Genomic DNA, 115343 nt, shown 5'->3' with positions numbered 1-115343 from the left:
TTGTATGCATGTCACTTTTACTAAAACACCCTCATACTTTTTTAGGATTTCAAACATCAAACTATCTCCTTTTTTGCTGAAAAAAAAACGGTTGTCTTTTAGAAAGGCTCTTTTCGTAAACATTGTGGCTTTTTCACCCTAAAATAATCGGAAAAATACCCTAGATGCAAATATCCGCCAATAAATTATGTAAGAAAAGAGCAATACTTACTAACTTAGTTGTGAATTCTTATTATTTTGTGTGAAAATCCGGCTTTTGGGATTTTTACGAAAGCAACAAACTTTCCGAAAACAGCCTTTAGAAAAAACCATTATTCCAACTTATGGATATTTATTAGGGATAGTTTAAATCAGATTGCCCTTTTTTATTCTGTCATACCTTTTTTTCTTAAGTAAAGTTGCCTCTCAAACACATAACGAATAATTGTTTGACGGTCGTTTTCATTTATATTACTAAATTGGATAGAGGCTTTTTCCCTTGGACTATCCTTTGTGGAGATTATTCGAATAACATGGCACTCTACTTTTACATATTTGATTTCCCCTGTTTGCAAATGTATAGAAAGCCAGCAAATAATATCTTCTCCACCAGAGAAAGTATGGTTTTTAGGCAAGACTAGAGCAATCCCCCCACCACTTATATCAGCTGTTACAGAAACAAAAGGAGTAAATTCTTTATTGATAGAATGCACAGCAACATCGATTGATGCATCAACCCTAACATGCTGTCTTCTTTGTATTCGATTATATTTATCTTGACCTGGGTCAATTAAAACAAGCATTGGGATCCGAGCTTTTTTTCTACCTACTAATTGCGTTTGAAATAAATAAACAGCTTGATCTTTTCCGATAAAAGACGCGCCAAATTGGGTGCCATCGTGAAAAAAACCAACTTTCTTTGTTCGATCATTTATAGGATAGTCAATGAAAAGATATTCCCTTACTCGGTCAACTAATCGACATTTAAACCTTTGTTTTTCTTCTTCTTTCTCATCATCTATCTCTAAAAAAATCGTATCACCGATATTAAGCAAGGTTACTACTTCCTTCCAAGATGTTTTTTTCCTATAAAAGTTGTATATAACCTATCTTAGCAAAAAAATACTATTCCGAATAGAACTTATCATTCCATAACCTTATATTTATTGCATGATGAAAAAACCATTAAGTGGGTTTCCACTTAATGGCTCTTAAACTGATTATGCTGACTTATACACCGGTTCAGCATTGTCAAGCTTCTCTATTTTTTCTTCATGGCCTGTTTGGGCATTGATAAATATTCTATAGGTATCATTGTTAATAACACCAAAGAACTCATAAGTTAAGACTTCTTCACTGAGGTCATTTTTTATTAGCGCTACATGATGTTCCATAACCTCTAGAGACGGATTTAAACGCTCTTGTGCCTCTTCTACAGAAATGGTCGGTTGGGACACATCACGATCACGATGATTCGTTAAATATGCGGACGACTCGTAACCAATAATTTCGCCATCCTGCAATGAAACTTCAACAACAATTGCATCAGGGTATACTCTCACGTTGTCTTTTAGGTAAGCAAAGTTAAATACCCCTACAGCATTGTATTGTTTACTATCAACGATTTGCATATCTTCTATGCCATTCTTTTCTAGCAACTCTTTCGCTTTTTCGGATGCTTCATTTAAGCTAATGTTTGTTTCCCCAACCTGACGATCTTGTAATAACCAAATTGGGTGCCCACCTTTTTTGGAAATATCCATAAAAATATTAGCTTCATGCTCAGGATCATTAATTCTTACCGAATAGGATCCATACGCTAAACCTTCACCGGTTTCCTCAATATGAATTTCTGCATTTTCTAACTCTACAAACCTTAATGCAATTTCTTTTGCTTCTTCGGCTGTAACTTCCTCGCCGTTTAAACGTTCATTCAGTAAATCATCATTTGATTGTAGTTGTGGTAAGTCTGCTCCCCAATCAACTTCGCTAAAACCCTCAACTTTTTCATTTACGATGTGAAATCCGTTAACAATTGCATTGTTTAAAGGCTCATCTTCAGAAGCCAAGGCTAACTCAACATCCATCCAACGTAAGTTGTCTTGTAACACCATTGATTGGACCTTACGCATTTCATTTTGAATTTCACCACTTTGTTTATACAATTCGTTGAGAGTCTGATACTCTTCTTCTGATAATGGTTCATGCTCTAAATCGCGAATGGCATTTCGATAACTGAAGTTACCAACCTTATATAAATACTCTTCTGTCTTACTAAAAGGCATTAAAGTCAACGGAAGCTGCCCTAGGTTCATCTGTGCCATTGAAGTTAATCTCCAAACATCTGCTAAAGATGGAGAAAGCTGATCCTTAGAGTTCATCGCTAGAGTAGCTCCAATTTCATCATGAAGTTGATCTAAGTTGAATGTTAGATCGTGGAAGGCTCGTTGATAGGTATTTTCAGCTTTAATTAATATCGAGTTCTTTTCTTGGTGTTCTTGATAACCCCAGTACGCAGTTGATACAACTGCTACACCTAAAATTGCTACTAATATTGTTCTAAGCATTTATCTCACCTCCATTATTTACAGAAAATATGCTTACCAATTTTCTTAATTTGTGGTCTTGTCCAAATCCAACCTGATGTAGCAGTATCAGGATTAAAGTAGTATAAAGCATGACCAGAAGGGTCTTGACCATTAATCGCATCTAAAACTGCTCTTCGGGCTGTTTCATTAGGTTCTAAATAAATTTGTCCATCGGCTACTGCCGTAAAGGCACGTGGTTCAAAGATAACTCCAGATGGTGTATTCGGGAAAGTTGGGCTATTAATTCGATTTAATATCACCGCGGCGACTGCCACCTGACCAATATAAGGCTCGCCTCGAGCTTCACCGTAAACCGCTTGGGCCATAATTCGAATATCATTCTCCGAGAAACCTTGTGGTACATTAATTGCCTGTTCAATATTTGGACCTTCATCAGTTGTTTGATCAGGAACAGGTTCTTCATCAGGAACAGGTTCAGTTTCAGGTGCTGCTTGCTCTCCAGGAACCGGGGTTTCTCCTGGTGCTGGTGTCTCTCCTGGTGCTACTGGTGTCCCTGGCGCTGGTGTTTCTCCTGGTGTTGCTGGTGTTTCTCCTGGTGTTGCTGGTGTCCCTGGCGCTGGTGTCTCTCCTCCTGGTGCTGCTGGTGTCCCTGGCGCTGGTGTCTCTCCTCCTGGTGTTACTTCAGGTGCTTGGCCCCCAGGTGCCGGTGTTCCTGGTGCTGTTCCTTGCCCTTGCTGCTGACGTCTTTTTTGTTCTAGTGGTGGAATTTTACTTCCTTTTGGACCACTTTGGTTTTTCTTAGGATCTGGCCCATAATGAGTAAATTTCCTTCCTTCGTAAAACTGTTTATGTACCCATTCGTAATCAAAATCGGTACTTTTCTCTAACATTGCTTTCATTTGCGGACCTACTAATCCATCTACTTCTAGACCAAACTCATCTTGGTACTTTCTTACTGCCCAATACGTTCCCCAACCATAGACTCCATCAATCGTTCCATGATAAAAACCGATATACTGGAGTCTCGCTTGCAATTCAACAACGTCATCACCTGTTGCTCCGCGCTGAATAATTTGTTCAGAAAATGCGCTTACCTGTGGTGCTGACGTAAAAGTTGAAAACGCAAGCAAACATATCATGATTAAAAGAGGAATTTTTCCTATTGCCTTATTCATTTAGTCATACCTCCCTATAAGAAATTACTTGTTTTCATGGAAAAGATATGGATAGTGTTTGTTATTTACCATCTTTTATACAAAAAACCTTAATTACTCAAAAAGGGAAGAACAAAGCGCAAGTGCTCCGGTTAGCCCCGACAAGCAAATGTTCTGTCAGAAAAAAGTGCGTATTTTCACTTTTTCTCTGGCAGGTTATTTGACCTCGAGGGGCTGGGCACTGGAGCTAGACTATCACTTAAATTAAACATATTAACAGAATTAAAACTTTTAATTTCCTAAAAAATGAAAAACGCCGCTGGATTCTTTTCCAGCAGCGCTTTGATACATTACATTTGTTCAACATTAAAATATCTTCCCTCAGGGTGTGCAAAGACCATAGCCGAAACAGACGCTTCAGGATCCATCATATATTCTTCTGTTAATTCTATGCCAATTTCTTGTGGCCTTAACAATCCAAACAATTTCTTTTGATCAGATAATTCGGGGCAGGCCGGGTAGCCAAACGAAACCCTAACCCCTTGATATCTAGCTGAAAAGCGATCCTGCATTGTTAATTCTGGGTCATCTGAAATACCAAAGGAATTCCTCATCATATGATGAAGATGTTCTGCAAAAGCTTCCGCTAACTCTAATGCTAATGCTTGAAGTAAGTGACTTCGTAAATAATTTCCTTCATCTTTCCATTTCGTAGCTAAAGATCTGACTCCAACCCCTGCAGTTACTGCAAAGAAACCGACGTAATCCAGTTCACCACTCTCTTTTGAGCGAAGAAAATCTGCTAAACACAAAAATGGAGCTTTTCTCTGTCTAGGAAATGAAAATCTTTCAATTTCTATGCTTGTATCTTCAGGATCATAAATAATAACGTCGTTTCCTTCGGATTGAGCAGGAAAAAATTGATAGACACCTCGCGCCTTAATCAGCTCTTTCTCTACAATCTCAAAAAAAAGTTCATCTACCTTTTCTTTAAGCTCAACTGCTTTTTCATTTCCTTCTCTTAATAAGCGCTCAACTTTTCCTTTGAGGCCTAAATGCTTCCCTAATAGTGTTTGAATATTAATATACGGCTTAATATGCGAGAGCTTATAATCTGAGTAAGAATGCTTTTTTAAATCATTCGGAACAGCGATAGGATTTGTATTAGACACTAATGAGCGAGTTTCAATTGCAGTGACTGTTTCTTCTTTCGTTACTGTAACTTCTATTTCATCTTCTGTTTTAACAACAAACTTCTCTTTTAAACCATCTGAATGAAAAAGGTTATTTGCAATTTCTAAGCCGTTCATTGCATCTTTCGCATAGTGAACGCGCCCCTCATACTGTTCTTGAATTTTAGATTCAGTGAATTTTCTTGTTAAAGCCGCACCACCTACTAGAATTGGAATCGAAATACTTTGTTCTCTTAAATCAGCAGCTGTTAATACCATTTGTTGAGCTGATTTGACTAACAATCCTGATAATCCAATTGCGTCGGGATTTTCCCTTTTAACAGCCTCAATTAATTCATTTGATGTTACTTTTATTCCAAGGTTCACAACTTTAAATCCGTTATTACTTAAAATGATTTCTACTAAATTCTTACCGATATCATGAACATCGCCCTTAACAGTTGCAAGTAATATCTTTCCTTTTCCACTATCATCCTTCTTTTCCATAAACTGTTCTAAGTATTGCACTGACGCCTTCATCACTTCAGCACTTTGTAATACTTCAGCAACAATCAACTCGTTATTATTAAACAACTTGCCAACCTGATCCATACCAGCCATTAAAGGGCCATTAATGATGTCTAGTGGTGCATCATATTTGTCTAATGCTTTCTCTAAATCAGGTAGTAAACCTTCCTTTGTCCCTTCGACAATATAGCTCTGCAAGCGTTCTTCAAGTGTTAAATTGGTTTGTGGCTTTTTTTCTTCTTTCTTTTTTCCACGATAAAAAGCTGTAAAATCAGCCAATACTTGATCAGATGTTTCAAATAGAACTTTTTCAGCTAGAACTCTCTCTTCTTCCCTTATGGAAGCAAACCGTTCTAATTTTTCAGTATTGACAATTGCATAGTCTAGCCCTGCTTGAGTACAGTGATACAAAAACACCGAATTTAAGATTTCTCGGCCGACAGGTGGAAGCCCGAACGAAACATTACTAATCCCTAGAATTGTTAAGCATTCAGGGAGCGCTTCTTTGATCAAACGTATACCTTCAACGGTCGCTTTTGCCGAGCCAATATACTGTTCATCACCGGTACCAACCGGAAACACAAGCGGGTCAAATATAATATCTCTGGGTTTCATTCCGTATCTAGTCACTAATAAATCAAAGGACCTTAGGGCGACTTCAAGTTTTCTTTCCGCTGTTACAGCCATCCCGATTTCATCAATTGTTCCCACAACAACTGCTGCCCCGTATTTATGAACAATTGGCAGAACACTTTCAAAACGCTCTTCACCATCTTCTAAATTTATTGAGTTTATTACTGATTTTCCTTGAGAAAAAGTAAGCGCTCGTTCAATTACTTTTTCGTCTGTTGAGTCAATCATCAAAGGTACTTTTACCTTATTAATAACATACGGCAGGAAGTTTTCGATATCCTCAATTTCTTCACTATCGGGGTCCGCTAAACAAATATCAACGATATGTGCGCCCTTCTTTACTTGGGCTCTAGCAATCTCAGAGGCCTCTTCAAATTTTCTTTCTTTAATTAATGTCTTAAATTTTCTTGATCCGATAACATTTGTTCGCTCTCCTACAAATAAAGGACGCATTGATTCATCGTAGATTAGTGGTTCAATTCCACTTAACGCATGAGGATGTTCAGTTATTAACTCCCTAGGCTTAATACCATTCACAGCTTCACGAATAGCTGATATATGAGCTGGAGTTGTTCCGCAGCATCCACCTACCACGTTTAGCCAACCCTTTTCAGCAAACTGCTTTAGTTTCCTAGCTAACATTTCAGGTGACTCATGGTAGTGACCTTCTTCATCAGGTAAGCCCGCATTCGGAAAACAAATGACTGCTGTTGAAGAAAGCCCAGCTAACGATCGAATGTGGTCTTGCATGAATTCAGGTCCGGTTGCACAATTTAAGCCAACAACGGCCGGATTCATATGTTCAATCGATAAATAGAAAGCTTCAATATTTTGTCCAGCCAATGTCGTACCCATTGGTTCAATCGTTCCGGAAATCATTAACGGAACTCTACGTCCAAATTTCGCAAAGCTATTCTCTATTCCTATATACGCCGCCTTAACATTTCTTGTATCTTGACTCGTCTCTAGTAAGAGTAGATCAACACCACCGAGTAATAATCCGTAAGCCTGTTGTTCGTAGGCTTCAATTAGCTCCTCAAAAGTTGTTCCTCCTGTTACTGATAAAGCCTTTGTAGTTGGACCCATGGAACCTGCAACAAACCGCGGCCAACCTTCTGTAGAAAATTTTTCAGTCGCTTCTTTTGCAATCTCAGCTGCTTTTTTATTAATTTCAACTGCTAGATCTTGGAGGTCATAATCTGCCAAGACAATGTTTGTCGCACCAAAGGTATTCGTTTCAATAATATCGGCACCCGCCTCTAAATAGGCTTCATGAATCTCTTGGATAACTTTTGGGGCAGTTATATTCAGATACTCATTACACCCCTCAAATTCTTCTCCACCGAAATCATCGGCAGTTAATTCTTTATTTTGAATCATTGTTCCCATTGCACCGTCTAGGATTAATATATTTTTTTGCAAACGTTCTTCAAACCCTTGATATTTCATGTAATCTTTCCTTTCATGCTGACTCATGTCTAATTACTAACTTTTCTAATCACCTTTTGTGCGCTTTTCCACTTCCAATACTTTGTTAATTCTACTGTGATCTCATATCTTAGAAAAGGAGTAATTAAATATAGCCCATTAAAATAAAGATGAACCTCGTCAATTAGCTCTTTTGCTATTTGAATCCCTTCATAATGTGAAGCTTCTATGTCATTAGCCACCATTGCCATGCGTTCTCTCGTTTCTTCTGTAAGTTTAATACCTGGTACCTCATTGTGAAGGAATTCAGCATTTTTACTACTTGTTAACGGCATAACACCTAAATAAATTGGCGCCTTGAGATGTTTTGTTGCGTGATAGATTTCAGCTACTTGTTCTTTACAAAATACTGGCTGGCTTAGAAAGTAATCTGCTCCGCAATCAATTTTTTTCTCCATTCTTTTGACCATTTGGTCTAAATGCCTTACGTTTGGATTGAAAGCTGCACCTACCGAAAAATTTGTTTTGGCTCCTAAATCTTTTCCTGAAAAAGAGACTCCTTCATTCATTTGTTTAATAAGTCTAATGAAATCAAATGAAGCTAAATCATAGACCGAGGTTGCTCCAGGGAAGTCACCTATTTTTGTAGGATCACCTGTCACTGCAAGTAGTTGATCGATACCTAGCGTATGAAGCCCCATTAAGTGAGACTGAAGCCCAATTAAATTACGATCTCGGCATGTAATGTGAACTAGGGGTCTAACGTTATGTTCTTTTTTTATAATCGAAGCTAACGAAAGATTACATATTCTAGGCGATGCTAAAGAATTATCAGCTAACGTAACAGCGTCAACGCCCGCTTCATGTAATTTACTCGCTCCTTCAATAAAAACGTCACTATTCAGTTTTTTAGGAGGATCGAGTTCTACAATGACTGATTTTTGTCTTGAAGCAATATTTGGCAAAGATTCTTGTTGCTGTACATGATGAATTACGATTTGATGTTTCTTCTTTGCTTTCACCTGTTTTTCTTTAATTGGCTCAAGATCTTTTACCACCTGAGCTGCTGCTCTTATATGATCTGGTGTCGTTCCACAACAACCACCAATTAGTCGTACTCCTTCTTTAACAAATGCTTTTGCGCTTTCACCAAAATAGTGAGGATTTGTTTGATAAACCAGTCTTCCATCAATATAATCTGGCAGACTCGCATTAGGATACGCAGATAAAAACGCCTTGTTTAATAGTGGGACCTCTTCAAAGGATTTAAGCATGTGGTACGGGCCCATTCTGCAATTCATTCCGACAACATCTGCTCCTAAATCTTCTAACGCTACTAAAACTTCTCTTAACGGTAAACCACCGTGCAAAACTCCGACTTCGTCTAAAGAAACATTGGTAATAATAGGTAAATTTGTCTTATTTCTTGCAATGTTTAGACAAGCTGCCAACTCTTCATAATCATAAAATGTCTCTAGCAATAGTCCATCAATCTCCCCCCTCGAGAAGGGTAAACATCTGCTCTTCAAAGCTAGAAACAATTTCATCTAGGGATTGTGCTCGTTTTTGAAAGCCTCTAATTCCTCCAAGTGTACCTAGCACAAAAGTATTCGATTTAGCAGCTGATTGCATTGCACATTTTACAGCAGCTTGATTTATTGAGGACACTTCATTCTCTAAACCATATCGTGATAATTTTAGTTTATTGGCTGCATAAGTGTTAGTTTGTATGATTTGTGAACCTGCTGCAATATAGGCTTCGTGTACTTCCTGGACTTTTGCAGGATCAGTCACATTTAATTCCTCAAAACAACGATCTAGTCCTTTTAAATATAGAAACGTTCCAATTGCACCATCACCAATTAGCGTTCTTGTTTTTAGTTCCTGTAATAAACTCATCTGCCTCTTCCCTTCACAAAGACTAGAACGCTATCAATCTTTTAGCGTACGCAACGCTTGTTCGAAGTCTTCAATAAGATCATTTACATCCTCTAAGCCTACTGAGAGTCTTAGTAAACCGTCACTAATACCACGTTTCAGCCTTTCTTCCTCAGGCATTGAACCGTGCGACATCGTGGCTGGATAGGATAGGATTGTTTCCACTGCTCCTAAGCTTACTGCAAAAACTGGAAGCTTTACGTTCTCCACAAATTTTTTCGCTTGGAACCTTGATGGAAATTCAAATGATAATACTGCACCATGACTTTTCGATTGTTGCTCTTGAATGTTCTTTCCAGGGTGATTTTCAAGGCCTGGATAATAAACTGCTTTCACTTCTTCTCTAGTTTGTAACCATTTTGCGATTGTCATAGCTGACTGTGAACTAGCATTCATTCGTACTTGTAATGTTTTTATCCCACGTAAAACGATCCAACTATCCTGCACACCTAAGATAGATCCAAAGGCGTTATGTAAAAAGGCTAAACGTCTACCAATCTCTACGTCTTTCACAACTGCAAGACCAGCCATAACGTCACTGTGACCTCCTAAAAATTTCGTAGCACTATGGAGCACAACATCAACACCTAAGTCTAGAGGTCTCTGAAATACAGGTGTTAAAAACGTATTATCACAAAACGTTAAACAGTTGTGAGTCTTAGCTATTGCTACTATTTTTTTTATATCCGTTATTTTCAAGGTTGGATTTGACGGTGTTTCAATATATACTAATTTTGTATTTGGATTGATATGTTTTTCTACCTCTTCATGGTTTGTCATATCCACAAACGTATGTTCAATCCCATACTTTTCTAAAACCTCCGTAACAAAGCGATACGTCCCTCCGTAAACATCCTCAGTAATTACAATATGATCACCTTTTGACAGCAACATAAATGCTGTTGATATTGCTGCCATTCCAGAAGGAAAGGCAAATCCTCTCGTTCCCCCTTCTAGGTCTGCAATGACATCCTCAAGTGCTTTACGTGTAGGATTAGAACCTCTTGCATATTCATAATCACCGAAGCTATCAAAAGAGTATTGATGAAAAGTAGAAGAATGATGAATGGGTACACTCACCGCTCCTGTTTCTTGATGTACTTTATGGCTATTGTGCAATAATTTGGTCTGTATATGATATTGTTCTGACAAACTTAGACCCTCCTTAGGCTAAACTCTCAAATCCTTGTTGTAAATCATCTATTAGATCTTCTTTATTTTCAATTCCTACTGAAAATCTTAAAAGCCTCTTACATACCCCGTACTTTTCTCGAAGTTCCTCAGGAATGTCAGCATGCGTTTGTGTAGTCGGATAGGTCATTAGACTTTCAACTCCACCTAGGCTTTCTGCAAACGTAATCAGTTTAAAACTTTGTAAGAGTGGATTTATCCACTGTTCCTTTTTTATTCTAAAAGACAACATCCCACCACGACCAGGATATAAAACGTCTGTTACAAATGGATGATCAGTTAAGTATTTGACAATTACTTTGGCATTCTCTTCATGTTTCTCCATCCTTAACGCTAATGTTTTCATACCACGGATTAGCAGCCAAGAATCAAAGGGAGATAGTGTTGCCCCCATCCCATTCTGAAAAAAACCAACTCTTTGACAAAGTTCCTCGCCTTTAACAACTATTAATCCTGCGAGTACATCATTATGTCCACCTAAATACTTCGTGGCACTGTGAATGACAATGTCAGCCCCTTCTTCGATCGGCCTTTGTATATATGGTGTATAAAAGGTATTGTCAACAATCAAATACAGTTGATGCTTTTTAGCAAGATTGCTAACTTCACTTATACTCATTTCCTGCATTAATGGGTTTGTTGGTGTCTCAATAAAAATTGCTTGAGTACGCTCATTAATAAGAGTTTCTAATTGATCGTAACTAGCACCGTCCCAATACTGGAAGGTTATCCCCCAATTGCTCCACCCTTGTTGAAATAGCCGATAGGTACCACCGTACAAATCTCGGCAAACAATAATCTCATCTCCCTGTTTAAAAATAGACATCACCGTTTGAATCGCTGCCATTCCTGAACTACAGGCAAAACCACGATCTCCTCCTTCTAAAAGAGCAATTCCCTCTTCTAAGATTTGTCTAGTTGGATTTCCTGTTCTACTATAGTCATATCCCGTCGATTGACCTATTCCTTCATGCCGATAAGCTGTTGAAAAGTATACCGGAGGATTAATCGTGCCCGTTTGAGTTTCACTTCGGTTCCCTAGCTGTACCATCTTTGTTTCTAAATGCTTATAATCCATTCTCTCTCCCCCATATACGTTATCGCTTTAAACCATTAAAAATAAATCTAAAATAAAAGACCTCTTCCTAAATAAGAAGAAGTCGCTGATGACAGTTTACCTCTTCTCATCTTCCAAGCTAAAAATCACTTGATGGATTTAGCACCTGACCAAACGGCTGGTTGCTGAGACTTCACAGGGCCACTTCCCTCCATCTCTCTCGATAAGAATTATACGAATTTTTAATTATTATATTGATTATTACGGTACACTATTTTTCAGTTAATTGCAATAATTTTTTCTTACTCCGATTTTGCATCTATCTGTAACGTATGCTCATTCCCACAAACACATCGCTTAAAGCCAGTTTCATAATGTCCTTCCTTATTCAATCTTCCTCGTAATATAAATTTCTCACCACAATCATGACATCTTACTGTTACTTTGTACCTTTGCTTTAATTCTGACAACATTTACACCTCATGACATATCTGTTTTTACTATTTATACCCATTTTTCATTCATTTCTATCAAAAGATGATAAGTTTTTTAGCAATTACCTATTTGCTAACTTCACTTTCCTTAAACCCAGCCACCATAGAAAGATCATAAATGGTAGCATAATGAACCCCCAATAGCGTTGAACATAAAGGATATAGTCATAAATTCCATGTAGGAACCAAGGTATGGTAAACGAATAAATTAAGAACTTTTTCTCATTAATTTTTTCAGTAAATTTGGCTTTTCCTAAATAGTAACCCATGATTACACCAAAAAGGGCATGACTGGAAGCTGGTAGGAGAGCACGCATGAGTGCTTGATCAACACCATAAACAAGTAAATAAAGCCCATTCTCGACTGTCGCAAACCCTAAGGAAACACTAACTCCGTAAACAATTCCATCGTAGTGTTGATTGAAATGCGCATGCTTATAAACAGTGTAAAATAGGATAAACCATTTAAAAAATTCCTCCAATAAAGAAGCGGACAAAAAAGCTTGAGCAAAAGGTTTAAGTAATAAGCCTTCTTCTTGAAAGGCATATTGGATAACAACGACTGGGAATACGATTAATGAACCGAATATAAAGCTACGTACAACCATACTAATTGGTTCTGAGTTATATTTGTCTTTTAAGTAAAAAAAGCAAAGTAAAGCTATACTGGGAGCCAAACTTGCAAAAACAATACTCACCATTATTTTTCTATTTCCTCTCTTTTTTTCTTATCTAATCGTATCATGTTTCCTTTTAGTTTGATAAGTAATTTGTAAATTTTTCTATATTCCTATTTTCCTCTCGCTGATTTAAAAAGGCTCTTTTCGTAAACATTGTGGTTTTTTCATCCTAAAATAATTGGAAAAATACCCTAGATGAAGATATCAGCCAATAAATTATGTAAGAAAAGAGCAGTACTTACTAAATTAGTAGTAAACTCTTAGTAATTTGTGTAAAAATCCGACTTTTGGGATTTTTACGAAAGCAACAAACTTTGCGAAAACAGCCTTTAAAAAAGACATAGAGATATACTCTCTATGTCTGAATTATTTACTCAAATTTTTCTTTGATGGTTTCATTCGCTAATAAAAGTACAATCAATTTAATACGAGCTTTTTTACTATCGAGATCGCCACCTAATATTACTCCCGATTTAAATAAATCATAGGCGCTACCTAAGTATTCATAAGTCGTGTGAACGTATCCTTCTTCGCTAGCAGTTGTAATAACAATATGTATCCCTTTGTTTATTGCTTCAATGATTGCATCCATCATTAATGGGGAAACTTGACCTCTACCTGTACCTTCTAATACAATTCCATTCACATTTGCAGAAATAGAGGCTTTAATAAATTTGTCATCAGCATTTAGATAGCATTTAATAAGATCTACTGTTGGCACTTTCTTACCATCGTTTATCGTGTAGACTTCTCGTTTTGTCGGTCTCTGATATAAGTAAACTTTATCATTATCAATAATTCCTAAATAGCCAAATCCAAAAGCATTAAACCCTTGAATATTTGAAGCATGCTCTTTTTTGACATATTTAGCAGCGAAAATTCGCTCGTTAAAGACAACAACTGTACCGACACCTTTTAGCTGTATGTCACAAGCAGTGTAGATCGCATGACGTAAGTTTATATAAGAATCACTACCAATTTCATCAGGAGACCGCTGTGAGCCCGTAACCACCACAGGGCGTTCATCACTAATGACCAAATCCAAGAAATAGGCTGTTTCCTCTAACGTATCTGTTCCGTGTGTTACAACAATTCCATCAATATCATTACTTTGGTAGATATTTTCTATTTCCACCTTCAATGCAAGTAGATCCTCTATCGTGATATGCATGCTAGGCTTTTGAAGAATTGAAACAATTTCTACTTCAATATCATTTGGGATCCCACAAATTTTTGCTAGTTCATTCCCAGTTAGTTCACCTGCAACAAGTCTTCCTTCTTTATTCGGCTTACTAGCAATTGTTCCGCCAGTAGTTAATAAGACAACTTTTTTCATTCTGCACAACCTCTTTATAAAAGTTTTGAGCTTTTTTCCATGATCAATTATAGCAAACAGAGAAAATTAGGTAAAACGTATCATACAAAACCATACAAAAGCGAGACTACAATTAACAGCAGTCTCGCCTATTATTCCAAAAAATATTATATCCAACCTCTGAAACGTGAAGCTTCTGCCATTTTACGTACACCGACCATATAGGCTGCTAAACGCATATCCACCTTACGTGTTTCAGAAAGACGGCATACATTTTCAAATGATGTAACCATGACCTTTTCTAATTTTGTTTCAATTTCTTCCTCTGACCAATAAAATCCTTGATTATTTTGAACCCATTCAAAATAAGACACAGTAACCCCACCAGCACTAGCTAACACATCTGGTACGAGAAGAATCCCACGCTCTGTTAAGACTTTTGTTGCTTCAATCGTAGTCGGCCCGTTCGCAGCTTCTACAACAATTTTCGCTTTGATATTATGTACATTCTCTGCTGTAATTTGATTTTCAATAGCTGCAGGTACCAAAATATCACAGTCTAATTCTAAAAGTTCTTTATTTGTAATTGTATCCTTAAACAATTTCGTTACCGTACCAAAGCTATCACGACGATCGAGTAAGTATTCAATATCTAAACCTTCTGGATTATGCAGAGCACCATAAGCATCTGAAATTCCAATTACTTTTGCTCCGGCATCATGCATAAATTTTGCTAAGAAGCTTCCTGCATTTCCAAACCCTTGGATAACTACACGAGCTCCTTCAAGGGAGATACCCTTCTTTTTAGCTGCCTCACGAATACAAATTGTAACACCTTTTGCAGTTGCAGTTTCTCTACCATGCGAGCCACCTAACACAATCGGCTTACCAGTAATAAATCCTGGTGAATCAAATTCTTTAATTCTACTATATTCATCCATCATCCAGGCCATTATTTGGGAATTTGTAAAGACATCTGGAGCAGGAATATCCTTTGTTGGTCCGACAATTTGGCTAATAGCTCGTACATATCCACGACTTAAACGCTCTAATTCTCTAAATGACATTTCTCGTGGATCACAAATAATTCCACCTTTTCCTCCACCATAAGGTAAATCTACGATACCAGCTTTTAAACTCATCCAAATCGACAAAGCTTTCACTTCTTTTTCAGAAACGTTCGGATGGAAACGTACTCCACCTTTTGTTGGTCCCACTGCATCATTATGCTGGGCACGATAACCTGTAAATATTTTAATCGAATCGTCATCCATACGGACAGGAATCCTAACAGTTAATAGACGTAAAGGTTCGCGCATCAGCTCATATACTTCATCTGAATAACCTAGTTTATCAAGAGCTAATTTAATTATCGTTTGTGTTGATTTTAATACATCTGTAGACTCATGACTTTGATTTGTGTCGCTTCCCATGATTTTCACCTCTAAATATTTTCTCTATCTATGTTTTTTATATATGAAAGCACTTACATGTATACTATAATGAATTGCAACCATTTTTTCCACTAAACTTTTCACATTTCCGAAAAATATTTTTATCCATTTTCTATTTACTTTTCTGGATTATTTGATCCAAGAAAAAAGGGTAACCCTACTAAGTAGATAGTTACCCTCTCTTACCTACTTTTGTAAAGAAAGCTGCACTAACTTCTCAATCATATCATCATAAGATAACCCTATCTCTCTAGCTGCATCAGGATAAAGGCTAGTAGGTGTCATTCCTGGTAAAGTATTAACTTCTAATATCACTGGCGCAGTACCATCTGAAGGAACGATAAAATCAACGCGAGAATAAATGTCACAGCCAAGTGAAGCATGAGCTAATACCGCTTGCTCCTGTAATAATTTCGTTACTTCCTCACTAACTCTAGCTGGTACAATATGTTCACTCATCCCTGGTGCATATTTTGATTCATAGTCATAATAGGCATTCTTAGGAACTATTTCGACAACTGGTAAGGCTTTAACCTCTCCTTTGTTCCCCATTACTGCTACTGTAACTTCTCTACCCGAGATAAATTCTTCTAATAGAACAACATCATCATGGGCAAAGGCCGCTTTAATGCCGCCTAAAAGCTCTTCTTCATTTTGAGCAATCGTTAAACCTATGGTAGAACCTTCATGATTTGGCTTAACAACTACGGGATATGATAACTCATGGGAAAACTGTTCCTCTACAAAAGCATGCTTTTCAACCAGCTTCTCACAAGCCACTCTAATACCTTTTAACGCAAACATCTTTTTTGATCTCGCTTTATCCATTGCCAAAGCTGAACCTAGAACATTGGAACCTACATAGGGTATGTTTACTAAGTCCAAAAGCCCCTGCACTCTTCCGTCTTCACCAAGACGTCCATGTAATCCAATAAAAAAGATATCCACATCTAAATTCATGATTTTCTGTAGACACTCTTTCGTGCCTTTAAAATCAATTCCAATAACTTCATGGTTTTTTTTCTTTAAAGCTTCTATAATTCCTTTTCCGCTTGATAAGGATACTTCTCTCTCTGCAGATGTACCACCATAAAGGACACAGATTTTCATCGCAATAATCACTCCCAGTAAAGATTATGTAAATTAGTATATTCGCCTATATCTAATTTGTGTCTTTTTTTAACTTAATCATAAGTCTACTATATGATAACATTGTACTCCTAAAAATCAATGTTCTAATTAACAACCTGAGTGGGGCTTGGTGATAAACCAGAGGTAACAGAAAAAAAACCTCTAGCTGAGGTTTTTTCTATTAGTTATGAAATGTATGATAAATCTTTTCTATAGCGTTTTTCTCTATTATCTCATTACCGTACTCAATTAATCGAAATATGGTAATGGTAGATGGGTTTCCGTACTCTGATAAGAGGGCAATAAACGCATCCATATCAATTCCAAACAAATCTCTCTCATCAAAGGTTAGGATATAATTGTTTTCAAAATGAAGTAAGCTACCTGATGTCACACCAAAGCTTATTAATCTAGGAGCAAGCTCGATCACATCTTCTATTGATGAAAATTCATAAATAATTTCTTCGCTTTCATCTAAGGTTACTTGCATTTCTATATAACCATCATCAAACTCTTCTTCTGTCTCATCATCTTTTTTTGATTTTGTTACGATGATCACCATGCCCTGTGCTGGTAATGAAAATACTTCTATAGCAATTGGCCCATCTGCCTCAAAACCCAATTCGTCACTAGCCTCTAACATCATATCACGAAAAAGTTGGTGAACTTTTGGTATATCCTGCCACATTTCTTCCTTCGTAATACCACGTTCGCTCAAATCATCAAAGGTTAGAAAAATTTTTATTTTATCATAGTTAAGCCTCTCTAGGCGCATGTCATTTTTCGCCTCCTTCTTACACAAGATCAATCAACATCCGGCATACCATTATATGTTAAAAAATGTTTTTTCTAAAGGATCGTTGTTAACTTCAGGGGTAACGACGAGAACCTACTGCCAAATCTTCTATTATTGTTTTTATAGGTAATATTAAGATATGAAGTAAGATGTCAAGAGGTTCATTTAAATTTACTCAATTTAAGATTTGAGTTACGATTTGAACAGCCTAACTTTTAACCATTCATCCCATTCATCCTTGGAATTCCCCAAAAGAAATTGTTTGTACTCTTCATTTTGTCGCTTCGACAAGTGGTATACTCCGTTTCCACCGAGACCGATATGTAATCCTGGCATAAACTCACTCATCTCATCAATTACGGTTAATGTTTCCTTTAAATTCGTACTAATCGAACAAGATAAAAATAAATATTTAGCTGAAGTTTCCCCTACTACAAGTTTCAGATCCTTTGTAGGTACTCCTGTTCCTAAGTAGATAACTTCAAAACCTTTTCTTCGAAGGTATAATGTAAAAATTAGTAATCCTAACTCATGGCGTTCACTTGGACCACAAACCGCAACTACTTTCGGTAAAAGCGGATCTATTTGTAAATTATTAAAAATTGATCCTATTCTTGTTCTTAAATATTGCGAAGAATAATGTTCATGTGCAACAGTAATTTTATTATTTTCCCAAGCTTCTCCTATTTCTATAAGTACAGGACTAATTATTTCAAGAACAACCTTTTCCACACTAAATAAACTAAAAGCCTCATCTAAAATATGATTTGCTCTTAGTTCTTGGAAGCTTAATAAACTTTCTTTTAACTCTCTTGCAAATGTTTCTAATCTATTGGTATGCTGTGGTTCATTTTGTGTTTCTAAATTAACACTGCCTTTTTCCAAGAGACCAACAGCTTGTCCTATCGTAAAGCCTTTATTTACCTTATCTAACAACCAACGTAAAATGGCTACATGTTCGTCCGAATACAACCGATGACCCGAGTCGTTCCGGATTGGCTCGACTATATTATATCGACGTTCCCAAGCTCTAAGGGTTCCAGGTTGAATTCCTAATATATTCGATATTGCTTTTATATTATATTTTGCTTTATCATTCGCCATAAACATTAGCTCCTATATATTTATTTGCACAACATCAGTCATTGTTGTTGCATTAGGACACTAGAATTCTCTTTCCAGCATGTTCTTTTTACTAATCTTAGTATAAACATAAACATGCTCTTGTGTAAAATTTGTACAACGTTTGTTAAATAGATCTCAGTGTAATGACATGAGCTTCTGCAGGAGCACCCATTCTAAGATGGAGCCTAGTAGTGCCATAACCGTTACTAACCAACATATACAAATCCTTTTTTAATTTGGTAAAACCCGCTTTCTCTGTAATTCCCCATCCAAATAGTCTAATTTGCCCACCGTGTGTGTGGCCACTTAAAATTAGACTAATCTGATGATTTTCCCTAATTTTCTTCTTAATATCTGGATTATGACTTATTAATATTTGAAATCCACCGTTACAATTTTTTAATGCTTCTTCAAGATTATCGAAATGATGTCCATAATCATCTACACCTATTAAATATATAGGTGAAAGAACATTACTGATCATTTTAGAACTATTAACTAGCTGAACAACACCTTCGTTCTTCAACATTGTTTCTAGTTTTAAATGATCTATCTCATAATCATTATTTCCCCATACAAAGTAAGTAGGTGCAATAGCTGTCAGGGCTTTAAGGTTTTCTTCAATTTTTGATAGTGGCACTCCCTTTTCAGCTAAATCACCACCAATAACAATCAGATCTACATTTCCTTTAATTTCACTTATGATTTTCTCACTAATTTTCCGATGATGGACATCAGAAATAAAAAAAAGCTTCATATTAGGTTCATTCTTGGGGTAACTAGAAAAAGCTAGTTCTGTATACGTAATTTTATTTTTTCGTGCCTCAAGCCACATATATACTAATACTAATAAGGGAATGATTACAACTATTGTAAATATGACTTCCACATTACCCCTCCTCTATTTAATTATTGTAGTGCCGACTTCTCCGTCTAATGTTAGCATCCATTATACCATAAAAGAGAGAAAAGCCTATGGCGAGGACGGTCAACCAGAAGCTTTGGAATCCTAAAAACACAAAAATCACAAGTATGAACCCTATCCAAAGCAACTCCTCATTACTCTTGTTTCCTTTATAAATCTGTTCACAAATTCGTTTAATAACCCTTGCAATTGCTAAAAAACCAAAGATAAATAAGAGCAATGCACCTAGCAATTTAAATGGCTCAAAGACCAGTTTCTGTATAAAATTCTCATTAGTTAATACATCAAGTGTAGGAAACATATTCATCGACATTTTTAAACACCAAAACCCAATTAGAAGTAATAATACACGTTTTTTCATTTGAGGCACTCCCTACTAAGAAAATTAAGTAAACAGACTGCTACTAATTCTATTCAGAAGTTAAGAAAATCATTATCCTTATTAGAACGAAAATGAGCCTAATAATTACTACTGATGAAGGGATAAATAATACCTAATAGCAACACATTTATAAAAGGAGGAAAAAAAATGAAGGAGTACCAAATTGAAGATATTCGAAGCAACAAAGAAGTTATGGAAGAAATTACTCATCTAGAAAAGAAAATAGAGGAGCAACTTGGGAAGCATGTTGCGCTTATTGCCTATGTTGAAGAGAATACTGACTAAAATTTTATTTTTCCAATAAAATAAAAGAACTAAACCAATCGGTTTAGTTCTTTTCATTCTCTAAAATAATCCTATTGCCTTACCGTCCTCTGATACATCCATGCGTAATGCCGCCGGTTGTTTCGGAAGACCGGGCATTGTCATCACATCTCCTGTTAGCGCGACAATAAAGCCTGCTCCAACTGAAGGTCTTAATTCCCTGACAGTAATCGTAAAGTCTTTGGGCCTACCTAAGCGAGTAGGATCATCCGACAGCGAATATTGAGTTTTTGCCATACAAATTGGCAACTCTCCCCAACCTTCTTTCTCAAATGAAGCGATTTGTCTTTTTACTTTTGAAGTAAATTCTACACCACTAGCTCCATAAACTTTTCTAGCTATTGTTTCAATCTTTTCCTGGATCGAAGCATCTAACGGATATAGATGCTCGAAGCGGTTTTCCTCAACGTCAATTAATGAAACACACCTTTGAGCTAGTTCCGATGCTCCTTCCCCACCTTTAGCCCAGACTTCGGTCAGAACAGCCTCTACTCCATGCTCCTTACAAAGGTTTTGCAAGATTTTGATTTCCTCTTCTGTATCTGTAATAAACTTATTTATAGCTACAACGAGAGGGAGACCAAACGCTCGTATAGTCTCAATATGCTTTAACAAGTTATCAATCCCAAGCTTAAGCGCCTCTCCATTCTCTTGTTTCAATTCAACTTTTGGAACTCCACCATGCATCTTTAACGCTCTTACTGTCGCTACTACTACTACAAGACTTGGTTTTAGTTTTGCATATCTAGCTTTAATATTAAGAAATTTTTCAGCCCCTAGGTCGGCACCAAAGCCTGCCTCTGTCACGACATAATCTGCAAGCTTAGCAGCCATCTTCGTAGCAATGACACTGTTACAACCATGGGCAATGTTAGCAAAAGGTCCGCCATGAATTAATGCAGGTGTACCTTCTAATGTTTGAACTAAGTTTGGCTTTATTGCATCTTTTAATAGAAGAGTCAGTGCGCCTTCAACACCCAAATCTTTCACGGTTACGGGCTGTTGAGCAAAGTTATATGCAACAACTACTTTTGAAAGTCGTGCTTTCAGATCTTGTAGATTATTTGCCAGACAAAGGATTGCCATAATTTCAGAGGCGACGGTTATGTCAAATCCAGTTTCCCTAGGTACCCCCTGAACAGGCCCACCTAAACCGATGACCACTTGTCTGAGCGCACGATCATTTAAATCAACAACCCGTTTCCAAACAACTCGTCGAACATCAATATTCAACGTATTGCCTTGATGGATATGATTGTCTAATAAGGCAGCTAAAGCATTGTGTGCTGTTGTTATCGCATGAAAGTCACCAGTGAAATGAAGATTTATATCTTCCATTGGAACAACTTGAGAGTAGCCACCACCAGCTGCTCCACCTTTAATCCCCATGCTAGGTCCTAGTGAAGGTTCTCTAAGAGCAATCATTGCATTTTTTCCAATTTTTGTTAATCCCTGACCTAGTCCTACCGTCACGGTTGATTTTCCTTCTCCAGCAGGTGTAGGGCTAATTGCCGTAACTAAAATAACTTTGCCATCTTCCTTAGTATGTAATCTCTCTAGAACATCTAAAGATATTTTCGCTTTATATTTGCCATATGGTTCCCAGTCATCTTTATCTAAGCTTAATTGATCTATAATTTCTGAAATTGGTTTCATGATACATTCTTGAGCAATTTCTATATCTGTTTTAACCTCATTCATTGTTACGCCCCCTAATAAGAATTTTTTTTGCAACTGCCTTTATTTTATCGAAACTTGGGTAAAGTTTAAAGTTTGCCGTTGTACCATTCGAAAAAAAAGGAGGATGACATACATCAGTAAGTCATCCTGTCTAAACGTACGATCGACTAACTAGTCCTTTTTAAATTACTTTTCTTCACTAATAGAGCGCCTTGGGATAATGCTTGTTCATTCGCCGGAATTAAGTGATGTTTTCTTTTCGTCAAAACTTTCTTCAAGGACTCTATTACAGCGTCTTGTGTTACAGCTTTAGAATACTCTAAAAAAGCCCCTAATATTACAGAGTTCGCAACTCTTGTAGTTCCAATTTGGCCAGCCAGCTCAGTTGCAGGAACTTCGATAATTGTAATATCTTCCCTCTCACTTTTCAATTCTATTAAGGACTTATTAACGATTAGTAAACCACCTGATTTAACTTTTGGTTCAAATTTTTGAAAAGAAGGATTGTTTAAGACAATTGCAACTGTAGGAAATTGAATAACCGGTGACCCTACAGGTTGATCACTAATTACCACTGATACATTGGCTGTTCCACCTCGTTGTTCTGGCCCATAAGAAGGGAGCCATGACACATGCTTTTCTTCAATCATGCCTGCATATGCTAGTAGTTGCCCCATAGACATAACCCCTTGCCCACCAAAGCCAGCGATAATGATTTCATGTAACATTGGTCGTCACTCCCCGATCTTTTTTTACTCCAAGAGGATAATAAGGGACCATATTGTCCTCAACCCACTGTAATGATTCCTCTGGATCCAATCCCCAGTTTGTCGGGCATGTAGATAGTACTTCGACAAAACTAAAGCCTACCTGTTCTTTTTGATAACGAAATGCCTTTTTTATTGCTTTCTTTGCCTTTAAAATATTGGCAATGTTATGAGTAGAAACTCTTTCAATATAGGCAACGCTATCAAGGGTAGCTAGCATCTCTGAAACTCTAATAGGCGCTCCCTGAGTTTGTTCGTTTCTTCCTAGCGGCGTTGTTGCTGTTTTTTGTCCAATAAGAGTTGTCGGTGCCATCTGACCACCAGTCATTCCATATGTTGCATTATTGACAAAGATCACGGTAATGTGTTCTCCTCTCGCTGCAGCATGAATAATCTCTGCCATCCCAATCGAAGCTAAATCTCCATCTCCCTGGTACGTAAAAACAATGCGGTTATTTGGAAGAACTCGCTTTATTCCTGTTGCGACAGCTGGAGCTCTTCCGTGAGCAGCTTGAGTCATATCACAATTGAAGTACTCGTAGGACAAAACGGAACACCCGACGGAAGCCACTCCAACTGTGTCTTCTAAAATGTCTAGTTCCTCAAGAGCTTCACCAACTAAGCGATGGATAATCCCATGAGTACACCCAGGACAATAGTGTGTTTCTTTCTCTTGTAAACCTACTGTTCTTTGAAAGACAAGCTTCATACTAGCTCACCTCCAGCTACGTTCATAATTGCGTCATAGATTTCCAGATGACTCGGGATAACTCCACCTGTTCGACCAAAAAACGTAACAGGTGCCGTCCCATTGACTGCAAGTCGAACATCTTCAACCATTTGTCCTGCGCTCATCTCAACAACTAGATAACCTTTTGCTTTATCTTTACGTTCAATGAAGGCTTGCTCAGGAAATGGCCATAGAGTAATAGGTCTAATCATTCCAATTTTGATCCCCTTTTGCCTAGCGGCATCGATGGCATTCTTGGCAATCCTCGACACTGTTCCGTATGCAACCACAAAATAATCAGCATCATCAGCTAGGTAGCTATCAACACGAACTTCCTGACACTTTATTTCACTATACTTAGCTTGCAACTTTTTATTGTGGTTCTCTAAATTCACATCGTTCAATTCTAAAGAAGAAATAACTCGTGGGGGTCCATCCCCTCTCGTACCAGTGGTAGCCCAGTCTTTTTTTGGGAATGCTTCCGTAAAATCAATGGAGGCAAATTCAACAGGTTCCATCATTTGTCCTAGCATCCCATCCCCAAGCAAAATAACTGGAGTTCGATATTTGTCAGCTAAATAAAAAGCAACCTGGGTTAGCTCGACAACCTCCTGTAACGTACTCGGAGCAAGAACTGGAGTATAATAATCACCATGACCTCCTCCTTTTGTTACTTGGAAGTAGTCTGATTGTGCGGGCTGGATATTTCCAAGTCCCGGTCCTCCTCTAGCAATGTTCACCAAAACTGCTGGAAGTTCAGCTCCTGCTAGAAAGGAAATTCCCTCTTGCTTTAAACTAAAACCAGGGCTTGAAGACGATGTCATCACTCTAACACCCGCCGATGCCGCCCCATAAACCATATTTATTGCCGCAATTTCACTTTCTGCCTGCAAAAATAAGCCATCTACTTCAGGTAATCTTTTAGCCATATACGCCACAAGTTCACTTTGCGGCGTAATTGGATAGCCAAAAAAATATTTACAGCCTGATTGAATAGCTGCTTCAGCGATTACCTCGTTCCCCTTCATTAGTACTTTTGCCATTGAAAAATCTCCCCTCTAAAGTTCATTCCCGACTTTGTCTTTTTATGACGCCGTTTTTCTCTCTGTTGGTCGATAAACTGTAATAACTCCGTCGGGACAAATGCGACCACAAGCTGCACAGCTACTACAAGCTTCCTGTTGGTCAACGTATGCCGGATGATAGCCTTTTATATTAATTGTTTCTGAGATTTTAATAATACTAGTTGGGCAGACGTTAACACATAAACCACAACCTTTACAAACATCCTCATTAAAAATGACTCTCTTTTCCAAGTTGCTCTCCTCCTCTAATTCTCCCAGGGAAGTTTCATAAATCGTTTAATATAATGTAGATTAGGTAACTCTTCAATCTCTTTCGTTCCAATTACCTTGTCTGACAAAGTTGTATATAAAAATGGAATACCTAATGTTTCACTAACCTCTTTGGAAATCATGATTCCTTGAAGCAAAGTATCAACTGTTGTTTCCTTACAGCCAAGATTTGTGTTATTAATTAACCCTGTTACCGAAAGTCTTGAAACTTTCTCTATTTCATGAATGGTAGAGACAATTCCCTTGACAGTGCTTACATACGGCCTATTAGCATTTATGACAAAAAGTAATTCATAATCTTCATCTTTTAATTTATGAAAATATTGTCCCAAAGCTGTTGCCCCATCTTTGTCGCCGCCAACATCAATAATGACTCGGTACGAAGAATCCTGTAGCACGCGGTAAACATCTGGAGAAACAATAGGCAAATCAGCAGTAGCTAATATTCCTTTTGGAGCAATTAGTTCCACACCTAATTTAGTGAGATGCTCCCCAACATCTCTCGATCTAAAATAGGGGTTGATGACATCTAGGTCATTTAATGCCACTTTCTTGTAATATATTGCCTCTTTTATTGATATGTTAATTGCAATTTCTGTTTTTCCACTACCAAAATGCCCTGTGATAATTTTTATTCTTTTTGAGTGTTCCACCTTCTCCCCCCTTCCATAGTTTCTCAATTTTTCTTACTACCTTTATTATACAACGTTTGAAAACGCTTTCAACAAGAACTATTCACTTACATAAAGTCTGAAAAGTGAATGTATTCAGAATTCGTTTTATTATAAATTTGAAAATTACTTAGAACTTGTACTATTTCTTTAATGGAAAAATAAATATGGTAGAAAAGGAAGAAACGAGGTGACAGTATGAAAGACTTCGAAGAGTTTTTAAAACAAGTTAATATCTCTGATCATTCAAAGACCACATTATTATTTTTGATGAAGAAAAAAGAAAAAGAAAACAAAATGCAAAGGAATCTTAATATTATCGGTGTTACAACTATCATTACTATCTTATTGTTTGCAAGTTATTTCTACTACAAAATGAAAATAAATGGTGGACTTGGTACATCTGCATTAAATTTTATTCTCAACGATAGCCTCCTCCTTTTCTTAATGGCAACTCTTGCATTTCTTCTTTATTCAATGTTTTATTTCAAGAAGAAGTTCGACAAGGCAGAAAAGGATGTAGATAAAATCAGAGATGACATTCTAGATAGAAGTATGGATTACTGGAAGACAAAAGATGAGTTAAAAGAGCGCTACAAAGTGTTTAAATATTTAAAGGATAAGCAAGATATAAATCTATTCCACAAATAAGAAGGATGGGGCCGAAGATTGTCGGCCTCATCCTTCTTATTTATGGTCATTGTGCTGGAAAACCAAACAGTACGTACTGGTCTCGACAGTAATGATTGCCATTTATACAAACTTTACCATTTGTAAATGATTGTATTTTACCAAAGGCAATGGTTTGTTTTCTCTCTAAGCAAAATACTTCAATTGGCATACCTATCCGTTGATTATGTCCAAGATCATCATCAGTAGTTACCGTCTTATTCCTAAGCTTCGTTAAAGTCATACTGATCACTCCCTTTATCGATTTATATAAAGTTTCAATTCAAAACTCATATAGAAAACGCTTTCTTAGTTATGATTATAATGTAAATAGTTAAAATTTTCAATTAATTTAGTATTAAACCTATGTTACATTTTTTGTAAAAATATGTGAAAATACACAAAAAAAAGAGAAAGCTATCTAATAGCTTTCAATAAAGAGAGAAAAATAAGAGGTCATTTACATTTACTACTTTACTACACATTCGCGTTAAAGTAAATAGTATATTTAGAAAATTCAAAATAAAAATCAAATTAAAGAACTAACTAATTTCTTAGTTAGTTCTAAACCACATTTATAAGTTTAACCGATCAATCCATCTGGGATAGCTAATCACTAATATAACAAGCAACAGGAACAAAAATAATAAAACTTGTACAAGTGGAAATTTAACTCCTCGTCTCTTTCGTTTTTCTTTTTTTTCCACTTCTTTAGTAACTGTTTTTTTTCTTTTAGATTGTTTTATTTGCTTGTACTTTTCCTTTCTTGATGGCAGACTTAGAACGTCAACTTCTTTCTCTTCTACCTCATCACTAACATCGATATCACCAAAGTGTTTTCTTAGTTGCTCAGCTTGATCTTCTTTAAAGTCTGACGTCATGTTTGTATTCACCTCAACTAACAAACTAGTCCATAGTTTTATAGGACAATTATACTCGATTTTCTTTTTTTCGACAGCTTAAAATACAACCTAACACAAAATCGATCGTAAAATGTGTAAATATTGGGACCAATAAATTTTCAGTAATCATATAAAGCCAGCCTAAATAAAAACTTAGACCAACTGTTATTGTAAAAAGTACGATCTTATTTAAATAACGAACATGTATGATAGCAAAAAGTACGCTTGCAGAAATAATACCGAAATGAGTTTGTAACACACCTCTAAATAAGAGTTCCTCTGAAAAAGCTATAAAAATGGATAATAAGAAGATGTGAGCAACACTTCTGTTTTGAAAAACTCTTTCATTTATTCCTCCATCATCTAGCATTCCCTTGGGTAACACTTTCTCTAAGATGAGTTCAAATAAAATGATAATAAGTGCAGAACCACCACCCAGAATGAAAATTGAAAAAGGATCCCACTTAAAAAGCTGAAATAAATCACTCCAACTCTCAAACATAAACCAAGCTAGAATAAAGGCAAGAAGTACCATAAAAAGTTGGGTAATATATAAATTGACTAGTATTTCTTTGTCAGTCATTTTCTTTATTAATTCACTTTGTTTCATGTTAACCAACCTTTTCTACTCGTGAAATAATTTTCTTAACTCATCTTGCCAATCTTGTGGTTGATATGGGTGAAGAACTTCTTCCTTTTCAAAATAATTTTCTAGATTTATTCCACATACATCGCAACAGTTGTCTGGCCTACTGGTTTGTTGCTCATCGAATTGCTCGAGTACTAATTTTCGACGGCACTGTTTATTTACACTGAGCCAATTCTTAAACAATGTTAGTTTATCATGTTTGTACCTAATCCTTTTTGTCACCTTTTCGCTTATCAATTTAACAATTTCATAAGGGTCTTTCTCTATTGGAATACAAGTAAGATTAACTATAACACCTTGTTCTTCCAAATGAAACCGTATGAACCTCCACATGATTTCAGTTATTCCTGTTTCACTAATTAACCTTGTTTCATCAATTCGCCCATGAGGCATCGTGCTTCGTAAATATTGAAGCACCTGAAAAAGTTTTGCTTCACTTGGGAATTCTCGAGTAAGTAGAGACAATTGGATTGATCGTTCGTCGTCACCATAAAGCGTAATTGCAATACTGTTCTGGCCGTCTCGGCCCGCTCGGCCAATTTCCTGCAAGTAAGATTCAAGTTGAGTAGGATAGTGAAAATGGATAACAAAACGGATATTCGGTTTATTCACGCCCATTCCAAACGCGCTTGTACAGCAAATCAACTGCAGTTCATCATTAATAAACTGCTGTTGAATTAATAACCTGTCTTCATTACTCATTCCCCCATGGTAAGGTGCTACACGCTTTATCCCTTTGTTTAGCAAGATGGTCGATATATCTTCTGCCCATTTTCTAGTAGAAACATAAATGATACCTGGACCTTGTAAGTTTCGCACTAGTGTGACAAGCTCTTCAAGTTTTTCTGGGAGATTGTTTGAGACTTTCGAAACAACCATAGCAATATTCGGACGATCAATGCTATAAATATGTGTTTGGTAATTTTTTAAGGCTAATTTTTCAATAATATCTTCTTGAACTTCCTTAGTAGCTGTTGCTGTAATTGCTAAGCATGGTGGATTTCCAAGTTCTGCTCTAACTTCAGCTAGCTTTAAGTAATCTGTTCGAAACTCATGACCCCACTGTGAAATACAGTGCGCTTCGTCCACGATAAAAAGAGAAATCGTTAACTTCTTTAGCTTATTTAGTAAAAATCGAGATTGTAGAATTTCTGGAGAAACATAAATAATCTTCTGTTTATGAAGCTGATTAAGGGCTATTTCCCTTTCGTTATGACCTAAGAAACTATTTAGCGCAACAACATTCCTAAACCCATTACTTTTCAACTGCTGCACTTGATCTTCCATCAGTGAAAGTAACGGAGATATGACTATCGCAACACCATTAAGGATATATGCAGGTAATTGATAACATAATGATTTGCCTGCTCCTGTTGGAAGCATAGCAAGAACATCCTGGCCATTAACTAGATCTTCAATAATCTCTCTTTGTCCTGGACGAAAAGTCTTCAGATGAAATATATCAAGTAGTGCTTTATCTAAATTCAAAATCACACCTCACTTTTCGCTATCGTTAAGCGAATATCAAAATATGATGTCGCTTCATTACACTCTTTTTTAATTTCCTTTAGTCTCTTTGTGCCTAATCTTTTAACAATTTCCAGAATTGCCTCTTGTTTACCTGGAGATACAAAGCGATCTATCGGAAAATCTTTCACATTTAACGCTACTTCTACCACATGATCTTCAACCGTGCTTTGTTTTAGCATTCTTACTGAACTTATCTCTTCTAAGCTTAGTCCTTTTTGTAAGAGTTTATATGTCTTTTGCGTTGTTTCAGTTAAAACATTTATATCTCCAACTCTTTCAAAAATCCCAGATAATATCGGGTACAATTCGATATCTTTATTTACAATGTCTAGAATGCCATGAATGACACCCTTGAAAATAATTTTTACGTATGCGCGCTCCAATTGCAGCTCTCTAGCGATTTGATCAATCGTTAACCCAACGCGATGTACTCCACTTAAACGTAAAACAAATATTGTTGCCTCTTCATTAGTAAAATACTGTAATAGCGTTTTTAGCTCTAGATAAAGATTAGAAGCAAGTTCCTCAACATTGAAATTACCATTCCGTAGCTTGTCCTTTACCCAGAGCTGTATTCTCGTATCCTTAATGACTGGGATAAAGTGCATTTTTTCTACCTTTAGGTGAGATAAACATTGACTTAGTAAAACTAATCTTGTCCAAAAGATCTCATCAACGTCTTTATATAGAAATCCATTTAGATGAGGTGAAATTGGTTGATCCTCTAATTTCTCTTCTAGGTAAGCCTCACCTTCACGTGTTATAAGAAACCGATTTTCACCACACGGTCTAATAAACTTCTTTTCAACTAGTTGTTTCATTGCCTCCAAGACTACATCTCTATCCAACTCTTTATACACACCAAAGAAATGTGTTAGTTGAAATAAACGGCAGTCTTGAATGGTTTGAGCTGTTTTTTTACCGTTTAAGATATGGTAGGCTCCAAAGATTGTTCTACTGCCATCAAAGTTTTTTAACATTAAAAGAAATATAACCTGAAGAAACTCCATAATAATTCATACCCTTCATGGATTGTTAATTGTCGAGATTAGAGCTCCAAATTATGAAAGCTTATAATTTTATTATATAATTAAGTTTGTATAATAGCAGATAAAAACTTTGGTAACTTGGCAAACCCTTATATGATAAGCATTCTCATTAGATTTAACTATTGAAATGTGTACAATTTATTTATACAATATGTTTAGGAAGATTAATTCCTTAATCAAAATGTTGAACCTTTTCACCAAATTTACATATGCATTTTGGGAAGGGATTTAATATTTCACAAAAATTTGGGAGGTTTTTGTAATGGCAAAATACACGATTGTAGACAAAGATACTTGTATCGCATGTGGAGCATGTGGAGCAGCTGCTCCAGATCTTTATGATTATGATGATGATGGAATTGCATTTGTAATTATTGATGATAACCAAGGAACAAAGGAAGTTCCTGAAGAATTATATGATGATATGCAAGATGCTCTTGAAGGATGTCCTACAGACTCAATCAAAATTGCTGATGAGTCATTTGATGGCGACGCTTTAAAATTCGAATAACTCATAATGAAAGCTTCCACATTTGTGGAAGCTTTTCTTATGTAAATATTTCTACAAATCGTCAACCAATAAAATTCGGTCTTTTCTTATTTTCACTCTTCCTTGTTGTTCTAGTTTTTTTAATTGACGGGTAACTGTCTCCCTTGATGCACCGACAATATTTCCTAATTCTTGGTGAGTTAAATGAATTAACTCCGTTTCAGACAAATCATTCATTTGTCTTAACGTCGAAAGTAAGCGTTCTTCAACATTCATTGATAGCATTTCGTTTAACTTCTTTTGTAGAGTGTAGATTTTTTTACTCATTTCTTTAATTATCCTAAACGATAAGTGTGGATGAGTCTCTACAAATCGCTCAAATGAAGCTATCGGAATAAGTAATACCTCAGCTTGCTTTTTAGCTGTCGCAGTTCCTGGATAAGGTCGATCGTCAAAAAATCCTGTGTGAGGGAAAATCTCACCGCTTGTTAAGATATTTATAAGCGACTCTTCACCATCTTCGCTTAATTTACTTATAAGTACGGTTCCTTTGCCTAGAACAAACAAAAAATTACGGTCATCACCTTCTGAAAATAACACATCTTTATCGTCAAAGTTCTTTTCAACGGCTTGATCGAGTAATGGTCTAATTTCTTCCGATGTTAGACCAATAAAAAATTCATTTTTTTTTAGTAACGCTTCCCAATTTTTCATGGTTCACCTCGTCTTTTTCTTATCGGTGTGGATTTCACCTAAAAAGTTCTACTTCGACACCAACAATATGCTCTAACATTTTATTGTAAGCGAGTCTTGAGTCTTTTTGTTTTATAGCTAAAAATATTTCATAATGCTCAGTATATAGTTGCCTCATTTTCTTTTCGTTTGAAAACAGAAACAACTGCCTAGCTTCTTTCATTGATTCTTGCATCGTTTCTGAGATTGTAATCATGAGACGATATAACATTTCATTTTTGGAGGCTTTGACGATAGCCATGTGAAAATTCATATCAGCTTTTTCTCCCAAATCTCCATCGCCTTCCGCTTTTTCCATCTCACTTAACCAATGCTCCATTTCATGTAAATCTTCAGATGTACGATTTTCCGCAGCTAATGATGCTGCACCTGTTTCGTTAAACCTTCGTATTTCAAACAATTGGCGTAAATCTTCTTTTTCTAGTACTGGTGGAATCATCTGATTAGCAACATCAAAATCCACTTTTTTTACAAAAGTTCCTTCGCCTTGGCGAATTTCAATGTAGCCCATTGCTTTTAAAGCACTCAGCGCCTCTCTAATCGCTGATCGACCGACATTGAAATCCTCAGCTAACTGTTGAACAGAAGAAAGACGATCACCTGGTTTAACCTTTCCACTCACAATTAAATCCTGTAATTGTTCAGCGACAATCTCATATATCTTCTTGGGCTTAATTTGTTTTATCAATTCCCATTTCCTCCTACACATTTAAACTACTAAAACGCTTACAAATAAACACTCATCTGAATTCATGGTCCTCTGACGACCATATCACTAACTTGAATTGTACCGATAATCTTACGAAGTTTCAAATATAATTAACATTTCAAAAGATTTGTTACGCAAAAAAAGCTGACCCATAAATAATTCCAACCAGTAACCTCTTCTAGAAGAAGAGGTTACTGGTAAAATTATCTTTATAGGCCAGTCTTTTAAGAAATTATAATAGTAACCCCTCTAGTGCAAGTAAGCTATTGTTTGCCCATATTTCAGGATAAGCAGAAAAAGGTAATGGATTTGTTCCAACTCCCACTTCAATCGTAAACCCTGGTCTACCTGTCTCTTGTATAAACCAATCTTTATACCCACCATCACTATCTGCAGTTTGGATAGGTTCATAAGAGCTGACTAGAGAAAGGCGTTCTACCATTGCTTTACTTTCCACGGGCTCTAAGCTTTTATATCCCCAATAAATAACTTGCCCCTGGGAATGAAATGCTAATACATAGGAAAAGTTATTTTTCTTAGTTAGATGATATACTGCTTTGACCTCTGGCTCTGTCAAGGGTGCTCGACCACTGTAATGTCTTGGCCAAGGCACTTGTGGGCTCTCCTTGGCCTCCACATCCCAGCCTGCAGGCCACTGATGATTTAAATCAACACCTCTAATATTGCTAGACCAGTGCTCAAATCTCCTTGAGTACTTATTGATATTTAAGACTGAGTAAAAATGTGGGTGTTCTTCGTATATTCCCTGTTGGACAAGTTCAATTCCATCTGGATTAACCATTGGTACGATAAAAAGTTTTACTTGTTCTAAAATTTTGCTCACCTGATACTGAAAAAACGGCAGGCCAGCTTGAGAGTACTGCAATAACTCTTTTAAAAACGTCATTAAAAATTTTGAAGTTAGCCATTCGTTAGCATGCCAACCACCAGAGTAGAATACTTCTTTTTTTCCGCTACCTACTACAAATGCATAGATCGGCTTTCCCATTACTGAATTACCAATTTTTTGGATTGAAACTAGGGAAGGATAATACTTTCGTAAAAATTTCACATCCTCTTCAAGATCGCTTGGTCCATATTCCATTTTACATTCGTAAGGAGACACTTTTTTATTAACGGCATTTTTAGTTTCTGGAATGATCATCTGTTCGTTTGGGTAAATGTACTGACTAGCGTTCTCTAACTGGTGATTACTTAGTAATAAGTCAATGACTCTTACTTGGAATTGATGGGCAACCTTGTGAATTGTGTCACCCTCTTTTACAACGTATTTACGCAACAACATCCCTCCTATCCTAGTTAAAAGCCATTATTCCACCTGGCTAATTGACACGGTTCCATTAGTATGGTAAATTATCAAACAATTAAATCTTTTTAAGAAATTCCAATATAAAGAAGAGCTCATAGATGTAGTTCCTAAGATCGTTTAGTTTCACCTTAAAAATCCTTATGCAAATTGCCCTGCTTTTATGAGAGATTTAGAGCTTTATTTAACTCACATGACATGATTTTTTTTACTTAATCACTTTAATACTTTAAATTGAAAAATAAAAAATGATAAGGAGAGTGGAGTTTGTGGTTCAAGCACTAAGTCAAACAGAAAAAGTTTTTACGGTTTTGGTTTCTGACTCAATGAGTAAAGAAGGGCTACTTCCGCTACTAGAAAGCGACAAAATTATTTGTCTACAAAAGACAATAGAGGAAGCTCAAAACCAGTTAGATCAAGTTGATGCACTATTAATCCGAAGTGCTACAAAGGTGACTACAGAGCTATTAGACAAAATGCCCAATGTTAAAATTATTGCTCGCGCAGGTGTCGGTGTAGACAATGTAGACATTCAAGCAGCTACAAAAAAAGGAATAATTGTAGTTAACGCACCTGACGGAAATACCATCTCAACAGCAGAACACTCATTTGCAATGATCGCCGCATTATTAAGAAAAATCCCACAAGCAAATACGTCTACGAAAAATGGTGAGTGGACCCGAAAGAAATTCCAAGGAACTGAATTATTTGGTAAAAGCTTAGGGATTGTTGGTTTTGGGAGAATTGGATCAGAAATTGCCAAACGAGCAAAAGCATTTCAAATGTCAATTTATGTTTTTGATCCATTTTTAACAAAAGAGAGGGCAGAAAAATTTGGAGTGACCGTTTCTTCACTAGACGATGTTCTAGCTCAGGCTGACATTATTACTGTGCATACACCATTAACAAACGAAACAAAAGGTCTCTTAAATTTCGATACGATTGCGAAAACGAAAAAGGGAGTCTTTTTAATTAATTGCGCACGTGGGGGAATTATTGACGAGGAAGCTCTCATTTATTACTTACAAAATGGTCATGTAGCAGGGGCAGCACTTGACGTATTTGAAGAAGAACCAGCTACAAATACACGTTTGTTAGATTTTGAGCAAGTAATTGCTACACCACATATTGCAGCTTCAACTATTGAAGCTCAATTAAATGTAGCCTCTCAAGTATCTGAAGAGGTTTTGAACTACTTTGAAGGGAAACCTGTTCTCAATTCAATAAACCTGCCAACCATTTCAAAAGAAGTATACAAAAAAATACAACCTTACTATGAGTTAGCTAAGTCAATGGGATCTATTCTATCCCAATGTATGAGAACACCAGTAAACGAAATAGAGGTTAACTATGGTGGTGAGGTTACAACACTAGAAACATCTATTACTACAAGAAGTTTACTCGCAGGTTTCCTCCAGCCTCGTGTGGATGCACCAGTCAACGATGTTAATGCTTCAATTATTGCTAAAGAACGTGGAATTACATTTGGTGAGAAGCATATCAATAGTTCCTCAGGCTACTCAAATGTAATCTCTGCATCAGTGATCGGTGAGGATCGGACGTTTAATTTAAAAGGAACGTACGTTAAAGAGTATGGCCCTCGAATTATTAGGATCAATGAATTCAAAGTCGATTTCACTCCATCTGGGCATTTAATTTATATTGAACATATTGATAAACCGGGGATGATTGGTTTAGTTGGGCAGCTACTTGGAAAACATGAGATCAATATTGGATCAATGCAGGTTGGACGTAAAGAAGAAGGCGGAAAAGCGCTAATGATGCTCTCGATTGACAAACCACTCACCGAGTCCGTATTAAGAGAACTGGTTTCTAGTGAGCATATCCTATACGTTAATAAAATTGATTTAACATAACAACCTATTTAAAAAGTCAAAACAAAGAGGCCATATTAAAATGGCCTCTCTTATTTTATCCTAAAGGCACTTCTTTACGTTCTCCTTTTTGGAACGTCATAATAGACGTATATCCTACACTACGGGCTAAGTCTACGGCTTTATCAAAGTCTCTGCCCACATCTTCTGGTACATGTGCATCTGATGACAATACAATAGGTATACCTTTATTATAACAAAGTTGTAAAAGCCTTGGGTCTGGGTAAAGTTGTCCTACTTGCTTCCGTAACCCAGCTGTACTTATTTCAACACATGTCTTAGAATTAGCTAGTGCTGTTGTTGCTCGCTCGTATTGTTCGAAAAGAAACTCTTCATCTGTTGGGATGTAATTAAAGATTTTGACTAAATCTATATGCCCAATGATATCAAATAAATTTGATTGGGCTAATGTTACCACTTGGTCAAAATAACTTGTATATGTCTCCTTTAAATTACGCGTCTCCCACTCATGCTTATATTCCCCTAAGTCAATTCCAAAATCATCAATCCAGTGAATAGAACCAATCACATAGTCGAAGTCATAATTCTTAATAAATTCAGCCATCTCTTGATGTTTTCCTGGAGTATAATCCATCTCTATTGACATTTTCACATCAATTTGAGCATCCCAGGCCTGTTGAAACAACTTCACGTAATCTTCCATATCGTAATATCGTCTTTCATTCACCCATGGATTACTGAGAATATTTTTTGTTTGATAGAAATGATAGGCGTGTTCAGAAATTCCAAAATGTTCGATCGTTTTTGATTTTGCATTGTCAGTAAACTGCTTTAAATAATCTAACGTTAACGTACCTCTTTCAAGGTGGTTATGATAATCTGTTAACATAAATTTCTCCCCTCGTATAAAAAACAGATAGATAATTTCGAAAGTCACAAACTATTTCTACTATTATAACTCTTCAATTTCATATAGTGAAGATAGAAACATTACCATATTTTACTTAAGAGAAAATTTAACTGCTCTTCAGAAGAAATAGTTAAAAACAACTTTCCTTCATTTGTCAGACTTGCTCGTCCATCTACCAATTTAATGAGGCCCTCTGAAACTGATACATCATAATAAAATCGATATAATGAAACGTTTATCCTTTTTTTGTTTCCAGTTAGATTATAGTTTAATGTTCGATCTAAACTTTTCCAAAAGCGCTGATGAAAGAAATTACCTGGGACAAGTCGAACTGCCCCCTGTAATTTTAGCTTTCGTAACATAAAACAAAAGCCATCTACTAGAACAACACTATGATTTGATGTTTTCGTTTTCTGATTTAACCAGTAAATAACATCTGTATTAATTTTGGTTTTGTTAACGTTGTGCATGTTTCTTACCACACTTCATTCGTTTGTTATGTAATTATTTCTTATAGTGTCATTTTACCATATATTCTTGCTAACTATTTCAACTTTTTTTAAGGCTCTTTTCGTAAACATTGTGGCTTACTTACCCTAAAATAATAGGAACAATACCTTAGATGAAGATGTCATTCAATAATTAAGTAAGAAAAGAGCAATACTTACTAAATTAGTGGTTAATTCTTATTATTTTGTGTAAAAATCCGGCTTTTGGGATTTTTACGAAAGCAACAAACATTGCGAAAACAGCTCTTTTTAAAGAAAAAAAGGATGGAAATATACTACCCACCCCTTATACTCAGCTATTAATTTTCTTAATTTCCAACCGTAAGTAATGTTCCTATTTGAATACGGTCATCTTTAAGCCCATTCATTTTTTTGATTTTGGATACGCTTGTCCCCGATTGCTCAGCAATTTTCCATAAGGTATCCCCTTTTTGAACAATATAGCTTCCTTTTGGAACTATCTTTAATCGCTGGTTAACAACAATCGAGTCGGAAGAAAGTTGATTCCAGCTTTTGATTTCGTCTACCGAGACTTGATAACCTTTCGCAAGACTCCACAAGCTATCACCTTTTTTGACCTTAATATAAAAAACCTCACTTGGTTGATCATGATGCTCTTCATAAGCAGAGGCTACTTGATATTCTTCAGTATCGGCATACTCATCAGATAAAACAAAAAAAGAGTCTTTGTTATCTCCAATCACTAAAAAAGGGTCGATTGCATTTTTCTTAGACATTGTCCAATTGCCATCATGAACTTCAAAATGTAAATGGTCTCCTGAAGACCTGCCAGTATTACCAACCGTTCCAATTTCTTCGCCTTGATAAACTGTAGCACCTTCTTCTACGAGACGTTTATGTAAATGAGCATATACTGTCTCATAACCATCTGTATGCTCAATGAACACGACGTTACCGTAAGTAGTAGAATAATATGATTTTACTACCACCCCATCACTAACAGAAACTACTGTAGTTCCGCGTGGGGCCGCAATATCAATACCATAATGTTTCCCATTTCTTGTCCCAAATGTGTCCGTAACAAGGCCGACAGTCGGCCAGATGAAGTTAACTACCTCATAATTGTCACTAGTCTCTGCAAACGATACTCTTGTGCCGATAAATAATATCCCTATTGAAAGGGCAACAGCCATAGCTATTAAAAAACGCTTTATATAGTCGTACATTGGATCCTCCTGTTTTTTTCAATCATAATTTCTACAATCCTATCCTATGGAACCCTCTCAAAATTTATAACAATAATTTTCTTTCTAAGCTCATTTTTAGACGAAACGTTTATAAGATTGTCCATTGGCCATAGAATTTATTCATTATGACTAAAAGTGCCAGTTATAACAACTCTATTATAGCAGTTTGGTAACTGACACCGGATTGTAAAAATTACTTACTCCGTTGGTTGCTGTGATGCATATATTTGAACCTCTATTTTCCCTGTTTGTAAATTTACATCAGTACTAATTAGTAATGGGAAATCATATGGATTTTTAAACTTAAAATCTGGTCCACCCCAAGATACCGTAGCATCGCGATTTTGGGGCACATATCCAATATCTCTAGAATGAGAGTACCGTTCTATTATTTCCATCCCAGCCTTATCTACGGCATTATATAACGTTGAAGAAGTTTGACATATTCCTCCACCTACTCCAACAACGAATTCTTTATTTACAATTTCCATTGCTTCTTGGTAGCCTCTTTCTGTGGTTCTTTGACCTACCACCTTATTAAAAGAAAAAATCTCATTTGGTGCGAGTACAAAGTGATCAATTGCCTGAGAAGAAAGTTTTATATTTATTGATCGCCCAGAGACATTTGGATTAAAGTAAGTCACATACGACCCTATTATTGAATGTTTGATGGTTTTTAAGTCATCCAAGGTTACTTGTGGGACCTCTTCGTAGATCGGTAAGACTAAGTATTTATTGTAATAGTATAAAGACATCATCTTATTAACTAACTCTCGTTCGGATAGAATCACTCTATTTTTCCCTTCTTTCAGTACTCCATCTCTGGTAATTGTTGGGTTTAGAAGAGGCTGATCAATGTTACTTGCTAACTGTTTTGCTAATTTAATTACCTTATCTTCCTCAAGACCATTCCCTTTCTGAAACCCTAATTCGGATAAGGAGACTTTTACTAAGACGTCATTAGTTCTTCCGTCAACTAAATCCCAACTAAGGGATAGCTCCTCTTTACTTCTGATATCTAGTTCCCTTATCAAATTAGCTTGGATAGAAATTTTATTAGTTTCTTTTTGGTCAAGAAATTCAACACACCCAGTTAATAAAAATAATGAGGTTATGACAATGATGACTTTTTTCATGAGATGTTCCCCCTTCAATGACATACGAAATAATATATGGAAGGGGACACAAACTGATGAATAGATAAATGTAATTATTTTACAAATAAAAAAATGAGCAAAAACAAAAGCTTCTGCTCATTTCAAGAGGATTTAGTTACTTTCTTTTTTGCTTTTAGGATCTCGAAAAACTAAGGCACTACGCTCATATTCAACATCCTTTACACCTAGACGATGATTAATTACCCGAGCGATAGCAAAGAAATAATCGGATAAACGATTTAAATATTTAAGAACAACAGGATTGGTTTCATCAAGCTTTTGAAGTTGAACTACTAATCGCTCAGCCCTTCTAGTCACAGTCCGACAGATATGTACAGTAGCAGATGCTTGTGAACCACCAGGCAGGATAAACCTTTCTAATTCAGGTGCTTCTACAATGTATTGATCTATACGTTCCTCAAGAAAGGTAACCATCTCGTCGGCTGCTTTATAAGGATACTTTGTAGATATCATTGCCAGATCTCCACCACAATCAAAGAGCTCATGTTGAATTTTCTCAAGCTCGGCCAAGATATCTGCAAATATTTTCGCATCCAACTGCGTAACCGCTAGACCTACGAAGCTATTCAGTTCATCTACAGTACCATATGCCTCTACACGGACATGGTCCTTATCTAATCTTCCGCCAATAACGCTTGTCTTTCCTTCATCACCTGTTCTAGTATATAATTTCATCCTTTTCTCCTCCTATGCTTTTAATACTTGCTGTAAACCATACCAAATTAACGATACTTCTCTTGCTTGACTTGATAATACTTGAAAACATCTACCTACCTCGTCACGGTTCATACGTTGCTGCTTGTCGATGGGTACTATCCCTTTTCCCATGTCCGTCCCGATTATTATAACTTGTCGGTTTAAAAACGCATCTTCCCACTTTTTTATCTTTTCGACCCATGTTTGAAACGAACTGATACTACTTATGAGTACTTGTTGATTAGTAATTATCAATTGCTCAACACCCTCTATTACAACATTATTCGTCTTAACCTCTGTTAATTCAAAGGAATCAAGAGATAATTCCTTACTATAACCATTTATCCAAGTATAGTCTTTATGATTTAAACAGAAATGTTCTATAACCCAGTTCTTTTTACCATGAAAGGCTCCACCAACGACGAAGTGCATGAACTCCCTCCTTTTAATAGGTTTTTACGGTTCCACGATAAGGTGTAGCCACAAAAATGTTCGATGCTCCATTCCCACCAATCTTTTTTGCTTTCTTTTGGTGAAAAGTACGTTAATAAAAACCGGATAGGACCACCGTGCGTAATGAGCAAGACATTTTTAGTTTCTTCGTTCTCAAACACTGTGATTAACTCTTTCCAAAATTCCAATACACGGGTTTCTAATTGTGTATACGCTTCTCCTTTAGGAGTTGTTAGTAAAAAAGGGGCACGTAGCCATTGTTGATATTCTTTTTGATCTTTTAAATCATTGTACGTTTTTCGTTCCCATTCACCAAAATGGAGTTCTCTTAAACGAGAATCCTTGATTATCGTAGATCCAGGAACTAATAAGCAGGCTGTTTCGACACATCTTTTCAGGTCACTAGAAAAAACTTTCTGAAAAGACCTTTCTAGTGTAGGAATTCTAACCTCATTTAGACTGTTCATATCAATACTCACATCGGTCCAACCTATATATCGCTTTTCAAGATTCTCCTTCGTTATCCCATGACGAAAGAGAGTAATAGATACAATGTCATCCATAACCAAAGCTCAGATCCCTCCACACTAGCTCCCAGTGTATCACCTGTAATTCCACCAAAAGCAATACGATCTAACAGCATTGCAACAAAATAAAAAACAACACTACTAGCAACTAACCAACAAAAGAAAAAAACTGTGTATGGCAGAAAGAAGCATAGTATAAGAAAGATACTTATCGTCAGAACTAGATAACTTAAACTATCTTTTCTTTTAATAAGTTTCCTCATCGCAAAAGCCATTCCTTCAGCTCTAGCTAAGTTTCCAAAATAAAGTTTTAACCCTAAGATCATTCTCGATAAAAAAGGGATAAAAACAATTACGAAGTACTCGTAAGTACTCAGCAAAGTAATAACTTCATATATGATCACTAGCTTCCAAGCCAATAATAAGAACAACGAAATCGCTGCAAAAGCACCAATTCGAGGGTCCTTCATTATTTCTAGTTTTTCCTCCTGACTTCGATAAGAGAAAAATGCGTCACTACAATCCATCCATCCATCCAAGTGTAGACCACCCGTGAATACAATCCCTATTGTAACTAGTAATAGGGCTAATACTATAGTAGAAACATGTGTCCAATGAGTTACCATGTACAAAAAGCTAAATAAAATCATTCCTAAACAAAAACCGACAATTGGATAGCAACTCACTGACACGCGGATTTGCGCTTGCTCATACGGAATCTGCTTTCTAATAGGAACTGTTGATAGTAATTGAAATGCAAGTGCAAGTCCTTTTATCAGTACTTTCCACTTCATTTAGCTTCTCCCCAGTGCTCGATAATGTCAATAATTGAAGCCACATCTACATGTTCTTCCACAGTAGCTGCTAGCCGATTGTAAGCTGATTGCTTCTTCTCTTGATAATTATGAGTTTCTACAGAGGCTTTCTCCGGTAACTTTTTCTCAGCTCTAATTTGATTTAACCAAAAACTTCGCCATTCATCGTTGTGAAACAACTGGTGAAAATATGTACCAATTATTTTACCCGTTAAATCGCAGACACCGTCTAGTTGATTAGTATCACATTTTATAAATGGGTGAAACCTCCCGTCAACATCATGAAGTTTCGTTTCACCTAGATGTATTTCATAACCTTCAACAACAATATTTCTATCAGCTAGATTCCAGATTGTTCCCTTGCTTTTTTTTACTTGTTTATCTTTATTAAATACAGTAGTTATGGGTAGAACATTTAACCCTTCTACCTGGTGGTGCTTAACACCTGTATCTGTTCCTGCTTCATCACAAATCTCTTTCCCCAGCATTTGATAACCGCCGCAAATTCCAACAATTCTTCCGCCGTTTTTAACAAAAGATACTATAGCCTCGTCTAGACCCTTTCTCTTTAAAAACTCTAAATCATTTATTGTACTCTTTGTACCAGGAAGAATGATTGCATCAGGGCATTCAAGCTCTTCGGGATGATCAATAAACCTGATCGATACATCTTTCTCATAGCGAAAAGGTTCAAGATCAGTAAAGTTTGATACATATGGTAAATTAATAACAGCCAAATCAATACCGGATGTATTCTTTCCTCTTATTTGCCCAATAGCTAAACTATCTTCTGCTTCAATACCTATTTCGTCTAAAAACGGTACTACACCAAAAATACGCTTTCCTGTATAGGCCTCTAGCCAATTTACACCACTATGAAACAGGGATATGTCTCCCCTAAATTTATTGATAATAACACCTACAACTCTTTTACGCTCTTTTTCAGACAATAGTTGAAGGGTTCCGACTATCGTTGCAAATACACCACCACGATCAATATCTGCTACTAGAATTACTGGAAGATCTAATGTTTCAGCTACTTTCATATTCACAATTTCACGATCATTTAGGTTAATTTCTACAGGACTTCCTGCACCTTCTACAACAACATATTCGAATTGCTCCGAAAGCTTCTTTGTTGCTTTCTCTATAGCCTTAAGTCCAGTTTCGTAAAAATGTTGACGATATTCTGCTCCTGAAAACGAATGAAGCGATTTTCCAAAAATTATTACTTCAGAAAAACTATCACTTCTTGGTTTAAGTAATATAGGATTCATGTAAACACTCGCCTCAATATTTGCTGCTTCAGCCTGAATACCTTGGGCTCTACCTATCTCACCGCCATCATTTGTGACATATGAATTATTGGACATATTTTGCGATTTAAATGGCGTAACCCGTAAACCACGATTGCTAAAAATTCTACATAGGGCAGTACATAAAACACTTTTTCCAACATCTGAACTAGTTCCTTGAAGCATGATACCCTTCAATGTTCTCACACCCTTTCATCAAAAGAGGAATTCCCGCCTCTATCAAATAAACGATACTTGCTTTTTCTACGATCTTTTGATGAAGATAACCAATTAGTTTCATGTAGGTTAATGTCGCTTGATCATAGTTTAATCCACCATTCAAAAGCTCATTTGAAACGAGAAGTAAGGTTATGTTCTTGTTTTTGATCTTGTCTAGAAAGATAAGTATTTTTTTCACTTGCTCTTCTTGATAAAGGCGGTCACTCCATTTACCCTCTTCATAAAATAGCTCGTTAGCAAGCAAGGTAGTTAGGCAATCTAGTAAAATAATCTGGTTGTCACTCAATTCTTTCACCAGATTTTCAATTTGCCGTGGTTGCTCCCAAGTTTCCCAGGTGAAGCCACTCATCAATCGATCCTCTTGATGTTTTTGAATACGCAAGCTCATTTCTGAATCATAGAGTTCACTTGTGGCAATATAAATTAATTTATTTTTCACAGGCGTTAGGAATGACTGCGCCAATGTTTCTGCAAATGAACTCTTACCACTTCTAACACCGCCAGTAATAAAAATCAGCAAGTCTCCCTCCACCTTCGTAAAACATTTAATAAGTAGTTATTCTCTTCGGTCGTCTTGATTGCTAACCTAATATATTGTCCTTGTAATGAAACAAAGTTATATGTATGACGTGGAATAATACCATTTACTATTAAAAATTTTATAAGGGCTAGACAATCTTCCTTTTTATCTTTTTCTTTTAAAAGATAGTAATTAACTTGAGAATTTGATACTTCATAGCCTAGTTCTTCTAGTAACGGGAACAAACGTAATCGCTCGTTCTTCATAAATTCCTGTGTGTTTCTTACATGGACATCATCTTGCAAGCATTCCAGCCCTATTTGTTGAGCAAGCCCATTGATACTCCAAGGATGTTGGAGTTTTGAAACACTTGCAATCACTGTCTCATTGGCAGCCATAAAACCTAAACGAAGCCCAGCTAGTCCATACATTTTTGTCAGTGATCTCAAAATAATGAGATTGTCATACTGGTTAACTAGTTGTATCAACGTTGTCCCATGTTCTTGAAAGTCGAAAAACGCTTCATCGATAATCACTGTTACATTGTATGAAGATAATTTTTGAATAACGTGTATCAGGTCCTCTGGAGGATAAGAAACTCCTGTAGGGTTATTTGGATTACAGATAAATAAGACATCCTTTTGCTGACAGCGCTTTACTAGTTTCTCCTTATTTAACTCCCAAGGATGACCCATGATAATACCTTCAATATCACAACCAAAAGCAACACAAGCCTCTCGATATTCAGAAAAAGTTGGCTCTAGGATTGCTACCTTTTTTTTCTGAAAGTACATCGCTAGTAAATAAATTAACTGGGCAGCTCCATTTCCTAGTAACAACTGATTCCTCTGCACATTTTCCTTTGTTGAAAGGAATTCGATGAATTGCTCTGAACTTGGATCAGGATACTTACTAATCGACTCAATATACTGATTCCAGTTAGCAATAATATGGTTTTGAAGCGGAAATGGATTCGTATTCACACTAAAGTCGATCGTATTCTCAGATTGAGAAAGGTGTAAAGATCGAACTAAATGTTCTGGGTTAGCGCCATGATTAGGTAATTGCATAAATAATACCCCCTAACACCCATAAGATAAATAGAAATCCAATACAAGTTCTTAACATAATTGTGTTACTTCTCAGAATGTGATCCCGTTTTAGTGGAGTGATTGGATCACCCATAAAAGCACGTATTGATTCAACTCCTTGATAGGTATTACGGCCACCTAATTCAATTCTTAAGAGAGTTGCCATAGCTGCTTCTAACCAACCACTATTCGGACTCGGATGTTTTCTAGCATCACGAAACAATACTTTAAAGCATTCTTGTTTCTTATTTACACTTGGATTTGCTAGTAACATAGTGACAGCAGAAAGACGACTTGGAAGCCAATTTAACAGATCATCAAAACGTGCAGATGCCCAACCATATTCAAGGTAGCGAGCATTCTTATAACCTACCATTGAGTCGCATGTATTCACAGCACGATAAATCACTGCTAACACACCACCTCCAATCAACGCGTAGAAAAGTGGGGCAGTGATCCCGTCACTCGTATTTTCAGCAACAGTCTCAACTGTTCCTCGGACAATCTCTCCTTCTGGTAGGTGTTCCGTATCTCTCCCTACAATCATCGATAAGTTCTTTCTGGCCAATTCAAAATTGTTGTTTTTTAGAGGAACATAGACCTGAAGAGCTGCATCCTTAAGACCTTTCGTAGCAATAGTCGTGGATATGATGAAAGCTTCAACAGCTAGTCCAAGACCCCAATGAATGTAATAACAGATAGATAAAATAGCAAATACAACTACAGCAATTATAAATAAGTAAGAAATTAAGAAAAATATTCCCTTCCCTTTTCGGTGATTTCCTTTATTTAGAGTTTTTTCGAATAGGGATATTAGTTTTCCCATACCTACCACAGGATGCGGTAGGCGTTTAGGATCGCCAATAAGTAAATCAATCATAAAGGCCAAGGTTAAGGCTATTAGATGTGTTTCAATAGTCATGGTGTGAACAATCTCCTTTTATTACGTTCGATTGCCTTTTGTGTTGCTTCGTGAACTAAGAGACCAATAGCTTTCCCAAGAGCGGTAATCGATCCTGCATATGGAAACTCTTTCCCTTTTTGAGTTGCAGCAATCATAATACTATCAGTCGAGGTACCTGTGGCGATTGTACCCATAACTGGATCTAGTATTTCTTCGTCATGCAATGCCTTAGCTTTGGCCTCAGTAGCAGTTACCAGCGCTTGAACAAAAGCAGCTTCAGATAGGTTTCCATCAATAAATATCCAGGTATTTATTGTTCCTACTGTCGCCTTTTTCCCATCATGAAGATAAGCTTTAGAAACATCGACAGCATTAGATAAACCTGCTGTGACCATGACAAAGACAGTAAATTCTTCAAATTCCTTTATAATAAACTCTGCATCCTCCAGGACTGCAGCTGTCATCATGCCGACAGTTTCCGATACATCAAAGTTCTTTGCAGTTAAAAACTGTTTGTATTCCGTTTTTGGATCATCACAATTATAATGTTTATCTACATGACGATTGATGAACGTTCTTTCCCAACTAAATCCTGCACCCACTACTGCAGACGATAGTGTTTTAAACTGGAAAGGACTTTGAATAGCGATATATTCGTTATTTTGAGTAACAACTAATTTTTGTAGCAAGTTATCTTTTTCTGTTTCTTCATGTTTAGGGAGTAGGGTTATTAAAGGCTTTGGGACAACAGGATGTTCTTTTCTTTTTAATGATGTTTGATAAACCTTTTCAAGTTGGCTTTCTTCAAGAACAATACTAGGCTTGTTTAGATCGACCTGTTTCCCATTTTCCATTAAAAGAATACGATCACAATACAAACTAGCCATATTTAAATCATGGAGTATGGCAATTACAGAGAGAGAACGATGTTTTGCCCAAGTTTTTAAAGAATCCAATAGACTAACTTGAAAAGAGATGTCCAAATGATTTGTAGGCTCATCTAGAAGAAGAAGTTTTGGTTCTTGAGCTAACGCTCTAGCTAACAATACACGTTGCTGCTCTCCGCCACTTAGTGTGTGGAGGTATTTATCCCGAAAGTCATATACTTGTGTTTGTTTCATAGCCTCTAAGACTATTCGTTTGTCTTCATTACTATTCGTATTGAACATTCCTCGTTGGTATGGATATCTCCCTAATGAAACAATGTCCTCTACACAATACGTAAAGGACGTTTCAGTATTTTGAGGTAGAACAGCAACTTCTCTAGCAAGTTCTTTCGAAGAATATGATTCGAGCAGTCGGTCATTTAAGAAAATATCCCCATTATTTACAGGTAATAAACCACTTAATAATTTTAATAAAGTTGTCTTACCACTACCATTAGGACCAAGAATTCCTAATACTTCACCTTTTTGTAACGAGAAAGAGATGTCTTTTATGATATTTAACCCATTGTACCCGCCAGATAAACCATTCACTTGTAATAACATGTTGACCTCCAACTACTTAAACTTTCCTTGCCTTAAATAAAATAATCCCAAAAACGGGACCACCTATTAATGCTGTAATGACACCTATTGGAATTTCTGTTGGCGCAATAATTGTTCTCGCTACCAAATCTGCAAGTATTAAAAAAGCTCCTCCATTAATGCAAGCTAATGGTAATAAATGCTTATGGTCTGCTCCCCAGAGTAATCTTACCAAATGCGGGATAACTAAACCTACAAATCCAATTGTTCCTGACACTGCCACTGCTGAACCAGTTAACAATGAAGCTCCTACTAGAATGAGCAATTTCCTTGCCTGTATGTTTACACCAAGATGCTTTGCTGTTTCTTCACCGAAGCTTAGTGCGTTTAATTCTCGCCCATTAAATAATAGGAATAACGTACCTATTATAAAAAATGGGACCTGTAATTTTACATACTCCCATCCTCGCATTGAAACACTGCCCATGAGCCAACCAATAATCTGTCTTAGTTCTTCTCCTGTTAAAGCTATCATTAATGATATCAAAGATCCCAAAAATGAACTAAAGATTATACCCGTTAAGATAATAGTCTCTACAGACATTTGTCGGTGAATGACTTTTGCAAAGGAAATGACCAAAAGCAATGTAAGAAAACCAACAAGAATACTGACAATCGGCAACGTCATTTTTCCAACAAAAGGTAACGAAATACCGAAGAAGAGAACAAATACTGCACCTAATGCAGCACCTGATGATACCCCTAATGTATAAGGATCAGCTAATGGATTTTTTAAAAAACCTTGAAAAGCTGCTCCCGCAAGAGCTAAGGAAGCGCCAACTAACATAGCTAACAGCACTCGCGGGAGACGTATATTCCAAATAATATTAACTAACATTGGTTCAACTAATTCTAGGAATGGACTATAAAATAGCTTTCCCATAATAACCATTAGTATTTTCCAAATAGGAATTGAGACACTCCCTATTGAAATTCCTATAAATAACGCAATAATTAATAATACAAATGAAATAATGTAAGGAACTAAGGTTCTAGTCGTTGAAAACTTCTGGGTAAATAAGTTTTGCAAGTTGTCCTACTCCTTCAGCTAAACGAGGACCTGGTCTTGATAATGTGTCAGCATTAACATCAAAAATTTGTTCATTTTGTACAGCTGATACCGAGTCCCAACCAGCACGTTCAAGAATTTGTTGCTTCGGATTTTCAACATAATAACCGTACGTAGTAACAATAATATCCGGATTTAATACGATTACATCTTCTTCAGAGAATTGAGCCCAACCTTCAACTCCGCTAGCGACATTTGTTGCATTGATTGTTTCTAAAATCTCATGCATAAATGTATTACTACCTGTTGTCCAAAGAGTAGGATCAATTTCGAGCCATACTTTACGTTTTTCTTCACCTTTGACTTCGGCTGCTCTTTGACTAATTTCAGCAAAGCTTGCCTTTAAATCGCTAATAATTCGATGACCATTTTCAGAGAAGCCAGTTGCAACTGCAACAATATCAATCGCTCCGTATACTTCTTCAAATAAGTCTGAGTTACCTACAACTACTACAGGAATACCAGCAGCACGAACTTGATCTAACTTGTCCCCTGCAGCATACAACCCACCCTCATGAGCTAAAACTAAATCAGGCTCTAAAGATAACAATGTTTCTAAGTCAAACTCCATTTGCCCAACAGAAGCTACATCTAAAGCTTCAGCAGGGTAATTACACCAATCGCTTCGACCAACTACGTTTTCTCCTGCACCAACAGCAAATAAAGTTTCAGTAACACTAGGCATAAGTGAAACAATTCTAGTTGGTTGTGACTCAAGAGTTACTTCATTACCAACTGCATCAGTTATGGTTAATGGAAATTGTTCAGTAGTTACAACTTCCTCTTGATCTGCTACTTCCGTTTTTTCTGCGTCAACTACCGCAGGCGCTTCCTCCTGCTTTCCTTCTTCTGGACTCGTGCAGCCTAATACTACGGTAGCTGCTAAAAATAGTGATACTAGTAAAAGCATCCATTTCTTCATTTTTCCATACCCCTTTTCTTGTGTTTGGATGTAATTCAATAACAAGGATAAAACTCAGTCAGAAAAACTACATTGTTGCTTTTACATGACTAATCCAATCTTTTTGGTGAAAAAAATAAGTAAAAAAAAGAAAAAGTTCCCTTCAATGGGAACTTTTTGGTAGTCAGATATATGCAAAGTCACTAATAACTATGTACATAACTGCTTCCCCTTTTCCTCGAAGGTTTCACATTATTTCTTAAAGGCAGGTCTCCTGACTTACGCATTAACAAATGTTTTTCCTTCCCATCAAAGTATGACAGTGGACTTACAAAACATTCTAGCGTTTACAGTGGCGGGACCGTGTTGGAGTTACACCAACTTCCCTTTTAACACTTTACTTTAATAAAGTGACCTTAAAGAATACATTATTGATTTACTATTCCCATTATACATAATTATCCTAGTTTGAGAAGACCATTTTGTTTTCTTTTTTCAAATTATGGTATAATTCTACATGTATTTAGTTTATTTTATAGGAGGTTTTATCGATGGGAGTAGAAGAACATCGGAAAGAAGCGCCCAAAACGGTTAGTTGTATGATTATTACTGTTTCAGATACTCGAACTGAAGAAACAGATAAGAGTGGTCAACTTATAAGGGAATTATTAGAGGCAAACGGCAACTACAATGTCATCGACTATCATATTGTGAAAGATGAATACACTCAAATTCAATCACTTATTAGAGAAGCATCAGAACGTCCCGAGGTAGAAGCAGTTCTACTTAATGGGGGAACAGGTATTACATTTAGAGATACTACATATGAAGCTGTAAGAGATATGTTAGATAAAGAAATGCCAGGGTTTGGAGAGATATTCAGATACTTAAGTTACGCAGAAGATATTGGCCCAGCTGCTATTTTAAGCCGAGCTATTGCTGGAGTTCGTGGCGCAACAGCTGTCTTCTCGATGCCAGGATCAAGCGGTGCTGTAAAGCTAGCCATGACGAAATTAATTGTACCAGAATTAGCACATGTTATGCGTGAGATATATAAGGATGCCAAAAAATAAAAAATTCCCCTAAGGGAATTTTTTATTTTAAGTTAGCAATTTTATTTGTTAATGTTTCATAAGAAACAATCTAATTCTTTCTAAAAATCTATAATTCCTCATTTTTCGAAGGGATAAAGAAGGAAAATGTCGTACCTTCTCCTAACTTACTGTGTACTGAGACATGACCACCATGGGCCTCGACAATATTTCTTACAATAGCTAGTCCAAGTCCTGTTCCAGACCTTCCTCTCGTTCTAGCTTTATCCGCTTTATAGAAACGTTCGAACACAAATGGTAAGTCCTCTTCAGGAATACCAGAACCAGTATCACGAATATCTACTTTAATTCCTTCTCTAAGTGGCGAAACAGCTAGTGTTACTGAGCCTTGATCACTAGTATGTCTCATCGCATTATCGATTAAATTAGTAAATACTTGCTCAAGTCGATCTGGATCAACCATGATTACCTCTTCCACATCGGCAATCTCGGCCTTTAACACAATGTTATGGTCTTTAGCCAACCCTTGAAATTTGCGTAAAATTCTTCTAGAGAACTCTCGAATATTTACAGGTTCTATATTTAATTGAATATGACCAGCTTCCATTCTTGCTAAGTCAAGAAGTTCGTTTACAAGGCGCCCCATTCTTAGAGACTCATCATAAATGATTTGAGCAATCTCTTTCTTTTCCTCTTCAGAACCAGCAATGTCATCGATTATTGCCTCGCTATAGCCTTGCAACATGGCAATTGGAGTTCTTAATTCATGTGAAACATTTGCAATAAAATCTTTTCGAAGTTTATCATGTAGCCTCTCCTCAGTCATGTCTCGGAGTACTGCTACTGCCCCACGAACGAAATTTTCGTCATAAAGTGGCGTCATTAGTACAACCCATGTACGACCTTGTACGTCTACTTCTACCATTTGTTCTTTTTCTAGTGCAACAACTTGCTGAAACAATTTCTTTATCGCAGCAGGTAGATCATCTGTTACATCCCCACTCTTTAAACTCTGTTCAAAATACCAAGCCTGAATAAATTGCTCAGCTGGTGGGTTTGTAACTACAATACATCCCTTTCGATCTAAGGTAATAACACCATCTGCCATACTACTCAGAATTCTCGATAGCTGTTCTTTTTCTTGATTTAAAGCAGTTAGGTTCGTGTTTAAGACCCTACCCATACGGTTAAATGCCATTGCTAGAGAACCAATTTCGTCTCTTGTTAAAATAGGTACTTTTGTATCAAAATTACCTTTTGCGACTTCTAAAGAAGCTTGTCGCATTTTACGAAGTGGGGCCGTAATTCTGGTGGATAAGAAAAAGGCAAAAATAGTTGTTAACACAATCGCAATTCCTGCAGCTAAAAATATAATATTTTTTGTTTGGGTTAATGCTTCTTCAACAACTTCTAAATATTGATAGAGATAAAGTACTCCCGTTCGATTTTGTACCAATTGAATAGGCATACCGACAACTAATACTTCGTTATGAATTTCTTCCCCATCTGAATAAAAAGGAAAGTCACCTCTTGTAATAATTACCTCACCATCAGTAACTACCTTTAGTAACTCTGGATTTGTCTCAAAAAGTTCAACTGGAATTTTATCATTCTCGTTTGGATAATACCAAAACTCATCACCATCTAACACTAACAATAGCTTCATTGCATAGTTATCAATGATTCGCTGTGTTGTTGAAAGAGCCGCTTCCTCAGTTTCGTATTCTTCTAAAATGGAAGCAATCATTACCGCGTGATTTGTAAGTTGTTCTTCTGCCTGATCGGTATGAAACTTCTCAAAATACTGCAAAAGCATAATTGTTAGTACCGTTAAAACTACCGATACTAACAATAAAAACGTAAACCAAAGCTTTCCAACGACACTTCGCCAGAACATTACTCTTTCACTGCCTCAAATTTATACCCAACACCCCATACAGTTGAAATCATCGCTGCAGCATCTGGCGAAATGCGATTTAACTTTTCACGGAGACGTTTTATGTGAGTATCAACTGTCCGTAAGTCTCCAAAAAATTCATAGTTCCAAACATCTTTCAACAACTGTTCACGAGCAAACACTTTATCAGGTGACTGAGCTAAATAGAAAAGCAACTCATACTCTTTTGGCGTTAAACTAATTTCCGCTCCATCAACGGAAACTCTATGAGCATCGTTATCAATTGTTAAATGCGGAAACACTAATACATCTTTTGAAGATGTTTCTGTTTGTAAAAACTTTGTTGATGAAGATCTACGAAGTAACGCTTTGACACGAAGGACAACTTCTCTTGGACTGAATGGTTTAACGATGTAATCGTCAGTACCTGCTTCAAAACCTTGAACACGATTTGCTTCTTCACCTTTTGCTGTTAGCATAATAATCGGTGTTGCCTTTGATTTGCGAATTTCTTGGCAAACTTCAATTCCATCCATGCCAGGCATCATAATGTCTAATAAGATTAAATCATAATTATTTTCAACAGCCATATGGAGTGCAATTTCTCCATTTTCTGCGTCATCTACCTCATAATTCTCTCTTTCAAGATACATCTTTAAAAGACGGCGGATACGTTCTTCGTCATCGACGACTAGAACTTTTGCTTCTTTTGACATAAAAAAACTCCCCCTCAAACATTAAAGTACAATATAACCTATACTTACTATAAGTATGTTACATAATAATATATTTTAACATAACATCTATTTTTGACTATATAAATTTGTCAATTAACAGCAGTGTTTGGTTTTTGGTCACAATAATGAAAAATCATGGGAATATAAAATTTTCAACAATTTAAAAAAGCTTCAGGTTTTATCCTGAAGCTTTTGTCCTATGCATATGAATGAAGACCTGCAATAACTAAGTTAACGAAGATTAAGTTAAACATAATAATCGCAAAACCGATAACACATAACCAAGCTGACTTTTCTCCATGCCAACCTCGAGATAATCTAAGGTGTAGGTATGCTGCATAAAATAAGAAAGTTATTAAAGCCCATACTTCTTTTGGATCCCAAGCCCAAAAACGAGTCCAGGCAATCTGTGCCCAAATCATCGCAAAAATCAATCCACCTAACGTGAAAATTGGGAACCCAATTGCAATCGCACGGTAGCTTATTTCATCAGCGGCTTGTGGACTAACTCCACGTAGTAATGGCTGAAACAATTCTCCTACTTTTCTTCTCGTTACAAGTCTTATTAAATAATACAAAATCAAGCCAGTGAATAAAGACCAAATAACTGTGTTTAAGTCACCACTTTTGATATTAGGATGAACACTAAAGAAAGGAGACATCTTGTCTTCTGTTAAAAGTACATATTCATTTGGACCTACAATTGGAGGTAGGTGATAAACCATCTCTGATTCAATACCCTTCTCGTTTACGTAAGTAAATTGAGCTTCATAATTCAAGGCATTAAATGTAGAAGTAATTAGAATAAAACCAACTAAGCTTATAATTGAATACATCACAAATTCAATTGCTTTTACTTGCTTATCATTCTTTTTAAAATCTATCACTCTTAATAAATAAATGAGACCACCGGCAAACCCAATGGCTAGAATTCCCTGTCCTAAAGCCGTTGTAATAACATGAATTTTTAACCAAATACTTTGTAACGCTGGGATAAGTGGTGAAACTTCTCTAGGGAACATCGATGCATATGCAATAATTAGCATAACGACTGGCATTGAGAAAAAGCCCAGTACATCGGCCTTATAAATTGGATAGATAATAACAAATGCCAACGACATCATAATCCCTAAGAAAGTTGTATACTCAAACAGATTACTTACTGGAGCATGTCCTGCTACATACCAACGTGTGAAAAAATAACCAAGAGCAAATAATAACGCCAAAACTGCCGTAATATATCCTAACAAACCAGCCTTATTTTTTTCTTCTCCTGCTTTATTCTTAAACTTTTTTCCTGTTAGCGATACAGCAAAAAAGATAGTAGCCGCTAAATAAAGAAAAAAGGCTGTTAATAAGAGATTACTACTTAATTGAGCCACTTACATTACCTCCTTAAATGAAAACACGAATGTAGAATGAAGGTACCTCATACTTGGAAGCATCATTACCGCCATTCTACACTTTACATTACTATTCTACATTTTTTTCTCTTCTTCTTCCACTTTATCGATTGGCATAGTCAGTTGTGTTGAATTAACGACTATTTCAATGTCTTTTTTCAGACCAAACCAATTCTTGTTTGTATGAGCTGAAATCCAAAGTTCATCATTAACCTTTTGTATCCAAATACGTCTATGTGTCCAATACATTCCCTGGATAAGTCCAACCATAAAAATAAATCCACCAACAAATAAAAGTCCAAGTGTATAGTCTTTACGGACTACTAAGTTTGTAACATGATTCATTTCAATATCTACAAATCTCATTCTGTGTGTATTCTCTCCACCAATATCTTGGTTCGTTTGTATCCCTACGAAAGAGATTTCTCCTTCTGGTTTATCAGGAGAGATCATTTTAAAAATAAAGGCTGGGTTATTTGGAATACGGGATTGTGATGAAGGCGTACGATTATCATCGAAATAAAAGTCTGGAAAATATTCAATGATTTCTATTAGATAGCCATTACCTAAATCATAAATTGAATTAGGATCGTATGTCGACACATCAATTCTACCGAAACGATTACCTGTGGCATTTTCCTCAAGTTCGAAACTCATCTGACTTATCTCGTTTTGCTTGAATGCATATTGATAAAGAGCATATCCATGAAATTTAAATGGATCATTCACTTTTATGTCATGTCTAGCAATTTCGACTAACTCTGGTTCTTTGCCAACAACTCCGTCGTCAACTCTTTGAAATAAGGTTGCTGAGGTTTGATAGGTTTTTACGACAGGGCTTCCTACACGCATTAAAGCCTCTCTGAAACGCTCATCTGTATCATCGTAAAACTCTACCATAAATCTGTCATTTCTTAGAAAGAATTCTCCATCGGTTCCTCGGACAACAACAGTTTCCCCTTCTCTAACCCAAATATTATCATCAACATACATTCCTGGGAAAAACCGTAACATACAGCCTATTAAAAAGATAATTAGTCCAATGTGATTGACGTAAGGGCCCCATCTTGAAAAACGGCCTTTCTCGGCAACAATATTCCCATTTTCCTCAGAAATGTTATATTTCTTCTTTTGCAATAGTTGTTTTGACTCTTCAATTGTAGCATCTAAGTTATCCACCTTTGAAACACCATGCACACGCTGTCTTTGAAGGAAGCTCTCATGACGAGTTACTCGCTGTGTTTTTAATGCTCTGTGTAGTGGAACAACACGATCAAGACTACAAATAATTAATGAAACACCTAGTGATGCAATTAATAACATGTACCACCAAGAATTATATAAGTCATGAAAACCAAATGAATAATAAAGTTGTCCTAAAATTCCGTACTCTTCTTGATAAAAAATACTTGGGTTTGCCCCTGGCGGAATATAAAATTGCTGCGGAAAAATAGTTCCTACACTTGAAGCAACTAATGTAACAATAATAATCCATATTCCAACCTTGACACTTGAAAAAAAGTTCCAAATTTTATCGATTATTGTTTTATTATAAGTTTGTGACCTACGTGCGACACCTTCATAACGCATGTTAAGTAAACCTTTTTCTTCATCAAAAAAAGGTTTTCCACATGATTCACATATGACTGTGCCATATGGATTTACGTGTCCACACTCACATTTCACCTTTTCCATTCATTACACCTCATTGGGAAGTAGGCAAGATTTTCTGAACATAGTTTTCTACTATTTGTTCTGTCATCCCACCAATTCTACGTTCAATGACAACTCCATTTTCATCTATCAAAAAAGTTGCCGGTAATTCTCTTACACCGTAAACCTGACTAACTTGTAATCCTCGATCCAAAAGAATTGGGAATGTTAGTCCGTAACGACTTACAAATCTCTCTATAGCCAATGGGGCTTCATCAAAGTTTACCGCAATAATTTCAATTCCTTGGTCCCTATACTGTTGGTAATTATTCTCCATGTACGGCATCTCATCACGACATGGTGGACAAACCGTTGCCCAAAAGTTTAAGAAGACACCTTTCCCCTTTAAATCCGCTAATTCAATCTCGTTACCGTCTAAATCAGTTAAAACAAAGTTAGGCGCCATGTCCCCTACACTAACAATATCTTTTTGATTAAAAAAGCTTGTATAAAAGGTATAACCTAATGCAACAGTTATCCCTAGTAGAACAACAAGGCGAGTAAAAAAACGACGATTTTTCATAGTTGTACCCTCCCCCTTAACAATCTCTATCTTAACACTATTTTAACGTTAGAAACAATTTAATTGAATTTCTTTTTTTCTGCTATTTCCCTTAATTGTTTCACTTCATGTGGTCTTAATTCTCTAGCCTCACCTGTATTTAAACCTTTTAATGTTAGGAACCCATACATTTCACGTTTAAGTTTTAGAACAGGGTGTCCGATAGCTTCAAACATTCTTCGCACTTGACGATTTCTTCCTTCGTGAATTGTAATTTCAATAATCGAAGTCCCTGTTTTCGGATTACCGGAAACAAACTTTACTCTTGCTGGTGCTGTTTTTCCATCTTCTAACATAATACCTTTTTCAAGTTGTCTTAGCTTCTCTTTACTAGGAACACCTTGAACTTTTGCCACATACATCTTTTGAACTTTGTATTTCGGATGCATCAGCATATTAGCAAAATCACCATCATTCGTTAACAATATTAGCCCCGATGTATCGTAATCTAACCTTCCTACTGGAAATAGTCGATGTTCATTACTGAAAAAGTCGGTAACTACCTTTCTACCCTTATCATCACTAACACTAGAAATAACACCTGAAGGTTTATATAACATATAATAAACCGGCTCTTCTCGATCTAGAGGAACACCATCAACTTCCACTTTATCCTTTCTAGGAGTTACTTTTGTACCTAATTCTGTTACAACTTCTCCATTAACTGTAACTCGCCCTTGAGCAATTAACTCTTCTGCTTTTCTTCTTGATGCTACTCCTGCTTGTGCAATAACCTTTTGTAAACGTTCCATTTCTTCCACCTCATACATATATTAATTTTTTCTAGTCGATGATTTCAAGGAAATTACCTTATATTTTTTGAAACTCAAGACAAATGTAAGATAATTACTTATATATTTTGTCCAAAAAAAAGAAAGACACACTTTTATGTGAGCCTTTCTTACTTTTATTATCATAACTTTACATACTACCAAAAACAAGTGTCACCACAACAATTGATGCGATAATTCCAACTAAATCAGCAAGTAAGCCAACCTTTAAGGCATCTCCCATTTTTCTAATCCCCACTGCCCCAAAATATACTGTCAGAACATAGAAGGTAGTATCTGTACTTCCTTGCATCGTAGAAGCCAGTCGCCCGATAAAAGAATCCGGACCGTAGGTGGCTATTAAATCCGACGTCATCCCTAAAGCACCTGTTCCTGAAATCGGACGAATAAAAGCTAGTGGAACAATTTCCGTCGGCATACCAATTGCTTGTAATGCGGGTTTTAAGATATTTATAAAAGCATCCATCGCACCTGATGCACGAAACACTGAAATAGCTACTAACATTCCTACTAAGTAAGGGATAATTGATATGGCCATCCCAAACCCTTCTTTTGCTCCGTCTACAAACGTTTCATAAGTAGGAACACGCTTCATTGTTCCATAAAGCAACACAAAAACAATGAGTAAAGGAATGAGCCATATTGAAATTGTACTAATCCAAGACATTATAATTCCCTACCTTTTCTAACACGGCGATAGTAAAAGAAGCGATCGATCATAATAGCCGCTAATGTCGAACATGCTGTAGCGATTAAAGTTGTACCAACAATCTCTGTGGGATTTGCTGATCCATAATTCATCCGAATTGATATTACAGTTGTAGGGATTAATGTAATACTTGCGGTATTTATAGCAAGTAACGTAATCATTGAACGACTTGCCGTGTCTTTATCTCCATTAAGTTTCTTTAGCTGTTCCATTGCTTTTATTCCCATTGGAGTAGCAGCATTACCTAAACCAAATAGGTTAGCAGTCATATTGGACAATATATAACCCATAGCCGGATGATTACTTGGAACCTCAGGGAAAAGCCTTGTTGCAATTGGCTTCATAATTTTCGCCAATCCTTCTAGTAACCCTGAAGCTTGGGCAATTCTCATTAATCCTAACCAAAATACTAGAATACTAATTAATCCAATACAAATTGTTACGGCATCCTGGGCACCTTTGAAAATAGCCTCATTCACAGCTTCCATCGTGCCATTTATCGCAGCAAAAATAATCCCGATAAGTAACATTAGCATCCATATAATATTAACCATCTTTATTCACTCCTAGGGTGAGAAAAATGATTTCTACAAATCTAGTCCAGAAACTCTTTTTCTCTTCCTCTAGCTTTCCAATAAAAGATAACGGTACTTCACCAATATTTGTTCCTTTTAACTCAATTGTTATTTTTCCTACTGGATTAGGTACCCCTCGCTCCTTCCATTCATCTACTGGATTATAAAGAGTAATCTTTTTATTCACTAATTGTTTTTCCTCTGATGTGACTGGATATTCAAACGAGTAATTAGCACTTACTTTATTTTTATAGAAGTCATCTTTAATATTTTTAACAATCCCCTCTTCAACTACAGGGAGAACTTCAAATGTTTCAAAGCCCCAATTAAACATATTCATATGGTCTTGCCAATCACTAGGTGCATTCAAAGTAACTGCAATTAAATTTTTATTATCCCTTGTCGCAGTTGAAACTAATGTTCGTTTAGCTCTTTTGGTATACCCTGTTTTTCCACCTGTTGAATATTTATATAGCTGAGTTAGTAATCGATTTTTATTTTGCCAAATACGATCCCAATTTTCACCCTCTTGAGGTGCTCGGTAACTCTTCGTTCCAGAAATCACTCGATATTCTTCATTCTTCATGGCATATCGTGATAAGAGAGCCATATCATAGGCGGTTGAATAATGCTCTTCATGATCATCCAAACCGTGAGGGTTATTGAAAACCGTATTACGCATCCCTATTTCGCTAGCTTTTTCATTCATTAGGTAGATAAATCCATCGAGACTTCCTCCCACATGTTCAGCAATTGCTACCGCTGAGTCATTTCCTGAGCGAAGCATTAGTCCATACACTAAGTCTTCAAGCTTAATTTTCTCTCCTAACCTTAAATAGAGCGACGAACCTTCTGTTCCAAACGCATTACTACTAACTGTAACGATTTCGTCCATTTTCCCAGATTCAATCGCTAAAATGGCCGTCATGATTTTCGTAATACTTGCGATACGTAATTGCCTATGCGCATCTTTCTCATAAAGAACTCTTCCACTTTCTTGTTCCATTAAAATGGCAGCTTGGCCAGAAACGGAAAAATTATATGCACCAACCGTTGTTGTTGATATTGAAAATAGTAATAAAAATACTATTACAATTACATTCATCTTAACAAAACTTTTTTTCACCATTTTCTATACCCCGTCCCTTTTCATGTTTTGTACAAGTGTATGCACAAAAACAAGCCTTATGATTAGAGTTTAGAATAAATACGAAAATTACAAATCACTGTTTCATAAGAAAAAGGGATAAAACAACTTATCAGCCGTTCTATCCCAGAGGGTTTAGTGTAGATATTTGGAAACCTTTTTTATGACATCATCCATTTCAGCCGCACAGTGTTCAAACATGGTTTTCGCTTGCTGATTTTCTGTTTGTAATGAAAAAATTTCTAAATCCGCCTGTGTTTTCTTAATGGATGCAAGAAGTAGAGGCTTTTCTTTTTGCTCTGGAACCTTTATTTTGTCGTCAAACAAGTCTAGAGTAAGTTCCCCATAGCTATCAACTTGCCCAATAAATACATTCTCAATAGCAATTGCTTGCTTTTCTAATTCACTTTCTAACCAACCACGGTTCAATCCAATTGTAGCTAACGCTTCGTCCATTACCTTCCCATCCATAATAACTGTTTGTGGCTCTTTCATAGGTGCTACAGGAATAAGCATATCTTTTGCCGTTAATGGCTGATTTTCTTTCTTAAGTAAAACATTAATATCGCCACTAGACTCAAGTACTGCGAACTCCACATCAGCAACCTTAAAAACATTTTTCGCCCGCAATTGCTTTAACAAATCATCCGTTGTGTACCTCTGTTTCTTTAAATTATCCTCTAATACTTTCCCATCTTTTATAACAGGTAAGCCCTTTCCATGAACAAAATTTCGAAAAGAAACACTTTTCAACGAAATATAATTTATTATCCCAACTATCGCCAACCAAGTAATTAACGCTGTAATTGTATAGCCAACAGGAATTCCGATATGAAAGGACCCCATTGCTAATATAATCGCAATGATCAACATTGCCGATGCCTCAAAGTAGGAGAATTGTGCAATGGCACTTCTTTTAAAGAACTTTGGGGCCATAAGTAAGACCAAAAAAGCAACAACTGATCGAAGAATGATTTCAACCCAACCTGGTATTGTCACAAGAACCCTCCTTTCCTTACATAGAGGCTTTATAATCCTTTATACTGTGGTTCTTCAAACTCTAACTCCCCTACCCTAGCTTCTAGTTGCTGAACAACTTTTCTTGTTTTCAAGCAAGACTCATGAAAGGCAAGCTGAGCTTCTTCATCTAGAGATTTGATTGATAGACTATTTAGATTTGCTTCAATACTTTTTAAACTAGCTAAGCATTGTTTAACCTGTGAACCTACTGTCATACGTGTCTCTCCTATCCTTTTGGCTTGAATACCAAAGCAGCCATAAATCCGAATATAATTGCTGCTGATATACCTGCACTTGTCACTTCAAATATCCCAGTAATAACTCCTACAAGCCCATGCCGTTCTGCCTCAGCCATAGCACCATGAACAAGAGCGTTACCAAATGATGTAATCGGAATAGTTGCACCCGCTCCCGCAAAATCGATAAGTCGTTCATATAATCCTAGTCCATCAAGAATGGCACCACTAACAACAAGAGTACTCATCGTATGAGCAGGCGTAAGCCTTAGTACATCCATTAACACTTGTCCAATAACACAAATAATACCTCCGACAACGAAAGCCCAAAAAAAGATCATTCTAAAGCACCTCCTGCTTCAATTGAAACAGCATGAGCAATACACGGGATCGTTAATTTCTGTTGGAAAGAAAGTGGTGAGAGTAGTGCACCAGTTGCTACAATTAGCATTCGTTTTATTTCGCCTTTTCTCATTCGATTTAATAAATGGCCGTATGTAACACTGGCGGAACAACCTGAGCCACTCCCACCAGCAAATACCGGTTGATCTTCTTTATAAATTAACAAGCCACAATCCTGAAAACGTTCTTCTTTAACTGGGATACTATGCTTTTTAAACAAATCAAGTGCGATATTTCTGCCAATTGTTCCTAAATCGCCCGTAAAAATATAATCATAATAAGACGGCTCTATGTTGCGGTCTTTCAAATGAGCACTAATTGTATCAACAGCTGCTGGTGCCATTGCTGCTCCCATGTTAAACGGGTCAGACAGTCCCATATCAACAACTTTACCTAATGTTGCCGAAGTAATGATAGGTCCGTCTCCCTCTTTACTCACAATCGCAGCTCCTGCTGCAGTAACAGTCCATTGGGCAGTTGGCGGTTTTTGTCCGCCATATTCTGTTGGATAACGAAATTGTTTTTCAGTTGCGGTATTATGACTCGCAGTTCCTGCTAAAACATACTTACCATGTCCACTATTGACAATAAGTGAAGCTAAAGCTAATCCTTCCATCGATGTTGAGCATGCTCCAAACAATCCAATAAAAGGAGAACCAAGGCTACTGCACGCAAAACTTGAAGGAGTAATTTGATTGATTAAATCGCCAGCTAAAATAAAATCAATCTGTTCTTTTGTAAGACCGGCTTTTTCTACTGCTTTCGAACAAGCCTCCTCAAACATCACTTTTTGTGCTTTTTCATAAGAGTCTTGTCCAAGCCATAGATCACCATGAATCGTGTCAAAGTCATTAGGGATTTTTCCATTCCCTTCAAAGGGACCACCAATGGTTCCGGTCGCTACTATTTTCGGTTTGTTTTCAAATGCCCATGTACGATGACCTACTAACATCTTATAGTCCACCCCACTGAATAAGAATTGTTTTAATAATGGCAACAACAAAGGCTGCAAATGTTCCAAAAACGATGACAGACCCAGCTAATTTAAACATATTTCCACCAACCCCTAATACATACCCCTCTGAGCGATGCTCAATTGCTGCTGAAGCCACCGAGTTTGCAAAACCCGTAACAGGTACAGCACTACCAGCTCCAGCGAACTGGCCAATTCGATCATAAACACCAAACCCTGTTAATAACACTGCAATAAAAATCATTGTGGCAACAGTCGGGTTACCTGCAGTTCTTTCATTAAACTCAAAAAAGTGTACATAAAATGTTTGAATAAACTGACCTATAAAACATATAAATCCACCAACAAGGAAAGCTTTAATACAATTCTTCATAACAGGTCGTTTAATTTCACGCTTTTTTGCTAAGCTTTGATATTCTTGTTGAACCGGGGTTAAATTTTTCTTTTTTTGATCTGACATGCTCCCACCTCTTCTCTAGATTAACCTTTCATAAAGTCCTCAATTCTTGACCATCTTTTTTCAATTTCCGACTTTTTGATTTTATTCTCGTACAATTCCTTCTCTAGTTTTTCTAATTCAAGAAATACTTTTTTATCTGTTGAAACATGTGCTTTTGCATCTGGAAAACGCTTTTTAATCTTATCTGCGGCTTCTTTGCGAATCCTATCTAAGAAAAGACGGTCAAATTGTTTAACTTTCAGTGCTACGAAAATATCACCTTCGAGAGTTGCTCCTCTTACTGCTACCACTTCATCCATTGAAAGAACGATTTGTTTTGCCTCATCTGCTTTTGTTTGGTCAAAGATCTTACTTTGCCCCCCTATATAAAGGGGCTTAACATCACCTTGTCCTGCAACATTACAACCAGAAATAAAGAATAGAATAATTAGTAAAAAAACTGCAACCTTATTCACAAAACTCATTCCCATCTTTTTTGTTTATTCACTGAGTATGTATTTTTTTCAATTATGACTGCTTTTATGTAAAGAGAAAGAGTGATGATGACTTTTCTTGGTTGAAGCCAAACATCACACTTAGTTAATTAGTTCTTATATTGTGGCTCTTCTTGCTCAATTTCCTGTAATCGTGGTGTTAGTGTATCCACAATCATTTGTGTTTGTTGGGCACAATTTTGATAGATTTGTTTTGCTTGCTGGTTATCTGTCTGCAAAGCAAAGGTTTCAAAGCTAGCTTGAGCACTCTTTAACCCTGCTAGTGTTTGTTTAACTTGGGCTGCGACTGTCATATTCTTTAACCTCCATAAAGTATGAACTTGGTTCTGGGTACTTTCATATTCTTGATCTCTTTACAAAATGTATTCTTCCAATAATGACCAATTTAGAAATTTTGAACTCTTTTTGTTATTATGTTCAATGAAATAAAATAATTTGGAGGGAAAAATGAATTTATTTGAAACTGCCATTACTATTGCTTTATTTCTGATATTTATCATTACTTTTTTTCAGTTTTTACTCTCAATAAAACTTTTCAAGAGCTTAAACATTCAAAAAAATAATCCAACAGAGGTATCCCCTTCTAGTGGAAAAAAACTTGAGCAACAGCTTAAAGAAGAACTAACATTGACTGTCCTATTAAAGATGTTTACAGTCCGTAATGCTGTTCATAAACAAATAGGAAACGTCCATGCAAAAGCAATTGAACTTGCTCCCCATGACGTTGGTATAAGTGAAGTATTGCTTGAAAAACATTTCAGTTTAGAAGAGCAAACAATGATTAGATCTTTTTGGGAGCTTTTTAGTCAATATAAAGCCTCCTATTGGATTACTAAAAATGAAAAGGTAAAAACTGTTTTTACCGGAGATATTGAAAAGAGGTCTGGCGATGTTGGTAGGATGATCCTTGCTTCAGAAAATTTGGTAAAAAAACTTGATTTGCTTCTTATAGAAATGCAGAATAGCTAAAAAACTGGATGCTGGACAGATAGAACACTACTATCTGTCTTTCTTTTTGCCAAAAAATGAGTAAATACACAATAATTGTTTACACTAAAAACATCATTTCCCCTTTTGTATTTAGGAAATTTTTTTAAAAGGAGTTTTAATCATGAAGAAATTCTTCGCTTTGATATTCATATTTAGTTTGTTGTTGAGCGCATGTCAACAACCTCCCGAGAACAACGCATCCATCAAGGGGCTCGAGAAAGCGGATAAAGACCCTCAAAAAAAAGTTATCCTAGTTATGATTGATTCAATGACTGGTTCAGTTATTGATAAAACGAAGGAAAAAGGGTCAATTCCAGGTTTACAATTTTTGATGGAAAATGGCCAGTATTACAAAGATTTAGTCGCTCCGTTTCCGTCTATGTCTGTAGTAATTGAAAGCACGTTATTAACAGGAAAAATGGCAGACGAACATCGAATTCCAGGCCTCAACTGGTATAAGGTAGACGAAGACCGGTATATTGATTATGGTACTTCAATTGAAAAAACGTTAAAGCTCACACCAAAGCAGTCGTTCGAGGATTCATTGTATCATTTAAATAATACTCATCTTAACCCAAACATACCTACGATTCATGAGGAATTGCACGCAAAAGGTTTCACAACGGGATCTGTTAACTTTATTATGTATCGAGGACACAAATCACACCCTGTCTATATTCCACCTTATATTCAGGAGACACTGGATTTACCTGAATCAATGCAAACGAATGGACCAGATCTCTTGGCTTTTGGACAATTAGTTAAACCACAGGCATTGAAGGATAAAAAACTACCGGAGTCAATCTTTCGAAAATTAGGTTTAAATGATGAATACTCAGTTGAAGCTACTAAAGCATTAATAGAAGCTGGCGAACAACCTGACTTTTTAACGATATTCCTACCAGACTTCGACAGGGAGGCTCATGAGCATAGTATCCAATACCTAAAGGGCTTTGAACGAGCTGAAACATTCTTCCAAGAACTTCTAAACAGCTATGATAGCTGGGAACAAGCATTAGAGGAGAATATTTTTATTGTAATGGGTGACCATGGCCAAGATAAGTTGCTCGATAACGATGTCGAATTAACCATTGATTTAGAAGAACTTTATGAGGGAATGTCAATCGCACCCTTAGGTGAGAAAGTTAGTGATTATGAAATTGCTTTTGCAAATAATCACCGGATGTCCTATGTCTATGCGCCAAATAACCAAAATTCTTTAAGTGAATTAGCCGAGATTGCCATGATAGATGATCGCATCGCCATCGCAAGCTGGGTCGATGGGGAATGGATTCATGTTCTTTCTCCAAACTACAACTCTAGCTTCCGTTTTCGACCTGGTAATACGTATCGTGATAGGTATGATCAGGGGTGGGATATTGAAGGTGATGAAAGAATAGCCGCTATAAAAATTGAGAAAAATCAACTTAAATACGAGGAGTACCCTGATGTATTAAATCAATTACAGTCTGCATTATATAGTCATGATATCCCTACTCTCATTTTAGCAGCTAAGCCTAGCTATCAATTTTACTCTGAAGGGGCTCCAGTACATGAAGGTGGCGGGGAACACGGTGGTATACATGCCAATGATACATTGGCATCATTAATTATAGCTGGAACCGAAAAAAATCCTGAAAAGTTACGAATCGTTGATTTAAAAGCTTATATTCTTGGTTTGTTCGAAGCAAATGAATGAAGCAGAAAGAGGAAAGGGCAATGGCCCTTTCCTTTTAATATGTTTCCCATTTCACTTTTTGAGCTTTCTCAAACCGACTACTAACATGATCCCAATTGACAACATTCCACCAGTTATCTACATATAAATCCCGTTTATTTTTATATTGTAAGTAATAAGCGTGCTCCCAAACATCCAAAGGTAGAATTGGAATGACATCCCACTGACTTAAGTTTTGATGTTTTTCTGCTTGTAAGATCTCTAACCGGCCTGCTCTCGGTGCCCAAACTAAAATTGCCCAGCCAACAGCCTCAACTTTTTTAGCTGCATTTGAAAAGTGCTTTTTAAAGAGATCGAAGCTTCCAAAATCAAGATTTATTTGCTCTGCTAAGCTGCCTTTAGGTGTACCACCACCCTTTGGGCTCATCACATTCCAGAATATAGTGTGTAAGTAATGACCAGCCCCATGAAAAGCTGCTTCCCTTTCCCAGTGCTTTAATAAATCGAAATCATCATTTTTACGAGCTTTCTCCATCTCTTTTTCTGCTTTATTTAATCCATCGACATAGCTTTTGTGATGCTCAGCATGGTGTAGCCTCATAATCTCTTCATCAATATAAGGTTGAAGTGCGTTATAGGCATAAGGAAGTGGTGGTAACTTGTGCTGGCCAATCGGAACTCTTTTTGAGACCTCTTTCCTTTGCATTGCACAATTGTCATCTATTAGGTGTCTGTTAAGCTCTTGATAAAGTTCATTGGCTCTTTCAGATAACCGAGAGATTTCCTCACCAGGAATTGATACTGAGAGATCATGAACACTCAGTAAGCTATCCTCAAAATTTATTAACTTTTCTTGGATAGTGCTACCTCTTACATTGTCCTTTACTTGTCTTGCCCAATTCAATAACTCATCAATATATTGCTTTTTTAGGGTATAATCCATTTTTCTCCACCACCTAAAGAGTTTTTCACCTAGGCTTACTTTATGCTAGTTCCCTTTAATCGTGCCTATCCAAAGTAATTTCGTTACATGAATTTAACAACACATCATAGAATGTAAATTAGAGTAACAGTTAATGACCTTAAAAAGGGGGAAGTATATGTGAAAAGTTATAGCGAAGTAGCTTTATTTGAACATCAATTTTGGCTGCAAGTATTAGGGGACCATGGAAGATTTATTCTCGATGCACTTTCACCAAAAGAAACTGAAGAAATAACAAAAGCAGAAACTTTTATAGATGTATTTGACCATTTATTAGCAGAGTCAAGACAAGGGATAACAGAAGTTCATTTAAATCGGCTAAACAATCAAGCCCTTGAATACGCTAAGGCAATTCGGGAATTTAAGTTAGATATCATTAAGCAACATCTAGTTGGAGATATTTCAATTGACTTACCACCAACATTTCTCAATCATATGGTAAATGAGGTTGACGAATACTTACGCATTCTTCCCTTTCTAATCGCCGGCCAAGTCCCTCCCTTATCTCATCCCCTTCACCATCATTTAGTGTGGCTTTTGGATGCTGCAGGACATTCCGATGCGATTGTAGGGTCTTTAGATCTAGTTGAGAAACAACTTCGAGAAACAGGCGAAGCTTTTACGAAGAAGTTCGAGCATTTTTATATAAAAGCCGTTGAATTAGCTGGATATCTTAGGGCAAATGTAGATACCTTCCCTGCCCTGGTTAGGTTTAATAATCAAGTCGAGTTAGAAATAATTATTTTTAAAACATTTCTAGATGAATTGCAACATATGGAGATGCAAAATATTTCCCTAAGTACTTTTAGTGCTTTAATGGCAGATCATATGGCTAGAGAAGAATGTTATTATCTAACAAAACTAGCTGAAAGTACGCAAGAAGTGAAACAACCCGATTGCAATCCTACAAAACCACGTATTATAGATTAAACAATAAATAGAGGATGACGTAACTCGTCATCCTCTAAGTTATTTATTTTGTTTGTATTACTTTCGTTTGATAGTCCGTTTCATAATATTCAAGTTCCTCACGAATGGTTTGAAACGGTCCTTCTATACTTGCAACCATCTGCTTAAGTGATTCTGGTACTTCATTTGCGAACTTAATCGCATTTTTTCCAGTGTAAGCAGCGCGGCTATCTTCATACCAATTTTCTATTCTTGGATTAAAAAACTCTTCCACGCAGTTATGATAAATCCAAAACAGAGTTTTTTCTGCAGCTGCTTTTCTAAACGTATTGCCGCTTAGTATCACTTCACAAGAGTTTTTTCCCTCGTCACAGAAAACATTAATTCGTCTTAAAGAAACAAGTAGATCAGCATAGTAACCTTCTTTGTTCTCATCTTTCTCAGCTTTTAAATTGGTTACAGTTGTTTCATTAAGAAAATCACTAACTGTCTTACTAATTTTACTAAGCGTTTCATACGCTAATGTAATTTGTCCTTTTACAAGGCTATCACCCATAATGATCCCCCTAGATTTTCATTTTGGAGGAAAGATACAATGAACTTCCTCACAACTATTACGGTGTATACACTATTATACGATAAAATTGGTGCAAGCTGTGACGTTTTTGTAAAAGAATTTAACTTTTCTTTTACTATTTTTCGCCATTCTCCATTAATTCTTGTTGAAATCTTTCGAAAAATAGGTCTGCTTCTTCAATCTCAGCTTCTTTTTCTGGAAGCGGCGGAAGTTCTTGTATTGTTTTTAAGCCGAAATGGTCTAAGAACCCTTTTGTGGTTCCATAAAGAATTGCTCTACCAGTGCCTTCAGCCCTGCCAACTTCTTTAATTAAAAGCTTCGCTATTAATGTTTGCAAAGGCCGTTCTGATTTAACCCCTCTAATTTCTTCTATCTCAGCACGAGTAATTGGTTGCTTATAAGCTACAATTGCAAGGGTTTCCAAGGCTGCTTGTGATAAAGTCGCTGTACTTGGTGAATTGATAAGACGTTTAAAATAATGAGCATGTTCCTGTTTTGTAGTAAATTGATAAACTCCTGCTAACTGAACAATTTGAAGCCCCTTTGCTGGATGGTTATACTCTTCAATAAGTTCATTCATTATGTCCCTTACCCAAATTACCTCCATTTGTAAAACTTCAGCAATTTGCTTCTCATCAATCCCTTCTTCACCGGAAATAAAGAGAAGACCTTCTATAATTGCTTTCGTTTCTTGACTATCTGTCAACATGTTCACCCTCCCAACGACGAACAGAAATATCCGTAAAATTGGTTTCTTGAGTACAAATTATCTTTTTAGCCTTCATTAATTCTAGTATAGCTAAAAAGGTAACAATCAATTGTCCACGTTCTTCATACTCAAATAATTGAAAAAAGGAAGTTCTTCCGTCGTTCTGGTTAATTTTATCAATAATTTCTTCCATTCTTTTTTCTAACGGAAAATCTTCTCTTTGAATTCTCGTTTGTTTAGGAATTTTTAAAGACTTTCTTTTTAATAATTGATCAAATGCATCTAACATATCATATAAAGTGGCATTTAACTTTTGTGGCTCATTTTTGACTTCATCAAAATATGGAGTAAGGTCACTTGGCAACTTACTATAAATGAGACCTCGATCTTTCTCACGTTCTTTTAAGGTTTCTGCAGCTTCCTTATATCTACGATACTCAATTAAACGAGTAATTAATTCTTCCCTAGGATCATCTTCTTCTAAATACTCACTATTTTCATCAAAAAGTTCAACCTCTTGTTTTGGTAGCAGCATTTTACTTTTTATCGCAAGAAGGGTTGCTGCCATCACTAAATACTCACTAGCGACATCTAATTCTAGCCTTTGCATAGTATGGATATAATTCATATACTGATCGGTTATTTTTGCAACAGGGATATCATAAATATCTACTTCAGCTTTATTAATTAAATGTAGCAATAAATCCAACGGCCCTTCAAAGGCCTCTAATTTCACATTATATTGAGCCATCATTCCACCATTTTCTCATACTTTTCAAGAACAAATATGTTCTCAATCATTTGCTTCATTTATTATTAAGGGTATAAAATGTTATCAACCAATATGAAATTATATCATATTTTTTAAAAACGTAACTGTCTATTCTAACTGTTTTTTTTATAACTATTGAAAGGTGGAATTCTATGGCTCCTCGACCATTTATCGAATATTTAACCTACTTCCATACATTTCGCGATTATTTTGAATGTCATGAAGTGCTGGAGGAACATTGGAAGGAGGAAGGGCAACAGAATAAACTGTGGGTCGGTTATATTCAACTTGCTGTAGCAATGTACCACCACCGCAGAAATAATTTTCCAGGTGCAAAAAAACAATTAAGTCAAGCAGTTACCATCCTGGAGATGGAAAGAAAACAGAGCATTCAATTAGGTATAGACATTGAAGCACTGTTGGTAAAACTGAGAAAAAAACTTAGTCAGATTACCAATAAACAACCTTATACTCCGATAAATATCCCTATCAATAGCCAAGAACTTATAGAAAAATGTAGAGAAATATCCCAAGAAAAAGGATCAACTTGGGGTAAAGAAATTGGACTAATTAGTAGCGACATTATTCATAAACATAAATTAAGGGATCGCACGGAAATTATTGCCGAACGTGAATATCAGCTAAAGAAACGAATGAATGCTAAAAAGGAAGGGAATTGATTCGCTCAATCCCCTTCCTTATAATTCATTTATTCAAACGACTTAGTAAGATTAGCCATTTCAATGGCACCTGCTGCTGCTTCCCATCCTTTGTTTCCAGCTTTTGTACCAGCTCGTTCAATTGCTTGTTCAATTGTATCCGTTGTTAGAACTCCAAAGATTACTGGCACCTCATGTTGTAAGCTAATTGAAGCAACACCTTTTGCAACCTCACTACAAACATAATCAAAGTGCGGAGTAGATCCACGGATAACTGTTCCTAATGTAATGACAGCATCGTACTTTTTGGAACTAGCCATTTTTTTTGCGATTAACGGTATTTCAAAAGCTCCCGGAACCCAAGCAACGTCGATATCTGCTTCATTGACTCCATGGCGTTTTAATGCATCCTGTGCCCCACCTAATAATTTACTAGTGATAAACTCATTAAATCTTCCTACTACAATTCCAACTTTTAATCCTGTTCCAACTAAATGTCCTTCAAAAATATTACTCATGTGTGTATTCTCCTCCAACATTTTTTATATTTGTTCGAATAATTAATAAATCTTCTTAAAAGTGTAGCATATGACCTAGCTTTTGTTGTTTGGCCCGTAGGTATTTTTCATTATCGAGATTATGTGGCAATTGTAACGGAACTCTTTCAACTACCTCAAGCTCATAACCTTTTAATCCTTTTATCTTTCTTGGGTTGTTTGTTAATAGTTTCATTTGTCTAACGCCTAGATCACGTAAAATTTGGGCACCAATTCCATAATCACGGAGGTCAGGTGCAAAGCCTAGTTTCTCGTTAGCCTCCACCGTATCATAACCCTCTTCTTGAAGTTTATAGGCCTTCATTTTATTTAAAAGGCCAATGCCTCTACCTTCTTGACGCATATAGAGAAGAATTCCTTTTCCTTCTTTTTCAATTTGTGAAAGTGCAGAATGTAATTGTGGTCCACAGTCACAGCGAAATGACGCAAACACATCTCCTGTTAAACACTCTGAGTGGACTCGAACTAACACTGGTTCTTCAGGCGAAATATCACCTTTAACTAATGCAATGTTTTCTTTCCCATCAATAACATTTGAAAAACCTATTGCTTTAAACGTACCATATTCAGTCGGTAACGTAATTTCAACTTCACGTGTAACAAGCTTATCTTTACGATTTCGATATTGAATTAGATCCTTAATCGTAATCATTTTCAACTCATGTTCATCAGCGATTTTTCGCAGATCAGGAACTCTTGCCATTGTCCCATCCTCATTAATAATTTCACAGATGACACCAGCAGGCTTTGCCCCTGAGAGTCTTGCTAAATCTACAGCGGCCTCAGTATGACCAGCACGTCTTAAAACACCACCGTCTTTTGCTACAAGTGGGAAAATATGACCTGGTCGTTTAAAATCTGTTCCTTTTGCTTGTTCATCAATAAGAGCTAGAATTGTAGCTGAGCGTTCATGTGCAGATATTCCAGTCGTCGTTGTCTTGTAATCGACACTAATTGTAAACGCCGTACCATGTGGATCTGTGTTATGGTCAACCATCGGCATCAAATCTAACTGTTTCGCTCGTTCTTCAGTAATTGGTGTACAAACTAGGCCTCTACCATACTTGATCATAAAATTAATCACTTCAGGTGTAGCCTTCTCAGCTAATGCAACAAAATCTCCTTCATTTTCTCGGTCCTCATCATCGCAAACAATGACGATTCCCCCTTGCATTAACTCATAAATTGCTTCTTCAATTGGATCAAACATTTAATTCCCTCCTCTTTTTACTTCCCCTCAAAGCATTATCTTTATTTGGCTGTTTTCGCAAAGTTTGTTGCTTTCGTAAAAATCCCAAAAGCCGGATTTTTACACAAAATACTAAGAATTCACAACTAATTTAGGAAGTATTGCTCTTTTCTTACATAATTTATTGGACATTTTTTTGTGCGACGATTAACCGCAGGGAGCAAAGATTTTTTCTGCGACGAGTAACCGCAGGAGCAATGTTTACGAAAAGAGCCTTTTATTTAAAGCCATGTTCTTCTAGAAAACTGGCCGATAGAGATGACCCCTTTTTACCTGGTTTAAATCTTTGGTTAATAAATTGTTCAATATATTTTCCAACCATATCACATTCAATATTGACAATATCTCCTGAACCTTTAGAGCCAATAATCGTTTCTGAGAGTGTATGTGGAATAATTGAAATCGTAAATGTATCATCTGTTACAGCAAAAACAGTTAGACTTGTGCCATCAATAGCAATGGAACCTTTTAAGATAATGTATCTTCTAAGTTGTTCAGATATTTTTATTTCATAATAGACAGCATTATCCTGAGGTTGTTTTCTAACGATCTCGCCAATTCCATCTACATGCCCTGAAACAAAATGTCCTCCAAAGCGGCCACCTGCAGCCATGGCCCTTTCAAGATTTACCTTTGAACCTCGCTTTAGTTGTCTAAGGCTTGTATTCCTGACTGTTTCAGGCATTAAATCAACAGTAAATCTAGTTTTATCAAATGATGTTACTGTTAAGCAAACACCATTAACAGCAATACTATCTCCAAGATGAACATCCTCTAATACCTTCTTTGATGCAATGGTCATAACAATTGCATCCCCTGTTTGTTTTATTTGTTCAATTGTCCCAATTTCTTCAATAATTCCTGTAAACATATTATTCCCCCTTTGGAACAGAAACAATTTTTAAATCATCCCCTAGTTGCTTTACTTCCTTAATAGAAAGCTGTAAAACATCAGTCATGGAAGGATGACCAATTCCCGAAAATGAAGTAGGGGCATCTTTTCCACCAATCAACTTAGGAGCTATATACGTAATTACTTCATTAATGTAACGGGATCTCAAGAAACTATCGTTAACGCTACTACCACCCTCAACAAATAATGAAGTAACCCCCATTTTCCCTAGCAAAGTAAGTAATTCCTCGATCTTAATCCGCTGCTCATGAAGTGTAAGCACTTTCACATTCATTCTTTCTAGTTCTGACCGTTTTTCTGTTGATGCAAGATCCGTTGTAACAATCCAAGTCTCAGCAATTTTATCTGTAACCACATTGGCATTTAAAGGGGTGCGCAAGTAATGATCTAAAATAATTCGGATAGGGTTTTTTCCACCTACTGATCTTCTTGTCGTTAACGAAGGATTATCAGCTAAAACAGTTCCCACACCAACTAATATACCGTCATGTTCGTGACGTAATTGGTGTACGTCCTCCCTAGCGATTGGCCCAGTAATCCATTTACTCTCTCCAGTAGAAGTAGCAATCTTCCCGTCAAGGCTTGTTGCTGTCTTTAATGTTACAAAAGGTTTCTTAGTTTTAATGTGATGAAAGAAAACTTTGTTCAATTCCAGAGCAAGTGCTTCATGTACGCCTATTTCTACCTCAATGTTTGCTTTTTTAAGTTTTTCTACACCTTTGCCTGAAACTAAAGGATTAGGGTCAAGACATGCAATGACGACTCGCTTAATACCTCTCTCAATAATTAAATCTGCACATGGAGGTGTTCTCCCATGGTGACTACACGGTTCGAGCGTAACATAAATAGTACCTCCTTTTGCACGACTTCCTGCCATAGTAAGAGCATGGACCTCGGCATGTTCAGTACCCGCTTTTAAATGTGCACCCATACCGACGATTTCACCATTGTTGACGACCACTGATCCAACAACTGGATTAGGAGAGGTTTGGCCCAATGTATTTCGTGCTAGGTCTAGGGCAAGACTCATATAGGATAGATCATTCATTTCATTCAAATCCTTTTAGAATATAATAAGGCTGTTTTCGCAAAGTTTGTTGCTTTCGTAAAAATCCCAAAAGCCGGATTTTTACACAAAATACTAAGAATTAACAACTAATTTAGTTAGTATTGCTCTTTTCTTACATAATTTATTGGCTGATATCTTCATCAAGGGTATTTTTCCGATTATTGTAGGGTAAAAAGCAACATTTTTTTTGTGCGACGAGTAACCGCAGGAGCAATGTTTACGAAAAGAGCCTATAATAAAAACCCCCAAAAGATACAATAATCCTAAGGGGGTTAAAAAGCATAATCAAATAAACAGGTATTTATCTATTTTTTTTAAGACTACGAATCCACTCTTTAAAGCAGAGCCATAGGTAAAAAAATATAGACTACACCCATTGCTTATTTCATTAATCCTTCTCCCATCCAGACTATACTGTCGGCTTTGGTTTTTCACCAAATCCACCGCTTTACATAATGTAAACCGGGTCACGGGCTTAGTAGCTCTAGGCTTCATCACCGCCGGTTGGGAATTTCACCCTGCCCCGAAGGATACTATTCATTTGTTTTGTTTATTATATCACAAAAAGAAGCATTCTTGTCTAGTAGAAAGTCTTTTCAGTATAAAAAAGAACCTAATGAAATATTCATTAAGTTCTTGATCTTAAATTATTCTTCCCAAACTTTAACTTCGCTCATAACATCGTTAGGACGAATACGGTCAACAACATCCATGCCTTCGATTACTCGACCAAACACAGTATGTACACCATCTAAGTGTGGTTGTGCTTCAAACAAAATGAAGAATTGACTTCCACCAGTGTTGCGACCAGCATGTGCCATTGAAAGATATCCACGTCCATGTTTATGAGGATTTCCTTCTGTTTCACATTTGATTGTATAACCTGGGCCACCAGTTCCATTTCCTGTTGGACAACCACCTTGAGCAACAAAACCAGGAATAACACGATGGAATGTTAGGCCGTTATAAAAGCCCTCATTTGCTAACTTTTCAAAATTTTCTACTGTCCCAGGTGCTTCTTCTGGAAAAAACTCAATGACAATCTTCTCTCCATTTTCAAAAGCAATACTACCCTTTTTCATATATGTATCCTCCTTTAAAAAATAATAATTAAGCTACTCTATGTAAAAAGTAACGTTTAATCCAATTTATTTTACTACACTTATTGATTAAATTACAAATGAGACTGTTGTTTGAACAGAACACCTAAAAAAGATGCTCCTTTTTTTGAAAGGAACATCTCTTCAATGGGACTTCTTAGGATACTCGTAATACTTGCCCTACATGAATGACACTTGACTGCAAGTTGTTTAACGCCATTAAACGATCCACAGTAACATTATGATTTGTGGCGATTCTCCAAAGAGAGTCACCTGATTTAACGACATATGTTTGAGTATTCTGAGGTTGCGAAACTAGCAAGGATTGCCCAATATGAATAACGGAATTCGAGAGAGTATTCCAGGTCATTAGTTGATCAATAGTTACGTCATATTGTCGGCTAATTGACCAAAGTGTATCTCCACTACGAACAGTATGAATAGTGGTATTAGTCGGCTGTACTTGAGTTGTTACAACTGTTCTTTCTGTCACAAATAGTCTTTGACCAATCTGAATAACATCGCTTGTTAGGTTATTCCATTGTCTAATTTGTGTTACAGTAACCCCAAAATCTCTCGCAATTACTGAGAGGCTATCTCCTGATCGTACAGTATACACGCCATCTTGGGCTTGCCTAGCGATAGTAACCTGTTGTTCTGGAATCACTCTTCTAGCAGTTACAAAACGCGAATTCCAATAAGAAGAAAACGGATCAGTTATTGAAACACCAATACTAGATGATGCATGGATCATTTGTCCTGGTTGTATGTATACACCTAGATGATTTATTTGACCATCAAAATTTGTATCGTAGAATACTAGATCGCCTTTTTGTAACTGTGTACGACTCACTGCCACACCCACTCTAGCTTGGTCACGACTTACTCTTGGTAGGATTATTCCGTTTTCAGCGAAAATTTGTGCAGAAAACGATGAACAATCAAATCGTGTCGTATCCCCAACCGCTGCTCCAAACTGATAAGGTGCCCCAAGGTATTTCATCCCAGTTTGGATAACTGAATCTTGAACAGTAGTAGTTGAACTAGCTAATGCAGAACCCATAGGAATCATTAGAAATGCCATAATACAAGTAAATAGTTTTTTCATGCTGTACCTCCATCTCGTTGTTCTTATCTATCATAACGAAATGAAGGGAACAGTTTCATTAGGAGATTAATAGAGTAATAGCCAATTATTACCCCTCTTATTATATTGATATAACTACAAGAGAACATAATAAAAGGATAACACAACTAACTTATGTTATCCTCAACTAAAAATACTATTTCGACAAACCTTTACCACTTAGCTGTAGGTCCAATTGGACAATATCTTTATATGTCTCTCTTTTTACAACTAGAGTAGGATCACCGTTCTCTACGAAAACAACTGCCGGTCTCGGTATCCGATTATAGTTATTTGACATTGAATATCCGTACGCACCAGTACAAGAAACTGCCAACAAATCACCATGTTTCGCAAACGGTAAAGCGATATCCCAAATTAACATATCCCCACTTTCACAACACTTTCCTGCAATTGAGTATGTTTCTTGGCTGCTTTCGTTACTACGATTAGCAATCATCGCCTCGTACTTAGCTTGATAAAGCGCTGGTCGAAGGTTATCTGTCATCCCACCATCAACTGATAAGTAGTGCCGTACTTCAGGTATTTCTTTTTCTGAGCCAATTGTATATAGTGTCGTGCCAGCATCACCAACGAGGGAACGGCCCGGTTCAATCCAAATTTCGGGAATATCAATACCTAACTTAGCTGATTGTTCTTCTACTGCATCAATTGTTGCATCGATATATTGTGAAACCGGAAGTGGTGTATCACCTTCTATATAACGAATACCAAAACCCCCACCTAAGTTTACTACCTTTGGAACGTAGTTCAACTTAGTTTTCCATTCAGCTAAGTAAGAAAATATCTTTTCGACTGCCATCGTAAAACCCGTTGTTTCAAAGATTTGAGATCCGATATGACAATGTAAACCAAGCATTTCAAACGCGTCATCATCACTAACCCTGACAATTGCTTCTTCAGCTTGCCCACTAATTAAGTCGAAACCAAATTTAGAGTCTTCTTGCCCTGTTGAAATATAGTCATGAGTATGTGCCTCAACACCTGGAGTAATTCTCAGTAATACGGAAACTGTTTTTTGATACTTTTTGGCGGCTTCTCGTAAGAGTTCAATCTCATAAAAATTATCAACGACAAAGCAACCAATCCCTGCTTCAACGGCCATTTCAATTTCAAAAACACTCTTATTATTGCCGTGAAAATGAATTTTTTCTACTGGAAATCCTGCTACTAAAGCTGTGTGTAACTCGCCACCAGAAACGACATCTAAACTTAGATCTAGTTCCTTAGCTAACTGAACCATTGCCACACAACTAAAAGCTTTACTTGCATATGCAACTTGCGCTTTAATTCCACGTTTTTTAAAAGCCTGTAAAAAGCTGTTTGCTCTTTCCCTAATTAAAGCTACATCATAGACATATAATGGGGTACCAAACTGTTCTCTTAATTGAACAGTATCAACTCCACCTATTTCTAAATGTCCTAAGTCATTACTTCTACTCGTGCCATGTTTGTACATTCACTAAACTCCTCTCATATGTGAATGTTGAATTTAAAATATAATTGAACCTTAAATTCAAAATTCGATTTCTTTATTTCCAAGTTAGCATATCTTATACATACAAAAAGGCGGAAATGTAAGTTACATTTTCCGCCTTATATAAGCATATACGTAACCTCAAAATTAAAAGTAGTCCTCCACTGCTACACAGTGACAGTTCGTTATTTATTCAACAACGACCCAGCAAGAATATGGGGGAACACATTCTCACTTCGGCAAATTGACCTTTCTAACTGCTTCAACACTTCCCAAGCTCCACAGTTTACTCATTCGTTTTGCGCCTCTACCCCATTAAACAATGAGGAATTATTAAATTATCATAATAAAATTAATTACGTTATACTTTAACACAAAACTCACGCAATCGCAATATGTTAGTTCGCGGATTGTTTATGAGGGTTTTGAGGGTTAACAATTTGTGGTCTTTTCCTTTTTAATGGCACAGCAAGCCTGAATACAATATCTGCTAGAGCTCGTGGGTAGAAAGGAATAAATGGCCACATATATGGTGTATTCATCGGTTTTATTGAAACCATGAATAGTAATAGAACTGTACAACCAATCATAAAGCCTGGTACTTTAAAGAGAAATACAGCTAATAGTAAAGCTATTCGGGACAACTTAAGCGCAATCCCTAACTCATAACTCGGTGTAGCAAACGTTCCAATGGCTCCTAAGGCAACATAGAGAATTACTTCAGGGATAAATAGACCAACATTTATGGCTATCTCACCTATTAGCAGAGCGGCAACTAAACCAAGCGCTGTCGCAAGAGGTGATGGGGTATGAATGGCCGCCATCCTCAGAAGTTCTATCCCCACTTCAGCAATTACAATTTGCGCAAATACGGGTACATTCGTTGTTTCATCGGGTCCAATAAACTCTAAAGCTTGTGGTAATAGAGCAGGCTCCATAACCATTAATAACCATAAAGGTAAGATTAGTAGGGCAAAAATCATCCCAAAATAACGGACCCATCGTAAAAACGTACCTACTATTGGCGCTTGACGGAATTCCTCCGCGTGCTGAACGTGGTGGAAAAATGTTGTTGGTAAGATAATTACACTAGGAGAAGTATCAACATAGACAACTACATGCCCCTCAAGGAGATGGCTAGCAGTTACATCGGGTCTTTCTGTATAACGAACTAATGGAAAGGGATTTAGGCCTTGTTTTACAATGAATTCCTCAACAACTTTATCTGCCATAGATATCCCATCTATATCAATGGCCTCTAATTCTTTTTTTACTTGATCAACATAGGTATGATCAGCGACATCCTTTATGTACGCAACACAAATATCTGTTTTGGAACGAGTCCCGACCTGAAGAATTTCATGCCGTAAGCGTTCATCTTTAATTCTTCGTCTTGTTAATGCTGTATTTACAATTAAATTTTCTGTAAAGCCGTCTCTTGCCCCACGAACAACCCGCTCAGTATCAGGTTCATCTGGACCTCTCCCTGGATAACTCCTCACATCTACAAGGATTGCCTCTGACTCATCTTCCATTAAGATAATAATTAGTCCTGCTAACAATTGGTCAGATGCTTCATCTAATGTCTTTACCTTCTGAACTTGCACATGAGATAAACTGTTTTCTATTTTATCTTTGAGTCGAGTCTTCTGTTTTTCTTCGGCATTTAAAAACATGAGATCTTTTAGCATCATAATGACAAACTGGCTATCAACTAATCCATTTAGAAAGTAAATTTGTATATCCCTTTCTAAAACTGTCATTTTTCTTACACCAATATCAAACGTAGTCCCGATGCCTAATCTTTCTTTTAAGTATTTTTCATTTTCGACCAGTTTAACAGATACAGCTTGCTTTGTTTTTTCTACTTTATTTTCTTCAACGATTTCATTAGACACTGTTACTCGCTCCTTTCTAAAATTAATTCAACAGCTTTTTTAGTTATTGGCGCTCCTTTCTCCACTTCATCTTTCCCTGCCATCTTCCCAATATCCCCAATACCTACAATAAAAGGAATCGATAACTGGTCTAGAATGTAGACTGTGTCACCATTAATTCTTCCTAACTCAATATCTGGCAGACCATATTTATCAACCCCATATTCAGTCAAATGGCCATTACGATCAATACTTACGTCCACCCTTGTCCATTCACTGTGATGAGTTCTCGAGGCTACAGCAATTGCACCAATAATATTTAAATCATTATGCGTTGCCACATAGCGCATCGCTTCTTCTCCTGGACCTTCCTCTGTAAAACCACAATCATCGAACATAACTAAAATGGGATCATGAGGCGTTTTTTTTATTAACTTAACAAGTTCTTCACCTGATAATCGACTAGGATTTCCCCATGAACTTGAAATGCAACGACCGCCAATTTCCTTTGCAACAACTTCAACGGCTTGTTTGGCAGACTCGTCACCATCGGTAATTAATATGACTCTTTTTTTAGGTTCCATGGTTTCATCCTTTCGGTTTAAAGAATACTGCTACTAAAAATCCAAAGAGAATAGCTGATGATATACCCGCTGATGTCACTTCAAATATCCCCATACCAATCCCTAAAAATCCTGATCTTTGAGCTTCTGCCATTGCCCCATGCACAAGAGAATGGCCAAAACTGGTGATAGGTACAATTGCTCCAGCACCCGCAAAGTCAATAAGGCGGTCGTACAAATGAAATCCATCTAATAATGCACCTACAATAACTAAAGAACTCATGACATGGGCAGGAGAAAACTTAAAAAAATCTAAAAGTAATTGGCCAAAGACACAAATTATGCCTCCTACAGTAAAGGCAACAACGTACTCCATTTTGCTCACCCCCATTTCTTTCTTTGGTTACTCAACATACTCAAAAGATACACCATGAGCAATGCATGGAATGGACTCTTTTTGTTGCACCATGGTTGGATTTAATAGAGCACCTGTTGCAACAACCAATATTCTCTTAAATGTTCCACGTTTTAATTCACTGAATAAATGACCATACGTAACGACGGCAGAACATGCACAACCACTACCACCTGAAAAAACCTTTTGATCCGTGCTATAAACTAATACACCACAATCTTGATGAACCTTTGAAATATCAATGTCTTGTTCTAATAGCAAACTCTTTAAAATTGGTGTTCCTATTCTAGACAAATCCCCGGTAACGATTGCATCGTAATCTTCTGGACGACGATTTAACTCTCTTAAATGGGTTTCGATTGTGTGAGCTGCTGCCGGTGCCATTGCTGAGCCCATATCAAATGGACTGACTATACCATAATCTACAACTTTTCCAACAGTAGCAGCCTCTACCTTTATATTGGATGTTTTTTTACTTAGATATGCAGATCCTGCCCCCGTTACGGTATACATGGCTGTCTCGGGTTTTTGCCCTCCAAATTCAGTTGGATAACGAAATTGGCGCTCTGCCGTTGAAAAATGACTACTTACTGATGTCATCACATGCTCAGCATGTCCACTTTCTAATAAAACAGCTGCAAGAATAATTGACTCCATGGAAGTTGAGCAAGCATTAAATAGGCCAAAAAAAGGTATTTCTTTATCTCTAGCTACATAGCTTGCAGTTATATTTTGATTTAAAAGATCACCACCAAGAAAATAGTCTATTTCTTCTGGTTTTTTATTTGCTTTTTGTAAACAAATATCAATACTTTCAGACATTAATTTACGCTCAGCTAACTCCCAAGAAGACTCTCCACAATATAATTCATCATAGGACTTATCAAAACTATTTTTGAGCGGACCTTCTCCTTCTTTTGGACCAACTACAGTGGCGATTTGGTTGATATATATATCATCTTTAAAAACCATCGTTTGCTTGCCCATTTGATTCCCTCCTGTATCAAGAAATTAGTGTTTGTACAAGTAAACGAATCATGCTAACTATATAAGCTGAGACAACCCCAAATACGATAACAGCACCAGCAATTTTAAACATGTTTCCGGCGATTCCTAGAACAATCCCTTCACTTTTATGTTCTAGGGCACTACTTGCAATTGCGTTTGAGAAGCCTGTAACAGTTCCAATTGATCCAGCCCCAGCAAATTGCCCAATTCGATCATAAATACCTAAAGCAGTGAGAATTGCTGCAATAAATATTAACGTTCCGATCATGGCACTAGCCACCGTTCTTTCGGTAAGATCTAAATAATGAATATAGATATTAGCAATACCTTGTCCTAACGCACAAACAAATCCTCCAACCATAAATGCCTTAATACAATTTTTAAAATAAGGAGGCTTTGGTTGAAAAGGTTCGATAGCTTTTTTGTATTTTTTTTTATTTTTTTCTAGTTGCTTTTCATCCATAAATATCCCCTTCTTATTTGTCTACGAAATAGATCCAATGAAATAGAGAGCCGAATATCTTGCCAAATACAATCGCCATAAGTAAATAGATAATTTTGTCAGCTACACCTAACCGTTTGGCTAGAATAGGAAAGACATTTAAAACTTCAGTTAATGCCGCTGCTAACATCCCAACAAAAATTCCTGAAAATAAGCCGATAATTACTAATAAAAAATGTGGCAAATCAAATAAAGGCACCGTTAAACTAAACCATGAACCGGTCAGTGCACCTAAAACTACTCCCCATTCATATAGCTTTATATAATTTTTAGTCTTCGTTAATTGAGTCAACCTAGGCACTATACCTAAAACAGTGAGGAATGCAACAAGCCCGCTTCCTACTGCTAGTCCACCACCTAGACCAATAACAATGACAACTAGGAAATTACCTATCATTGATTTTGGTTTCACTTTCTGTATTTTCATGAATGGATACATATTGATCTAATGCTTGTTGATAATTAAACATTTCTACTTCCAAAGGACTTGGTTCTTCATTGATTCTCTTTTTAAAGAGATGGTTAAAAAACAGGATCATCCCTAAGCCTAGACCAATAGAATAGGGAATTTGCAAAAGTAAGGGTTTAGGGTTTTCTTCACCAGTAATAATTGCGTATAACTTTTGATGAACTTCTTGCATACTTACATCCTCATGAAAATTCATAACGGCAAGTCCAGCACCAATAAATAGCAATAACCAAACTCCCACAAAAAATAATGGTTTAAAATTAGTCTTAAAGTAAACCTCGATGATTGATTGTGCTGCTCCTATTGTTTGCACATCAAAGTTTGGATAAGCCAAACGTATCGCTTTAATTACCTTCATAACATCAATTACGATTAGCTTTTTATCCTCAGGCTTTACTTGATGAATAGAAATATTACCGACCAATTCTCGTACTCCGTTTTCTGCTACTATTTGAGCTACATCCCCAATTTTAATATTTTGGGATTTAGTCGCTTCAACACGGTGACGCATCCGAATGTAAATAATTCCTTCGTTCATTTTGTTCCCCTCCTTAATAGTAAGAAGTTGGACTATATGTGTTATTTTTATAGTATGGATGTATTTTTGGTAATCATGCACACGAAAGTAGAGGAAAGCTAGTTCGTAGTAAATCAAAAAAAAGACCAAATGGCTAAACTTCCATTTGGTCTTTTATTGCCTGCAATATTTTCTTTTCTAATCTTGAAACTTGAACTTGTGATATACCTAACCGCTCTGCAACCTCTGATTGAGTTTGGTCCTTATAATAACGAAGGTAAACAATGAGGCGCTCACGATCATTTAAATGACGGATCGCTTCTTTCAAGGCGATCTTATCAAACCATTTATGCTCTGACTGATCTGCAATTTGGTCTAAAAGGGTTATCGGGTCACCATCATTTTCATAAACAGTTTCATGAATGGATGAAAGACTTCGACTTGCCTCTTGAGCAAACACAACTTCCTCAGGAGAAATCTCCAGCTTCTCAGCTATTTCAGCAATAGTTGGAACACGACCTAGAGTTTTCGATAACTCGTCCTTCATCTTACGAATTTTGTTCGCAGTTTCCTTTAACGAGCGGCTCACTTTTACGGTTCCATCATCTCGTAAAAACCTCTGTATTTCTCCAATAATCATTGGTACAGCATACGTAGAAAATTTCACATCATAGGATAAATCAAACTTGTCTACAGATTTAATTAAACCAATGCAGCCAATTTGAAATAAATCTTCTGGCTCATAACCCCTATTCAAAAAACGCTGGACAACAGACCAAACTAATCTCGTATTTCGATTAACAATGGTATCCCTAGCATCCTGATCGCCTTCTTGACTTCTAGCAATAAGCTCTTTTACTTCCTTATCCGTTAAGTATGTTTCCTTCTTCTCGTTTTTAACCTCCACATCCATAAGCAGAACCCCTTAATTGCATAAAGCTTTACTTTTTGATAGAAGCTTTGTTAAATGAACTGTTGTTCCTACTAATGGATTTGAAACAACTTTTATATCATCCATAAAGTTTTCCATAATCGTAAAACCCATGCCAGATCTTTCTAACTCTGGTTTGGTTGTATACAATGGTTGTCTTGCTTCATCGATGTTGTCTATACCAATACCTTCGTCTTTAATTAAAATTTGTACAATGTCATTTTCTAAAGTAACTGATATATACACAATTCCTTCTGGATTATTATCATAACCATGAATAATAGAGTTAGTAACTGCCTCAGAAACAACCGTTTTGATTTCGGTTAACTCATCCATAGTCGGGTCTAACTGTGCTACAAAAGCTCCAACTGTGACACGAGCAAAAGATTCGTTCTTACTTTGGGCTGAAAATTGTAGTTCCATGAAATTTCTCATTTACGCCACCCCCAACGTTTCCAACGCAAACTGTTCATTGTCAGCTAATCTAATAATCTTAAATAAACCTGACATATCCATTAATCGTTTGATTGGAGGTGTAATTGAACAAATCACCATTTCCCCACCATTGTTCATGATTTGTTTGTATCTACCTAAGATAACGCCTAATCCCGAACTATCCATGAATGTTAAGTTCTCTAAATTCAAAACTAAATGCTTATATTTACCTTTTTGTAATTGTTCATCAACTTCATTTCGAAGCATTTCACTTGTATGATGATCAAGTTCACCATCAAGTCTTACACAAAGTATCGTATCTTTTTTCTCCAAGTTAATGGTCAAGCTCACGTTCACTCACTCCTCATTCAAAGATAACTTTTCTGCTACAACATGATCTGTTGTGTAAAAGGTTTTCGATAAAAGTGAGCTTCAATCCTGCCTCATGACAAAACTAGTGAATATTCGTCAATATAAATTAGAGATCCAAATAAGATTTGACAAAAAGATAGAAGGAAGGTGGGGAAATTCCCCACCTAGCTTCCCTTATGATTTTCCACCAAATTTAGCAGTTGTGCGCTTAAATAATTGCCACCATGAAGCAACACCAACATCATCATTGGCAACTAGAGGAACCTCTACTAACAGCGTTCCTTCTTTTTCAATGCGAAGTGTTCCAAGTTGGTCACCTTTTTTAATAGGTGCCTTTAAATCCTTGTCAATGTTAATGATTTCTTCAACATTATCAATATTTTCGCCCTTCTTCGTTAAAACAGATACACTTTCAGATGTAACAACATCAACCGTTGGCTTTTGACCTTTACTGATTTTTGAAGTAGTCATAACATGTCCTCTGTCATATAATTTATGAGTCATATATTGACTAAAAGCATAATCCAACATTTCTGTTATTTGACGGTTACGATCCTTAGGTGTTTGAGCACCCATTACAATCGCAATCACACGCATATCATTTTTCTTTGCGGTTACTGTTAGGCAATATTTAGCTTCTCGTGTATAACCAGTTTTTAACCCATCAACACCAGGATAAAACTTTACTAGCTTATTCGTGTTAACTAGCCAGAACTTTTTATCAGTGTCTTGTCGTAAGTAATCTTCATACAAACTCGTGTACCCTAAGATATTCTCGTACTTTAGAAGCTCTTTTGATATAATGGCTAGGTCATAGGCAGTCGTATAATGATTTTCAGCTGGTAACCCGTTTGAATTCATAAAATTTGTATTCGTTAACCCTAATGACTTTGCTTTTTCATTCATCATTGCAATGAAGTTTTCTTCGGAACCGCCTAAGTGTTCAGCCATCGCAACTGAGGCATCATTACCAGAGGCAATGGCAATTCCTTTCAGCATTTCATCTACCGTCATTTCTTCGCCTACTTCGAGGAAAATTTGTGATCCTCCCATTGAAGCAGCTCTTTCACTAGTACGTACTTTTTCGTCCAAGGTAATTTTCCCTTGATCGAGAGCTTCCATAATCAATAGCATAGTCATAATTTTTGTCATACTAGCAGGTGGAAGTTTTTCGTTACTATTTTTTTTAAATAAAATCGTACCTGTATCTCTTTCCATTAGTATAGCTGATGAAGATTCTTTTGCTAATTGTACTTTACCTTCTTCTGCTAAAGCTGTAGCCTGAAAAGTTGATAATAATAGTGTAATTGCTAAAAAACGGATAAAAAATCCCCTCATAAACTATCCCTCCATTCTATTCTCTAGCATTTTTTCCACTTCCAACTTTTTTATACAGCTAATGGAAAAAATAGTTATAGGTAGGTAAAACAAAAAAAGATGCCAGTTAGCCTAGAGGCTACAGACATCTTTGATAATTATTTAATTTCCTTATAGATAAGCGGAGGTATTTCTACTCTTTCAGAAGCTATTGTATATGAGTCATTAATGATCTTCGTGACTTCTGCGACATTTTCCTCATTAGTGTGAATGGTCACTAATGTTTCACCTGTGTTGACAAAATCACCAACTTTTTTTCTTAACTCAATTCCTACAGCTAAATCTATCGTTGATTCCTTCGTTGCTCGCCCTGCTCCTAGAAGCATCGCAGCTACTCCAATTTTATCTGCAACTATTTGCCCTATATAGCCTGTATCCCAAGCTGGTACTTCAATTTGGTATTTGGCAGTTGGCAGTTTTGTTACATCATCAACAACAGTGGGATCTCCTCCCTGATCCTGTAAGAACGTTTTTAACGTTTCCAGTGCCTTCCCTGAAACAATAGCTTCCTCAAGTAAGATCCTAGCTTGTTCTACAGTACTCGTTTTGCCTGCAAGTAACACCATTTGACTACCTAATGCTAAGCAAAGTTCTTTTAAGTCTTCAGGACCATTTCCTCTTAGAGTGTCAATTGCTTCCTTAACTTCAAGAGCATTCCCTATTGCAAAGCCTAATGGTTGACTCATATCTGAGATAACTGCCATGGTATTTCGCCCTAAATTGTTACCGATATCAACCATTGCTTTTGCCAACTCTTCTGCTTGAGTTAACTCTTTCATAAATGCCCCTGCACCAGTTTTCACATCTAAAACAATTGCATTTGCTCCTGAAGCAATTTTCTTACTCATGATTGAACTTGCTATAAGTGGAATTGAATTAACTGTTGCAGTCACATCTCTTAGAGCATAAAGCTTTTTGTCAGCAGGTGTTAAATTTCCACTTTGACCAACAACAGCAAGTTTATTTTTATTAACGAGATCAATAAATTGCTGGTTTGTTATTTCAACGGAGAAGCCACTAACTGCTTCTAATTTGTCAATGGTTCCGCCGGTATGACCTAAACCACGACCACTCATTTTCGCAACTGGTACTCCAACACTTGCAACTAGAGGGCCCAAAACGAGAGTTGTTGTATCCCCAACTCCTCCAGTACTGTGTTTGTCTACCTTGATACCATCGATTGCCGACAAATCGATTTGATCCCCAGACTGAACCATCGCCATCGTTAGGGCAGCTCGTTCATGAGCCGTCATATCCTGAAAAAATACAGCCATAGCAAAAGCACTCATCTGATAGTCTGGAATTGTATCTGAAGTATAACCATTAATAATAAACTCTATCTCTTCCTTTGTTAATTCCAACCCATCCCGCTTCTTTTCTATTAAATCAACCATTCTCATGCTCTCACCTACACTTCTTTAATTGTGAATTATGAATTATGAATTATCTTCTATGTTAGAGCTTCGATGCATTGCTTAAACAATTCAAGTCAAAATTTACATTTTCATTAAGGTTTTTTTAATTAACTGGATAAACTTTGGTTTCGTACGGTTCGCTACTTCGACAACCTGTTCGTGGGTGATACCTTCTAAAGCTTCTCCGATAGCCATATCGGTAATACAACTAATGCCCAAGACTTTCATTCCCATGTGTCTTGCTACAATGACTTCAGGTACTGTCGACATCCCAACGACATCACCACCAATTTTCCGTAGCATAATTAATTCAGCAGCGGACATATAAGTAGGACCAGAAACACTAACATAAACACCTTCTTGTAATGAAATACCTAAATTACTTGCTACTTCTTTAATAGTAGGAATAAATTCACGAGTGTAAGCAGAACTCATATCGGGAAACCTCGGACCAAATTCACTTTCGTTTGTTCCAATCAGCGGATTTGCTGCTGTCATGTTAATGTGATCAGTAATAACCATTAAATCTCCGGGTGCAAATTCAGGATTCATGCCCCCACATGCATTCGTTACAATAATGGTTTCTACTCCTAGCAATTTCATCACGCGAACAGGGAAGGTTACCTCTTGCATTGAATATCCTTCATAGAAGTGAAATCTTCCTTGCATCGCAATCACATTTTTGCCATTTAGCTTACCTATGACAAGTTTCCCTGCATGTCCCTCGACCGTAGAGACTGGAAAGTTGAGTATATCTTCATAAGCAATTGCCACACTCTCCTCAATTTCATCGGCTAATTCACCTAAACCTGACCCAAGGATCAAACCAATGGTAGGCATTAATGTTATCTGTTCTTCAATAAAACGAGCTGTTTCCCTTGCCTTTTCCAATAATTGATTCATCTTTTCTGCCGCTCCTCTTAGTTCATCTCTTTAACTATCTCTTTCACAAAGCTCAAGAAGTTAGCTCTTACCATTTCTGTTGTTTCAATTACTTCTTCATGTGTGAGTGGTTGATCCAATATCCCAGCAGCCATGTTGGAGATACACGAAATCCCTAGAACTTCTAAGTCACAATGCTTTGCCACAATTACCTCTGGTACAGTTGACATTCCAACCGCATCTCCACCAAAAAAGCGGAGCATTCTAATTTCTGCTGGAGTTTCATATGACGGACCGGTGTTACCTACGTAAACACCTTCCTTCACTGGAATTTCTAATGTATGTGCTACTTCTTTTGCTAGTTTAACAAGTTTTTTATTATAGGCAGTGGACATATCTGGAAAACGAACACCTTGAGCCGGATCATTTGGCCCTATTAGTGGGTTATCGCCAAAGTTATTTATGTGATCGGTAATGATCATTAAATCACCAGGAGTAAAAGTTTCATTAATACCACCTGCTGCATTTGTAACAATTAAACTTTTTACACCAAGTTCTTTCATCACACGGATTGGAAAGGTTACCCTTTCTAGTGAATAACCCTCATAGTAATGAAATCTACCTTGCATCGTAATGACTTGCTTACCCTGTAGTGTACCAATAACCAACTGACCTGCATGACCTTCTACTGTCGAAACAGGAAAGCCTGGAATTTCGTCATAAGGTATTTTGACTGGATTTTCGATTTCCTCTGCTAATACTCCTAAACCAGAACCTAAAATTAAGCCGATTTCAGGTTGCACTGTCACTGTCTTCTTTAAAAATTTTATCGTATTATTCATTTTACTCACGTCCCTTTCTTAACTCTTGTAAGAAACTCTCCCCATATTTCGGGGCTTGCACATTAAAATTATCAGCAATTGTAGCACCAATGTCTGCAAATGTACTCCTAATTCCTAGTTGTTGTGCTTTTTTAATTCCTTTTTCATATACAAGCAGTGGTACATATTCTCTAGTGTGATCAGTCCCCGCATGAACAGGGTCATTCCCATGATCAGCAGTAATAATTAATAGATCATCATCTTTTAATTTTTCTAGTACTTCAGGTAATCTTGCATCATATTCTTCTAAAGCCTTCCCATATCCAACTGGGTCACGTCGATGCCCAAATAGTGCATCAAAATCTACTAAATTTAAAAAGCTTAAACCCGTGAAATCCATGTCCACGGTTTCCAGTAACTTATCCATGCCATCCATATTCGAAATTGTACGTAAAGATTTAGTAATACCTTCATTATCAAAAATATCGGAAATTTTCCCAATCGCAATTGAGTCATACCCCATATCTTGTAGTTCGTTCATTACTGTACGACTAAACGGTTTTAATGCATAGTCATGGCGGTTTGTAGTTCGTTGCCAAGACCCCTCTTGACCAATAAATGGACGTGCAATGATACGACCAACCATATACTTTTCATCAAGTGTTAACTCCCTAGCAACTTTACAAATCTTATACAGTTCTTCAAGTGGAACGATATCTTCATGAGCTGCAATTTGCAGAACTGAATCTGCTGAGGTATATACAATTAGTGCTCCAGTTTCAACATGTTCCTGACCTAACATATCCAAGATTTCAGTACCAGATGCAGGTATATTTCCGATGATCTTTCTTCCTGTTCGCTCTTCTAATATTTTGATTAGTACTGGTGGAAACCCGTCAGGAAAAGTTCTAAACGGAGTTTCGATGTTAAGTCCCATAATTTCCCAATGACCTGTCATTGTGTCTTTTCCATTTGATGCTTCAGCCATTTTCCCATAATGAGCAAGGGGGTTATTCACTTTTTCAATCCCTTTAATTTCTTCTATGTTACTCAAACCTAATTTCGCCATGTGTGGCATATGTAAGCCATTCATTTTCTCTGCAATATGTCCTAAAGTATGAGCACCAACATCACCAAATTTTTCGGCATCTGGCGCTTCACCAATTCCTACAGAGTCCATAACAACTAGGAAAACTCGCTTGTAAAAGTAATTACTCAAAGTAAAACCCTCCTAAAATATTTCTCTCTAGATTCATTTCTATAATTATGCTTTTATTACTATTCCCGAATATGTATAGATATAATTGTTTATGCCGGAACATTACTATTATATCTAGAGGTCAGAAGTCAGACAACTTATTTTTGCGTAAAAATGTAAAGTCCAGGATTATGATAATACCTGTACTCTACACTTTATAACTTTATGCACGTGGATGAAAATTTGCGTACACGTCTTTTAACCTCGTCTTGGAAATATGGGTGTATATTTGTGTTGTTGAAATGTCTACATGTCCTAACATTTCTTGTACAGCACGTAAATCCGCACCATTTTCTAATAAATGTGTAGCAAAGGAATGTCGTAACGTATGTGGTGTTAGTTCCTTTTGAATATTCGCCTCTTTACTTAACTTTTTAAGAATTTTCCAAAACCCCTGCCTTGATAAGCTTTCCCCATGATGATTAACAAACAGAAAATCGTGTTGCTTCTTTTTCATAAGGTCCCCTCTGGCTGAATTTATGTAGGTCGTTAGCGCTTCCGTTGCTAGCTTTCCAATTGGAATAATTCTCTCTTTATTCCCCTTCCCTATACAACGTATAAAGCCCATGGATAAATGAACATCCTGGAGCTTTAATGAACAAAGTTCAGAAACACGCATCCCTGTCGCATATAGGATTTCGAGCATAGCCTTATTTCGGCGATCAAAGACTGATGATGTATTTGGTGCTGTCAATAAAGCATCTACTTCCTCAGATGACAAGACTTTTGGTAACCTACGATCCTGTTTCGGTGTCTCAATATGTACAGTAGGATCATTAGTTGTCTCTTTTTCTCGAAGTAGAAACTGATGAAACGACCGTATAGAAGCTATTGTTCTAGCAATTGTCGTATTTGCTCTTCCTTGTTCTCGTAAAAAAAATAAATAATTCATAATGACAATTCGTGTCACATCATTTAAAGAAGTGACTTGTTCTACATTTCCTAGATAGTTGGTATACTTAGTCAAATCACGTCGATAAGAGTCAATCGTATTTTTTGAAAGACCCTTTTCGACAATAATAAAATGCAAAAAATCTTCTATTTGATTTTTCATACAAACTCCTTAAGTTACTCACCAAAATGATAGAAAAACATTAACCTATCAATAAATCCATTTTTCTCTATCGGTTCGTGCATTTGTACTACTTTAACAGCTCTTCCTTTTGGTTCATCATAGCGATGGTAACTCTGATATTCTTGACTCACCCATAGAATACCATAATAAAATAATAACGTGCACCCCATAAATAACAGAAATACTCGAATTGTATCCCAAGCAACACTAAAAAAATTTCTAAACATCATAGAACCTCCTAGTTCCTAGTTCTCTATAGTACAAGATATGCCAAAAACTAGATGCTCTATACCTTTATTTCGCTAAATAAAAAATAAAGATAGAATTACTTCAACATAAGAAAAGGGCAAGCGCATACTTTCTTATCTATATAATAAAAAACCTTCCTAAACTAGGAAGGTTATTCAGGTTTATTTTCGTGGCATCTACTACAAATTCCATGGAATGTGAGTCGATGATCTTTTACTTGAAATTTCCAATGCTCTTCAACAATTTTTTCAACGTCTCCAAGAAGATCTTCTTGAATTTCATCTACAGCACCACATTCAATACACACTAAATGATGGTGAAAATGTGCTGCTCCTTCTTGACGTAAATCATAACGAGATACACCGTCACCAAAGTTGATTTTATCTACAACTTTCAATTCGCTTAGTAATTCTAAAGTACGATAAACTGTAGCTAGGCCTATTTCAGGAGCCTTCTCTTTCACTAAAAGATATACATCTTCTGCACTCAAATGGTCTTCTTCGTGTTCTAACAGAACACGCACTGTCGCCTCTCGTTGCGGAGTAAGCTTATAACTTTGAGAATGCAACTGTTTTTTTATTCGTTCTATTCTTTTTTCCATACTTTCTGCCCCTCCCGAGTAGCCGTTTACCTGATCTCATTATACTCAATAATCGAAAAGGGGTCAAATTAAAATCATTATAAAAGATAGTTTATAATTATTATTATATAATACTATTTACATCCAATTAACGACCATTCTCATAAGATTTGGTGAGATATAAGCTTCAAAAGCTGAAGCAATTGCTAACACCGCGCCAATACATACTACTAAAGCAGAGTAGCGTAAAAATTGTTGAAAAATTGGTTCATGACTTCGCTTGATAAATTGATGTCTTACCATCTTGAGCGAAAATGAAACAGCGCAGGTTGTAATGATAATATAAGCTGGGACTAATATAAAGTTTTGAGGCATAACTGATGCAAATGAAAGTAAAAATCCAGACATTCCAAGTTGATTAACCAAAAAACCTACTGTAAATCCTACAACAATACCTTTTATAAATAATAGGATTAAAATAATAGGGAGTCCAATAATAGTTAAACCTAACACCCACATAAGTCCAATATATTTCACATAATGAGCAAAGCTCTGAGAGAACATCGCAGCTGAGTCAGCAAGTTGTCCCTCTGCCACTTGTCCAAAAAATTGATTCAAATATATATGTAAGTCATTTCTTTGACTAAGACTTAGACTGTTTACAATAATGGCCCCAAAAATAATTCCCATTAAAAATAACACGATTGTAAATATATAAATTGAACGATTTTCTTCAATATGATAAGCAACTACTTGTCCAATGCCACTTGCTTTTCTTCTCATCGTTCTCCTCCTTAATTTTTTTCATAGTAAATGCGTCTTTCTACTTCACTCTATGAAAAAAACTACCTTTCTATGACAAATTAATAGAAAGGTTTTCAGGAAAACGATTCGTTTAGTCATTTTTATTTTACCTTGCCATACTTACCTCCACCACCTGTTTGTAAGACAAGCTTCCCTTCTCTTGCAAGAATAATGTATTCAGCAATTTTTTTTGTAACAACATTCTCTAGCTGTTCTTTAGATACATAATGCATAATATTCATTTCAGTTCCAAAATACAGACGTAACTTTTCTAATGTTTTTGGTCCTAACGTAGGAATAAAATGTAAAGGTATTTGATGAACATATGGAGGCCTTTTCCGTTTTATTTTCATACTGCTTGTGTCAGCCAATTCGTCGATTCTCTCTGAGACTCCCTTTATAAAAGAGCCATGTCCGCACTTTTGACAGAATGGAAAGGATTTATTAAAGGGCTCAAAGCAGCGTTCACAAGTGGTTTCGTGGTACTTCCCTAAGAGAGGATTTAAACCATAGTTGCATTCTATTTCTCTACCCTCTTCATTTTTCAAGGCTTTCATTAATTCAAAAAAGCTAGGTTTGTCCATCTTCATCTTTTGATATTCACGAGCAATATTCCCTAAAGAGTGAGCATCGGAATTTGTTAAAAATGAAAAGTACTCTAATTCTCGTACCCTACTTGCCATTAATGTATCAGAACTAAGTCCTAACTCAATGCCATCAATATTATCAATGTCAAAAACTTCGCTTACACTTTTGTTCACACCTTTCCCATAAACGCTCTTAAACGGCGTAAAAACATGAGCTGGGATAAATAAACCACCTAGATCTTTAATCTGCTGCTGAAGGGTTCTACCATCGACATAAATTCTCTGTGTACTCAAAGTTATATTTGTGATTCTTTCCTTTAACCAATTGGAAAACTGCTTCATTATATTAATAGAAGGAATATACGCAAGAATATGAATTGGCCCTTTACAATTTTCGTCATAAATCTCTATCTCAGAGCCTACTATCAAAGAGATTTTATCTTTATAGCAAAGGATCCCCTGATCTGTTTCAACAAGTTCTCCTTTTTCCTTTAACTGTTCTAGCTCCGCTAAAACCTCTGGTACATGACAGTCAATAACCCCAATTAGGTCTAAACCCTTAACATCTGCTGCTTCCTCTAAAACCCTCGTTAGAGTCATTGATTTTGAAGCAGTGATTTTCACTGGTTTCCCTGACAATGTTGCACCTAAATGAATGTGTAAGTCTGCAAAGTACGATCTCACGTTTAAGTTAAGCCACCTTTAAGTTTTAAATATTGAATTGCATAAATCGTTTTTGCATCATGAATTTTTTGTTCTTCAATTAATTGTTCTGCTTCGCTAAGTGAAACCTCTAGTACAGATAAGAATTCGTCTTCATCAGGGTTAACTTCACCAATCTCAATTTCATCTGTGAAGTAAATATGAATTAATTCATCTGCAAATCCAGGCGATGTATAAAATGAAGTTATGAAATTTATTGAAATAGCCCTAAAACCAGTTTCTTCTTCAAGCTCTCTTCTTGCACATTCTAATGGATCTTCACCTTTTTCTAGTTTCCCAGCAGGAATTTCAATAATCGTTTTTTCTAACGGTTTTCGAAATTGTTCTATTACCAAGAGTTTTTTATCTTTAGTTAGAGCAATAATTGCAACAGCACCTGGGTGATGAACAATTTCACGCTTACTTGTATTCCCGTCAGGTAGTTCCACATCTTTTACTACTAATTCGATAACCTTTCCTTGAAAGATTGACTTAGTTGCTAGGGTTTTCTCATAAAACTCTTGTTTCATTTTACCCTCTCCTTTTGTGCTAATTTTTTTTCTTTTCTAGTCTAAATCGTTTTTATCTCTCATACAGTTTATCATAGCTTGTTTCAAAACATGGACAAGCAGTGAGGGGAGAGATAACATTGAAAATCTATGTTCAAGATCAAAAAGTAACTCTAGTAGGAAAAGCCTGGCAAATTAATTATATGCTAAAAAAATATATAAAAAAATATAAAACGGTTCAAGAGTGGATTGACAGTCAAAATCCAAAGCGCTAACTTAATAGCCATTTCATTGCTGCTGCAACTCCTAGAAAAAACGCAGGGTCATCATGATATTGCCTCCCCATTGTCTTAATGGGAATGGGACTCTTGGTCAGCACATTTTCAATTAAGCCACTAAGAGTATTCGGTTCAATCCAATAAACATCGTGATGGTGAGCAATTTGCGTTACTTGTTCACGAATTTTATCATTAATCTTTCCTTGAATATTTGGTAGTGGTAAGACACTTTTCACTTTCGTAAATTTCAGTAATGGTGTGATTGTATGATGACTAATACCCGTGTGTCGATCACGCTTATCACTTTGAGAAATTCTAGGTATCCATACGGGTACACCACCTAAGCTACCGATGACATTCGCCCAGTTGGCTTGTGCAATTCCACTGAAGCCATAGGTTGTCCCCGTTCCTACAACACCAGGTCCTAGTGTGATAAGGATAATATCGCTTTCTAAAACACTGCTAGCAAACTGGAGTGCTGTCGGAAGATTAACTGCTTCATATGTCCCACCAAAAGCCTGCCCTATTGTAATCGTACAAAAACGCTCTTCTTCTTTAAGGGTGCGGATGTGACTACTTAAGCTAATCGGTATGCTTGCTTCATCACTAATAATAACCGTCATCTTAGCATCACTTTTGAGATAATCCATAGCCCAAAAGCATATAGGCATCATACTGTGAAGCTCACCAATCAATATTTTCTTACCGCCTAGGCAAAATGGCTCATTAAACAGTGCATGGTATTCACTTTCTTGGGATTCTACAGCCAGTACGGAATGTTGATTTGGTAAATAACGTGCTTTCATTATATGGCCTCTAGGGTGTAAACTTACCTTCGGTGTTGAATTTATTACGGAGGTTACAATATCCATACCACCCGTACCTAATTTAAGACTTGTTGATGTGCTATTGACGATTACTTCGTCTTTCACATAAGCTCGAGGAGTGATCTTTAAGTATAGTAGTGCCTTTTTAGATTCAGCGGATGTGCTTAAAAGCTGAATATCCTCATCCTCATATAGAATTCCCTCTACAATAACTTTTTTTTCTATATACATATGAAAGTCTCCTCAATAACGTAATTGTCCCTTAGAACATTATTACCTTTCATTTGCGAAATAACCTTCTTATTTGCTCTCCATTTCATAAATTAGTATTGTTATTACAGAAGATTTTTTTGGAGGAGTTATTAAATGATAATAAAAAGACAAATCGGTAACTCAGACTTACATGCTTCAATAGTAGGTTTAGGCTGCATGTCACTAATGTCAAATCGAGAATGTGAGTATTTAGTAAATTATGCCGTAGACATGGGTATTAATTATTTTGATACAGCTGACTTATACGATTACGGTGATAATGAACGTGTACTAGGAAATAGCTTAAGAGGGAAAAGAAATGAAATTATTCTTGCAACGAAAGTAGGGAATAAATGGAATAAGGAAAAAGAAGGTTGGTCTTGGGACCCGAGGAAATCGTATATAAAGCAAGCTGTAAAAGAGAGCTTACAACGTTTGCAAACAGACTATATTGATCTTTACCAGCTCCACGGTGGTACGATAGATGACCCAATTGATGAAACAATTGAAGCTTTTGAAGAACTCGTACAAGAAGGCTGGATTCGTTATTACGGTATTTCATCCATTCGCCCTAATGTTATTAAAGAATATGTAAAAAAATCGCAAATTATTAGTGTAATGCTTCAGCATAGTATGCTTGATCGAAGACCTGAAGATGACATTATGCCACTTTTAGCCGATAAAGAAATTAGCGTTATTACTAGGGGACCAATAGCTAAGGGGTTACTATCTGAGGCTTTCATTAGCAAACTGACTAATGATGGGTACCTAAGTTATTCGTATAAAGAACTAGCGCATATACTACCTCAATTACAGAAATTCGCTCATGAACATTCCTATAGGTTAGAGGAACTTGCGCTTCATTATTGCTTAGGAAATACTCCTACAGCAACAGTTGTACCGGGTGCAAGAACATTGGAACAGCTTCAAAACAATCTTTCATCATTACAAAAACCAGTACTTTCAGCCGAACTACTGTTACAATTGAAAGAAATCTTAAAAAAAGATACTTATACTACCCATCTATAAAATAGAAAAAGAAGGTGACATCCTACTATAGAGTCACCTTCTTTTTCTATTTTAAAATCTTTAAAATTTCATTTTCTAACATCTCAAATGTCACTTTACCTCTGATTGAAATAAAAATTCTTCCTTGCTCATCTAAGATATATGTTGCCGGAAGTGCTCTAACTTGATAAAGAGACTCCACAATCCCTCGTTGGTTGGTTGACTCAGTAGGCAGATCAATAAATGTCGGAAAATTCACATTGAATTCTTCCATGAATTGTTCAGTAGCACCCTCATTTCTTTCAAGAGTTGCCATGTTAACGCCAACTACCTTTACCCCTTTACCTTTATACTGATTATCTAATTTAATTAAATCCGGCATTTCATCTCGACATGGCGGACACCAAGATGCCCACAAATTCAGGACAACTATATTTCCGTGAAAATCTGATAATGACCGTTCATCCTCAGTCCCAAAAAGTGGTAAGGTAAAGTCTGGTGCATACATTCCGCGAAGTAATCCAACTTCATCCTTTGTCACATATGGGTCGTCACCCAGTAAATTGTCCTCAGTACCCTTATTATCAATAGAAATATTATCCACAAGTACATAGATGATAAACGCCAAAGCTATTAGTAAAATCATAAAGCTAATAAAGCGATTATTAGTCATTTTTTTACCTCCAAAGTAATGTCACAGTCCAAAACACGAATTGTTAAAATTGTCATTAACGTTTCAGAGGAACTTTTCCTTATGCCGTTTATTCTTTCAAGTATAAAGAACGTTCATTTTACTTGCAATAAAAAATGCTTAGTTAAAATTATTCCTCTTTATCATTTACATTTATTTTGCTAGAATTAGTATCAGTGATTTTTACATTAAGGAAGGAGACATTATGTCTATATTAGAAGCTATTTTATTTGGAATTGTTCAAGGTTTAACTGAATTTTTACCAATCTCAAGTACTGCACACATTGTAATTACCCAACTCATACTAGGAACACCTTTTCCTGGGTTAGCATTTGAAATTTACTTACATATTGCATCTATTTTAGCAGTTGTGATTTATTTTAGAAAAGATTTATTAGCTGTCATAGTTGGTTTCTTTCGTTATTTCAAAACGAAATCTGCTGAAAATCGTGTCCACTTTCTTTTTGCCCTTTATATTATTGTCGCCACATTTATTACCGGCGGGCTAGGGATTTTATTAAAAGATTATATTGGTGATAACATGAAATCACCTACATTTATCTCAGTTACATTGGTAGTAACAGGTTTAGGATTGGTTTTCATTGAAAGATTCCATCGTTACGGAAACCGTACTGAAAAAGAAATGACTTTCCTTGACTCAATTATTGTTGGTCTAGCACAAACGTTATCAGTTCTCCCAGGTATTTCAAGGTCAGGGGCAACGTTAATTGCTGCACTAGTCATCGGTTTAAACCGTGAAACTGCTGTACGTTACTCATTTTTACTTGTTATCCCTGTAATCTTAGGATCGACAGTTTTGGCGGTTGGAGACGTGAGTAGAGATATCTTTGCTGCAATTGGTACTCCAGCTTTAGTAGTATCCTTTATAACAACTTTTGTATTTTCCTGGTTAGGGATTATCTGGTTGATTGACTTCTTAAAAAGAAGCAAATTAATTTACTTCGCCATTTATTGCTTTGTGGTAGCAATCCTGGTATTTTTATTTATTGATCCTACAACAGTGATTGATATTTAACAAAGAGGCCGACAGCTGTCGGCCTCTCTTCTATTTAATAAATTCCTGATGAAACGACTGTCTAATTTCTGAACTATTAATATCAACGCCAATTAGTATGAGACAAGGATCTATCTTTGGTAATTCCTTTACTCTATTTAAATGAAGTTGTTTTGAAGCAAATTGAAATTGAAAGCTTCCCACCGTTTCTGTTAATTGAATGATCCCTTTTCCACGAATAATCGTTTCAGGTAGTTGCTTTAACCACTTTTCAAGTTTAATTCGTTCTACAGGCTTAGGTACTTCAATCTTCACTGCTTGAAACGAGTGATTATGGTGGTGGCCAATATGCTCATCACATGAATGGTCACTAGAACAACCACATGTGTCTTCACCTTTACGATTAATAACAAACCTTTGTTCCAACAGTTGATTTATATCTACTTCACCATAACTTGCTTCCACAAGAGGAGTTTCACCTCTTTTTTGACTAGTAACTTTTTTAAGTACTTTCTCTTTCACTTTTTCTGTTACTAAATCTACTTTATTTACTATGATAAAAGAACTTGTAGTAACTTGTGCTTTCAAGACCGAACGCACTTCTTTTGAGCTTGAAAAGATACTTTGATATTCCAAATACTTACTAGCATCAATTATATTTACTATTGAAAATAAATCTATGCACTCAATCAAAAGAGGGTCTGTTAACCCATCAACAATTTCCAACGGATTTGCAATACCAGTTCCTTCAATAAATATAACATCAGGTACATCTTTCTCATCTAATGATAATAAAAAAGAATGAAGTTCCCTTGTAAAATCACCTTGAATAGAACAACAAATGCAACCATTTAACATTTCTAGAACTTGGTTATCTTGAAACAACCCTTGTTCAACATTTATGTCTCCAATTTCATTTAATACAATGGCAGGCTTTAAACTTTTCTTTCTACAGTAATCTAGTATTTTTTGTAATATAGTTGTTTTACCACTACCTAAAAATCCGGTAATAATATAGCTTGGGATTTTCCTCAAACAAGTCTCCTCCATTCAATTGGATTCATCTTAAGATAGCATATCCACTCTTTTTTTACAAATAAGAATCATTCCTTTTTATTGTTTTCACGTCATTTTATCTAATCGTGATTTTATGGTAGAATACTAGAATGAGAAAAAATAATATAAATTATAAAAAATAAATAGGAGTAGATCGTCTATGAATCTAAAAGAATCTGTTTCGTCTTTAGCTAAAGATTTACTCGGTGTCATGTTGTTACTAGTATTTTTGTTGCTATTTTTTAATACTGAAAAAATCAAAGGCTCGGTTACCTTTTCAAATTTACCGGATAGTTTGGTGAACGTGAACACAATTTTTATTAGCATTATTATAGAGGCTTTCCCTTTTATTCTACTAGGAGTATTTGTATCTGCTTTAATTCAAATTTATGTCTCTGAAGATACTATTCAACGTTATCTACCTAAAAATGCTGTTGCTGCGTTATTTCCCGCAGCAATTCTTGGGGCGATTTTCCCTATTTGTGAGTGTGCAATTGTACCTGTGGTTAGAAGACTGATTAAAAAGGGAATGCCGTTACATGTTGGTGTCGTATTTTTAGTTGGGGCACCAATATTAAACCCTGTTGTATTTGCCTCTACCTTCTATGCATTTCGTTCAAACCCAACAGTACTTTACTCACGTATGGGTCTTGCCTTTGTCTTATCTATCTTGATTGGCGCAATTATCTATATGATTTTCCGCAAACAGAAGGATCAACTAAAATGGAGCAAAGAAGAACTAATTGGAAGCCAAGTAACACAAGTTATTACTTCAAATAAGAAGCCTAACCGTGTAAAACAAACAATGTACCATGCTGCAGATGAGTTCTTTATGATGGGAAAATATCTAATAGCTGGGGCTTTTATCGCTGCAATGTTTCAGACGTTCTTAGATAGAAGTATTCTTCAAGCACTAGGTTCAAACGAGTACTCTGCCACATTTGTTATGATGGCATTTGCATATGTATTGTCACTTTGTTCTGAAGCCGATGCTTTTGTTGCTGCTTCATTTGCAAATAACTTTACAACTAGTTCTATTATTGCCTTTTTAGTTTATGGACCCATGCTTGATTTAAAAAATACAGTCATGTTACTAGCGTTCTTTAAAACTAAGTTTGTCCTAGTATTTATGGGAACTGTTACAATTGTCGTATTTACCTCAGTATTATTACTTCATTTTTTTGTGTTATAAGGGATTTAACTTTTACGGAAAGGGTTGATTTATCTTGAACAATAAAGGCGACTTAGGTTTTCACGCTTATATTAGAGGTATTATCCTCTTCGGTTTTGCCTTACTGATTTTAGGCTTCATTATTACCGACAACATGAAATACTATATTGCCCCTAAAATGATGCCTTTTATTTATTTTTCAATTATTGTCTTTTTCTTACTTGGTATCCTCCAAATTTTTCGGAGTACAAAAAAGGGCCAAGCTGAAGAAGAAATAGATTGTGATTGTGGTTTAGATCACCAAGTAAAAGGACCCGGTTGGATTAAGCTACTAATATATTCAATCTTTATCGTCCCACTTCTGATGGGATTTATGATTCCAGATCAAGCGTTAAATAGTCAAGTAGCCGCTAATCGCGGAATTATTTATGGCTCTGGAATGAACCTTGCAAAACCAGTAGACTCTTCTACACCTCGTGCAGACCAATTCTTGAATGATCCCGAAGGCTATTTAGCTAGTTTAGAATCGATTGATGAGGATATTGAACATTTTCAAATTGAGGACTATTACGATGAAGAGTGGTTTAGTGAATACTATAAAGAGCTAATGACCGAATTATTAAATGAACCAGTAATACAAGTCACGGATCAAAACTATTTAGACATTATGACCCTACTTGACTTGCATTTGGAAAGCTTTATCGGGAAAGAACTAGAAATCACTGGATTTGTTTTTCGAGAACAGGATTTTGAGGAAAACCGATTAGTAGTCGCTAGATTTTCAATGACATGTTGTACAGCAGATGCAGGTGTCTATGGAACATTAGTTGAAACTGAGGACGCCCATTTATATGAAAATGATATGTGGATAAGAGTGAGAGGAACTATCAATAAGACGGAGTATCATGGCTACCAGTTGCCAATCATCCAATTACGTGAAGTGACTGTTGTTGCTGAACCGGAATCTCCGTATGTATATCCAAGTTTTCGATAATAAAGAGAAGAGGCTGACCCATTGAGTCAGCCTCTTTCTTACCTACAGTCAAGTGTTTTTATCTTTTTATTTATGTTAGATGAATTAATTTTGAGTGGGAGGGGTACCCCTCCCACTCAAAATTAATTTGCGCACGCCAAATAGACCTTACGAGTTGAGTTTTTTCGAGAGGCCAAGTATGGTATAGTATAAATAACGATTTACGAACAGGTTGATGCCGCTTCGTAATCATAGGTGATGTTGTGTGTGATTAGATGAAATGCCACTTTCAAAAACTTATTTACACACGCAATGGACGCAACTTTATGGGGTTTTCCATGAGGTTGCGTTTTTAATTTGTCGTAGTATTCTATAATATGATTGTTAGTCTTCTTACGTAGTTTAATCATCGTCTGAATCATAAAGTATAAGATTTTTCGTAGCTTGTTATTCCCACGTTTGTTAATTTTATCTTTATAAAATGTATTACCAGATTGATACCGCATAATGTCGATCCCAACATACGCATTCAATTGTTTATGGTTTTGAAAGCGTCGAAGATCTCCGATTTCTCCAATTAATCTTACCGCTGTTACTTCACCAATCCCCGGAAAAGAAGTTAGCACTTGAAATTCTATGCGTCCTTTTGATAGCTCTGCCATTTGTTTAATAATCTGTTCTTTTTTCTCTTTTAAGTCTGAAATACGTTTAGCATAATCACGCACTTGTTCACATCTCACATCTTCTTTCGAAATTGCTGGATATGAGTTTTGGGCAGCGTGAAGCAGTCCTATTCCTTTTTCTTCAGCGCGTGTAAGGGATAGATTCTTTTTTGTATTCGCTTTTAATCGGTTTCGTATCACAGTTTTAGAACACTCCAATACTTCATCTGGGTGTGGATAAAGCTGAACAATATTTAAAAAGAGTGCAGAACGTTTTGAAAAAAGATGTTCTAGCTCAGGGAAACTTAGTTGTAAAATAGCGTGCATACGGCTGAATAGGTTGGTAGATTCACTTTCTAATTCATCATAATAACGTGTAAGTGCGCGCATCTGTTTATAATAGTTTTCTTCTTGATATGTCGTTGTACGTTCTGTCCGAAAGTGGGATTTAGCAAGCTCATGGGCATCGCTTTTATCAGTCTTATGACGGCGCATTGAAGCTGTTTGTAAATTCGCTTCTAACGGGCTAACTCTATGATAGGGGTAGCCTTCTGTTTGAAAGAAGTATTCTAATGGTCTTGAATAAACTCCTGATGCTTCGAATACAATTTCAGGTGCCTGACCATCCAGTTTAGTGATTTCACAAATCTTTTCATTCAAGGCTTTAAAAGACAACTTATTATGATTAATTTCGCCTTCAAATTCACATTTCTTATAGTGGTTATAGATAACCATCGTACTTTTCCCCATACTAACATCGAATGCCAGTACATGTTTCATATTCATTTCTCCTTCTCCTGCCAGTCATAGAAGCCTTCACATTGCCTTATCGATTCCACTTTCTTTTACTCGATCTCTTATGGACCCAACATACTAAACTGATTCAAATAAGGGTGTGAAGTCGGCCGGTTTTTAATACGGACTCTTAAATGGTCCTAGAGGCTGATCGGCCTTACTTCACTTCTACTATAAAAAATAGTAGCACAAACCCTGGCCGGGGTCTGCACTACTAATCTTAGTATGTTTTTGATCCAAGAATTCACATTAGGTTTAATGGTTACTTACTCCAAGACTATTGTTTGTTTTTTGGGGATAGACGAGCTCAATTACATCATCGTTTTTCATTAGATAATATTGAACACTATCTACAAGTGCTAACCAACTTGCTTTTATTATGTTTGCTGAAACACCAATGGTACTCCATTTCTCTTGACCATCAGTAGACTCAATTAGCACTCGTACCTTTGAGGCGGTAGCCTCTGTTTCATCTAACACTCGAACTTTATAGTCCGATAAATGCATATTTCTAATTATCGGGTAAAACTGCTCTAGTGCCTTTCGTAACGCATGGTCTAAGGCATTTACAGGACCATTCCCCTCCGCTGCAGTTAAAATGATTTCATCTTGTATGCAAAGCTTAATAACTGCTTCTGTTGAAAAACTTTCGTCTCCATTTTTTTCAATAAATATTTTAAAATAGTCTAATATAAAATAGTCTTTCAAACTACCGTAGCTCTGTTTGACAAGAAGTTCAAAGGAAGCTTCCGCTGCCTCATACTGATAGCCTTCATGCTCTTTTATCTTAATTGTCTCTAATAATTGTTTTGAGGTCGGGTCTTTTTTATCAAGCTTTATGTTCCATTCCTGCGCTTTAAACATCAAATTACTCTGGCCTGATAGCTCAGAAACTAATACTCTGCGATTATTCCCTACTAGCTCTGGCAACACATGTTCATATGTTTGGGGGTGTTTTAATACTGCACTCACATGCATCCCCCCTTTATGAGCGAAAGCACTTCTACCTACAAAAGGCTGATTACTAGGAGCTGTTTGATTAGCTATTTCATGAACATATTTGGCTATTGATGTTAACTTTTTTAAGTGTTCTTCTTCCACACAAGTATACGTTAACTTCATTTGTAAATTAGGAATAATTGAAACTAGATTGGCGTTACCGCAGCGTTCACCGTAACCATTTATTGTCCCTTGCACTTGTCTTGCCCCAGCCTGGACAGCTATTAATGAATTTGCAACCGCTAGTTCTCCATCATTATGACAGTGAATTCCCACTTGAATATGTACTTTACCACAAACATCTTTGACAATTTCAGAAATTTCATGTGGTAATGTACCACCATTTGTATCACATAACACTATGCAGTTAGCTCCTGCATCTTCTGCAGCAAACAAGGCTTTCATTGCATAATTTTTATTAGCTTTATAACCATCAAAAAAATGTTCAGCATCAAAGATCACTTCTAAACCATGGCTTTTTAAGAAGCGTACAGAATCACTAATCATTTGAAGGTTTTCTGCTAACGTTGTTCGCAAGGCTTCTTGAACTTGGAAGTCCCATGCTTTACCAAAAATTGCGACTGTACCTACCTTACTTTCAATTATTTTTAAGAGATTTTCATCATTCTCTGCGCTACCCCCACTCCTTCTCGTACTACCAAATGCGGTAATTGTACTTTTCTTCAAATGTAATTCTTGGACTCTCCGAAAAAACTCCATATCCTTGGGATTACTTCCTGGCCAACCACCCTCAATGTAATGCACTCCAAGCTGATCTAACTTTGTAACAATTTTTAATTTATCATCAACCGATAAACTAATTCCCTCACCTTGGGTCCCATCCCTTAAGGTCGTATCATAGAGAAAAACTTGTTCCCTCAAGCTAATTCCTCCAATTCAGATCTTTATCACATTAACGTTTTTACTCACTAAATTATCTTTATAATGGTTAAAAGTATAACATAGCTACTTTACATTTTCTATTTATTTTCAAATAAATTAGAAAATTAAATTAATTAATCCATTGTAATTAGCATTTTACATCTTCTTACATATAATGTTTAACAAAAACAAAAATTTTGCCTTAAGGAAAGAGGTGAACAAGCATGAGAAAAAAATCTGTTCAAAGAATAATAAATTATACTCATCTACTCCATAAATTAAAATTTTTTAATGAACATGATAAAAATGAGATTTTAGGAAAAATCAAGAATAATAAGTTCCAAAAACCGTAAAATACTAACTATAACTGGAAATTAACGAACGATATTTTATATATTCTGAAATTCATTCGGAAAATAATCTATTCAATTCTAAATTCATGTGCTATAATCACACTACAAACAACAAAATAATTGATCTCGTATAATCGCAGGAATATGGCCTGCAAGTCTCTACCGAGTTACCGTAAATGACTCGACTACGAGTGGATGTAGCCCTTTTGTAAATTTTTATATTTTACAGGCTTTCCTATATTTGAGTTTAATTAAGCTCGAATTTTTTCATCCACTCATAGTTTCTATGGGTGATGGGAAAATTCGAGCTTTTTATTTTGTAAGTTAGTAGGAGGAAGACAACATGGAAGAATTAAAACAAGCAATTTTAAATAAAGGAGTCGTTGTATCCAACGGAGTTTTAAAAGTAGATACATTTTTGAACCATCAAATTGACCCCATTTTAATTGCTCAAATGGGACAGGAATTTGTAAAAAGATTTAACGGTAAGGAAATTACAAAAATACTAACAATTGAATCTTCTGGTATTGCACCAGCCTTCACTACCGCTCTAGAGTTAGGAATACCATTTGTGTTTGCAAGAAAGAAAAAGTCATTAACATTGAGCTCAAATTTATTATCCGCGAAGGTCCATTCATTTACTAAGAACGAGACGAATGAAATTACCGTATCTAAGGATTTCATCTTAGAAGACGACAAAATACTTATTATCGATGATTTTCTAGCAAATGGTGAAGCGGCTCTTGGGTTAGCATCTTTAGTTGAACAAGCCAATGCTACTGTTGTAGGAATAGGCATTGTTATTGAAAAATCATTTCAACCTGGAAGAGAAAAACTAGAGCAGGCCGGTTATCAAGTCGAATCCTTGGCAAGACTAGCCTCTCTTGAAAATAATACTGTTCGCTTTCTTGAAGAAGTAGCTACAAAATAATTATTCCCAACTAATAAGGAGAGAAGAATTAAAATGTCAACTAAACAAGTTCATTACCCATGGTATAAAAAAGAAGATACCGATGCTTTCTTTGCGTTATTTCAGAACAACCTTGCTAACTTCGTTATTATTGCAGTTACAATGCTAGGTATGGGCTTTCCAGCAAGTATTGTGTTTGGAAAGGTAATTCCAGGTGCTGCTGTTGCAGTTATTGTCGGAAATTTATATTATGCTTATTCTGCTGGTAAACTGGCAAAAAAAGAAGGAAGAGCTAATGTCACTGCACTTTCTTACGGTATTAGTACACCTGTTATGTTCGTTTTCTTATTTGGTGTTTTAGCACCTGCAAATGCTTTAACAGGTGACCCTGAACTAGCTTGGAAGATTGCCCTAGCAGCGTGTATGTTAAGTGGACTCATCGAGATTTTGTTAAGTTTAACTGGAAACTGGGTAAGAAATAATATCCCTCGTGCTGCAATGTTAGGTGCACTAGCTGGGGTAGCTTTAACTTTTATCGCTGGAGAAATGTTATTCAGAACTTTCCAGATGCCTGTTGTTGGATTATTTGTGTTAGCTGTTATTTTGGTAGGTCTAGTTGGAAAGGTAACATTACCTTTTAAAATTCCAGCTTCGTTATTTGCCATTGTCATTGGAACAGTTCTAGCATTTACTTTAGGTTATTCAGATACATCAAAAATCTCAGAAGGTTTAGCTAATTTTGGTTTTTATCCATTACTACCAACTTTCGCTGCATTCGAGGGTATGGGACTTTTATTTGGAACAATGATTGCTTTATTAGCTGTAATATTACCGATTACAATTTACAACGCTGTAGAAACGATGAACAATGTTGAAGCTATGGCTGGAGAAGGTGATCGATATGATGTTAGAGAATGTCAAGCTGTTGATGGAGCAGGAACTGTGATTGGTTCTTTATTTGGTGGAATGTTCCCAACGACTGTTTATATTGCTTCCGTAGGATCAAAGTGGATGGGTGCTGGACGTGGATACAGTATTTTAAATGCAGTTGTTTTTGGAATAACAGCTATGACAGGTGTAATTGCTGCACTTTCTGCAATCATTCCAATCTCTGTTGTTGCACCAATCCTTGTATTCGTTGGTATTTCAATGGTATCTACTGCCTTTCAAACGAATGAAACAAAATACTATCCGGCAGTTGTATTAGCAATGCTTCCTTACTTAGCAAACTTTATCATGTCTCGTTTTAATAATTCAGCTGGCGAAGCGGTTGCTAATTTTTCTAGTGCTATTGTCCCACTTGGTCAAGGTGCAATGTTCTCAGGAATTATTCTTGGTGCGATTACAGTCTTTATTATTGATCATAACTTTAAGAAAGCAGCACTTTTCTCATTAATAGGTGCAGGTTTATCTTACATTGGCTTAATGCACGCACCTAAACTTACTTTTGGAGCTAATTACGATTTTATGTTAGGTTATCTCGTAATTGCAGTATTCTTTATCCTGTTTACATTTAAGAAAAACACTGCAACAAACTCTATTGATCTAAACTCTGATAAAAAGATTGCTTAGAGAAAAGAAAGGTATCGGCTAAAGCCGATACCTTTTATTCTTCATAAATCATCTTGCGGGTCATTCCTCCATCAATAATAATGTTCGTACCAGTTATAAAATCATTATCTTCTGCTGTTAAATAAAGACATGCCTTCGCAACGTCGCTCGGTCTACCAACTCTATTCGTCAAATGCTGTTGATGGTCAGTCTCTCGTAACTCATCATAATTACCTGTCTCAATCCATCCTGGGCTGACTACGTTAACTCTAATGTTATCGGTACCTAGTGAAGCTGCTAGCGCATGTGTTAAAGATAATATTCCTCCTTTTGATGCAGCATAGGCTTCAGAGTTTGGTTCGGACATAATCGCTCTTGTCGATGCAATGTTAACGATTGAACCACCACCATTATCTCTCATCATCTTTGCTGCTTCTCTAGAACATAAGAACACACTTCTCAAGTTAGTATTGATAATGTAATCCCACTCACTCACAGCCAAATCATATGGTGAACCCCACTTTGAAATACCTGCATTATTAATTAGCACATCTACTCTTCCGTAGGAACTATGTACCTTGTTAAATAGTTCCTCTATATTAGAGGGGACACTAACATCAGTTTTTATTACTAGTGCTTCACCTCCATCAGCTATTATTTGCGCTGTCACATGCTGTCCTTGTGCCTCATCCCTATCAGCAATGACTACAAGATAACGATTACCTCCATATTGTCTGGCAATTTCTTTGCCTATACCATTTGCTCCTCCGGTTACAACAACTACTTTACGATCCATTTCTTCATCCCTTTTTCTATTATTTTCATCATATTTATTGTCAAATATTCCTTTCTCTATAATAATAATAAGAGAAAGGAGTGATAGAATGCTAATTAAAGTTTTTGCGAACTTTCGAGAGATTTGCGGAGGAAAAACAGTTACTCTTACGGTAGCTGATGGTCAATCAATCTTATCGGTTCTTGATAAACTAGTAGAGCAATACCCTTTAATGAACGAAGAGTTATTTACAGAAGATAGAAAATTAAAACCGCTTGTCCATGTATTTATAAATGGTAGGAATATCATCCACCTAGAAGGGTTAGCTTCCCCAACAAAAGAAGCTGATCAAATTGCTTTATTTCCTCCGGTTGCAGGTGGCTAACATGGAAGAAGAAAAATTGGAGATCCGTGGTATATTACGGAAAGACATTATCAGCTATCTCCTACAATTAGGGTCCAAAGCAGTTACCGATGAACTTTTTGTTTCGGAAAGTTGGGAATGTGAGGTCTCTACTGAGGAAAGATTTTTTATGTTTCAGTCTTGGATCCCTAAAGTACAAATACTATTTAGGTCAGAGGACGAAACTGTTTTAAAGACAGTTTTAGTAAACTTTCGTAAAAAAACATTTCGAGCTGGTGGATGATTAGTCTTTTAAAAAGGCTGTTTTCGCAAAGTTTGTTGCTTTCGTAAAAATTCCAAAAGCCGGATTTTTACACAAATTACTAAGAATTCACCACTAATTTGTTAAGTAATGCTCTTTTCTTACATAGTTTTTTGGTTGATATCTCCATCTAGGGTAATTTTCGATAATTTTAGGATAGAAAAGCCACAATTTATACGAAAAGAGCCTTTAAAAAAGGGATGATACTTGGTATCATCCCTAACCTTATTATGCTCCAACACTTACTTCAATTTCTAGTTCTTTTAATTTCTCTTTTGTAACCACACCATCTTCCCAGCCTCGTACATGATAGTATTCTTTTAACATCTGAGCAAGATGGCTGATTGAACCCGCTGAATTTCCGGTAGCAGGCTCCACTAAGAAACGTTGTGGCAACGTGTCATCCTTCCCATCAAATCCAGCTTGATTATTAAAAAATCTCTCAATATTATAAACTCTCTCACCAATTTTCATGATGTCATCACCGGTAAGTTCAATTCCTACTACGGCAGAATATTGTTGTGCATAATGATCTGCATTTTCAGAGAATGAGGAGAATTTACATAAATCAAGAGAGTCGGAGAATGCGTGTAAGTCTTGGAATATCTTTAGTAGTTCTCCTTTTCCTTCTACTTGGAAACGATCAACTGCTTCTGGGATTCCTGCAATTTCAGCCGCTATTGTATAGCCTCTTAAATGGCATGCCCCACGATTACTTGTTGCATACGCTAATCCAATCCCTTGAACCGCTCTTGGGTCGTAAGCTGGGATTGCTTGGTTTTTAACAACCATAGCGATATCTGCATTTCCAAATTCAGCTGCTGCTCTCCCTGGACCTTCAGCTAAAATATCGCCAAGTCCCTCTCGTCGAACGATTTGCTCTGTTAGTGCGATCATTTTATCAACATCGCCCCACTCAATATCTTCCTTCAATAGCCCTTTTTCTGAAGCTTCCATAGCTACTGATAATGTATTACCTAACTCAATTGTGTCAATTCCATAGTCATTACATTGATTAATTAAGTAAGCAATAGCTTCTTTATTTGAAGTGCCACAGTTTGCCCCTAACGCCCAAGCTGATTCATATTCATAGCTTTCTGTTCTTGTTTTATACTTACCTTCCTTTACCTCAACTTCCTTCTTACAGGCTACAGGACAGGCGTGACACGTTGGCTCTGCTACTAATAATTCATCTCGAATCGTCTCTCCACTAATTTCATCAGCATCTGGAAAATAAGATTCCTGAGAGTTTTTCGTTGGTAAACCACCAACTTCATTCATAATATTCATTAATACGTTCGTACCATAAACTGATAAACCACCTTTTCTAGGTGCAGTAAGAGCGCCTTCATTAATAGCTGTTAGCCCAGCTTTTATTGCATCAGGATAAAGATCTGGAAGAGCAGGTTGAGGCATATTACCTTTTTGACTTCCCATAATTACGATGGCCTTTAAATTTTTTGATCCTGCTACCGCACCAGTTCCGCCTCTGCCTGCTGCACGATCGTCTTCGTTCATCCAACCTGCATACCTTACTAAATTCTCCCCACCTTGCCCGATCGTCATAATACTAGTATCTTTTTTACCATACAACTCCTGTAATGCTTTTACTGTTTCGCGAGTGGTTTTTCCCCATAAACTAGAGGCATCTTTTAATTCCGCTTTTCCATCTTCAACATATAAGTAAACTGGTTGTTCACTCTTTCCTGTAAATATTAAATTATCGAAGCCTGCCCATTTCAGTCTTGCTGCAGTCCAGCCACCTAAGTGTGAATCTGTTACTGTTCCTGTCAAAGGTGAACGAGTCACTGTACAGAGACGTCCACTCATGTGAATTCTCGTACCAGTTAAAGGACCAGTCATAACAGCAAGAATATTCTCTGGAGATAATGGCTCGGCATTGTAAACCTGATTATCAACCATATATTTCACACCTAAACCTCTTGCACCAATGTACTTCTTCGCATCTTCTTCATTTAATTTTCGATACTCAATAGTGCCATCAGTCAAATTTACCCAAGCTTCATGATTACGATAACCACCTAATTCCATGAAAAACCCTCCCTAACATTATTTATCAAACAACTACTATTTCTGCATAATCTAAGAAAATTCCTCTTTAATCAACACCATTTTTTGGATAAACTAGTTTTATAACTATGTTAATAAATACTAGTAAATCTAGACTAATAGACCATAGGGAGAATGAATTATGGATAAAAAATTTGTGAAATATTCGCGACAATTACTTTTTTGGCCTGAAGGTAATACAAGTCAAGAGAAGCTTAGTAAAAAAATAGTTACAATTATTGGAATGGGAGCCTTAGGGACAGCGTTAGCAAATCACTTAGTTCGAGCAGGAGTTGGAAGAATAAGAATAGTAGACAGGGACTTTGTAGAGGAAAGTAATTTGCAAAGGCAAATGTTATTTGACGAACATGATGCTCTTCATCATTTACCAAAAGTAGTTGCCGCAAAAGAAAAGCTAGCATTAATTAATTCTTCTGTTGATATTACTTATTATATTGAAGATGTGAATGCAAGTAATATTGAGGAAATTGTTAAAGGTTCAGACTTAATTCTTGATGGCACTGATAACATGACAACTCGTTTCCTCATCAATGATATTAGTCATAAGTTAGGAATACCTTGGATTTACGGAGGAGTTGTTCATTCTCGTGGGATGACTACTACTATAATTCCCTATAAGACGCCATGTTTTCGATGTTTATTTCCGGACGCAGAGATTGGACATGGTGATACTTGTGACACAGTAGGTGTTCTGAGTACTATTGTTCATATTATAGCCTCTTACCAAGCGACAGAAGCATTTAAACTACTAATCGAAGATACTCATTCAGTTAGGCAAGAAATGCTACAAATAGATGTTTGGAAAAATGACTTTGATGAGTTTCCGTTTCAACATTCTTTAAATAAAACATGTCCTTGTTGCCAACAAAAAAACTTTACATTTTTAGAAAACGCCAAATATACAAGCTTAGTTACATCATTGTGTGGAAGAAACTCCATACAAATTACACCTGAAAGTTTCCAGAACAACATTAATTTTGATGATTTTCATACTAAGTGGACGAGAGTTGGGAATGTTGTTAGGACACCCTACCTACTGCGTCTCACATACGATGAATATACTTTATCACTATTTAAAAATGGACGCTTATTAATTCAAGGGACTAATGATCAAACTATTGCCAAACGTCTTTATACAAGTTTAGTAGGTGAATAATATCTAAATAATCACGTTTACTATTTGTTCCCCTTCCCAAATGACCTGCATAAATTAAAGCAAACGTTTGGAAAGGAATTGAAAAAATGAAAAAATTGACTTACACGGATATGCTCGCAGACCTTGGCATTACTAGCGCTCACCCTGGTGGATCTTTCTTAACAAAAAAAATACTAACAAAGGAAAGTATTACCCCTGATAAGAAAATTCTCGATGTTGGATGTGGAACTGGACAAACAGCTGTTTTTCTTGCAAAAACATATAAATGTGACGTTATTGCTATTGATGCTCATACCACGATGATCAGAAAAGCCAAAAAGCGTTTTGAAAAAAATGAACTGCCTATCAAACTGATAAAGGCCAATGCTGAAAAACTTCCATTTTCGGATGAAATATTTGACTTTATTACAGCAGAATCGGTGATTGCCTTTACACAAACTAGTCAATCCTTACCGGAAATGGTTAGGGTTTTAAAAAAAGCAGGAAGACTAATTTCAATAGAAATGACAGCCGAAAACAACTTGTCAGAAGATGAAAAAAAAGAAATTACTGAGGTTTATGGTATTGAGAGGGTATTTACTGAAGAAGAATGGAAAGAAGAGTTTCTTAGAGCCGGATTTACTGAGGTTATGATAGAGGAAGATCATGATAGACCAAAAGAATTTATTGGCGAGAAAAATGACCCTTCTAATTATATTGATCCCAATGTTTTCGAAATCTTACAGACCCATAGTTCATTATTAGAAAAGTTAAATGGGCGTTTAGGTTATCGAATTTTCCGTTGTTTAAAATAATCTAATATAGGAGGATGAATAAAGAACCGCTTTCTTTATTCACCCTCCTATTATTATTTCTACATTCTCTATTTAAGTATCAGTTTTATTAATTTATTTTCAGAAGACATCATCGATAGACTCCTTTACTTTAGTAACGAAGAGCTACTGACCTCGTTCACATCGTGAGATACTTCCATGATCCGTGGCTTTGCATCGTGGAACTTCGCTTCTAAGCTTTACTAGTAGACGCAGATGCACATATACCATTTAACCTATCCAAAACTTGTTGATTGCACAAAAAAACACATCCATACCGGATGTGTTTTTCTTAGTTACCTAGCAACGTCCTACTCTCACAGGGGGAAACCCCCAACTACCATCGGCGCTGAAGAGCTTAACGATCGTGTTCGGCATGGGAACGAGTGTGACCTCTTCGCTATCGCCACTAGATTTATTCAATTGTGAATTGTCAATTATGAATGTTCAATTGTTCTTAAAGCTTCTCTGAGAAGCTTTAAACAATTCATAATTCATAATTCTTAAGGGTCATTCCCTGAAAACTAGATAACAAAGCGACTGACTTCAATTACATCATGAGATGCTTCTTAGGATATCTTCATGCAGCTTTGCGACGAGGAAGCTTGCTTCGAAGCAATGCTTGTAGACGCAGGAGCACATTAATCTAAGTTAAAGTCAATACGCACACATTTAAGACTTGAGTAAAATTCAATTCTTATTTTTAGGATAAGTCCTCGACCGATTAGTATCTCTCAGCTCCACACGTCGCCGTGCTTCCACCCGAGACCTATCAACCTCATCATCTTTAAGGGGTCTTACTGGATTAACTCCAAGGGAAATCTCATCTTGAGGGGGGCTTCATGCTTAGATGCTTTCAGCACTTATCCCTTCCACA

The 115343-nt window shown here is 36.4% G+C and carries 120 protein-coding genes, 2 rRNA genes, 1 pseudogene and 5 riboswitches (1 of these 128 running past the window's edge); of the genes and pseudogenes, 20 read left to right on the top strand and 103 right to left on the bottom strand.

What is annotated here, in order from left to right; all coding sequences use genetic code 11:
- From DS745_RS00605 to DS745_RS00530, 17 genes and pseudogenes are all read right to left on the bottom strand, one after another.
- A protein-coding gene (locus DS745_RS00605; protein WP_129076268.1) for a DUF5359 family protein crosses the window boundary here: on the bottom strand, positions 1-57 show its 5' end (the start). 156 nt of this gene lie to the left of the window's left edge; the window shows 57 of its 213 coding nt (coding positions 1-57); it begins with the start codon at positions 55-57; its stop codon lies beyond the left edge, outside the window.
- A gap of 308 nt (positions 58-365) precedes the next feature.
- On the bottom strand, positions 366-1034 hold the full coding sequence (locus DS745_RS00600; protein ID WP_129076267.1) for a flagellar brake protein: 669 nt from the start codon (positions 1032-1034) through the stop codon (positions 366-368).
- A gap of 165 nt (positions 1035-1199) precedes the next feature.
- On the bottom strand, positions 1200-2546 hold the full coding sequence (gene ypeB / locus DS745_RS00595; RefSeq protein WP_129076266.1) for a germination protein YpeB: 1347 nt from the start codon (positions 2544-2546) through the stop codon (positions 1200-1202).
- A gap of 14 nt (positions 2547-2560) precedes the next feature.
- Positions 2561-3703: a cell wall hydrolase gene (locus tag DS745_RS00590; protein WP_129076265.1), complete on the bottom strand. Its 1143-nt coding sequence runs from the start codon at positions 3701-3703 to the stop codon at positions 2561-2563.
- Positions 3704-4032: 329 nt separating this feature from the next.
- Positions 4033-7464 carry a methionine synthase gene (metH, locus tag DS745_RS00585; protein WP_129076264.1) on the bottom strand — a complete coding sequence of 1144 codons (3432 nt, stop codon included), beginning with the start codon at positions 7462-7464 and terminating at the stop codon, positions 4033-4035.
- 29 nt (positions 7465-7493) lie between these two features.
- Positions 7494-9342: pseudogene (locus DS745_RS00580) on the bottom strand (bifunctional homocysteine S-methyltransferase/methylenetetrahydrofolate reductase).
- 33 nt (positions 9343-9375) lie between these two features.
- Positions 9376-10533 carry a cystathionine beta-lyase gene (metC, locus tag DS745_RS00575; RefSeq protein ID WP_129076263.1) on the bottom strand — a complete coding sequence of 386 codons (1158 nt, stop codon included), beginning with the start codon at positions 10531-10533 and terminating at the stop codon, positions 9376-9378.
- 13 nt (positions 10534-10546) lie between these two features.
- The gene (locus tag DS745_RS00570; protein ID WP_129076262.1) at positions 10547-11650 is read right to left on the bottom strand and encodes a methionine biosynthesis PLP-dependent protein; all 1104 of its coding nucleotides are present in this window, start codon (positions 11648-11650) and stop codon (positions 10547-10549) included.
- A 103-nt stretch (positions 11651-11753) separates the two neighbouring features.
- A riboswitch (SAM riboswitch) is annotated at positions 11754-11859 on the bottom strand.
- Between the two features lie 72 nt (positions 11860-11931).
- Positions 11932-12102 (bottom strand): hypothetical protein, encoded by a 171-nt coding sequence (locus DS745_RS24820; RefSeq protein ID WP_196121165.1) that lies wholly within the window; start codon positions 12100-12102, stop codon positions 11932-11934.
- 83 nt (positions 12103-12185) lie between these two features.
- Complete coding sequence (gene prsW, locus DS745_RS00565) at positions 12186-12824, bottom strand: glutamic-type intramembrane protease PrsW (protein ID WP_129076261.1); 639 nt, start codon at positions 12822-12824, stop codon at positions 12186-12188.
- Positions 12825-13173: 349 nt separating this feature from the next.
- Positions 13174-14139, bottom strand: coding sequence for an asparaginase (locus DS745_RS00560; protein WP_129076260.1), 966 nt, complete (start codon positions 14137-14139; stop codon positions 13174-13176).
- Between the two features lie 146 nt (positions 14140-14285).
- The gene (locus DS745_RS00555) at positions 14286-15551 is read right to left on the bottom strand and encodes a Glu/Leu/Phe/Val family dehydrogenase (protein ID WP_129076259.1); all 1266 of its coding nucleotides are present in this window, start codon (positions 15549-15551) and stop codon (positions 14286-14288) included.
- A 207-nt stretch (positions 15552-15758) separates the two neighbouring features.
- Positions 15759-16682 (bottom strand): D-alanine--D-alanine ligase family protein, encoded by a 924-nt coding sequence (locus DS745_RS00550; protein WP_129076258.1) that lies wholly within the window; start codon positions 16680-16682, stop codon positions 15759-15761.
- A 202-nt stretch (positions 16683-16884) separates the two neighbouring features.
- Positions 16885-17478: a genetic competence negative regulator gene (locus DS745_RS00545; protein ID WP_129076257.1), complete on the bottom strand. Its 594-nt coding sequence runs from the start codon at positions 17476-17478 to the stop codon at positions 16885-16887.
- A 213-nt stretch (positions 17479-17691) separates the two neighbouring features.
- Positions 17692-18603 (bottom strand): MerR family transcriptional regulator, encoded by a 912-nt coding sequence (locus tag DS745_RS00540; RefSeq protein ID WP_129076256.1) that lies wholly within the window; start codon positions 18601-18603, stop codon positions 17692-17694.
- Positions 18604-18748: 145 nt separating this feature from the next.
- A complete protein-coding gene (locus DS745_RS00535; protein WP_241657681.1) occupies positions 18749-19513 on the bottom strand; it encodes a metallophosphoesterase in 765 nt (254 codons plus the stop codon).
- Between the two features lie 16 nt (positions 19514-19529).
- Positions 19530-19910, bottom strand: coding sequence for a hypothetical protein (locus DS745_RS00530; RefSeq protein ID WP_129076255.1), 381 nt, complete (start codon positions 19908-19910; stop codon positions 19530-19532).
- A 168-nt stretch (positions 19911-20078) separates the two neighbouring features.
- Here DS745_RS00530 and DS745_RS24395 point away from each other — a divergent pair, with 168 nt between their 5' ends.
- Positions 20079-20216 (top strand): hypothetical protein, encoded by a 138-nt coding sequence (locus DS745_RS24395; protein ID WP_161568131.1) that lies wholly within the window; start codon positions 20079-20081, stop codon positions 20214-20216.
- Positions 20217-20276: 60 nt separating this feature from the next.
- On the opposite strand, the gene DS745_RS00525 is transcribed toward DS745_RS24395, so the two are convergent.
- The 6 genes from DS745_RS00525 to DS745_RS00500 all read right to left on the bottom strand — a co-directional run bounded on the left by DS745_RS00525 (position 20277) and on the right by DS745_RS00500 (position 25440).
- Positions 20277-21956, bottom strand: a complete 1680-nt coding sequence (locus tag DS745_RS00525; protein ID WP_129076254.1) for a formate--tetrahydrofolate ligase — start codon at positions 21954-21956, stop codon at positions 20277-20279.
- 146 nt (positions 21957-22102) lie between these two features.
- Entirely contained in the window at positions 22103-22663 is a 561-nt protein-coding gene (locus DS745_RS00520) for a 2-oxoacid:acceptor oxidoreductase family protein (protein ID WP_129076253.1), read from the bottom strand.
- Positions 22653-23411 carry a thiamine pyrophosphate-dependent enzyme gene (locus DS745_RS00515; protein ID WP_129076252.1) on the bottom strand — a complete coding sequence of 253 codons (759 nt, stop codon included), beginning with the start codon at positions 23409-23411 and terminating at the stop codon, positions 22653-22655. Before DS745_RS00515 ends, DS745_RS00520 begins: the two co-directional genes overlap by 11 nt.
- The gene (locus tag DS745_RS00510) at positions 23408-24475 is read right to left on the bottom strand and encodes a 3-methyl-2-oxobutanoate dehydrogenase subunit VorB (protein ID WP_129076251.1); all 1068 of its coding nucleotides are present in this window, start codon (positions 24473-24475) and stop codon (positions 23408-23410) included. The genes DS745_RS00515 and DS745_RS00510 overlap by 4 nt, the downstream gene beginning before the upstream one ends.
- A gap of 42 nt (positions 24476-24517) precedes the next feature.
- Complete coding sequence (locus DS745_RS00505) at positions 24518-24748, bottom strand: 4Fe-4S dicluster domain-containing protein (protein ID WP_129076250.1); 231 nt, start codon at positions 24746-24748, stop codon at positions 24518-24520.
- A gap of 14 nt (positions 24749-24762) precedes the next feature.
- Positions 24763-25440 (bottom strand): ATP-binding protein, encoded by a 678-nt coding sequence (locus DS745_RS00500; protein ID WP_129076249.1) that lies wholly within the window; start codon positions 25438-25440, stop codon positions 24763-24765.
- A 216-nt stretch (positions 25441-25656) separates the two neighbouring features.
- Here DS745_RS00500 and DS745_RS00495 point away from each other — a divergent pair, with 216 nt between their 5' ends.
- Positions 25657-26109, top strand: coding sequence for a DUF2663 family protein (locus DS745_RS00495; RefSeq protein WP_129076248.1), 453 nt, complete (start codon positions 25657-25659; stop codon positions 26107-26109).
- Positions 26110-26155: 46 nt separating this feature from the next.
- Here the strand turns inward: DS745_RS00495 and DS745_RS00490 are convergent, their stop codons facing one another.
- From DS745_RS00490 to DS745_RS00470, 5 genes are all read right to left on the bottom strand, one after another.
- Complete coding sequence (locus DS745_RS00490; RefSeq protein WP_129076247.1) at positions 26156-26371, bottom strand: hypothetical protein; 216 nt, start codon at positions 26369-26371, stop codon at positions 26156-26158.
- A gap of 331 nt (positions 26372-26702) precedes the next feature.
- A complete protein-coding gene (locus DS745_RS00485) occupies positions 26703-27008 on the bottom strand; it encodes a hypothetical protein (protein WP_129076246.1) in 306 nt (101 codons plus the stop codon).
- Between the two features lie 49 nt (positions 27009-27057).
- Entirely contained in the window at positions 27058-27639 is a 582-nt protein-coding gene (locus tag DS745_RS00480) for a CPBP family intramembrane glutamic endopeptidase (protein WP_129076245.1), read from the bottom strand.
- Positions 27640-27654: 15 nt separating this feature from the next.
- Positions 27655-29166: a RecQ family ATP-dependent DNA helicase gene (locus DS745_RS00475; RefSeq protein WP_129076244.1), complete on the bottom strand. Its 1512-nt coding sequence runs from the start codon at positions 29164-29166 to the stop codon at positions 27655-27657.
- A gap of 2 nt (positions 29167-29168) precedes the next feature.
- The gene (locus DS745_RS00470; RefSeq protein WP_129076243.1) at positions 29169-30218 is read right to left on the bottom strand and encodes a YpbB family protein; all 1050 of its coding nucleotides are present in this window, start codon (positions 30216-30218) and stop codon (positions 29169-29171) included.
- A gap of 301 nt (positions 30219-30519) precedes the next feature.
- Here DS745_RS00470 and DS745_RS00465 point away from each other — a divergent pair, with 301 nt between their 5' ends.
- Positions 30520-30768 carry a ferredoxin gene (locus tag DS745_RS00465; RefSeq protein ID WP_129076242.1) on the top strand — a complete coding sequence of 83 codons (249 nt, stop codon included), beginning with the start codon at positions 30520-30522 and terminating at the stop codon, positions 30766-30768.
- A 51-nt stretch (positions 30769-30819) separates the two neighbouring features.
- On the opposite strand, the gene DS745_RS00460 is transcribed toward DS745_RS00465, so the two are convergent.
- The 3 genes from DS745_RS00460 to DS745_RS00450 form a co-directional block, all read right to left on the bottom strand.
- Positions 30820-31461, bottom strand: a complete 642-nt coding sequence (locus DS745_RS00460; RefSeq protein WP_129076241.1) for a Crp/Fnr family transcriptional regulator — start codon at positions 31459-31461, stop codon at positions 30820-30822.
- 34 nt (positions 31462-31495) lie between these two features.
- Positions 31496-32188 carry a FadR/GntR family transcriptional regulator gene (locus DS745_RS00455; RefSeq protein ID WP_241657680.1) on the bottom strand — a complete coding sequence of 231 codons (693 nt, stop codon included), beginning with the start codon at positions 32186-32188 and terminating at the stop codon, positions 31496-31498.
- A gap of 253 nt (positions 32189-32441) precedes the next feature.
- On the bottom strand, positions 32442-33515 hold the full coding sequence (locus DS745_RS00450; RefSeq protein WP_129076239.1) for a M14 family metallopeptidase: 1074 nt from the start codon (positions 33513-33515) through the stop codon (positions 32442-32444).
- 269 nt (positions 33516-33784) lie between these two features.
- On the opposite strand from DS745_RS00450, the gene serA reads away from it, so the two are divergent.
- On the top strand, positions 33785-35413 hold the full coding sequence (gene serA, locus DS745_RS00445; RefSeq protein ID WP_129076238.1) for a phosphoglycerate dehydrogenase: 1629 nt from the start codon (positions 33785-33787) through the stop codon (positions 35411-35413).
- A gap of 55 nt (positions 35414-35468) precedes the next feature.
- Here the strand turns inward: serA and DS745_RS00440 are convergent, their stop codons facing one another.
- From DS745_RS00440 to DS745_RS00370, 15 genes are all read right to left on the bottom strand, one after another.
- Positions 35469-36281, bottom strand: coding sequence for a histidinol-phosphatase (locus DS745_RS00440; RefSeq protein WP_129076237.1), 813 nt, complete (start codon positions 36279-36281; stop codon positions 35469-35471).
- A 101-nt stretch (positions 36282-36382) separates the two neighbouring features.
- Entirely contained in the window at positions 36383-36772 is a 390-nt protein-coding gene (locus DS745_RS00435) for a hypothetical protein (RefSeq protein ID WP_129076236.1), read from the bottom strand.
- 347 nt (positions 36773-37119) lie between these two features.
- Positions 37120-37998 carry a M23 family metallopeptidase gene (locus DS745_RS00430; RefSeq protein WP_129076235.1) on the bottom strand — a complete coding sequence of 293 codons (879 nt, stop codon included), beginning with the start codon at positions 37996-37998 and terminating at the stop codon, positions 37120-37122.
- Positions 37999-38216: 218 nt separating this feature from the next.
- The gene (locus DS745_RS00425) at positions 38217-39155 is read right to left on the bottom strand and encodes a VanW family protein (protein ID WP_161568129.1); all 939 of its coding nucleotides are present in this window, start codon (positions 39153-39155) and stop codon (positions 38217-38219) included.
- A 132-nt stretch (positions 39156-39287) separates the two neighbouring features.
- Positions 39288-39872 (bottom strand): cob(I)yrinic acid a,c-diamide adenosyltransferase, encoded by a 585-nt coding sequence (locus DS745_RS00420; RefSeq protein WP_129076233.1) that lies wholly within the window; start codon positions 39870-39872, stop codon positions 39288-39290.
- Between the two features lie 12 nt (positions 39873-39884).
- Positions 39885-40325, bottom strand: coding sequence for a bifunctional adenosylcobinamide kinase/adenosylcobinamide-phosphate guanylyltransferase (locus DS745_RS00415; RefSeq protein ID WP_129076232.1), 441 nt, complete (start codon positions 40323-40325; stop codon positions 39885-39887).
- A complete protein-coding gene (locus DS745_RS00410) occupies positions 40274-40909 on the bottom strand; it encodes a histidine phosphatase family protein (protein WP_241657708.1) in 636 nt (211 codons plus the stop codon). The genes DS745_RS00415 and DS745_RS00410 overlap by 52 nt, the downstream gene beginning before the upstream one ends.
- A complete protein-coding gene (locus tag DS745_RS00405; protein WP_129076230.1) occupies positions 40867-41667 on the bottom strand; it encodes an adenosylcobinamide-GDP ribazoletransferase in 801 nt (266 codons plus the stop codon). Before DS745_RS00405 ends, DS745_RS00410 begins: the two co-directional genes overlap by 43 nt.
- On the bottom strand, positions 41664-43181 hold the full coding sequence (locus DS745_RS00400; protein ID WP_129076229.1) for a cobyric acid synthase: 1518 nt from the start codon (positions 43179-43181) through the stop codon (positions 41664-41666). The genes DS745_RS00405 and DS745_RS00400 overlap by 4 nt, the downstream gene beginning before the upstream one ends.
- A complete protein-coding gene (locus tag DS745_RS00395) occupies positions 43153-43743 on the bottom strand; it encodes a bifunctional adenosylcobinamide kinase/adenosylcobinamide-phosphate guanylyltransferase (protein ID WP_161568128.1) in 591 nt (196 codons plus the stop codon). Before DS745_RS00395 ends, DS745_RS00400 begins: the two co-directional genes overlap by 29 nt.
- Entirely contained in the window at positions 43737-44813 is a 1077-nt protein-coding gene (cobD, locus tag DS745_RS00390) for a threonine-phosphate decarboxylase CobD (protein ID WP_129076227.1), read from the bottom strand. The genes DS745_RS00395 and cobD overlap by 7 nt, the downstream gene beginning before the upstream one ends.
- The gene (gene cbiB, locus DS745_RS00385; RefSeq protein WP_129076226.1) at positions 44800-45756 is read right to left on the bottom strand and encodes an adenosylcobinamide-phosphate synthase CbiB; all 957 of its coding nucleotides are present in this window, start codon (positions 45754-45756) and stop codon (positions 44800-44802) included. Before cbiB ends, cobD begins: the two co-directional genes overlap by 14 nt.
- Positions 45753-47228, bottom strand: a complete 1476-nt coding sequence (locus tag DS745_RS00380) for an adenosylcobinamide amidohydrolase (protein ID WP_129076225.1) — start codon at positions 47226-47228, stop codon at positions 45753-45755. The genes cbiB and DS745_RS00380 overlap by 4 nt, the downstream gene beginning before the upstream one ends.
- A 16-nt stretch (positions 47229-47244) precedes the next feature.
- Positions 47245-48297 (bottom strand): FecCD family ABC transporter permease, encoded by a 1053-nt coding sequence (locus DS745_RS00375; protein WP_129076224.1) that lies wholly within the window; start codon positions 48295-48297, stop codon positions 47245-47247.
- On the bottom strand, positions 48260-49258 hold the full coding sequence (locus DS745_RS00370; protein ID WP_129076223.1) for an ABC transporter substrate-binding protein: 999 nt from the start codon (positions 49256-49258) through the stop codon (positions 48260-48262). The genes DS745_RS00375 and DS745_RS00370 overlap by 38 nt, the downstream gene beginning before the upstream one ends.
- Positions 49259-49484: 226 nt before the next feature.
- Positions 49485-49671: riboswitch (cobalamin riboswitch) on the bottom strand.
- A 117-nt stretch (positions 49672-49788) separates the two neighbouring features.
- Here DS745_RS00370 and DS745_RS00365 point away from each other — a divergent pair.
- Positions 49789-50310, top strand: coding sequence for a MogA/MoaB family molybdenum cofactor biosynthesis protein (locus tag DS745_RS00365; RefSeq protein WP_129076222.1), 522 nt, complete (start codon positions 49789-49791; stop codon positions 50308-50310).
- Positions 50311-50398: 88 nt separating this feature from the next.
- On the opposite strand, the gene DS745_RS00360 is transcribed toward DS745_RS00365, so the two are convergent.
- The 16 genes from DS745_RS00360 to DS745_RS00285 all read right to left on the bottom strand — a co-directional run bounded on the left by DS745_RS00360 (position 50399) and on the right by DS745_RS00285 (position 63701).
- On the bottom strand, positions 50399-52186 hold the full coding sequence (locus tag DS745_RS00360) for an ATP-binding protein (protein ID WP_129076221.1): 1788 nt from the start codon (positions 52184-52186) through the stop codon (positions 50399-50401).
- A complete protein-coding gene (locus DS745_RS00355; protein WP_129076220.1) occupies positions 52186-52902 on the bottom strand; it encodes a response regulator transcription factor in 717 nt (238 codons plus the stop codon). Before DS745_RS00355 ends, DS745_RS00360 begins: the two co-directional genes overlap by 1 nt.
- 218 nt (positions 52903-53120) lie before the next feature.
- Positions 53121-54305 (bottom strand): c-type cytochrome biogenesis protein CcsB, encoded by a 1185-nt coding sequence (gene ccsB, locus DS745_RS00350; protein ID WP_129076219.1) that lies wholly within the window; start codon positions 54303-54305, stop codon positions 53121-53123.
- A 96-nt stretch (positions 54306-54401) separates the two neighbouring features.
- Positions 54402-56021, bottom strand: a complete 1620-nt coding sequence (resB, locus tag DS745_RS00345) for a cytochrome c biogenesis protein ResB (protein ID WP_129076218.1) — start codon at positions 56019-56021, stop codon at positions 54402-54404.
- 10 nt (positions 56022-56031) lie between these two features.
- The gene (gene resA, locus DS745_RS00340; RefSeq protein WP_129076217.1) at positions 56032-56562 is read right to left on the bottom strand and encodes a thiol-disulfide oxidoreductase ResA; all 531 of its coding nucleotides are present in this window, start codon (positions 56560-56562) and stop codon (positions 56032-56034) included.
- A 59-nt stretch (positions 56563-56621) separates the two neighbouring features.
- Positions 56622-57353, bottom strand: a complete 732-nt coding sequence (locus DS745_RS00335) for a pseudouridine synthase (RefSeq protein WP_129076216.1) — start codon at positions 57351-57353, stop codon at positions 56622-56624.
- A gap of 169 nt (positions 57354-57522) precedes the next feature.
- The gene (locus DS745_RS00330) at positions 57523-58059 is read right to left on the bottom strand and encodes a spore maturation protein (RefSeq protein ID WP_129076215.1); all 537 of its coding nucleotides are present in this window, start codon (positions 58057-58059) and stop codon (positions 57523-57525) included.
- Positions 58059-58655: a nucleoside recognition domain-containing protein gene (locus DS745_RS00325; protein WP_129076214.1), complete on the bottom strand. Its 597-nt coding sequence runs from the start codon at positions 58653-58655 to the stop codon at positions 58059-58061. Before DS745_RS00325 ends, DS745_RS00330 begins: the two co-directional genes overlap by 1 nt.
- Positions 58648-59805: a D-alanyl-D-alanine carboxypeptidase family protein gene (locus DS745_RS00320; RefSeq protein ID WP_129076213.1), complete on the bottom strand. Its 1158-nt coding sequence runs from the start codon at positions 59803-59805 to the stop codon at positions 58648-58650. Before DS745_RS00320 ends, DS745_RS00325 begins: the two co-directional genes overlap by 8 nt.
- Positions 59806-59958: 153 nt before the next feature.
- Positions 59959-60816 (bottom strand): DUF421 domain-containing protein, encoded by an 858-nt coding sequence (locus tag DS745_RS00315; protein WP_196121184.1) that lies wholly within the window; start codon positions 60814-60816, stop codon positions 59959-59961.
- Positions 60817-60851: 35 nt separating this feature from the next.
- Positions 60852-61058, bottom strand: a complete 207-nt coding sequence (locus DS745_RS00310; protein ID WP_129076212.1) for a DUF1657 domain-containing protein — start codon at positions 61056-61058, stop codon at positions 60852-60854.
- Between the two features lie 11 nt (positions 61059-61069).
- Complete coding sequence (gene spoVAE / locus DS745_RS00305; RefSeq protein ID WP_129076211.1) at positions 61070-61420, bottom strand: stage V sporulation protein AE; 351 nt, start codon at positions 61418-61420, stop codon at positions 61070-61072.
- Complete coding sequence (spoVAD, locus tag DS745_RS00300) at positions 61417-62433, bottom strand: stage V sporulation protein AD (protein WP_129076210.1); 1017 nt, start codon at positions 62431-62433, stop codon at positions 61417-61419. The genes spoVAE (DS745_RS00305) and spoVAD (DS745_RS00300) overlap by 4 nt, the downstream gene beginning before the upstream one ends.
- 1 nt (position 62434) lies before the next feature.
- The gene (gene spoVAC, locus DS745_RS00295; RefSeq protein ID WP_129076209.1) at positions 62435-62914 is read right to left on the bottom strand and encodes a stage V sporulation protein AC; all 480 of its coding nucleotides are present in this window, start codon (positions 62912-62914) and stop codon (positions 62435-62437) included.
- A gap of 20 nt (positions 62915-62934) precedes the next feature.
- Complete coding sequence (locus tag DS745_RS00290) at positions 62935-63369, bottom strand: YhcN/YlaJ family sporulation lipoprotein (RefSeq protein WP_161568127.1); 435 nt, start codon at positions 63367-63369, stop codon at positions 62935-62937.
- 128 nt (positions 63370-63497) lie between these two features.
- The gene (locus tag DS745_RS00285; RefSeq protein ID WP_129076207.1) at positions 63498-63701 is read right to left on the bottom strand and encodes a DUF1657 domain-containing protein; all 204 of its coding nucleotides are present in this window, start codon (positions 63699-63701) and stop codon (positions 63498-63500) included.
- A gap of 154 nt (positions 63702-63855) precedes the next feature.
- On the opposite strand from DS745_RS00285, the gene DS745_RS00280 reads away from it, so the two are divergent.
- Together DS745_RS00280 and DS745_RS00275 are read left to right on the top strand one after the other, a co-directional pair.
- On the top strand, positions 63856-64377 hold the full coding sequence (locus DS745_RS00280; RefSeq protein ID WP_129076206.1) for a hypothetical protein: 522 nt from the start codon (positions 63856-63858) through the stop codon (positions 64375-64377).
- Positions 64378-64519: 142 nt separating this feature from the next.
- Positions 64520-66097, top strand: a complete 1578-nt coding sequence (locus DS745_RS00275) for an alkaline phosphatase family protein (RefSeq protein WP_129076205.1) — start codon at positions 64520-64522, stop codon at positions 66095-66097.
- A gap of 34 nt (positions 66098-66131) precedes the next feature.
- Here the strand turns inward: DS745_RS00275 and DS745_RS00270 are convergent, their stop codons facing one another.
- A complete protein-coding gene (locus DS745_RS00270) occupies positions 66132-67019 on the bottom strand; it encodes a superoxide dismutase (protein ID WP_129076204.1) in 888 nt (295 codons plus the stop codon).
- Positions 67020-67178: 159 nt separating this feature from the next.
- Here DS745_RS00270 and DS745_RS00265 point away from each other — a divergent pair, with 159 nt between their 5' ends.
- Positions 67179-67988 carry a DUF2935 domain-containing protein gene (locus DS745_RS00265; RefSeq protein WP_129076203.1) on the top strand — a complete coding sequence of 270 codons (810 nt, stop codon included), beginning with the start codon at positions 67179-67181 and terminating at the stop codon, positions 67986-67988.
- 43 nt (positions 67989-68031) lie between these two features.
- On the opposite strand, the gene DS745_RS00260 is transcribed toward DS745_RS00265, so the two are convergent.
- The 3 genes from DS745_RS00260 to DS745_RS00250 all read right to left on the bottom strand — a co-directional run bounded on the left by DS745_RS00260 (position 68032) and on the right by DS745_RS00250 (position 70004).
- Positions 68032-68523 carry a DUF3907 family protein gene (locus tag DS745_RS00260; protein ID WP_129076202.1) on the bottom strand — a complete coding sequence of 164 codons (492 nt, stop codon included), beginning with the start codon at positions 68521-68523 and terminating at the stop codon, positions 68032-68034.
- A 136-nt stretch (positions 68524-68659) separates the two neighbouring features.
- Positions 68660-69253: an SMC-Scp complex subunit ScpB gene (scpB, locus tag DS745_RS00255; protein ID WP_129076201.1), complete on the bottom strand. Its 594-nt coding sequence runs from the start codon at positions 69251-69253 to the stop codon at positions 68660-68662.
- On the bottom strand, positions 69240-70004 hold the full coding sequence (locus DS745_RS00250) for a segregation/condensation protein A (RefSeq protein WP_129076200.1): 765 nt from the start codon (positions 70002-70004) through the stop codon (positions 69240-69242). Before DS745_RS00250 ends, scpB begins: the two co-directional genes overlap by 14 nt.
- A 173-nt stretch (positions 70005-70177) precedes the next feature.
- On the opposite strand from DS745_RS00250, the gene DS745_RS00245 reads away from it, so the two are divergent.
- The gene (locus DS745_RS00245; protein WP_129076199.1) at positions 70178-70705 is read left to right on the top strand and encodes a DUF309 domain-containing protein; all 528 of its coding nucleotides are present in this window, start codon (positions 70178-70180) and stop codon (positions 70703-70705) included.
- Between the two features lie 29 nt (positions 70706-70734).
- Here the strand turns inward: DS745_RS00245 and ribH are convergent, their stop codons facing one another.
- From ribH to DS745_RS00105, 28 genes are all read right to left on the bottom strand, one after another.
- Positions 70735-71202: a 6,7-dimethyl-8-ribityllumazine synthase gene (ribH, locus tag DS745_RS00240; RefSeq protein WP_129076198.1), complete on the bottom strand. Its 468-nt coding sequence runs from the start codon at positions 71200-71202 to the stop codon at positions 70735-70737.
- A 55-nt stretch (positions 71203-71257) separates the two neighbouring features.
- A complete protein-coding gene (locus DS745_RS00235; protein WP_129076197.1) occupies positions 71258-72451 on the bottom strand; it encodes a bifunctional 3,4-dihydroxy-2-butanone-4-phosphate synthase/GTP cyclohydrolase II in 1194 nt (397 codons plus the stop codon).
- Between the two features lie 256 nt (positions 72452-72707).
- A complete protein-coding gene (ribE, locus tag DS745_RS00230) occupies positions 72708-73361 on the bottom strand; it encodes a riboflavin synthase (RefSeq protein WP_129076196.1) in 654 nt (217 codons plus the stop codon).
- A 1-nt stretch (position 73362) separates the two neighbouring features.
- Complete coding sequence (gene ribD / locus DS745_RS00225; RefSeq protein ID WP_129076195.1) at positions 73363-74451, bottom strand: bifunctional diaminohydroxyphosphoribosylaminopyrimidine deaminase/5-amino-6-(5-phosphoribosylamino)uracil reductase RibD; 1089 nt, start codon at positions 74449-74451, stop codon at positions 73363-73365.
- Positions 74452-74860: 409 nt separating this feature from the next.
- Positions 74861-75007, bottom strand: a riboswitch (FMN riboswitch).
- A gap of 112 nt (positions 75008-75119) precedes the next feature.
- Positions 75120-75554, bottom strand: a complete 435-nt coding sequence (locus tag DS745_RS00220) for a peptidylprolyl isomerase (protein WP_129076194.1) — start codon at positions 75552-75554, stop codon at positions 75120-75122.
- Between the two features lie 175 nt (positions 75555-75729).
- A complete protein-coding gene (locus tag DS745_RS00215; protein ID WP_129076193.1) occupies positions 75730-76680 on the bottom strand; it encodes a LysM peptidoglycan-binding domain-containing protein in 951 nt (316 codons plus the stop codon).
- Positions 76681-76855: 175 nt separating this feature from the next.
- Positions 76856-78178: a diaminopimelate decarboxylase gene (gene lysA / locus DS745_RS00210; protein WP_129076192.1), complete on the bottom strand. Its 1323-nt coding sequence runs from the start codon at positions 78176-78178 to the stop codon at positions 76856-76858.
- 164 nt (positions 78179-78342) lie between these two features.
- Positions 78343-78514: riboswitch (Lysine riboswitch) on the bottom strand.
- Between the two features lie 80 nt (positions 78515-78594).
- The gene (locus DS745_RS00205; RefSeq protein ID WP_277750890.1) at positions 78595-80094 is read right to left on the bottom strand and encodes a spore germination protein; all 1500 of its coding nucleotides are present in this window, start codon (positions 80092-80094) and stop codon (positions 78595-78597) included.
- Between the two features lie 2 nt (positions 80095-80096).
- Positions 80097-80657: a stage V sporulation protein SpoVABEA gene (spoVAEA, locus tag DS745_RS00200; protein WP_129076191.1), complete on the bottom strand. Its 561-nt coding sequence runs from the start codon at positions 80655-80657 to the stop codon at positions 80097-80099.
- Positions 80658-80661: 4 nt separating this feature from the next.
- Entirely contained in the window at positions 80662-81012 is a 351-nt protein-coding gene (gene spoVAE / locus DS745_RS00195; protein WP_129076190.1) for a stage V sporulation protein AE, read from the bottom strand.
- A 27-nt stretch (positions 81013-81039) separates the two neighbouring features.
- Positions 81040-82038 carry a stage V sporulation protein AD gene (gene spoVAD / locus DS745_RS00190; protein WP_129076189.1) on the bottom strand — a complete coding sequence of 333 codons (999 nt, stop codon included), beginning with the start codon at positions 82036-82038 and terminating at the stop codon, positions 81040-81042.
- A 16-nt stretch (positions 82039-82054) separates the two neighbouring features.
- Positions 82055-82522 carry a stage V sporulation protein AC gene (gene spoVAC / locus DS745_RS00185; RefSeq protein ID WP_129076188.1) on the bottom strand — a complete coding sequence of 156 codons (468 nt, stop codon included), beginning with the start codon at positions 82520-82522 and terminating at the stop codon, positions 82055-82057.
- A gap of 13 nt (positions 82523-82535) precedes the next feature.
- Positions 82536-82958, bottom strand: a complete 423-nt coding sequence (locus tag DS745_RS00180) for a stage V sporulation protein AB (RefSeq protein WP_129076187.1) — start codon at positions 82956-82958, stop codon at positions 82536-82538.
- Positions 82948-83568, bottom strand: coding sequence for a stage V sporulation protein AA (locus DS745_RS00175; protein WP_129076186.1), 621 nt, complete (start codon positions 83566-83568; stop codon positions 82948-82950). Before DS745_RS00175 ends, DS745_RS00180 begins: the two co-directional genes overlap by 11 nt.
- 133 nt (positions 83569-83701) lie before the next feature.
- A complete protein-coding gene (gene sigF, locus DS745_RS00170) occupies positions 83702-84460 on the bottom strand; it encodes an RNA polymerase sporulation sigma factor SigF (protein WP_129076185.1) in 759 nt (252 codons plus the stop codon).
- 12 nt (positions 84461-84472) lie between these two features.
- The gene (gene spoIIAB / locus DS745_RS00165; RefSeq protein ID WP_129076184.1) at positions 84473-84913 is read right to left on the bottom strand and encodes an anti-sigma F factor; all 441 of its coding nucleotides are present in this window, start codon (positions 84911-84913) and stop codon (positions 84473-84475) included.
- A complete protein-coding gene (gene spoIIAA, locus DS745_RS00160; RefSeq protein WP_129076183.1) occupies positions 84914-85264 on the bottom strand; it encodes an anti-sigma F factor antagonist in 351 nt (116 codons plus the stop codon).
- Between the two features lie 195 nt (positions 85265-85459).
- On the bottom strand, positions 85460-86623 hold the full coding sequence (locus tag DS745_RS00155) for a D-alanyl-D-alanine carboxypeptidase family protein (protein ID WP_129076182.1): 1164 nt from the start codon (positions 86621-86623) through the stop codon (positions 85460-85462).
- Positions 86624-86760: 137 nt separating this feature from the next.
- Positions 86761-88062 carry a pyrimidine-nucleoside phosphorylase gene (locus DS745_RS00150; RefSeq protein WP_129076181.1) on the bottom strand — a complete coding sequence of 434 codons (1302 nt, stop codon included), beginning with the start codon at positions 88060-88062 and terminating at the stop codon, positions 86761-86763.
- A 96-nt stretch (positions 88063-88158) separates the two neighbouring features.
- Positions 88159-88980: a purine-nucleoside phosphorylase gene (locus DS745_RS00145; RefSeq protein WP_129076180.1), complete on the bottom strand. Its 822-nt coding sequence runs from the start codon at positions 88978-88980 to the stop codon at positions 88159-88161.
- Between the two features lie 17 nt (positions 88981-88997).
- Complete coding sequence (locus tag DS745_RS00140; RefSeq protein WP_129076179.1) at positions 88998-89801, bottom strand: purine-nucleoside phosphorylase; 804 nt, start codon at positions 89799-89801, stop codon at positions 88998-89000.
- 1 nt (position 89802) lies between these two features.
- Positions 89803-90999: a phosphopentomutase gene (deoB, locus tag DS745_RS00135; RefSeq protein WP_129076178.1), complete on the bottom strand. Its 1197-nt coding sequence runs from the start codon at positions 90997-90999 to the stop codon at positions 89803-89805.
- A gap of 202 nt (positions 91000-91201) precedes the next feature.
- Entirely contained in the window at positions 91202-92092 is an 891-nt protein-coding gene (gene xerD / locus DS745_RS00130) for a site-specific tyrosine recombinase XerD (protein WP_129076177.1), read from the bottom strand.
- 14 nt (positions 92093-92106) lie between these two features.
- Positions 92107-92340 (bottom strand): YqzK family protein, encoded by a 234-nt coding sequence (locus DS745_RS00125; RefSeq protein WP_129076176.1) that lies wholly within the window; start codon positions 92338-92340, stop codon positions 92107-92109.
- Between the two features lie 173 nt (positions 92341-92513).
- On the bottom strand, positions 92514-92963 hold the full coding sequence (fur, locus tag DS745_RS00120) for a ferric iron uptake transcriptional regulator (RefSeq protein ID WP_129076175.1): 450 nt from the start codon (positions 92961-92963) through the stop codon (positions 92514-92516).
- A gap of 117 nt (positions 92964-93080) precedes the next feature.
- Positions 93081-93725 (bottom strand): stage II sporulation protein M, encoded by a 645-nt coding sequence (spoIIM, locus tag DS745_RS00115; RefSeq protein WP_129076174.1) that lies wholly within the window; start codon positions 93723-93725, stop codon positions 93081-93083.
- A gap of 122 nt (positions 93726-93847) precedes the next feature.
- Positions 93848-95017 (bottom strand): endonuclease Q family protein, encoded by a 1170-nt coding sequence (locus DS745_RS00110; RefSeq protein ID WP_129076173.1) that lies wholly within the window; start codon positions 95015-95017, stop codon positions 93848-93850.
- A 2-nt stretch (positions 95018-95019) separates the two neighbouring features.
- Complete coding sequence (locus DS745_RS00105) at positions 95020-95565, bottom strand: NUDIX hydrolase (protein WP_129076172.1); 546 nt, start codon at positions 95563-95565, stop codon at positions 95020-95022.
- Between the two features lie 119 nt (positions 95566-95684).
- On the opposite strand from DS745_RS00105, the gene mciZ reads away from it, so the two are divergent.
- A complete protein-coding gene (mciZ, locus tag DS745_RS00100; RefSeq protein WP_129076171.1) occupies positions 95685-95819 on the top strand; it encodes a Z-ring formation inhibitor MciZ in 135 nt (44 codons plus the stop codon).
- Here mciZ and DS745_RS00095 read toward each other — a convergent pair.
- Positions 95816-96880, bottom strand: a complete 1065-nt coding sequence (locus DS745_RS00095) for a DUF3866 family protein (RefSeq protein WP_129076170.1) — start codon at positions 96878-96880, stop codon at positions 95816-95818. The genes mciZ and DS745_RS00095 overlap by 4 nt on opposite strands.
- 135 nt (positions 96881-97015) lie before the next feature.
- Here DS745_RS00095 and DS745_RS00090 point away from each other — a divergent pair, with 135 nt between their 5' ends.
- Positions 97016-97930 (top strand): aldo/keto reductase, encoded by a 915-nt coding sequence (locus DS745_RS00090; RefSeq protein ID WP_421721796.1) that lies wholly within the window; start codon positions 97016-97018, stop codon positions 97928-97930.
- Between the two features lie 46 nt (positions 97931-97976).
- Here DS745_RS00090 and DS745_RS00085 read toward each other — a convergent pair whose 3' ends face one another.
- Positions 97977-98582 (bottom strand): TlpA family protein disulfide reductase, encoded by a 606-nt coding sequence (locus tag DS745_RS00085; protein WP_129076169.1) that lies wholly within the window; start codon positions 98580-98582, stop codon positions 97977-97979.
- 223 nt (positions 98583-98805) lie between these two features.
- Between DS745_RS00085 and uppP the strand changes: the two genes are divergently transcribed.
- Positions 98806-99636: an undecaprenyl-diphosphatase UppP gene (gene uppP, locus DS745_RS00080; RefSeq protein WP_129076168.1), complete on the top strand. Its 831-nt coding sequence runs from the start codon at positions 98806-98808 to the stop codon at positions 99634-99636.
- A gap of 30 nt (positions 99637-99666) precedes the next feature.
- Here uppP and DS745_RS00075 read toward each other — a convergent pair whose 3' ends face one another.
- Complete coding sequence (locus DS745_RS00075; RefSeq protein ID WP_161568126.1) at positions 99667-100650, bottom strand: CobW family GTP-binding protein; 984 nt, start codon at positions 100648-100650, stop codon at positions 99667-99669.
- Positions 100651-100831: 181 nt separating this feature from the next.
- Between DS745_RS00075 and DS745_RS00070 the strand changes: the two genes are divergently transcribed.
- Both DS745_RS00070 and DS745_RS00065 read left to right on the top strand, forming a co-directional pair.
- Entirely contained in the window at positions 100832-101863 is a 1032-nt protein-coding gene (locus DS745_RS00070) for a permease (RefSeq protein ID WP_129076166.1), read from the top strand.
- A 34-nt stretch (positions 101864-101897) separates the two neighbouring features.
- Positions 101898-102836, top strand: coding sequence for a TIGR03943 family putative permease subunit (locus DS745_RS00065; protein ID WP_129076165.1), 939 nt, complete (start codon positions 101898-101900; stop codon positions 102834-102836).
- A 200-nt stretch (positions 102837-103036) separates the two neighbouring features.
- On the opposite strand, the gene DS745_RS00060 is transcribed toward DS745_RS00065, so the two are convergent.
- Together DS745_RS00060 and cimA are read right to left on the bottom strand one after the other, a co-directional pair.
- Entirely contained in the window at positions 103037-104257 is a 1221-nt protein-coding gene (locus tag DS745_RS00060; protein WP_129076981.1) for an IS110 family RNA-guided transposase, read from the bottom strand.
- A gap of 270 nt (positions 104258-104527) precedes the next feature.
- Positions 104528-106153 (bottom strand): citramalate synthase, encoded by a 1626-nt coding sequence (gene cimA, locus DS745_RS00055; protein WP_129076164.1) that lies wholly within the window; start codon positions 106151-106153, stop codon positions 104528-104530.
- A 459-nt stretch (positions 106154-106612) separates the two neighbouring features.
- Positions 106613-106714: riboswitch (purine riboswitch) on the top strand.
- A gap of 135 nt (positions 106715-106849) precedes the next feature.
- On the opposite strand from cimA, the gene DS745_RS00050 reads away from it, so the two are divergent.
- Positions 106850-107437: a xanthine phosphoribosyltransferase gene (locus tag DS745_RS00050; protein ID WP_129076163.1), complete on the top strand. Its 588-nt coding sequence runs from the start codon at positions 106850-106852 to the stop codon at positions 107435-107437.
- 33 nt (positions 107438-107470) lie between these two features.
- Positions 107471-108988: an NCS2 family permease gene (locus DS745_RS00045; RefSeq protein WP_129076162.1), complete on the top strand. Its 1518-nt coding sequence runs from the start codon at positions 107471-107473 to the stop codon at positions 108986-108988.
- A 34-nt stretch (positions 108989-109022) separates the two neighbouring features.
- Here the strand turns inward: DS745_RS00045 and DS745_RS00040 are convergent, their stop codons facing one another.
- On the bottom strand, positions 109023-109763 hold the full coding sequence (locus tag DS745_RS00040) for an SDR family NAD(P)-dependent oxidoreductase (RefSeq protein ID WP_129076161.1): 741 nt from the start codon (positions 109761-109763) through the stop codon (positions 109023-109025).
- 88 nt (positions 109764-109851) lie between these two features.
- Between DS745_RS00040 and DS745_RS00035 the strand changes: the two genes are divergently transcribed.
- Positions 109852-110127, top strand: coding sequence for a ubiquitin-like small modifier protein 1 (locus tag DS745_RS00035; RefSeq protein ID WP_129076160.1), 276 nt, complete (start codon positions 109852-109854; stop codon positions 110125-110127).
- 1 nt (position 110128) lies between these two features.
- Positions 110129-110389 (top strand): MoaD-like domain-containing protein, encoded by a 261-nt coding sequence (locus DS745_RS00030; RefSeq protein ID WP_129076159.1) that lies wholly within the window; start codon positions 110129-110131, stop codon positions 110387-110389.
- A 246-nt stretch (positions 110390-110635) separates the two neighbouring features.
- Here DS745_RS00030 and DS745_RS00025 read toward each other — a convergent pair whose 3' ends face one another.
- Positions 110636-112459, bottom strand: coding sequence for an aldehyde ferredoxin oxidoreductase family protein (locus DS745_RS00025; RefSeq protein WP_129076158.1), 1824 nt, complete (start codon positions 112457-112459; stop codon positions 110636-110638).
- A gap of 160 nt (positions 112460-112619) precedes the next feature.
- Between DS745_RS00025 and DS745_RS00020 the strand changes: the two genes are divergently transcribed.
- Positions 112620-113654, top strand: a complete 1035-nt coding sequence (locus DS745_RS00020; protein ID WP_129076157.1) for a ThiF family adenylyltransferase — start codon at positions 112620-112622, stop codon at positions 113652-113654.
- An 86-nt stretch (positions 113655-113740) separates the two neighbouring features.
- Positions 113741-114448 (top strand): class I SAM-dependent methyltransferase, encoded by a 708-nt coding sequence (locus DS745_RS00015; protein WP_129076156.1) that lies wholly within the window; start codon positions 113741-113743, stop codon positions 114446-114448.
- A gap of 316 nt (positions 114449-114764) precedes the next feature.
- Here the strand turns inward: DS745_RS00015 and rrf are convergent.
- Together rrf and DS745_RS00005 are read right to left on the bottom strand one after the other, a co-directional pair.
- A 5S ribosomal RNA gene (gene rrf, locus DS745_RS00010) occupies positions 114765-114880 on the bottom strand.
- A 290-nt stretch (positions 114881-115170) separates the two neighbouring features.
- Positions 115171-115343: ribosomal RNA gene (locus tag DS745_RS00005) — 23S ribosomal RNA — on the bottom strand; the annotation flags it as partial.

The sequence above is a fragment of the Anaerobacillus alkaliphilus genome (genome assembly GCF_004116265.1).
In the GTDB taxonomy this organism is placed as follows: Bacteria; Bacillota; Bacilli; order Bacillales; family Anaerobacillaceae; genus Anaerobacillus; species Anaerobacillus alkaliphilus.
The sequence above is the reverse complement of the archived record's forward strand: the minus strand, read 5'-3'. Positions and strand labels throughout refer to the sequence as shown.

Excerpts from the sequence above, each read along its gene's own strand:
- DS745_RS00285 (WP_129076207.1), bottom strand. The coding sequence starts at position 63,701 with ATGACAGTCGCAGCCCAAGTTAAACAAACACTAGCAGGGTTAAAGAGT.
- resA (WP_129076217.1), bottom strand. The coding sequence starts at position 56,562 with ATGAAAAATCGTCGTTTTTTTACTCGCCTTGTTGTTCTACTAGGGATA.
- lysA (WP_129076192.1), bottom strand. The coding sequence starts at position 78,178 with ATGTACAAACATGGCACGAGTAGAAGTAATGACTTAGGACATTTAGAA.
- DS745_RS00260 (WP_129076202.1), bottom strand. The coding sequence starts at position 68,523 with ATGGGTGATAGCCTTGTAAAAGGACAAATTACATTAGCGTATGAAACG.
- DS745_RS00140 (WP_129076179.1), bottom strand. The coding sequence starts at position 89,801 with ATGAATAATACGATAAAATTTTTAAAGAAGACAGTGACAGTGCAACCT.
- DS745_RS00105 (WP_129076172.1), bottom strand. The coding sequence starts at position 95,565 with ATGAAACAAGAGTTTTATGAGAAAACCCTAGCAACTAAGTCAATCTTT.
- DS745_RS00495 (WP_129076248.1), top strand. The coding sequence starts at position 25,657 with ATGAAAGACTTCGAAGAGTTTTTAAAACAAGTTAATATCTCTGATCAT.
- DS745_RS00035 (WP_129076160.1), top strand. The coding sequence starts at position 109,852 with ATGCTAATTAAAGTTTTTGCGAACTTTCGAGAGATTTGCGGAGGAAAA.
- uppP (WP_129076168.1), top strand. The coding sequence starts at position 98,806 with ATGTCTATATTAGAAGCTATTTTATTTGGAATTGTTCAAGGTTTAACT.
- cbiB (WP_129076226.1), bottom strand. The coding sequence starts at position 45,756 with ATGACTATTGAAACACATCTAATAGCCTTAACCTTGGCCTTTATGATT.
- DS745_RS00510 (WP_129076251.1), bottom strand. The coding sequence starts at position 24,475 with ATGGCAAAAGTACTAATGAAGGGGAACGAGGTAATCGCTGAAGCAGCT.
- DS745_RS00420 (WP_129076233.1), bottom strand. The coding sequence starts at position 39,872 with ATGAAATTATATACTAGAACAGGTGATGAAGGAAAGACAAGCGTTATT.
- DS745_RS00025 (WP_129076158.1), bottom strand. The coding sequence starts at position 112,459 with ATGGAATTAGGTGGTTATCGTAATCATGAAGCTTGGGTAAATTTGACT.
- DS745_RS00155 (WP_129076182.1), bottom strand. The coding sequence starts at position 86,623 with ATGAGGGGATTTTTTATCCGTTTTTTAGCAATTACACTATTATTATCA.
- DS745_RS00425 (WP_161568129.1), bottom strand. The coding sequence starts at position 39,155 with ATGAAAAAAGTCATCATTGTCATAACCTCATTATTTTTATTAACTGGG.
- DS745_RS00125 (WP_129076176.1), bottom strand. The coding sequence starts at position 92,340 with ATGTTTAGAAATTTTTTTAGTGTTGCTTGGGATACAATTCGAGTATTT.
- xerD (WP_129076177.1), bottom strand. The coding sequence starts at position 92,092 with ATGAAAAATCAAATAGAAGATTTTTTGCATTTTATTATTGTCGAAAAG.
- DS745_RS00530 (WP_129076255.1), bottom strand. The coding sequence starts at position 19,910 with ATGAAAAAACGTGTATTATTACTTCTAATTGGGTTTTGGTGTTTAAAA.
- DS745_RS00435 (WP_129076236.1), bottom strand. The coding sequence starts at position 36,772 with ATGCACAACGTTAACAAAACCAAAATTAATACAGATGTTATTTACTGG.
- spoVAE (WP_129076211.1), bottom strand. The coding sequence starts at position 61,420 with ATGATCTTTTTTTGGGCTTTCGTTGTCGGAGGTATTATTTGTGTTATT.
- DS745_RS00015 (WP_129076156.1), top strand. The coding sequence starts at position 113,741 with ATGAAAAAATTGACTTACACGGATATGCTCGCAGACCTTGGCATTACT.
- scpB (WP_129076201.1), bottom strand. The coding sequence starts at position 69,253 with ATGTTGACAGATAGTCAAGAAACGAAAGCAATTATAGAAGGTCTTCTC.
- DS745_RS00310 (WP_129076212.1), bottom strand. The coding sequence starts at position 61,058 with ATGACAGTAGGTTCACAGGTTAAACAATGCTTAGCTAGTTTAAAAAGT.
- DS745_RS00175 (WP_129076186.1), bottom strand. The coding sequence starts at position 83,568 with ATGAACGAAGGAATTATTTACATTCGGATGCGTCACCGTGTTGAAGCG.
- spoIIM (WP_129076174.1), bottom strand. The coding sequence starts at position 93,725 with ATGAGAAGAAAAGCAAGTGGCATTGGACAAGTAGTTGCTTATCATATT.
- DS745_RS00150 (WP_129076181.1), bottom strand. The coding sequence starts at position 88,062 with ATGAGAATGGTTGATTTAATAGAAAAGAAGCGGGATGGGTTGGAATTA.
- DS745_RS00485 (WP_129076246.1), bottom strand. The coding sequence starts at position 27,008 with ATGACGTCAGACTTTAAAGAAGATCAAGCTGAGCAACTAAGAAAACAC.
- serA (WP_129076238.1), top strand. The coding sequence starts at position 33,785 with ATGATAAGGAGAGTGGAGTTTGTGGTTCAAGCACTAAGTCAAACAGAA.
- DS745_RS00085 (WP_129076169.1), bottom strand. The coding sequence starts at position 98,582 with ATGACTAATAATCGCTTTATTAGCTTTATGATTTTACTAATAGCTTTG.
- spoVAC (WP_129076209.1), bottom strand. The coding sequence starts at position 62,914 with ATGTCAGATCAAAAAAAGAAAAATTTAACCCCGGTTCAACAAGAATAT.
- DS745_RS00360 (WP_129076221.1), bottom strand. The coding sequence starts at position 52,186 with ATGTTCTGGCGAAGTGTCGTTGGAAAGCTTTGGTTTACGTTTTTATTG.
- DS745_RS00040 (WP_129076161.1), bottom strand. The coding sequence starts at position 109,763 with ATGGATCGTAAAGTAGTTGTTGTAACCGGAGGAGCAAATGGTATAGGC.
- spoVAE (WP_129076190.1), bottom strand. The coding sequence starts at position 81,012 with ATGGAGTACGTTGTTGCCTTTACTGTAGGAGGCATAATTTGTGTCTTT.
- DS745_RS00555 (WP_129076259.1), bottom strand. The coding sequence starts at position 15,551 with ATGGGAAGCGACACAAATCAAAGTCATGAGTCTACAGATGTATTAAAA.
- DS745_RS00490 (WP_129076247.1), bottom strand. The coding sequence starts at position 26,371 with ATGACTTTAACGAAGCTTAGGAATAAGACGGTAACTACTGATGATGAT.
- DS745_RS00480 (WP_129076245.1), bottom strand. The coding sequence starts at position 27,639 with ATGAAACAAAGTGAATTAATAAAGAAAATGACTGACAAAGAAATACTA.
- DS745_RS00470 (WP_129076243.1), bottom strand. The coding sequence starts at position 30,218 with ATGGAGTTTCTTCAGGTTATATTTCTTTTAATGTTAAAAAACTTTGAT.
- DS745_RS00570 (WP_129076262.1), bottom strand. The coding sequence starts at position 11,650 with ATGGATTATAAGCATTTAGAAACAAAGATGGTACAGCTAGGGAACCGA.
- DS745_RS00090 (WP_421721796.1), top strand. The coding sequence starts at position 97,016 with ATGATAATAAAAAGACAAATCGGTAACTCAGACTTACATGCTTCAATA.
- prsW (WP_129076261.1), bottom strand. The coding sequence starts at position 12,824 with ATGGTGAGTATTGTTTTTGCAAGTTTGGCTCCCAGTATAGCTTTACTT.
- DS745_RS24395 (WP_161568131.1), top strand. The coding sequence starts at position 20,079 with ATGAAGGAGTACCAAATTGAAGATATTCGAAGCAACAAAGAAGTTATG.
- fur (WP_129076175.1), bottom strand. The coding sequence starts at position 92,963 with ATGGAAAAAAGAATAGAACGAATAAAAAAACAGTTGCATTCTCAAAGT.
- DS745_RS00515 (WP_129076252.1), bottom strand. The coding sequence starts at position 23,411 with ATGAAGCTTGTCTTTCAAAGAACAGTAGGTTTACAAGAGAAAGAAACA.
- DS745_RS00370 (WP_129076223.1), bottom strand. The coding sequence starts at position 49,258 with ATGAAGAAATGGATGCTTTTACTAGTATCACTATTTTTAGCAGCTACC.
- DS745_RS00560 (WP_129076260.1), bottom strand. The coding sequence starts at position 14,139 with ATGAAAAAAGTTGTCTTATTAACTACTGGCGGAACAATTGCTAGTAAG.
- DS745_RS00460 (WP_129076241.1), bottom strand. The coding sequence starts at position 31,461 with ATGAAAAATTGGGAAGCGTTACTAAAAAAAAATGAATTTTTTATTGGT.
- DS745_RS00325 (WP_129076214.1), bottom strand. The coding sequence starts at position 58,655 with ATGGTTAATATTATATGGATGCTAATGTTACTTATCGGGATTATTTTT.
- DS745_RS00320 (WP_129076213.1), bottom strand. The coding sequence starts at position 59,805 with ATGGTGAAAAAAAGTTTTGTTAAGATGAATGTAATTGTAATAGTATTT.
- DS745_RS00380 (WP_129076225.1), bottom strand. The coding sequence starts at position 47,228 with ATGTTATTACAAGTGAATGGTTTATCTGGCGGGTACAATGGGTTAAAT.
- DS745_RS00045 (WP_129076162.1), top strand. The coding sequence starts at position 107,471 with ATGTCAACTAAACAAGTTCATTACCCATGGTATAAAAAAGAAGATACC.
- spoVAC (WP_129076188.1), bottom strand. The coding sequence starts at position 82,522 with ATGGATGAAAAGCAACTAGAAAAAAATAAAAAAAAATACAAAAAAGCT.
- DS745_RS00270 (WP_129076204.1), bottom strand. The coding sequence starts at position 67,019 with ATGGATTATACCCTAAAAAAGCAATATATTGATGAGTTATTGAATTGG.
- DS745_RS00365 (WP_129076222.1), top strand. The coding sequence starts at position 49,789 with ATGGGAGTAGAAGAACATCGGAAAGAAGCGCCCAAAACGGTTAGTTGT.
- DS745_RS00275 (WP_129076205.1), top strand. The coding sequence starts at position 64,520 with ATGAAGAAATTCTTCGCTTTGATATTCATATTTAGTTTGTTGTTGAGC.
- DS745_RS24820 (WP_196121165.1), bottom strand. The coding sequence starts at position 12,102 with ATGTTGTCAGAATTAAAGCAAAGGTACAAAGTAACAGTAAGATGTCAT.
- DS745_RS00330 (WP_129076215.1), bottom strand. The coding sequence starts at position 58,059 with ATGTCTTGGATTAGTACAATTTCAATATGGCTCATTCCTTTACTCATT.
- DS745_RS00180 (WP_129076187.1), bottom strand. The coding sequence starts at position 82,958 with ATGATAGGTAATTTCCTAGTTGTCATTGTTATTGGTCTAGGTGGTGGA.
- DS745_RS00250 (WP_129076200.1), bottom strand. The coding sequence starts at position 70,004 with ATGGCTCAATATAATGTGAAATTAGAGGCCTTTGAAGGGCCGTTGGAT.
- DS745_RS00245 (WP_129076199.1), top strand. The coding sequence starts at position 70,178 with ATGGCTCCTCGACCATTTATCGAATATTTAACCTACTTCCATACATTT.
- DS745_RS00030 (WP_129076159.1), top strand. The coding sequence starts at position 110,129 with ATGGAAGAAGAAAAATTGGAGATCCGTGGTATATTACGGAAAGACATT.
- DS745_RS00070 (WP_129076166.1), top strand. The coding sequence starts at position 100,832 with ATGAATCTAAAAGAATCTGTTTCGTCTTTAGCTAAAGATTTACTCGGT.
- DS745_RS00235 (WP_129076197.1), bottom strand. The coding sequence starts at position 72,451 with ATGTTTGATCCAATTGAAGAAGCAATTTATGAGTTAATGCAAGGGGGA.
- DS745_RS00545 (WP_129076257.1), bottom strand. The coding sequence starts at position 17,478 with ATGCGCCTAGAGAGGCTTAACTATGATAAAATAAAAATTTTTCTAACC.
- DS745_RS00355 (WP_129076220.1), bottom strand. The coding sequence starts at position 52,902 with ATGTCAAAAGAAGCAAAAGTTCTAGTCGTCGATGACGAAGAACGTATC.
- spoVAEA (WP_129076191.1), bottom strand. The coding sequence starts at position 80,657 with ATGGAACCTAAAAAAAGAGTCATATTAATTACCGATGGTGACGAGTCT.
- resB (WP_129076218.1), bottom strand. The coding sequence starts at position 56,021 with ATGGAAAAGGTGAAATGTGAGTGTGGACACGTAAATCCATATGGCACA.
- DS745_RS00590 (WP_129076265.1), bottom strand. The coding sequence starts at position 3,703 with ATGAATAAGGCAATAGGAAAAATTCCTCTTTTAATCATGATATGTTTG.
- ribH (WP_129076198.1), bottom strand. The coding sequence starts at position 71,202 with ATGAGTAATATTTTTGAAGGACATTTAGTTGGAACAGGATTAAAAGTT.
- DS745_RS00430 (WP_129076235.1), bottom strand. The coding sequence starts at position 37,998 with ATGTACGACTATATAAAGCGTTTTTTAATAGCTATGGCTGTTGCCCTT.
- ribD (WP_129076195.1), bottom strand. The coding sequence starts at position 74,451 with ATGAATGATCTATCCTATATGAGTCTTGCCCTAGACCTAGCACGAAAT.
- DS745_RS00450 (WP_129076239.1), bottom strand. The coding sequence starts at position 33,515 with ATGTTGTTGCGTAAATACGTTGTAAAAGAGGGTGACACAATTCACAAG.
- DS745_RS00220 (WP_129076194.1), bottom strand. The coding sequence starts at position 75,554 with ATGAAAAAGGGTAGTATTGCTTTTGAAAATGGAGAGAAGATTGTCATT.
- DS745_RS00525 (WP_129076254.1), bottom strand. The coding sequence starts at position 21,956 with ATGAATGAGGTTAAAACAGATATAGAAATTGCTCAAGAATGTATCATG.
- cobD (WP_129076227.1), bottom strand. The coding sequence starts at position 44,813 with ATGCAATTACCTAATCATGGCGCTAACCCAGAACATTTAGTTCGATCT.
- spoVAD (WP_129076189.1), bottom strand. The coding sequence starts at position 82,038 with ATGGGCAAGCAAACGATGGTTTTTAAAGATGATATATATATCAACCAA.
- DS745_RS00440 (WP_129076237.1), bottom strand. The coding sequence starts at position 36,281 with ATGTTAACAGATTATCATAACCACCTTGAAAGAGGTACGTTAACGTTA.
- DS745_RS00060 (WP_129076981.1), bottom strand. The coding sequence starts at position 104,257 with ATGAAACATGTACTGGCATTCGATGTTAGTATGGGGAAAAGTACGATG.
- spoVAD (WP_129076210.1), bottom strand. The coding sequence starts at position 62,433 with ATGTTAGTAGGTCATCGTACATGGGCATTTGAAAACAAACCGAAAATA.
- DS745_RS00020 (WP_129076157.1), top strand. The coding sequence starts at position 112,620 with ATGGATAAAAAATTTGTGAAATATTCGCGACAATTACTTTTTTGGCCT.
- DS745_RS00410 (WP_241657708.1), bottom strand. The coding sequence starts at position 40,909 with ATGGATGACATTGTATCTATTACTCTCTTTCGTCATGGGATAACGAAG.
- DS745_RS00520 (WP_129076253.1), bottom strand. The coding sequence starts at position 22,663 with ATGTTACATGAAATCATTATCGCTGGCTTTGGTGGGCAAGGGGTTATG.
- DS745_RS00095 (WP_129076170.1), bottom strand. The coding sequence starts at position 96,880 with ATGTATATAGAAAAAAAAGTTATTGTAGAGGGAATTCTATATGAGGAT.
- DS745_RS00215 (WP_129076193.1), bottom strand. The coding sequence starts at position 76,680 with ATGAAAAAACTATTTACTTGTATTATGGCATTTCTAATGATTCCTATG.
- DS745_RS00550 (WP_129076258.1), bottom strand. The coding sequence starts at position 16,682 with ATGAAAATCTGTGTCCTTTATGGTGGTACATCTGCAGAGAGAGAAGTA.
- DS745_RS00540 (WP_129076256.1), bottom strand. The coding sequence starts at position 18,603 with ATGGCGAATGATAAAGCAAAATATAATATAAAAGCAATATCGAATATA.
- ribE (WP_129076196.1), bottom strand. The coding sequence starts at position 73,361 with ATGTTTACAGGAATTATTGAAGAAATTGGGACAATTGAACAAATAAAA.
- sigF (WP_129076185.1), bottom strand. The coding sequence starts at position 84,460 with ATGGATGTGGAGGTTAAAAACGAGAAGAAGGAAACATACTTAACGGAT.
- DS745_RS00405 (WP_129076230.1), bottom strand. The coding sequence starts at position 41,667 with ATGAAGTGGAAAGTACTGATAAAAGGACTTGCACTTGCATTTCAATTA.
- DS745_RS00050 (WP_129076163.1), top strand. The coding sequence starts at position 106,850 with ATGGAAGAATTAAAACAAGCAATTTTAAATAAAGGAGTCGTTGTATCC.
- DS745_RS00280 (WP_129076206.1), top strand. The coding sequence starts at position 63,856 with ATGAATTTATTTGAAACTGCCATTACTATTGCTTTATTTCTGATATTT.
- spoIIAB (WP_129076184.1), bottom strand. The coding sequence starts at position 84,913 with ATGAGAAATTTCATGGAACTACAATTTTCAGCCCAAAGTAAGAACGAA.
- DS745_RS00415 (WP_129076232.1), bottom strand. The coding sequence starts at position 40,325 with ATGCACTTCGTCGTTGGTGGAGCCTTTCATGGTAAAAAGAACTGGGTT.
- ypeB (WP_129076266.1), bottom strand. The coding sequence starts at position 2,546 with ATGCTTAGAACAATATTAGTAGCAATTTTAGGTGTAGCAGTTGTATCA.
- metH (WP_129076264.1), bottom strand. The coding sequence starts at position 7,464 with ATGAAATATCAAGGGTTTGAAGAACGTTTGCAAAAAAATATATTAATC.
- DS745_RS00335 (WP_129076216.1), bottom strand. The coding sequence starts at position 57,353 with ATGGAACGTTTACAAAAGGTTATTGCACAAGCAGGAGTAGCATCAAGA.
- DS745_RS00465 (WP_129076242.1), top strand. The coding sequence starts at position 30,520 with ATGGCAAAATACACGATTGTAGACAAAGATACTTGTATCGCATGTGGA.
- DS745_RS00145 (WP_129076180.1), bottom strand. The coding sequence starts at position 88,980 with ATGAATCAATTATTGGAAAAGGCAAGGGAAACAGCTCGTTTTATTGAA.